Raw genomic sequence first — 115,343 nt, forward strand, 5'->3', positions numbered from 1 at the left:
AATAAGTGTTCCATCAAAGTCGAATATGATAAGTTCTTTATTTTTAAAATCCACAATGCTTAATTTGAAGCAAAGATGCGGAAGTTTTACTAAAAGAGTAAATATTTATAATGATGTTGGAAAATAATATATTCTACTAAATAGTTTTTAGAGTTTGGTTAAAGGTTAGCATAAGAACTAAAAAAAGCGAATTTTGGATTAAATATAGTTATTGTTTGCTTTTATAGTTATATCAACGTATCCTAATGTTTTCGGTTTATTCTTAACTATTTCTAACTTATTCATGAATTATCTACTAATTTTAGGAAAGTACACATTTTTAAATTTTGTCAACTTTAATGATATGTTGAGGTTCAGTTCGTTATATCAGGAGTTCTCGAAATTGTTAGAAATCAGCTTAATATTTAAATTAAATTTAATCTTTAAACTTGGTGTTTAACCCATCAATACTAATTTTATTTTTATCTTCCCAGTATTGTTCAATTCCGGTATCTCCTTTTTCTTCTGCCCAACTTAATAATTCATTTCGTTCTTCTTTGTATTCATAAAAAGGAATAGACATTCCGCATGAATTTTGTGTGCTTTCAACAGTTACATCAAATATTTGACGAGTTCCTGATAATTTTGGAAATTGAGTAATTAAATCATCCCATTCAGCATCATTTGGTAAAACTTCTTTTGCCGTGCCATATAAACGTAAAATATTAGGTGCTCCTTCGAAAGCACAAAACATAATAGTAATTCGATTGTCGTCTAATAAATGTGCTGAGGTTTCATTACCACTACCAGTAACACTTAACCAAGCTACGCGATTTTCGTTTAAAACACGAAAAGAATCCATTCCTTTAGGAGATAAATTTATACGTCCGTTTTTAGGAGAGGTCGCTACAAAAAACACTTTTTGTGCTGCTATAAATTGTTGAACTCTCGAAGTAATTTTATTGTTGAATTTTGCCATAATTTTAATCTTCCCAATCTTTAGTGCGTTCAACAGCTTTTTGCCATTTAGCGTATAATTTCTCTCTTTTTTCTGAAGGAAAAGCAGGAGTAAAGGTGTTGTTAATTTTTCGTCTATTTAAAATATCCTCTTGTTTCCATAGTCCCACACAAATTCCCGCCAAATAAGCAGCGCCCATAATGGTGGTTTCAATAATTTCAGGTCGTTCAACTTTTGTGTTTAAAATATCTGCCTGAAATTGCATTAAGTAGTCATTAGCACAAGCTCCACCATCAACCTTTAAGGAAGTTAATTTAACTTCACTGTCTTTTTGCATTACCTCTAAAATATCTTTAGTTTGGTAGGCAAGTGAATCTAAAGTAGCTTTTATTAAATGATTTTTACCTGTATCTCTAGTTAATCCGAAGATAGCACCACGTGCATACATGTCCCAATATGGGGCACCTAAACCAGCAAAAGCAGGAACAACATATACAGGATTTTCTCCTTTAACCTGTTTAGCTAAAGCTTCACTTTCATCAGCATTGCTAATAATTTGTAATCCGTCACGTAACCATTGTATTGCCGATCCTGCAACAAATACACTTCCTTCAAGTGCATAATATATCTTATTATCAATTCCCCAGGCAATAGTAGTTAGCAATCCGTTTTTAGAGTATTCAAGGTTTTCACCGGTATTCATTAACATAAAACAGCCGGTACCGTAGGTGTTTTTAGCTTCACCTTTAGTAAAACATGCTTGCCCGAAAAGTGCAGCTTGTTGATCACCAGCAATTCCTGCAATCGGAATTTTATATTCATCTAATTCATAATTTCCAAAATGATGTGAAGAGGGTTTTACTTCAGGTAACATTGCAATAGGAATATTGAGTTCTTTTAATAATTTTTCATCCCAACATAAGTTTTTAATATCATACAGCATGGTACGAGAAGCGTTACTATAATCCGTGGCATGAACTTTACCGTTGGTTAAATTCCAAAGTAACCAAGTATCAATAGTTCCGAATAATAAATTTCCTTTATCGGCTTCTAATTTAGCATCTTTAACGTTATTTAAAATCCAATTTATTTTAGTGGCAGAAAAATAACTATCTATTACTAAGCCAGTAGTTTTACGTACGTAGTTTTCTAATCCTCTTGCTTTTAATTTTTCACAAATACTAGCAGTTCGTTTGTCTTGCCAAACAATAGCATTGTATATGGGTTTACCTGTTTTTTTATTCCAAACAACGGTGGTTTCTCTTTGATTGGTAATACCAATTCCAACAATTTCAGCAGGTGAAATATTAGCTTTTTGAATTGCTTGTTTTAATGTAGAAAGTTGCGTATTTAAAATCTCTTCAGCATTATGCTCCACCCAGCCAGGATGCGGAAATATTTGTTCAAACTCCTGCTGATTCATTGCAATAATTTCTCCCAATTCGTTAATAATTACCGAACGAGAACTTGTAGTACCTTGATCTAACGCAACAATGTATTTTGCCATTTAAATTGTAATGAATAATTAAAAAAGCAATTTACAATTTAAAATTAGGCAAATAAAAAACCTCCTTGATAATTTTATCAAGAAGGTTTTATCCCTTAAGTTTACTAACACTAGTGTTTTAAAGCGTAACCAGCACCTTTACCTAACTCAGATAAAGTTGATAAGAACTCGTTAAAAACACGTGTAGTTTTCTTTAATAAAAAAATCCCCATTTTTTTAAAAATTTAATTAATACCCCCTAAATTTTGTTCAAAAGAACATTACAAATATATAACAGTATTTTAAATTTATAAAAGGGATTGCCGCAAAAAAAACTGTGTTTTTACTCAGTATTTATTTGAATATGAGTTTTTTAACTTTTTTTAAAAATAAAAAAACCCCCTAGGTATTTCTAGAAGGTTATTTCCCTTAAATATCATTTTTTCGTTTTTATCCCCATATATTCGAAAATTTGATGTTACAAATATATAGTGGTTTTTTTGTTTTAAAAATGTAATTACCGCAAAAAAAAATGTGTGTTTCCGTGGTGGTGTTTTTGTAAAAAAAAATAAACCTTTCAGTAGTGCCCGAAAGGTTTATTTTGATTTTTCTTTTCTCAATTTCCCCATATAGTATTAAACTATACAGCAAATCTATAATAAACACTGTGTTTTAAAAATGTAATTACCGCAAAAAAAAGTGTAGTTTACCGTGTGGGTTAATCAATAATACCTAATTCTTTGGCTTTTAATATTAGGTCTGTATTGTTATGCGCTTGTAAATCGGTGCGAAGTTTGGCTAGTTTACTCTCTATAGACCGTATTTTAATTAAAGAACCATCTGTTTTTTTAATAATACCTTCTAAATTGGCAATTTTAGCATGGTTTGGTAGCTCTTTTAAAATTTGAATGGCAATCTCATCCATTTGAATTTCAACTAATGCTCTTTTTAAAAGTTTTTGATGGATTTCATGGGTATAATACACCTCATCTTTTAACATTTTTTGAATTGCAAAAGTTAATTCATCTGTACTACAATTTCCTTTTAAAATATAAGCAGAAGGGTTTAAGTTATGAATAACATTAAAAACACGATTGGTTTCTGAATGACCAGTAATTACACCTGTTTTTATATCAATTTCTTCTTGTTGAATCGCTTTTATTAAAGCTTCACCTCCATCTAAAATAACATTTCCGTTATTGTTATCGAAACTTAAATCGGTAAAAACAATATGAAACGGATTGCTATGAAGTGCTGTTTTTATTTTAGAAAAAGCTTCATCGCAAGAATTTGCAGTTACTATTTCTAAATTATCAATATCTTTTAAATACGAAAGAATTCCTTCAATTATTAATTGATGATCATCAACTAAGAGTATTTTTATTTGTCCAGACATTTATGGGGATTTGTATGCTAATTTTGGTTCCGTTACCTTTTTCGCTTTCAATGTTTAGAGTTCCGCTTAACTCTTCAACACGCTCTTGTAGGTTTTGTAAACCAATTCCTTTTTTACTGATATTAGTATCAAAACCAATACCATTATCAGTAATAGTCAAATGTACATATTTTTTATGTACAATAAAATCGATACTTATTTTACTTGCCTGTGCGTACTTTTTACTGTTTTGTATACTTTCTCGAGCGCTTAAATATAGTAAGCGTTTAATAGCATCATTTATAGTGTGCCATTCGTTTTCTTGCAACCCAGCAACAGTTATTCTAAAATCTAGTTCGAAATAATCGCTTACTAAATTAATTATTTGATCTTTAAAAGAAACTTTACCAAAACTAATACTACTTAATTGGTGCGATAAATTACGTACGTTTTCTTTAACGGCATCCAGTTTTTTTGCTTCTTCTAATAAATTAGATTTTTCTAACTTTTGGTGTAATAAACGCAAATCTCCCGCGACCTCATCGTGCAATGATTTTGCAATTTGCTGACGCTCGTGTTCTCTTGCTTTTACTCTTTCTAACTGTGCCAAGTATAATAGTTTTCTTTTTCTAAAAAAGAAAAACAAGATACTCACACCAAATAATAGTAAACCAATTGCAGCTGCCAACCAACCAATAGTTTTTTGTTGTTTATGATATGTTATCTCTACTTGCTTTTTTTCGTTATCAGACTTTAAAACAGTGTTTTCTTTTTCTTTTTTATCAGTTTCGTACCTAATTTTAGCAAACTGATTTTTTAGTTGACGCTCTTTAGTAAACAAGCTATCATTAAGTTTAATGTATTGTTGTAGGTAGTTTGTTGATTGCTTACCTGTTGTTAAGTTTGAAAGATTCTTTAAAGCTTCTAGCCATTTTTTGTTATTATGTGTTTGCTTGGCATATTTCAATGCTTTATTTGAGTGTAAAAGTGCCTTTTCATTTTGATTAATATCTTTGTAATAATTAGAAATATTAATTAAAGCAACACTAGCTTCACTAGGATTATTATTGTTCTCTCTAATTTTTAAAACCTCATTATACTGTTTTAACGCATTTTTTTTATTACCCAGTAAAAAATTGCTAACAGTTAAATTTTCTAATAGAAAAGCGTATTGTATTGGGTATTTTTCTTTAATACTATCAAAGGCTAATCCTTTTTTAAAATAAGTTATAGCTTTTTGGTGGTTGTTTTGATTTTGATAAAGATGTCCTATGTTATTTATAATATATAAATACCCAATATTGTTATTGTTTATTTTATTATAATTTAATGCTTTATTATAATAAAATAAAGCTTCTTTTTTTGATTTAGTTCATCTGAGACTAAACCTAAAATAGTATAATTTCTTTCTAAATATTTATTCGATTTAATAGGTTCTAAATATTGTAAGGCTTCTATAGCACTTACTTCACCACCTAAATAATCTCTTGCTTGGCGTTGTAAATTAGCAAGGCTTAGTAAACGCCTTCCTACAGCTAAAGAGTCTTTTAAGTTTTTTGAGATGTTTTTAGATTGATGATAATAAAAAAAAGCACTATCAATGTTTAATAAAATTTTGTGCTCTAAAGCTTTAAAGTGTAGGTGTTTTGCTAGTAAAGTGGAGTCTTTGTTTTTTAAGAAAAGTTTATGAATGTTTTTATTAGCAAAAAGAAGGTTTTCTGTTGAGTTACTAAAATAAGAATTAGTACCTAATAGAAAATTAGTTTTTTTTATTAAAGAATCAATGCCAGATTCATTAGCATAAAAAACTGCTTTTTTAAGAAAAGGAATGTTTTTGGGATATAAATGTTATTTGCCTTTTTTAAATAGAAATTAACAGAATCTAACTCTCTATTGTATGAAAAAGAAAATTGAATGAAAAGAATAAGAGAAAATAAGAGAAAATTTTTAGTCATAAAATAAAAAACACCTTGTTTTAAACAAGGTGTTATAAATAAGTTTATTTACCATCGCCACCTTGGCTACTACCACTGCCACCACCAGTACCTCCTGTTCCGCCAGTACCAACACTTCCGTTTCCACCAGTATCTCCGTCAGGACTTAAAGTCATTGCCACTTCTTGTAAGTTTTTGTTTTCCATAGTAATAGTTTTTAATTAAAAATTTTAGTGGGGGACTAATTAAGGCAACTAAATTAGCTTGTTTAAAATAAAAACACAAAGAATTAATTGTTTTTTATGATGTTGCGTTTTTATATGTCATTGCGTTTTTAACCTTTCGTCATTGCAAGGCACGAAGCAATCTGTAACATAGATGGTTTCAAAACATGAGATTACTTCGTTTGTACTTCTTTCGTAATGTCGTATATTTATGAAGTCATCTTATTAAATAAATCCCAAAGTACAACACCGCAACTAACAGAGATGTTTAAGGAATGTTTAGTTCCTAATTGCGGAATTTCAATACAAAAATCGGCAGCAGAAACTACTTCTTGTTGTACGCCTTTTACTTCATTTCCCATTACAACGGCATATTTTTGATTAGCTTCGGGAGTAAATTTATTTAGTTTCGTACTATTCTCAGCTTGCTCAATGGCTAATACTTTAACGTTATCTTGTTTTAATTTTTCAACTAACTCAATTGTACTCTCAACATGTTCCCATGCAACGGACTCGGTAGCTCCTAAAGCTGTTTTATGAATCTCTTTGTTTGGCGGAGTAGCTGTGATTCCGCAGAGATATATTTTTTCAATCAAAAAAGCATCCGAAGTTCTAAAAACCGATCCCACATTATTTAAACTACGTATATTATCTAACACGACAATGATGGGTGTTTTTTCGGTTTGTTTAAACTCATCAACCGTAATTCTACCTAACTCACTATTTTTTAGTTTTCTCATAAATAATGTTAACTTTAAAATCGAATATTTATCTTCGCAAAACTAATTGAAAAAATCTAAAAAGTTGGCAAAAACAAAGGCAAAAAAGGTAACTCCGCTAATGCAACAATACAACGGAATTAAAGTTAAATATCCGGATGCAATGTTACTGTTTAGAGTGGGAGATTTCTACGAAACCTTTGGTGAAGATGCAGTAAAAGCATCTAAAATTTTAGGAATTATTTTAACAAAAAGAGGTGCCGGTAGCGAAAGCGAAACTGCTTTGGCTGGTTTTCCGCATCATTCGTTAAATACCTATTTGCCTAAATTAGTAAAATCGGGATTACGTGTTGCTATTTGTGATCAGTTAGAAGATCCTAAAATGACAAAAACGATTGTAAAACGTGGTGTTACCGAATTGGTTACTCCGGGTGTTGCTTTAAATGATGAGGTATTACAATCAAAATCGAATAATTTTTTAGCCGCAGTACATTTTGGAAAAAAATTAGTAGGTGTTTCTTTTTTAGATGTTTCTACAGGAGAGTTTTTAATTGCGCAAGGAAACGAAGAGTATATCGATAAATTGTTACAAAACTTTACGCCAAGTGAAGTGTTGGTTGAGAAAAAAAATAAACAACGATTTTTAGAATTGTTCGCCAATCGTTTTCATACTTTTTATTTAGAAGACTGGGTTTTTCAAAAGGAATACGGAAACGAATTATTAAGTAATCATTTTAAAGTTAAAAATTTAAAAGGATTTGGAGTTGAAGAATTAGAGCAAGGTATTGTTGCTGGTGGTGCAGCTATGTATTATTTGTCGGAAACACAACATAATAAAATAGAACATATTCAATCGATAAGCAGAATTGCTGAAGATAATTATGTGTGGATGGATCGTTTTACCGTTAAAAACTTAGAGTTATACGGCGGAAATGATGTAAATGCTGTTTCGTTATTAAACGTTATTGATAAAACAATTTCTCCTATGGGAGGAAGGTTGTTAAAGCGTTGGTTGGCATTACCGTTAAAAGATTTAGAGCAGATTAAAAAACGCCATGAATTGGTGAAGTTTTTAATAGATAATGATGCTTTTTTCGAAACTGTTGCGTATCAATTAAATCAGGTTTCAGATATAGAAAGGTTGATTTCGAAAGTAGCCACAGGTAAGGTTTCTCCTAGAGAGGTTATCTTATTAAAAAATTCGTTAAAAGCAATTCTTCCGATAAAAACATCCGCAGAAAAAACGAATAACAAAACAGTACAAGAAATAGGGAAGCAATTACACGATTGTAAACTATTAATTGATAAAATTACTGCTTCAGTTTTAGAAGAAGCTCCGGTGAATATTAATAAAGGAAATGCTATTGCAAGCGGAGTTTCTACAGAGTTAGATGAACTGAGAAGTATCTCTAATTCAGGTAAAGAGTATTTAGATAAAATGTTGGCTCGCGAAATAGAACACACGGGTATTACGAGTTTAAAAATAGCCTTTAATAACGTTTTTGGCTATTATATTGAGGTTCGAAATAGGTTTAAAGATCAGGTTCCTGAAGAGTGGATTCGTAAGCAAACTTTGGTAAATGCCGAGCGTTATATTACCGAAGAGTTAAAGGAATACGAAACAAAAATATTAGGAGCCGAAGAGAAAATTCAGCAATTAGAAGCAGATATTTTTGCGAAACTAGTTCAGTTTATTATTGGCTTTGTAAAGCCAGTACAGCAAAATGCTCAAAATATTGCAAAGATAGATGTGTTATTGTCGTTTGCTCAATTGGCAATAGATAACAACTATGTTCGTCCGATGATGGATGACAGCACAGATATAGAAATTAAAAATGGGCGTCACCCAGTAATAGAAAAACAATTGCCAATTGGCGAAGAGTATATTGCAAACGATGTGGTTTTAAATCGTAACCAGCAACAAATAATCATGATTACAGGCTCTAATATGTCGGGTAAATCAGCCATATTACGTCAAACAGCTTTAATTGTTTTGTTGGCTCAAATGGGAAGTTATATTCCGGCTCAGAATGCCCGAATTGGTATTGTTGATAAGATTTTTACCAGAGTAGGAGCGAGTGATAATATTTCGATGGGAGAATCTACTTTTATGGTTGAAATGAACGAAACCGCATCAATCTTAAATAATATATCAGAACGTAGTTTGGTATTGTTAGATGAAATTGGTAGAGGAACTTCTACTTACGACGGAATTTCAATTGCTTGGGCTATTGCCGAATATTTACACGAGCATCCATCAAAAGGAAAAACGCTATTCGCTACGCATTATCACGAATTAAATGAAATGACAACGACGTTTAAGCGAATTAAAAACTTTAATGTATCAGTAAAAGAATTAAAAGATAGTATTATTTTCTTGCGTAAATTGGTTGCTGGTGGTAGCAATCATAGTTTTGGTATTCATGTTGCTAAGCTTGCTGGAATGCCGAATTTGGTAATTAGTAGAGCGCAAAAAATTCTTAAAAAATTAGAGGAAAATAACGCTCATAAAGAAGTAAAAGAGGTTTTAAAAGATAGCCAACACGAAGATATGCAAATGAGCTTTTTTCAATTAGACGATCCTTTGTTAGAAGATATTCGTGACGAAATTTTAGCGACAAATATTGATACTCTTACGCCAATTGAAGCTTTAATGAAGTTGAATGAAATTAAGCGAATGTTGGTGAAAAAGTAAAACTGTTTAGAAAGATCAATTTTCGTCAACCTGAATTTATTTCAGGTTCTCATACAAATTGGTTGTCGGTATGATTTGATTCTGAAACAAGTTCAGAATAACGGCTTAAAACCTCTCTAAACAGTTTGTTAATATTATAATTTTCCTCTTAAAACAAGTAAAGGAATACTACAATGAAATTCTTTTTTTAGAATTGTATTACTTTCCCAAAGTTTTTGAAAAAACCCTCTCTTTCTTCTAAACACACACAATAAATCAGGATTGTGGGCTTGAAAATGTTCTAACACTCCTTGAAAAGTAGTAGCGTTTTCTGTAACCGTTAAATTGTTTTGAGTGCTTTTTAATGCGGCATCTAAAACTAAATCTTCTTCGGTATAGTTAGGTGTTTTTACCAACAATAAATTAGATGAAGCAACAAAAGTATCTAAAATTTTACGCAAAGGATCTAGCACGTTTTTTTTATTCATAACTCCCGATTTAAAAGCGGTTAACACAGATTTTATAGGAATAAATTTATAACCTTCAGGAACAACCAACATAGGAATATCGGTTTGTTTTAAAATACTACCAGAAGTACTTCCTAAAAACATTTCGTCTTTAATAGAATTACTTTTAGAGTCCATAATAATTAAATCGATATTTAATTCTCTGTTTATAGAGGTAATACTTTCTAACACATTTCCTTTAGCAGAAATCATTTTTATAGTTACATTTTTTCTGTCAACAGCATTAATCATCGCTCGTAAATATAAATTTGTTTCTCGCTGCATCGTATCATCAGCATTTACAAAAGCTCCTGCTTTTGATAATACTTTATAGGCGCGCATTACAAATACTTTCGCATTCACAGCTTCGGCAAAATCTATTGCATATTGTAAGGTATTTATTGAGTTGTCTGTTGAACCAATAGGAACTAATATATGTTTCATAAAATATTTTTGTGGCTTTATAATTTTGATACAGCAAGTAATATACAAAGATAATTAATACTAAAAATAGGTTATTTTAACAGATTTACTTCTTAGTGTACAAGAATAACTGTTCTTTTGTTGTGAATAAGAGAATATGAGTTACGATATCAGTTTTAAAAAAGTTAACAAACTCGCTTTTCCGGCTTTAATAGCGGGAGTTGCAGAGCCTTTATTGTCTACGACAGATTTAGCAATTGTAGGAAATATTGATTATAATGCAACAGAAAGTATTGCTGCAATCGGAATTGTAGGTGCTTTTTTATCGATGCTTATTTGGGTTTTCGGGCAAGCTCGTAGCGGAATTTCGTCTATCATTTCACAATATGTTGGCGCTAATAAATTAGACGAGGTTAAAAATTTACCAGCACAAGCAATTTTAATAATATTGATAACGAGTTTAATTATTTTAGGAATTAGTTATCCGTTTACGAAAGAAATATTTCAGTTTTACAATGCTTCAGGTACTATTTTAGAATATGCGATAGATTACTATAAAATACGTGTTTTTGGTTTTCCGTTTACGCTATTTGTAATTGCTGTTTTCGGTACTTTTAGAGGGCTACAAAACACTTATTATCCAATGCTAATCGCTATTATTGGTACTGCAGTAAATATAGTATTTGATGTTGTTTTAGTATACGGTGTAGAGGGTTATATACCTGCAATGAATATTGCGGGAGCTGCTTATGCAAGTGTAATAGCACAAATTGTAATGGCACTTATTTCGGGGTGTTTATTAGTAATAAAAACCGATATTTCATTAAAATTCAAGCTTCCTTTTAATAAAGAAATTCCGAGGTTTATAAATATGATTTTAAATCTATTTGTTCGTACAATCGCTTTAAATACGGCGTTGTATTTTGCAACTTCTTATGCAACCTCATACGGAAAAGAATATATTGCTGCTTATACAATCGGACTTAATTTATGGTTAATGGGCGCCTTTATGATTGATGGATATTCATCCGCAGGAAATATATTGTCTGGAAAATTATTAGGAGCAAAAGATTATACCAACTTAGTTAAATTAGGCAATAAACTAATTATTTATGGTTTTGCATTTGGTAGCATTTTAGCACTTGTCGGATTTGGGTTTTATAATTTTATTGGAAATATTTTTACACAAGAACAAGAAGTGTTAACTGAGTTTTATAATACTTTTTGGATTATTTTAGTAATGCAACCAATTTGTTCGATAGCATTTATTTATGACGGAATGTTTAAAGGAATGGGAGAAATGAAATATTTAAGAAATGTATTATTACTTTCAACAGGACTAGTTTTTATTCCGACTTTATTATTTTTTGATTCGATAGATTATAAATTGCATGCTATTTGGATTGCTTTTTTTGCTTGGATAATAGCTCGTGGAATTCCTTTAATTTTTAAATTTAGAAATACGTTTTTATCACGCTCACAAAAAGTGTAATTTTGAGGATAAAATAATCTCAAAATGACAACAACTCGACAAAGCGGAAGTTTATATACGCATATTGAAAATAAAATAGCAGTAGTAGAATTCGGGCATCCGGCAAGTAATTCGTTTCCGAGTGAATTGTTAGCGCGTTTAGCGAATGAATTTGATAAATTATCGAGTAACGATGAAGTATCAGTAATCGTTTTAAAATCTGAAGGAGATCGTGCTTTTTGTGCAGGTGCTTCTTTTGATGAACTCGTTGCAATTGATAATTTGGAAGATGGAAAACAATTCTTTTCGGGCTTTGCAAACGTGTTAAATGCAATGCGTCGTTGTTCTAAATTAATTGTAGGTCGGGTGCAAGGAAAAACTGTTGGTGGTGGAGTTGGTTTAGCAGCAGCTTGTGATTATGTATTGGCAACTGAGCACGCTTCTATTAAATTATCTGAATTTACAATAGGTATTGGCTCGTTTGTAATTGCGCCTGCTGTAGAGCGTAAAATTAGTGTGAGTGGCTTAGCAGAATTAACTCTAGATGCTTCTAATTGGAAAAATGCTTATTGGGCAAAAGAGAAAGGTTTATACGCGCGTGTTTTTGATTCTATTACCGATTTAGATAAAGAGTTAACTCTTTTTACTGAAAAATTGGCTTCTTATAATCCAGAAGCCTTATCAGAAATGAAAAGGGCATTGTGGAAAGGAACTGAGTATTGGCAAGAATTATTGATAGAAAGAGCCGAAACGTCAGGTAAGTTGGTATTATCTGATTTCACTAAAAAAGCATTGGCAAAGTTCAAAAAATAAAAATCATTTTTAAATAAACAGATGGAAGAAACAGAAAGTTATAAAATAGGATATGAATTAGGTGGATGGATTTATCATAACCCGATAGTATCAATAGCTATAGGAGTTGTTATTTCTATAGGTTTCGTTTGGATATTAACAAAAATTGTAAAACAAATTCGTACTTTTGGCGAATAAAAAACGTAAATTATGGGAGGAGATTATTTATTTGCCATTTTAGCAGCAGGGGTAGCAATTGTATATTTTTACAACAAATACAGAGGTAATAAAAAATACAAAAGATAGTGAATAATATTAGAATCACAAAGCAATTTAGTTTCGAAACAGGCCATGCTTTATATGGTTATGATGGTAAATGCAAAAATGTTCACGGTCATAGTTATAAGCTTTCTGTAACCGTAATGGGGCAACCTATTACTGATAACACGAATGTGAAATACGGAATGGTAATTGATTTTACAGATTTAAAGAAAATTGTAAAAGAAGAGATTGTTGATGTTTTTGATCATGCTACCGTGTTTAATAAAAACACACCTCATATTGAGTTGGCTAAAGAATTAAAAGATAGAGGTCATCATGTTATTTTGGTAGATTATCAACCAACAAGTGAAATGATGGTAATTGATTTTGCTTCAAAAATTAAAAACAGACTTCCAAAAAATATTAAACTTCACGCTATAAAACTACAAGAAACTGATACAAGTTTTGCAGAGTGGTTTGCAAGTGATAATTAAGAATTGAAAAGAATAAACATAAAAGGCTCAACGTTAATTAACGTTGAGCCTTTTATGTTTATAAGAAAAATTATTTACCGTTAAATTCATTCATCGTATTAGCCATTCCGGCTGTAATAAAAGAAGTAATAGCGTTAACAGAAGTTGGTATGCGTTCAATCATTTCGCTTTCTTCATTTTTGTTCCATTCGCCTAATACATAATCTACTTGGCGGCCTCTGCCATAATCGGCACCAACACCAAAACGAAAACGAGGATAAGCACCTGTATTAAATTTATCTTGAATATCTTTTAATCCGTTATGTCCGCCAGAACTACCTTTTGGTTTTATACGTAGTTTTCCAAAATCGATATTTAAATCATCAGTAATTACCAATAAGTTTTCAACTTGAATATTTTCTTGTTGCATCCAATACATTACCGCTTTTCCACTTAAATTCATATAAGTACTCGGTTTTAAAACGATTACTGTTTTTCCTTTGATTTTTAATTTGGCAATATCACCTAGTTTTTCAGTTTCAAAACTAGCATCGTGCTCTTTTACAAAGGCATCTACTATTTTAAAACCTATATTATGACGTGTATTGTCATATTTATCACCAATATTACCTAAACCTACAATTAAAAATTTCTTCATCGAATGTTGCGCTGTATCTGTTGAATGTGTTTTAGAAAAGTTAAGTAACTTTTTAAATAATGAGTTTAAAACCATGCGGTAAAAATAAAAAAAGCGTTACACAAAGGTAACGCTTTTATAAAATTGTAGTACAATTTCTTATGCTTCTGCAGTAGCATCATCAGTACTTTCTGCTGCTGCTTTCGCTGCGTTACGAGACATACGTACTTGAGCAACTACTGTGTTATCTGGGTGTAATAAAGAATAGTTATCATTCTTTAATTCAGTAACATATAATTTATTTCCAATCTCTAATCTAGTAACATCAGCTTCAATAAAGTCAGGTAAATTAGCTGGTAAAGCTTTTACTCTTAATTTACGTAAGTTGTGACGTAAAGCCCCTCCTAATGTGATACCTTTAGCAGTACCTGTTAAGCGTACCGGGATTTCCATAGTCAATTCTTTGTCTTCAAAGATTTGATAAAAGTCTACGTGTAAAATTCTGTCTGTAACTGGGTGAAATTGGATATCTTGTAAAACAGCACTGTATTTAGTCCCGTTTATTTCAATCGTAGCAGTAAATACATCTGGAGTAAATACTAAAGGCTTAAATGATTTTTCTTCTGCTGAGAAGTGTACCGCCTCTTTTCCTCCGTATAATACGCAAGGAACCTGTCCAGCATTACGTAAGGCTTTAGTTGCTTTTTTACCTACGCTTTCTCTTTGTGATCCGTTGATTGTAATTGATTTCATTACTTCTTTGTTTGTTAAATTTATTTACATTAAAAATTGTCCACTAATCGATGTATTGTCTTGAACTTTATGCATCACATCAGCGAATAAAGTGGCGCAAGTTACCACTTTTATTTTAGATACACTCTTTTTTAAAGGAATTGTATCAGAAACAATTAGCTCCGTTAATTTCGAATTCTGAATTCTGTCATAAGCATCGCCCGAAAGTATTGGGTGTGTACAAATTGCACGCACACTTAAAGCTCCTCTTTCTATCATTAAATCGGCAGCTTTAGTAAGTGTTCCTCCCGTATCGATCATGTCATCAACAAGAATTACATTTTTACCTTTTACATCACCAATTAATTCCATGTGAGAAATTATATTAGCTTTTTCACGTTGCTTGTAACAAATTACTACATCGCTTTCTAAATATTTAGAATATGCATATGCTCTTTTAGATCCTCCCATATCTGGAGAAGCAATAGTAAGATTATCTAATTTTAAACTCTTAACATATGGTAAAAATATGGTAGAAGCGAATAAATGATCTACTGGTTTTTCAAAAAAACCTTGAATTTGATCCGCATGTAAATCCATGGTCATAATTCTTGTAGCTCCTGCTGATTCTAGCAATTTTGCTACTAATTTTGCACCAATAGCTACACGAGGTTTGTCTTTTCTGTCTTGACGAGCCCATCCAAAATATGGCATTACAGCAGTAATATGTCTTGCAGAAGCACGTTTAGCAGCATCACACATTAATAACATTTCCATTAAATTATCGGCTGAAGGAAAAGTAGAACCAATTAGAAACACTCTTCGTCCTCTTATAGATTCTTCAAATGCAGGCTGAAATTCACCGTCACTAAAATGTGTTGTTTTTACATTACCAAGTGCTACTCCGTATTCTTTAGCAATTTGCGCTGCTAGTTCGGTACTTTGAGAACAAGCAAAAATCTTTGGGCTTATTTGATCTGTAGCCATTTACAAAATTGTATTTATAGTTAGTGTTGTTGTTACTGCAAAAGTAAAACTATTTTGAGAGTTTAAAAGTTATTTTTAAACGAATTAATTAAAATATTTTTATAGATTTGCAGACTACTTAATGCTCGAGTGGCGGAATTGGTAGACGCGCTGGATTCAAAATCCAGTTTTTTCGGAAGTGCGGGTTCGATTCCCGCCTCGAGTACAAATACAAACCTCAACTATTTATAGTTGAGGTTTTTTAATGGTTGATAATTTGAACAAAAAAAAGCGAGAAGAAATTCTCGCTTTTTTTTAACCTTCTACAGTTTTTGTGTTTCCAAAACCAATAGCATCCAAAACGTTATCATATTTTGGAGAAAAAAAGAAATCTTCAAGTATTGTTTTAATATCTCTTTTCTCTGAAGTATTTTTTTGCACTTCTAGGGGGGCTGGTGCATTTTGTAGAACATTGTTTTTATAAGCTTCTTGATAAGAATTTATAAAATCAACAAATGTGTTCTCAAAATTATAATTAGTTACCTCAATGGCATTATAGCTCATTGTTTAACTCTTGTTTATATTTGTTTAAAAGCGTTCTAGTAAGCGCTAAATTTGCTTTTTTAGAGTCAACAGCTAAGTAGACGAAATAATCACCACTTGGAGAAATATTAATGATATGTATTTGAGTCTCTAAGTTAAAGTGAATATCGGTTAAATTCTCCTCTAACCCTAAAGCTTTCATTGCTTTACGTTTAGCATTAATAATTTCTACATTGTAAGCACATGCTAAAGCAGGATCAAAACCGTCTAAAGCAGAGTCTGAAATAAGTGATTCTCCTGAGGCCATTTCAGCAACGCTAATTCCGATGTATCCTGAAATGTTTTCTTTTACGTTAGTTACTAATTTGTCTAAAATTTCTTGCATTTTTTTAGTGTTTTATAGTTAGTGGTTAAATTCTTTTTTTAAAATAAGTTCTAATAAACTTACATTTATACTATTGTCTGATAAAAAACATAGTATATATTCTTTATGTTTAATAATAAGTATGTTTTCGTTATTAGACTTTAAAATAATTTCTTTCAACTCCGTATTAAAATAATTACTGAAAAAATGATTGCTCATATTAAAAATAGTGGCTTTAAACACTGTTATTTTATCTTGCAAATCACCCAGTTCATTTTCTTTAGGGTAAAAATCAATAGTTTCTCCGTTGTCTTTTAAAAGGAAAATTGCTTTTGATTTTGTTTCTTTTAATAGTTTTTCTAGCTCCAATTTTATTTCTCTGTTTTTGAGAGTAACCAAAGTTAATGCATAGGTAATAGTTTAATATAGCATAATAGTATTAAATTATTGTACTATAATATTTTTCAATAGTGCTAGCTAAAATAAAAATTAATTTACCAAACTAGCTGTAATTAAGTAGTTTGCCATTGTTCTACTTTAAGAGAACCTAAAAAACTAATTTTAACTTAAAAATGATTAACATATGATTATATATTCTTTTTTTAATAGTTTTAATTAAGATGTAATAAAAATAAAAAAATCGCTACAAGATTTTTTACTCATTAATATTGTTGATTAGTGGAGGGAAAACAGAAAGATTTTTTAATGATTAAATTATTTATAGCTCTGGTAAAATTAATAATGGAATTTTACTGTGAAAAGCAGATTTTTTAACCACGTTTTCTTCTAAAAGGCGATTTAAAAAATTGTGCTTATGATTTATTAAAACTAATAATTCGCTTTCTGTTTTTTCTATATAGTTTTCTAAAGTATTAGTTTCAGAGTCGTCCCAATCTATTTTTTTATATTCTACGCCTAAGTCTTTAAAAATTTCTCTTAACTGCATTTTGTGCGCTTTCTGTTTACTATTTAAAGTGTATTCTTCAGAAAGATTTATAACTTCAATTGGGCAATCTTTTAAAATACTCAATTGAAGCAACGATTTCAATTCTTTATTATTAAAAGGCCTTTTATAATTTGTTGAAAATACTATTTGATGTAACAGTTTGTATTTATAGTTTGTTGGCACAATTAATATCGGACAATTATTAATAGTGTTAATAATTTTCATGGTATTTGTGCCAATAAAAGTTTCTTTTAAACTTCTAGCTCCTTTTGTGCCAGAAATTATTAAATCTATTTTTTTATCAGAAACAGCTTCTTTAATTGCTTTTATTAACGAGGTTGAGTTAATTATAAATTGATATTCGAAATTTTCCGTTTCTTTATTAAGAATGTCAATTAGGTACTTTGATTCTTCTTCAATCTCATTGTCCATTTCATTAAACCATTCTTCACTTTTTTCGGTGCTTAATAAATGTGGTTTTTCAGCGATATAAACATCTAACAAATAAATACAAATATCTAAACCTTTAAAAAGTTTTTTAGTATAGTTTAAAGCATTAATAGCTTCTTCAGAAAAATCATATGGAATTAATATATTCTTCATAATAAGTTGATTACAATTGATTTATCAAATATAATTTTTTCAAAATAAAATCAATTATAAAAAAAATAAAAACATAATTTTGCAATTAAAACAATAATGAGTAATTTTTTATTGAACAAATACATTCTACTATTAATATTATTAATTGTGCTTTCTGTTTTAGTTATTTTAACTAAAAAAATAACCAAAAGTTATGTAATTAAAAATGCTATAGAACCGCATAGAAGAAAAATAATCCTCAACCTTTTTTACTTAATTTATTATGTGTTTGCATTTTTTTTAGTTCTTATAATTTTAGGAATAGAATTTAAGCAAATAGGTGTTTTTGCATCTTCTATTTTAGCAGTATTAGGTGTTGGTTTTTTTGCACAATGGTCTATCTTGTCTAACTTAACAGCAAGTGTAATTTTGTTTTTTTACCATCCAATGCGTATAAGAGATACTATAAAAATTATAGATAAAGAATATGATTTAACAGGTGAGGTTAAAAATATTACGGGTTTTTATGTATTGTTATATATCCCAGAAGGAAATAGAAAAATAACAATACCAAATACAGTAATACTTTATAAAAGTATTGAGTTGATACAAAATCAAAAATAATTTGTATTTTTCAAAAGAAGTCTACTTCTTATTAAATAGCTAAAATAGTATATTTATTTAACAGAAAGATTATCAAAAAAAGCTTAAAAACATGGCATCTATTTTCCATTTATCGCTTCCTTGTATAAATATTAAGGAAACTAAAAAATTTTATACAGAAGATTTAGGTTTAAATTGTGGTAGGGAAACCAGCGATTGGTTAGACATAAATTTATTTAACAACCAATTGACCTATGTTTTAGTAGAGAAATTTAATTTCGATTATCCTAATTATACCTTTGAAAAAGATGTGCTACCTTCTTTTCATTTCGGAATTGTTTTAGATGCTGAAGAATGGGAAAAAATGCATGACAGAATTAATCATTGGTCATCAGAAACAATTATAACAAAAACATTTTTAAAAGATAAAAACGGCGAACACGTTTCTTTTTTCGTGAAAGACCCTAATGGTTACACAATAGAATTTAAGACTTTTATAGAAGAAGATGAAATGTTTATGATGTAAAAGAGCAAGTGTTATTTAATTTATCTAAAATGAAAAAATCTAAATTTAAGAAAAAAATAGGGCTTCCTCCTGGCACAATCACTTATACAGGAGATAAAGAAAGTACTCAGTTATTTATCAATGCCTTTGATTATACAAAAGATTCTTTAGAGGAAAAGAAAATAAATAAAATTGAAAGCTGCTTTGGCTATAAAGAAACTGAGACAACTACTTGGATAAATATAAACGGACTTAATAATGTAGATGCTATTCAAAAAATAGGAAACCACTATAAGTTGCATCCTTTAATATTAGAAGATACTGTAAACATTAATCAAAGACCAAAAATAGATGAATATGACGATTATATTTTTGTAGTTTTTAAGATGTTGTATTATGATGCAAACCAACATTTAAAAGTAGAACACATTAGCATTATACTTGGAGATAAATATGTACTCTCTTTTCAGGAGTCTGAAGAAGATGTTTTTGATGGTATTAGAGAGCGGATTAGAACATCAAAAGGTATTATAAGAAGTAATGGCTCTGATTATTTATTATATGCTTTAATGGATGCTGTGGTAGATAATTATTTTTTAATTATAGAAACCATGGGCGAGAAAGTTGAAAAATTAGAAGAACTTTTGTTTACAAATCCCAATAACGATACTGTTAAAGAAATACAGGCGTTAAAAAGAGAAGCTTTAAAAATAAGACGTTCGATTTTTCCCTTAAGAGAGATCGTTAGTAAACTTGAAAAAGCCGAAAGCAAACTAGTAAAATCTAAAACGCTAAATTATTTTAGAGACTTATATGACCACACAATTCAGGTTATTGAAACCATAGAAATATATAGAGATATGTTGTGGGGGTTGATGGATATGTATATGACAAGTGTTAGTAATAGAATGAACGAGGTAATGAAAGTATTAACTGTAATTTCTACCATATTTATACCCTTAACTTTTATTGCAGGTATTTACGGGATGAATTTTGATAATATTCCTGAATTACACTATGCAAATGGATATTATATTTTGTGGGGTTTTATGATTTTTCTTTTCTTCGGATTGTTGTATTTCTTTAAAAGAAAAAAATGGTTTTAATATTACTTCTATCATATTATAAACTTCTATAATTTATAATATGATAGGAAGTATTAATTGTAAGTTTTAAAAGTTGTCGTTAGAGATAACAGATTCTTCTATGCTCAAATGAAACAAAGCGTCTCCTTTATTTACGATAGGTGTTTTATTGATGCAAAAAATATGCCCGTTAAATGGCGCATAAACCACCTTTTTAAATTCACCAAAAGGATCTTGAATAATACCTAAAACTTCTTTCTTTTTCACAAAAGTTCCGTTTTTCGCGATTACTTTAAACATACCAGAATCTGAAGCGCGTAACCATTTTGCTTTATGTACAAAAACGGGAGTAGCCCTAACAGTAATTTCACCTTTAATCATACCCAAATGAATCAATATGTTTTTGGTTCCGTTTACACCTTCGTTAATAATAGTGGGGTTTAAATCTTTTGATTTTCCACCTTCAAAAAGCAAAACAGTTTTACCCATTTTGTGTAATGTATCTCTTAAAGATTTTTTTATGTTGTTAGAAAAAACAATCATTGGCGGATTAAAAACTTTCGCCAATTCTAAGGCCTTTTCATCACCCTTGCTACATCTTATTTGCGCAATGTTATCACGTTCGCCACCACCAGTATGAAAATCTATTACATAATCTACAAAAGGCGCAATTTCTTTCGAGAATTGATACGCAAACTGACTCGCTAAAGAACCGTTTACAGTTCCAGGAAACATTCTGTTTAGATCTCTTCCGTCAGGAAATTCTCTTGTTTGAATTAAATAGCCAAAAATATTAAAAACAGGAATGCAAATAACGGTTCCATTTTTAGGTTTGTTAATTCCTAAACTGATAACTTCTCTAATTATTCCGACACCGTTGGTCTCATCTCCATGAATACCTGCAAGTAATAAAACTACAGGATCAGGTTTGTGAGAACGTTCTATAATTATAGGAACGTTTACAGTGGTTCGTGTATGTAATTTGGCGATTTTTAAATCTAAAACAGTACGTTGCCCTTCAGGAATTTCTTTTCCTAAAAGAACAAAAGGTTTATTCAACATTTAATTCTAAATAACGTATAATTTCTTTGGCAATATCTCTTCCTGTTGCAATTTCAATCCCTTCTAAACCTGGAGATGAATTTACTTCTAAAACCAAAGGTCCTTTAGATGATTGTAGCATATCTACACCAGCAATACCTAAGCCCATGGCTTTTGTTGCTTTTAAAGCTGTTCTTTCTTCTTCGTCGGTTAACTCGATAATGTTAGCATTACCTCCTCTGTGTAAATTAGAGCGAAACTCTCCTTCTTTTCCTTGACGTTTCATGGCGCCTACTACTTTTCCATCTACTACAAATGCTCTAATATCTGCACCACCAGCTTCTTTAATAAACTCTTGCGCAATTACTCTTGCGCCTAAACCATTAAAAGCTTCTAGTACAGAAGTTGCTGCGTTTTGTGTTTCTGCTAAAACAACACCCAAACCTTGAGTACCTTCTAATAGTTTTAATACTAATGGAGCCCCACCTACAGAGTCGATAATATGTTCTACATCTTTAGTATAATTTGTAAAAACAGTTTTAGGTAATCCTACCCCGGCTCTTGCTAGTTTTTGTAAACTACTTAACTTATCTCTAGATCTTACCAAACCTGTTGAAGAAACGGCAGTAAAAACCTTCATCATTTCAAACTGACGAATAACTGCGGTACCATAAAAAGTAACAGAAGCACCAATTCTAGGTATTATCGCATCGATATCGTTTAAATACTCTCCTTTATAAAATATTTTTGGAGATTTTTTTTCAATTTCAATATTGCATTTTAAGTGATCTACCACCAAAACTTCATGCCCTCTTTTTTCAGCAGCTTTAACTAATCTACTTGTAGAGTATAGTTTTGGGTTTCTAGATAAAATTACAATTTTCATTATTCTTTGTGTTTTAATTTGTGAGATAAATTCTTTTTTGCTGTGTCTATGATAAATTTTTTACTTAGAAACTTTCTGCCTAGTAATATAGGGAATTTCATATCCTTTCTTTCTGTTAAAGTTAGGTGAATTGGAAATAATGTATCAAAAATAAATATTTCAGTTTTAATTAAAAAACGCATTTCTGAAATTCCATTCGAACTTTTTACAGCTTTTGAGCTATATTTTTTTGTTTTAAATTCTTTGTTATTGTACAAAGAATGTTCAGGATCTAATAACGTAAATTTAATCAAATTTTCACCACCTACATTTATTTCCTCAACATTTGCACAATGAATTGAAGAGGTGTATGCACCTGAATCAATCTTTAAATCGATTCCTGAGAGCGATAATTCTGGAAAATCAGCCTTATCTACTCGACCAATTGTTATTTTCATTTATATATAAAATAGGAGTTGTAAAATTACTAATAGTTATTGATAAAAAAATATAAATATTTCATCAAAATTAGTAAAACGAAATAATGTTACTTATTTTCTATTTAAAAGATATAGAATTACATTATTTATAAACAGAGTGCTTAAAAACAGCTTGTTAACTTATTTTTGTAATTGCTCACATCTTATTTTGTATAATAATCAATACTTAATTTATCGGCTACATATTTTGCTGTTTCTACAGCATCTTTTTCTAATTTATGAAATGAAATTTTAAAACGATCATTGTTTTCATCCCAAATAATTACTTCGTAAATATCGTTGTTATTTAAATAAATTGATGCGTAAGTAAGTCTGCTTATATTTTGCCATTTTCCATAACCTAAAGGCCAACAGAATAATATTTACGATATGTTTTGTCTTTAATATTAAAATGATGATTATTAACAACTGAAGCTAATAGAGCAAGTGTTATAAGATACACTTCGAATTTTAGAACATGTAAAAAAGAGATTGTGTAATTTTCGACAGTTGATATTGATGTATTGATGAAAAATTGCGCTAAAATATAAAGAGCAAAAGCATAAAGAATAGCCGCTATAATCCTAAAAATGAAATGTTTTTGCCCACCTTTTATTATTATGAGTTTATTCATGTTTATGAATCTCTTTTTTAGCGATTCTAAATTCTTCTGGCGTATTAATATTTCTAATCAAATGGTCATCAATTTCAATAATTTCAACATCAGAATTAATTAGCATTTTACGCGGACACGAGTATCCTTGTGCTAAATATTGTAGCAATTTAGTATACGCCTTTGGTTCGTAAATGGTAATTAAAGGCTCAGGAAATTCTTTGCTTTTTCCTTTAATAGCTGTTGCTATTTTACTCGGATTTCGTTTTTGTAATAACAACTGAATTAAGTCATCATTTACAAAAGGAAGGTCTGTAGCAACTACTAACCAAGCTGAATTAGGATCTTTTTGAAAGGCAGAACAAATTCCGCCAAAAGGACCTAGGTTTAAAAATGTATCGTGAATTTCGGTTGATTTGTTAGCGGGTAACTGTACGGAATAAAAGGTTTCTAAAGCATTGTTTTCTAAGAGTTCTTTTGCGTATTCTTTTTGAGGTTTTCCATAATAATCTAATTCAGATTTATCTGTTCCCATTCGGGTGCTTTTTCCGCCAGTTAATACCAGTCCTTTAACAGGTGCAATATTTTCTTTTATTAAATTTTCAATGTGATTTGTAATTTTATCAACATCTTGAATCATATAACAAGTTGTATTTTCTATCAGTGGAAATTTTTCTAATAAACAATCAAAAATCTTAGTATCCGAATTTAGTTTTACAATAAATTGGATGTTGGTAATTTGATCTAAACGTTTTTTTATAGATGCTTCTTTTTCATCATCTAAAATTAAAATTTGTTTGGCACCTTGATAATGATTTCCGTTTATAAACACAAAATCATGATTAATAAACTGTAAACGTTGCTCAAACTTATTAACGCTTGAGGTTGTGTTTACTTGTAAATTACCTTCATGGTGAAAGGTATATTCGGTTACGATGTTTTTATCAAGATCTTTTGCGTGAGAAGCATCAAAATACGCTAAGTTATAGTTTGATAATTTAGTTGAAACCTTGTTTACTAACTCTGCAATAACACCACATTTAGTTCCTAAAATAGCAACTTCATTGCTTGCAAAATTATCATTTAATTTTTTGGTGATATTTGCGTGTTTTTGATGTTTTTTATCCATTTTTAATATCCGATTTACCGCCAGTTTTTTCAACTAATTTAACCTCTTTAATCACCATTTCTTGATTGATAGCTTTACACATATCATAAATTGTTAAGCAAGTTGCTGATGCGCCTGTTAAAGCTTCCATTTCAACACCTGTTTTTCCTTCAATAGTTACTTTACAAAAAACATCTAATTGTTCATTGTCGATAATATTTATATCAATATCTACTCCGTTAATTAATAACGGATGACACATCGGAATAATATCGGATGTTTTTTTTACTGCCTGAATACCCGCTATAATTGCCGTTTGAAAAACGGGTCCTTTTTTAGTAATTAAATCATCCTTTTTAAAATGAGAAATAATTTCTGATCCTAAAAACATCGTAGCTTTTGCAATTGCAGTTCGTTTGGTAATTTTCTTATCAGAAACATTCACCATTTTAGGTTGATTCTGCTCGTTTATATGGGTGAATTTGTTCATTTTTAGTTTCTAAATATTAGAATAGGTTGTTAAAAGTAACAGTTGTTCTCGATACATTTTTATTTCCATTGTCATTTCAATAAAATTACTCGAACTGACAAGTTAGATGCTGTTTTTAAAGTAACTATTTTTAGTAAAATCAACACGATATTTATAAACAAATTGTCACTTCGAGTGAATTTGATGTCCGATAGGAAAAATCAAATTAGTATCGAGAAGCTATTTAAATTTCTTCTTTGCTAAATTAGGAAGTTTTTCAAATTCGCCATTTATTAACGCTTCTTTTTTATTTCTTGACCATTTTTTTAATTGTTTTTCTTTTTCAATAGCCATTTCTACATTTGTAAATTCACAATAAAAAACCAATTCTAAAGGTCTTCTTTTATAAGTATAACTTTCTTTGTGATTTCCTTCTTTGTGTTCAACTAATCGTTGCTTAAGGTTAGATGTAAAACCAGTATAATATGATTTATCAGCACATTTTAATATGTACACATAGTAGATTTTCATTTTAATCTCATAAGAGTTCTCGATACATTTTTATTTCCATTTTCATTTCAATAAAATTACTCGAACTGACAAGTTAGATGCTGTTTTTAAAGTAACTATTTTTAATAAAATCAACACGATATTTATAAACAAATTGTCACTTCGAGTGAATTTGATGTCCGATAGGAAAAATCAAATTAGTATCGAGAAGCTATTTAAATTTCTTCTTTGCTAAATTAGGAAGTTTTTCAAATTCGCCATTTATTAACGCTTCTTTTTTATTTCTTGACCATTTTTTTAATTGCTTTTCTTTTTCAATAGCCATTTCTACATTTGTAAATTCACAATAAAAAACCAATTCTAAAGGTCTTCTTTTATAAGTATAACTTTCTTTGTACTTTCCTTCTTTGTGTTCAACTAATCGTTGCTTAAGGTTAGATGTAAAACCAGTATAATATGATTTATCAGCACATTTTAATATGTACACATAGTAGATTTTCATTTTAATCTCATAAGAGTTCTCAATACATTTTTATTTCCATTGTCATTTCAATAAAATTACTCGAACTGACAGGTTAGATGCTGTTTTAAAGTAATTATTTTTAATAAAAACAACATGATATTTATAAACAAATTGTCACTTCGAGTGAATTTGATGTCCGATAGGAAAAATCAAATTGGTATCGAGAAGGCATTATTTATACCTAATTACAGGAAAAACGGTTCCTGATTTTAATTCAATTTGTTCTGTTTTTGATATTTCTATAAACCCGTCAGCTGCTACTAAACTAGCTAAATCTCCAGAACCATTTCCTTTTATAGGAGTTGCAATTAAATGTCCAAAACGATAACTTAATTTTACTTGTAAAAAGTACGTTAAATTAGGTTTAAATACAATATCGTTAGCTAAAATTGCCGTTTCTTCAGGTTGTTTTACGTTTACTGATTTATAATACCACGGATAAAAATAGACTAAACAATTTACAAAGGTAGAAACAGGATTTCCGGGAAAAGCAAATACTTTACAATTATCAGTTTGTCCCATCCAAAAAGGTTTTCCGGGTCTTTGTGCAACTTTATGAAACAACTTTTTTACACCTAAATCGATTAATACTTCGGGTAAAAAATCAAATTTACCTTTACTTACCGCTCCGCTAAATAAAAGCACATCATATTCTTGTAGGTAACAAGCAATCTTCTCTTTTAAAATAGTTTTATTATCAGTAATATGTGCTGTTTCAGAAGGAATGTTCAGTTCATTTAATAACGAAACCAACGTGTATACATTAGACCTTCTTATTTGATAATCTAAAGGAATTTCATACACATCAACCAATTCATCGCCAGTAGAAATAATCATTACTTTCGGTTGTTTGGCTACAGTAATAGTCGATTTACCCACAGTAGCAATCACACCGATTTCAGCAGGAGAAATAATAGTGTTTTTGTTAATTAAAACAATTCCTTGTACTTTGTCTTTTCCCTTTGGATGGATATTTTGATGTTCATTTATAACATCAACAGTAACTGTTGCAATTCCGTTTTCTATAACAACATCTTCATAACGAATTACGGTATCACAGTTATTAGGTAATACAGCGCCAGTCATTACTTCTATACAGTTTGCCGAATTTTGCATAGATAATTGCCTGCTCCCTGCAGGCTGAATGCCTTCAATTTTAAAGTTACGTTGCTTATTTTTAAAATAAGAATAATTGATTGCAATTCCGTCCATAGCAACACGGTTGAAAGGAGGAAAATCTCTATCAGCAATAATATCTTCTTTTAAAACTCTACCAACAGATTTTATAAACGGAATTTCCTCGATTCCAAAATCTACTGTATTTTGTAATATTATATTTTTTGCTTCTTGTACTGAAATCATATTCTTGATGTGATTCTGAAACAAGTTCAGAATGACGTATTATTACATTAAAATTAACCACCGATTGTGCTCATACTTTCGGAAACACTTCCTTTTTTACGATTTGCTTCTGCTATAAATCCATTTTCGGGCTTTTCTTTTATCAGAGATAAAAAAAGTTCTTTTAAATCGTCGTTACTTGCACCGTTACGAATAAAATCGCGCAAGTTAAAAACACCATCATCAAACAAACAATTTTTAAAAGTACCGGTTGAAGTAATTCTTATTCGATTACAATCGTTACAAATAGTACGTGTAAAAGCAGGAATGATCCCTACGGTTCCTTGATGGTTTTCTATTGAAAAATTACGTGAAGTAGATGATTTTTCTGAAATTATATTTTCTACGTTATATTTAGATTTTATTTCTGCTATAATTTTATTATAATTCCAGTTTTCTTTAATATCACGCTGTCCTTTTCCGTTAAACGGCATTTCTTCAATAAAACGAACTGCAATGTTTTTATCTTTTGTTAAGGCCACAAAATCGTTTATCTCATCTGTATTAAAACCAGATTGTACCACTACATTTAACTTTAAGTTTAATGAGCTGTTTTCTAATAACTCGAAAGTTTTATATACTTCTGGAAATACATCGCGACGTGTAATTTTCGCGAATTTATGAGTGTCTAAACTATCAATACTTAAATTGATGTTTTTTATTTTCTCTAACTTTTCTAAAGTCTCTATATGATTAGCAACTAATGCTCCGTTTGTAGTAATGTTAATTTCTTCTAATAAATCGTTGTAGGATAGCATCTCTAAAAACGACATAAAATCTTTACGTGCAAAGGGTTCGCCACCTGTTAAACGAACTTTGTTAACCCCTAATTCGGTAAGTACGCGAATAAGACGGTACATTTCTTTATAAGTTAATAGCTCTTTTCGTGGCACAATATCAATACCATGAGCGGGCATACAATATTGGCAACGTAGGTTACAACGATCGGTTACAGCCAGTCGAACATAGCTGACTTGTCTACCAAAATTATCAATAAGTTTGCTCATATAACAAAGATACGGTTTAATGATTCAATTATTTCCTGCCATTTATCATAGTTTTATTATGATAAAGTTTACTGAAAAAATAAAGAGCTAAACAATTTCCATTTTCTTTAATAAAAAGGAAGCGTTCATGTTTTTACACACGCCGTTTTTCATTTTATAATCAAAATGCAACTCGTTATTTATAATCTCAGCATCAAAATAATAGTTTTTAATGGTGTTATATTCTTTTGATAATTCACATAAACTAACATCGTGTGTGGCTATTATTCCGATAGAATGAGATTTGTTTAGTTTTTCAATGAATTTTTTAGAACCGATGGCTTTATCCATGCTATTTGTTCCTTTTAATATTTCATCTAAAATGATAAAATAATTTTCTGTTTTAATTTCGTTTACAATAAATTTTAAACGTTTTAGTTCGGCATAAAAGTAAGATTCATCATCGTTTAAAGAATCTGAAGTCCGCATACTTGTAATTAATTTAACCGGATTGTATTTTACATTTTCAGCACATATTGGTAAACCAGTATTAGACATTACAATTGCTAACGAAACAGCTCTTAAAAAAGTGCTTTTCCCAGCCATATTTGCGCCAGTAACAATAAAAAACTCTTCGTTTTCTATTACAAAATCATTGTCTATTCTTTTAGTGGCATTTAATAAAGGATGCCCTAAATTCACTGCGTTTAAAACTGATTTTTCGTTATTTATAGTAGGAAATATATACTCGGGTTTATTAAAAACAAAGTTTGCCAACGAGTTTTGCGCATCAAAAAAAGAAACAACATTAAACCATTCTTCAACAGTGCTTTTGTAGGTGGCAATCCATTTTTCTATTTTAATAGTGTTGCGAATATCCCAAAGAAAAAGTCCGTTACCAACAACAGCAATAATAATATTATTACGTTGATCGAAAGCATCTAGTTTTTTAGAAAACTCTTTAAATATTGTAGATGCCTTTTTATTTTCTTGTTGAATTTGTGCTTGTTTGTTTTTTAAAGTTGAATTGGTAAATTCCTCATTTTCTATCTGTGCTAATAACTGATGGTATTGATTAAATGTTTCTTTTGCTTTGGTAGTTTCAGTAGCTAATTCTTGAATGTTTTTAAAAAAGAAAGCAGTAGTTGTTAAACCAATTATAAACCAGATTAAAAGTATAGAAAACGGAACAGCAGCAAAACTTAATAAACCAATTAAAATAATTGAAATAGCAGAAAAAACATATGAAAAAAGTGTTAGGAAAGAAGGCAGTTTCTGCTCATAAGAATGCACCCATTTTACAATAACAGGTATTGCCGTTTTTGTATTTATTAAACTAGCAACAGCTGTAAAATGTTGACGCCATTTTACTTTTAACGCAAGTTCTTGTATTACTTTTTGTTTTTCTTCAATATTGTTAATATCGTTACTCGTTAAAATAGTAGCTAATAACTTTTTTCCTTCATTGGTTGCCGTTCTGTTTATATATTGAAAGAAAGAACCAACACCAAATAAATCGATATCATTGCTAAAATAATGTTCGGGATTTGTAAATTTTTTTCCACTCTCTAAATCAGAGAATCTACCATTTAAAACAGCTATTTCTGTTTTATTAATAGTCAGTTTTGCTTCTAGAAGGCTTTTTGTTTGTTTTAAACCTAAGTGTTTTGTTACTAAATAAACAAAAGCGATTAAAGCGATAACACTTACAATAAAAAATAAGTTGTTTTTTGTAAAAGCTATATATGCTGAAAAAAAAATGGTTAAGAATGCCAAAAGACGTAAAATACGAGTTGTAAGTAACCGTTTTTTTAACGCAATTAAAACGGCGTTTAAACTATTGATTTCTTCTTTATAAAAAGGAATTGGTTGTTGCATTGTGTAGTAAATAAATATTAGTGTAAATGTACATATAGCAACTTACATATCTTTATAAAATTGTATTTTCGTTGTATGCCAACTTCATTAGAACTTCAGCTAAAAACACTACCTTCTTCACCAGGAGTTTATCAATATTTTGATAAAGATGAGGTGATTATTTATGTAGGAAAGGCTAAAAACTTAAAAAAACGTGTTTCTTCTTATTTTACGAAGACTCATGAGAATGGTAAAACGCGAATTTTAGTTAAAAAAATTGTTCGGATAGAGCATGTTGTTGTTGATACTGAAACGGATGCATTATTGCTCGAAAACAACTTAATCAAAAAGTATAAACCACGTTACAATGTTTTATTAAAAGATGATAAATCATATCCGTGGCTTTGTATAAAAAAAGAACGTTTTCCAAGAGTTTTTTCTACCCGAAGAGTTGTTAAAGATGGTTCTGAATATTTTGGACCTTACACCAACATGAAAATGGTACAATCACTCTTAAGTTTAATTAAAGAGCTGTATCCGCTGCGAACTTGTACGTACGATTTAAGTCAAGAAAAAATAGCTTCTTACAAGTATAAAGTTTGTTTAGAATATCATTTGGGTAATTGTAAAGGCCTTGTGAAGGGCATCAACATGAAGATAATTATTTCGAAGAAATTAGGGCAATTAGAAATATTCTTAAAGGAAATTTTAAAGAAATTTTAGAGCGATTACAACAAATAATGCTCGATTTTGCTTCGGATATGAAGTTTGAAGAAGCTCAGAAAATTAAAGACAAATTAGATTCTTTAAAAAATTATCAAGCAAAATCTACTATTGTAAATCCGTCTATTAATAACGTAGATGTTTTTTCTATTATTTCTGATGAAACTTACGGTTATGCAAACTTTTTTAAAGTGATGAATGGCGCAATTGTGCAATCATACACTACAGAGATTAAAAAGAAACTAGAAGAAACTGACAAGCAATTGTTAGAGTTGTTTATTATAGAAACTCGCAGTCGATTTAATTCCTTATCAAGAGAAGTTTATGTGCCTTTTAAGGTGAATTTAGGAGAGCAAATAAAAGTGACCGTACCTAAATTAGGAGACAAAAAACGAATTGTAGATTTATCAGAAAGAAATGCGAAGTATTATCGCATGGAGCAGTTTAAGCAAATAAAAATTGTAGATCCAGATCGTCATGTAAAACGAATAATGGGGCAAATGCAAAAAGATTTACGTCTGCATGAAGAACCACGCCATATAGAGTGTTTTGATAATTCGAATATTCAAGGAACGCATCCTGTTGCTGCTTGTGTAGTTTTTAAAGACGGAAAACCGAGTAAAAAAGAATACCGTCATTATAATATTAAAACAGTGGAAGGACCTGATGATTTTGCATCGATGGAAGAAGTGGTTTTTCGTCGTTACAGACGCTTGTTAGAAGAAAAACAACCATTACCACAATTAATTGTTATTGATGGAGGAAAAGGTCAGTTATCATCAGCCTTAAAAAGTTTAGACGCTTTAGGTTTGCGAGGAAAAATAGCTATAATTGGAATTGCAAAAAGATTAGAAGAAATTTATTATCCAGGAGATTCTGTGCCTTTATATTTAGATAAGAAATCAGAAAGCTTAAAAATAATTCAGTTTTTAAGAAACGAAGCTCATCGATTCGGAATTACATTACACAGAAACAAACGAAGTAAAAGCGCTATTCAATCCGAATTAGAACAAATTCCTGATATTGGTAAACAAACCATTACTAATTTATTGCGTAAATTTAAATCAGCAAAAAGAGTAAAAGAAGCTACATTAGAAGAATTAAAAGAAATTGTTGGTTTTTCAAGAGCTCAAAAAATATATCAGTTTTATCAAAAAGAAAAAGAATGAAAAAGTTATTAATCATATTGTTTTTACCTGCAATTATGCTGGCGCAAAATCAACCAAAAGTAGGGTTAGTTTTAAGTGGAGGAGGTGCTAAAGGTTTTGCTCATATTGGGGTTTTAAAAGAGTTGGAAAAAACAGGAGTACAAATAGATTATATTGGCGGTACGAGTATGGGTGCTATTGTTGGTGGTTTATATGCCGCTGGTTATACAGCGGATCAAATAGAACAGGTAGTTTTAGATGTTGATTTTATGGATTTGATTCAAGATAAAATTGATAGAATAGATAAGCCTTTTTTTACAAAACAATATGGAGAGAAATATGCACTTTCTTTACCGATAAAAGAAGGTAAAGTAGGGCTTCCTTTAGGATTGTCTAAAGGACAAAATGTATTGAATTATTTAACAGAATTATTAGCTCCGGTTGATAATATTACCGATTTTTCAAAACTTCCAATTCCGTTTTATTGCATTGGTACCAATATCGAAACTGGGGAGGAAGTAATTTTAAATAAAGGATCATTGCCTTTAGCTTTAAGAGCAAGTGCAGCCTTTCCTTCGTTGTTAAATCCTGTTGAAATTGATGGAAAGTTATTAGTTGATGGTGGTGTAGTGAACAACTTTCCCGTAGACATCATGAAGAAAAAAGGTGTAGATTTTATTATTGGAGTAAATGTTCAGGGAGAATTACTAAAAAAACACGAACTCTCTTCTGTTGCTGCGGTATTAATGCAAATAGTAAATTTTCAGATGTACCAAAACTCTGATGAGCAGGTGCGTCTTTTAAATGTTTATTTGCGTCCAGAAATTTTAGAATATAGTGTAATTTCTTTTGATAAAAAGGATGAAATATTACGAGAAGGGATAAAAAAAGCTAAAAAATATACCGCTATTTTTGATAGTATAGCAAAGTTACAAACACGAAAAAGAGTACCGGTAATAAATAAAATCGAAGAAGATAAATTCTTAGTTGATCGAATTATTATTAAAGGAAATAAAAACTATACGAATAATTATATTTTAGGAAAACTACAGCTAAAGGAAGGAGATAGTACTTCGTATAAAGACATTTCAAAAAAAATTAATGCACTAACTGCTTCTAGAAATTTTAACCGAATTAATTACCGTTTTTATAAATCTTTTCAAGGAAAAAAATTAGAGTTACTTGTTAAAGAAGAAAAAATACAGTCTTATTTTAAAATTGGTTTGCATTATGATTTATTATATAAATCAGCAGTTTTATTAAACTACAACCATAAAAAATTAATTACACAAAATGACGAACTCTCTTTAGATGTTGGTATAGGAGACAATATTCGCTATGATTTTAATTATTTTATTGATAATGGATTGATTCCTAGTTATGGGTTTAAATCAAGATACAATTCTTTTAATAGTAGTTTTTTACATCAAAATAACCTTGTAAATGGTAAGTATGTAGATTTTACCAATGCAGTATATTTTCAAACTACAGTTGATAAGAAGTTTGCCTTTGGTATTGGTCTTGAAAATAAATACATTCGATTAAGTTCCGAAAATATTTTGGCAAACGGAGAAGAGGTTTTTTTTGATAAAAGTAATTATGTTAACACTTATTCTTTCTTGAAGTTAGATACTTATAATAAAAAAATGTTTCCAACTGGAGGGTTTTATGCGGGTTTAGGATTTAAATGGTTTATGTGGTCAGATAGGAAGGTTAAATTGCCCAAATTGGTTCAGGGAAGTGAACCTTTTCATCAATTTTCTCAAATTTCAGGAACGTTGGGTTTTGCAACAACTTTTTATAATAAATTAACTTTTCAGTACATATCAGGAGCCGGATATACTTTAGGAAAAAAATCATCACAAATATTTGACTACCGTTTAGGTGGTTACAATAAAAATTATATTAATAATTTCTCCTCTTTTTATGGTTATGAAACAGGTTCGTTAAATAACCAATCTTTTTTAAAATCTGAATTTAATTTAAGATATCAATTTTTAGAAAAACATTACGCAACGTTTGTTGCTAATTATGCACGTGTAGAAGAGAATGTCTTTCAAGTAGAAAAATTATTTGATAATACTAAGTCAGGATATGCCTTAGGCTATAATGTAGAAACCTTCATAGAGCCAGTAGAATTAAAGTATTCTTGGTCACCAGACCATAACGAAAACTATTGGTTATTTAATTTAGGATTTTGGTTTTAGCGCATAAAAAAACCCGTTTCGAAAGAAACGGGTTTTTATTTCATAATAAGATTGCCTTACTTACTTTTTTTCTTCTTTAAAAAGAATTTATATTGTAAGTATTGGTATGCATCTCTAGGTAATATTTTAATCCACTTTTTGTGTTGTACAAACCATTTAAAACGAATAGAATTAACGCCTTTTGTTAAATAAGCAGCTATAAAAGGATGTACATTTAATGTAATTTCCTTGTAGTCTTTACCGTTATTTAATATGCGCTCTAATTCAGCTTCAATTTTATCTAATAAAACAATAGGAGCTTCAACTTCTCCGTTTTTATTAGGGTTTGGTTCACGTGTTTTTATTTCTAATTCAGGTCGTACACGTTGTCTTGTAATTTGTACTAAACCAAACTTACTCGGAGGTAAAATTTTGTGTTTTGTACGATCTAAAGACATTGCATCTTTTAAATGCTGATATAATTTCTGTCTGTTTTCAGTACTCTTCATATCAATAAAGTCAACAACTATAATCCCACCCATATCACGCAATTGTAACTGACGTGCTATTTCGGTGGCAGAAATTAAGTTAACTTCTAAAGCAGTTTCTTCTTGGCTTAAAGCTTTATTTGAGCGATTACCACTATTTACATCAATAACATGTAAGGCTTCGGTGTGTTCAATAACTAAATACGCACCTTTGCTCATAGAAACTGTTTTACCAAATGATGTTTTTATCTGACGTTCAATACCAAATTTCTCAAAAATTGGTGTGTCAGATTTATGAAGTTTTACAATATTTTCCTTCTCAGGAGATATTTCTTGTAAATACTCTTTAATTTCGATCATTAAATCTTCATCGTTGGTTACAATACTTGTAAAAGAATCGTTCATTACATCTCTTAAAATAGAAGATGCTCTGTTTAACTCACTTAATATTTTTGTTGGTGTGTTTTTGTTAGCAATGCTATTACACATTTTCTCCCAACGTTCAAGTGAATTTTGTAAATCTTTATCTAGTTCTGCTACCTTTTTATTCTGGGCAACAGTACGTAAAATAAGCCCAAACCCTTTTGGTTTGATGCTTTTTGCTAATTTTTTTAAACGTTCTTTTTCTTTAGGATCTGCTATTTTTTGAGATACAGATACTCGGTTAGAAAAAGGAACTAAAACTAAAAACCTACCAGCTATTGATAGTTCCGAGCTAATACGCGGACCTTTGGTAGATATTGGTTCTTTTACAATTTGTACTAATAAATTTTGACCTGATTTTAGTACATCATTAATTTTCCCGTCCTTATTGATATCATTCTCAGAACGAAAGTTTTTTAAAGTGAATTCTTTATAATTACCTGTGCTTACCTTCTTAATGAATTTATTTAAAGATTGTACTTGCGATCCTAAATCATGATAGTGTAAAAAACCATCTTTAGGATAACCAACATTTACAAAAGCGGCGTTTAAACCAGTCATCACTTTTCCTATTTTTGCTAGAAAAACATCTCCGACTGAAAATTTATTATCGCTTGTTTCTTTGTTTAATTCAGTAAGTCTACCATCTCTTAGTAAGGCGAAATCAATATCAGAAGAATTTGAACGAATTATTAATTCTGTTTTCATTCTGAATATAGTTTTGTGCCAACGTAAAATTTTACGAAGACGGATTAATTTGTAAACAGGTATAATTTTTATACCATTTTAAGGTGTCTAAACCTTAGTGTCAATGAACTTAATAAGCTATTAAAAGCAACGAAAAAGTAAGCGTTAGCTTACTTTTTCTTGTGACGATTTGCTCTTGCTCTTTTCTTTCTTTTGTGTGTAGAGATCTTAGCTCTCTTTCTTTTTTTACCGCTTGGCATAATTAAAATGTTTTATAAAGTCTTTATCGGTAAAGACCTTTGGTTAATAATTTTATTATTTTACAGATACTTTAGTTTTAACACCCTCTGTAAACACTTTTGATGGTTTAAAAGCTGGAATGTTGTGTGCAGGAATCTTAATAGTCGTATTTTTTGAAATATTTCTACCAGTTTTTTCTGCTCTAGTTTTGATGATAAAACTACCAAAACCTCTTAAATATACATTATCTCCGCTCTCTAATGCATCCTTTACCTCGTCCATAAACGCTTCAACAGTTGCTAAAACATCCGCTTTTTCAATCCCGCTCTTATCTGAAATTTTAGATACGATATCTGCTTTTGTCATTCTATATATATTTTGAATTTATTTTTAAAAATGAGGGTGCAAATATATGATAATTAATCTATTCGGAAAATAATAAGAATAAAAATATCTAAATAAAATACAGTATTTTCGCTGGCTCAATTTACATAAATGAAATCAGCTAATCAACTTATTCACTGGTATTTAAAAAATAAAAGAGATTTGCCTTGGCGTAAAACGAAGAATCCTTACCTAGTTTGGTTAAGTGAAATCATGTTACAGCAAACACGAGTAGCTCAAGGATTGCCTTATTTTCTAACATTTACAAGCGAGTTTAAAACGGTATTCGACTTAGCAAAAGCCGATGAAAGTAAAGTACTTAAATTATGGCAAGGATTGGGTTATTATTCACGAGCACGTAACTTGCATTTTACAGCAAAATATATAGCTAATGAGTTAAATGGTGTTTTTCCTGATAATTATAAAGAGTTATTAAAGTTAAAAGGAATTGGAGATTATACAGCTTCTGCAATAGCTTCTGTTTGTTACAATGAGCCTGTTGCGGTTGTTGATGGAAATGTATATCGAGTTCTAGCACGTTACTTCGGAATTAATACGCCAATTAATTCTACTAAAGGAATCAAAGAATTTAAAGAATTAGCACAAACACTAATTGATGTTTTGCAACCAGGAATCTATAATCAAGCAATTATGGATTTTGGTGCAATGCAATGCAAGCCACAAAATCCGTTATGTAATTCGTGTCCTTTTTCAGATAGTTGTGTAGCTTTAGCTAAAAAACAAATTAAAGAACTTCCTGTAAAAGAGAAAAAAATAAAAGTTAAAAAACGTTATTTTAATTTCTTAGTAGTTGTTTCCGATGATGGAAAAACAGTCTTGGAAGAAAGAGTAGGTAAAGGAATCTGGCAAGGATTGTATCAGTTTCCATTACTGGAAACAGAAGAACCAATTTCTGAAACAACATTAGTTAATAACGAACAGTTTGCAACCCTTTTTCCTAAAGAAACAACATTGTCTTTATTTAATAAAAAAGATATTGTACATAAATTATCACATCAACACTTATTTACAAAATTTTGGATTGTAAAAACATCAACTATCAATAAAAAAACTATTTTATGGAAAGATATTAAGCAGTTTCCAGTACCAGTTTTGATTGATAATTTTTTAAATGAATTTTTAAATAACAACTAGTAAATTTGTATATTTGGTTTTACACAAATGGGTAAATTATGGCAGGAACAGTTAATAAAGTTATTTTAATAGGTCATTTAGGTGATGCGTTAAAAATGCATTATTTTGAAGGTGGGAATGCTATTGGTCGTTTTCCGTTAGCAACAAACGAAACATATACTAACCGCCAAACGGGAGAAAAAGTAACCAATGTGGAGTGGCATAATATTGTTGTGCGTAATAAGTTGGCTGAAATTTGTGAGAAATATTTAACAAAAGGAGATAAAGTGTATTGTGAAGGACGTATTAAAACGCGTCAATATGAAGCAGATGGGCAAAAACGCTATGCAACAGAAATTCAAGTACAGGAAATGACTTTTTTATCAACTAAAAAAGAACTTAGTAACGGGGTTTCTACTCCAAATGCAACTCCAGGAAATAGTGTTGCACCAAATGTAATGCCTCAAAAAAATGATGATTTACCATTTTAGTTTACTTAAATTTTAAAAATTGGATATAGAACCCAACTCCTTGTTTTTGGCAATAATTAATATCGATTTGCTAACAACATTAAATTGTTTATTAGTACTCTTTTTGTTAATCTGTTCTGCTTTGGTTTCAGGAACAGAAGTCGCTTTTTTTTCTATTTCACAAACCGAATTAGAGGAGCTTTCATCTTCATCAAAAGGAAAAAGTACGGTTGTTAAATTACTTGAAAATCCGAAGAAATTATTAGGAACTATTTTAATAACAAATAATTTCATTAATATTCTCATCGTACTAATATTTGCATCTTTAGGAGAATTTTTTTTTAGTGAATTTTCCGACGGAGTAAAATTTTTGATAGAAGTTGTTTTGGTAACTTTTCTTATTTTGTTATTTGGCGAAGTATTACCAAAAGTATACGCAACCAGAAAATCGATGCAGTTTGCAAGTTTTATGGCAAAACCAATTCAGTTTTTAAATGTTTTTTTAACACCGTTAAGTACGCCTCTTATAAAATTAACAAGTATTGTAGAGAACAAATTAGGAAACAAGAATAATAATTTTTCTGTAGAGCGTTTATCACAAGCATTAGAATTAACTTCTAGTGGAGCAACAACAAAAGAAGAGCAAAAAATTTTAGAAGGAATCGTAAGCTTTGGTAATACCGAAACGGTACAAATTATGAAGCCAAGAACCGATGTTTGTGCTATTGCAGATGACACAACATATGAGGAGGTTTTAAAAATAATCTTAAAAAACGGATACTCAAGAATTCCTGTTTATCAAGAAAATATAGACAATATTAGAGGTGTTTTATATGCAAAAGACCTACTGATGTATTTGAATGAAAAACGTTTTGAGTGGCAAAAATTACTACGAGAAGCCTTTTTTGTACCTGAAAACAAAAAATTAGACGATTTGTTAAGTGAATTTCAAGAAATGAAAAAACACTTAGCAATTGTTGTTGATGAATACGGCGGTACAAGTGGAATTGTAACGCTAGAAGATGTTATTGAAGAGATTGTAGGAGATATAAATGACGAGTTTGATGATGATGATTTAACGTATTCTAAAATCGATGAAAATAATTATATTTTTGAAGGAAAAACTACCATCAAAGATTTTTGTCGTGTTTTAGAAGATGACGATGAAGAAAAATTTGAAGATGCAAAAGGAGAAAGTGAAACCTTAGCAGGTTTTATTTTAGAAGTATCAGGTAAGTTCCCTAAAAAAGGAGAGAAAATAAATTTTAGTAAATATACGTTTACTATTGAAGCGCTTGATAAAAAGCGTATAAAACAGATAAAAGTAACACGAAATGCGTAAATTTTTATTGTTGATATCAGTAATGTTATTAATAAGTTGTGGCGAAGATGTTATGCCAAAACCAAAAGGATATTTAAGCTTAGAATATCCAGAATTGGGGTATAATACCTTAAATAAAACGAGACCATATCGTTTTGATGTGGCAAAAAACGCCGCAATTGAAAATCTGCCAAATAATTGGTTAAAAATCCAGTATCCTAAGCTAAAAGCATCGGTTCATATTACATACCGACCAGTGAATAACAACTTGCGAGAGCTCTTGTTAGAAGCCGAAAAATTGGTATTAGAACACACCGTAAAAGCCGATCATATTTCTTGGAGAGACTATGCCGATACAGATAAAAAAATATACGGTAAAATGTGTGAAATTTCCGGTAATGCGGCTTCACAAATACAGTTTCATGTTACCGATAGCACCAATCATTTTTTAAAAGGCTCACTGTTTTTTTACACCAAACCTAATTACGATTCTATTTTACCAGCAGTTGAATATATCAAAAAAGATATGATTCATATGTTAGAAACTTTAGAGTGGAAGCAGTAGTTTTTTCTGAAGCTATTTCCCGCTTTCCGCACTCGCTCTCTGCGAGGAGCTCAAACAAATGCTACAATCGGGGCTAAGCTTATTTATGAAGTTTAGCTGCTGTAAAACTACTTTTTTACATTGCTATTTTGTAGCAATAAGTAAAACTGTAATCCAAATAATACAGCACCCGAAAGTAAATGTGTTGCTTGTGTTCCGATAGGAAAATCAGCATAATACATTAAAATACCAGTCATAGTTTCTAAAAACAGTAAAAAAACAATCCAATTCACCAATTTGTAACCTAAATCTTTAATTTGATTTAAGTAAAATATCCCCAAGTTTACCAACACAATTGCAATGGTAAACGAACGATGAAAGTAAAACTTAAAACTAGGGTTTAGCAAGCTATAATGTTTATTATCAAAACCAAATAATTTTACTTGCTCATCAATAAATTGACGAACTTGAGTTCCGAGCGCAATTTGAATTAAAGAAAATACTACCGAAACGATTAATAATTTATTAAAAAGCGAATTGTATTTCTTTTTATTTGTTTCCTCGAGTGCAGTTGAGAGGTTTTTATCTTTTGATGCAATAAAATAGAGCCATAATAACAAGGCAACAATTACCAAACCACCAACCATATGAATGGTAATAATGGTGGGTTTTAAATTAGTATCAACAACGGTTTTTCCTAACCAAGCTTCAAAAAGCATTAAAAAGAAAGCACCGAATGATAAAAAGGTAATAAGCTTCTTTTCTCTCCAGAATTTAGTGGAAACAAAAATTAAAAACAAAAACGGAATACCTGCCAAAGCAGAAGTTAATCGGTTAATGTATTCTGTCCAAGTATGAAATTTATTAAATTTTGCGTAGCTATGCTTAGTGTATTTCACCCAGTTGGTACTAATGAATTCTTGTGCTGTTTTTAAATCATTTTCGGCAACGAATAAAACATTGTTTTTAACGATTATCATTCCTTTGTTATACTCGGTATTGGGTTGCCAAGTAATTTGCTCTTCAGAAGTGGGCGGAATGTAATATCCGAAACATTTTGGCCAGTCTGGGCAGCCCATTCCAGATCCTGTCATGCGAACTACCGATCCTGCTAAAAAAATAAGATATACAGCAATCAACGAAATTTTTACTAGGAGTGGAAAGTGTTTTTTCATCAAAAAAAGTTTTTACAAAGATAAGATAAACGCATAAAAAAAGCCTCTCAAAAGAGAAGCTTGATTTTTATTTTTAAGCTAAAATTATGCTTTTTTTGTTTCAGCACAACATTCTTTCTTGCAATCTGTAGCACATGCTTTTTTCTCAGCCTCGCTTTTTTTACACGCTCCTTTTTTTGCACATGCTTCTTTTTCAGCAGCTGTTTTTGCAGTACATTCTTTTTTAACGCAACATGCTTTTTTGCATCCCTCTTCACAAGTTTTTTTACTTGTTTCAGAAGCTTTATACATGTCTCCACTACCAATTCCTTCAACAAAAGCAATTAAATCGGCTTTGTTTGTAATGTTTGCATCATATTTTACATTGGCAATACTGTCGTTAAAAACCACGTTAGCTTCTAATACTCCTTCTTTTTTAGATAAATCAGAAGCTATTTTTTTAGCACATCCTATTTCGCAGGTCATTCCAGAAATACTTAAAGAAAGTTCTTTTGTATTTGCTGCAACCTCAGTTTTTTCTTCTTTAGTTGCATCATTTTTCTTTGCTTCGGTTTTACATCCAACGGCTAAAAAACTAACAAGAGTTAAAGCGAATATTATTTTTTGAATTTTCATCATTTTAATTTATTGGGTTATTTAGCAAAGTTATTAATAAAATAATGTTTATAAAGTGAAATAAACGATTTTTGTGTTTAAATGGATTGAAAATGAGTAATCAACAACGAAAATGGTTGTATTTAACGGTGCTTTCGATAGTTTGGGGGAGTTCTTTTATCTTAATGAAAAAGGCTTTGATTGGTTTAACGCCAATTCAGGTAGGTGCGCTTAGAATATTAATAACCGCAGTTTTTTTATTATTGATTGGATTTAAAAGTATTTCTAAAATAAAAAAAGAACATATTAAATATATTGTATGTACCGCTTTTTTAGGAACGTTTTTTCCTGTATTTTTATTTGTGTACGCAGTAAAAGGAATAGATAGCTCAATTTCTGCAATTTTAAATTCGTTAACACCTTTTAATACATTTATTTTTGGAGCTTTAGTATTTGGTTTTTCTTTTAAAAAGAAACAATTTATTGGAATTTTAGTTGGTTTGATAGGTACGCTTATTCTTATTTTAAAAGGATCTGAGTTAAATCCAAATCAAAACTATTGGTATGCTATTTTGGTAATAATTGCATCTGTAGGTTATGCGTTTAATGTAAATATTATAAAAAAATATTTATCTGATGTAGATGCATTAGCAATTACAGCAGGGAATTTTTTAGTATTAATTATCCCTGCATTCATAGTGTTACTTTTTACCGATTTTTTTAGCACTTTTCAAACAAATACTCATGTAATGAGTTCGTTAGGATATATTACTGTTTTATCAATTGTAGGAACAGGAATTGCTAAGATTATTTTTTATGATATGGTTCATATTTCATCGCCAATTTTTGCTTCGTCTGTAACGTATTTAATTCCGATTGTAGCCGTAATGTGGGGAATTATTGATGGAGAGAAATTAAGTTTGATACAGTTATTTGCTGGAGGAATTATTTTATTGGGAGTTTGGATTACAAATAGATCAAAATAAAAGAGAGCCAAAACTTTCGCTTTGGCTCTCTTAATTATTTTAAGGTTTTCTATTTACTGAAAATCAGCATCAGAAACACCTTCATTAATTTTTACTTCTTTAGTTTCAAAAGATAAATTCATTGGTCCATTTTTTGTCCCATTTTATGTGGGAATTTAATTCCATTAACTTCTTTATAATCAGAAAAAGTGGTTGGTAGTTTCATTTCACCTTGTGGTCCTTTTACAGTTCTAACTTCTTTAGCTTTTAAACCCGTTTTGACATTATAAAAAATCTCCATTTTGTTATGTTTAATAACATAGAAGTTTTCACCATCAATTGGTTCTATTCTGTCTAATTTCCCTGCTTTATAAGCTGCATCTGCAAAAGGTGCATTTGCTGATTTAGCTGCTGCTAAATCATTTCCATCTAAATCTCTTCTTTGACCTTGTTGCTCAGCATAACCTGAAGTTCCGTCAAAAATTTGCTTACTTAACGTTTGTCCCATTCCTGTCACAACAACAGCCGTTTTATTTGGTGCTGCATGCTTTTGAGTCATTGTTAAATCAATTCCTTGAACTTTTCCAGTAGAAACGATCATTACAGATTTTACTGCTGCTACTTTTTCTTTACCTCCAATTGCAGTAAAATATTTGTCAACTACTGAAGAAGTTGTAATTCCAGCAGGAATAGGTAACGTCATTGCTGGCTTAGTAGTAGGATTTCCTTCGGTGTCGAAATAGTTGATTTTATAATCAGAATTTTTTTCTAAATTCTTTAAAACATCAATTCCTTTACCTGTAACCATAATTCTGGCTCTATCCCCTCTAAAATATTTGATAGCAGCATTTTGAACATCATTAATTGTTACTGAGTTGATGTTTTTAATATAGTTTGCGTAAAAATCTTGAGGCAAATTATATAAAGCAATATTTAGTGCATAGTTAGCAGCAGTTGCTGGCTTTTGAACATCCATTACAAAACCACCAATGTATTCTTCTTTGGCATCTTGTAATTCTTTTTCAGATACTTTTTGATAACGGATTTTGTTTATTTCCTTCTGTATTTCTACAACAGCACTATCTGTAACTACATTTCTTACGCCTGCATATGCTCTAAAAACTCCCGTAGTTCTGCTTTGACTTACTCTAGAATATGAACCATAAGTATATGCTTTGTCTTCACGTAGGTTTTGGAACAAACGTGCAGAACCACCACCACCAAGAATTTTATTAGCTAATAACGCAGCGTAATAATCTTTATCTCCTAAAGTTAAATCTATTGTATTTACAACAGCAACTTCAGATTGGTTTGCGTTTGGCATATTTACAAAGTTAATCTCTGTAGTAGCAACATTTTCTGGTTTAGGGAAATTAGCAGCAGGAATCGTTCCTTTTTTCCAATCAGAAAATAAGCTTTTTACTAATTTTTTAATTTCTGAAGGATTAATATCTCCAACAATAATTAAATAAGCATTGTTAGGCTTATAGTATGTGTTAAAGTTGTTTTTAACCGCATCTAAAGTAATATTGTTAACTGTTTTTTTACTAGTAAATTCTCCGTTAGGATGATTTTTACCGTATAACAATACGCTTTCAACTCTATTAGCGATAGCAGGAATATTTTTTTCTGCTGACTTTAAATTCTCTAAAGTAACTTTCTTTTCGGTATCAAATTCTTCTTGAGAAAATTGTGAGTTTTTTACACCATCAGCCATTAAACCTAATACTTCAGGAAAGTATTTTTTTAATGATCTTGCAGAAGCACCAGTGCTAAAAAAACCAACACTTGCACCTAAAAAATCTACTTTTTCATTAAATTCATCTTTTGTAATATTAGCGGTTCCCCTACCTAATAAGCTTCCCATTATACTTGAAACACCGGCAATATTTCCTTCAGAATAAGGTTTGTTATCTATCCTTAATGTTGCAGCAACTCTTGGTAGTTTATGGTTTTCTACCATAATAACGGTCATTCCGTTATCTAAAGAGAATTTTTCTGCACTTCCTAATTTTACCACAGGATCTGGATCTGGGGTAGGCATTTTACTTCTGTCTATTTGCGCATTAACAGCAAAAGACATTGTTATAACTGCTATTATTGATAAAATTTTTGTATTCATCTTTTTATATTATTTTTTCTTAGGTAAGTACTCTAAGATTAATCTCTGATTTTTATTTAGATATTTTCTAGCAACCTCTCTAATTTCTTCACGAGTAACAGATCTATAGATATCTATTTCTGAGTTAATTAAATTGGTGTCTCCATACATTACATGGTATCTCGCTAAAGAGTTTGCGATACCTACAACGCTAGAATTAGAGTTTACATACCTGTTTTCAAATTGATTTTGAATTTTTTGAAATGCTTTTTCAGAAATTAAATCCTTTTGTATTTTTACAATTTCTTCATCAATTTCTTTCATCAATGCATCTAAAGTAACTTTACCTAAAGGAAGAGAGAAAAGCGCATACACTCCATAATCTTGTTGAGATATATTTACTGCCTGAACAGCTAATGCCATTTTCTTTTTATCAACCATTTTTTTATACAAAATAGAACTTTTCCCTCCACTTAAATAAGTAGAAATCATATCTAAAATTTTAGAGTCTCTAGTTTTAAAAGATGGAGTTCTATAAGCACCGATAATAGCAGGTATTTGAATGTTTTCATCATAAGCCTTTGCTCTAAATTCCTTAGTAATTGGTTCTTCTTTCGGAAAAGTTCTAACTACATCTGCTCCTCTTGGTATTGGTCCAAAATAATCTTTTATCATTTTTTTAGCTGAAGCAATATCAATATCACCAGCAACAACTAAAGTTGCGTTGTTTGGGACATAATATTTCTTGTTAAAAGCTAAAAATTCTTCTAAAGTTGCAGCATCTAAGTGTTCCATATACCCAACATTCGGATCTTTATATGGGTGTACTTTAAATATATTTTTAGAAATTTCAGGTAAAAGATTAGAGTAAGGTCTTGTACGTTGTCTTTTCTCTTCTTTTACAACTTCATTTTGAGTATCTACCCCTTCTTTTTTAATAATAGGGTGTAATAAACGCTCAGATTCCATCCATAAACCTAATTCTAATTTATTAGAAGGAAATATTTCATAATAGTAAGTTCTGTCTTGAGACGTGTTTGCGTTATTTCTTCCTCCGTTAGAAGATACAATTTTAAACCAATCTCCTTTTTTAATGTTTTTTGTTCCTTCAAATAAAAGATGTTCAAAAAAGTGAGCAAATCCGGTTCTTTTTCTATCACCGTCTTTACCACCTACACCATACATAACAGAAGTAATTATGACAGGAGCAGATTTATCTTGATGCAATATTACATGCATACCATTGTCTAATTTGTACTCTTCAAATTCAACTTTTTGTGCATTAGCAGCAAAGCCAATAAACAAAGCAGTAGTAAGAGTTATAATACTTTTTTTCATTGATAAAATTTTAGTTTTAACTGATTTTGATCTATGGGACGTGAAATTAAGTTATTCGTTACAGTAATAAAGTAGAATAATTTGTTTTTTTAAAATTGAGTATTAATTTTCTGAATTAGAGCTTATTTGTCATGAAAAAACGTATATTTGCATCCGCATTTTCATTAGGAAAATGTTAAACAAGTATAACGCAAAACAAAAAGTATGTACGCAATCGTAGAGATAGCAGGGCAGCAATTTAAAGTAGCAAAAGACCAAAAGGTATTCGTACACCGTTTACAAGACGCAGAAGGATCAGAAGTAATTTTTGATAATGTAATGCTAATTGAAGACAAAGGGAACGTAACTATTGGCGCCCCAGCTATAACAGGTGCAGGAGTAACTGCAAAGGTATTACGTCACTTAAAAGGTGATAAAGTAATCGTTTTCAAGAAGAAAAGAAGAAAAGGTTACAAGAAGAAAAACGGACACAGACAGTATTTAACTGAGATTCAAATCGAAGGTATTGCTGCATCTGGTGCTAAAAAAACAGTAACTAAAGCGGCAGCTCCTAAAGTAGAAGTGAAAGCGGAATCTAAGGACTTAAGTTCAATGACTGTTGCTGAATTAAAAGCTTTAGCTAAAGAAACAGGTATCACTGGATATACTTCTTTAAAGAAAGCTGAATTAATTGAAGCGTTAAGCAAATAATTAACTTTAAAAACTTAGAGAGATGGCTCATAAAAAAGGTGTCGGTAGTTCGAAGAATGGTAGAGAATCAGAATCGAAACGACTAGGAGTAAAGATTTTTGGAGGACAAGCTGCAATTGCAGGGAACATTATTGTTCGTCAAAGAGGAACAACTCATAACCCAGGTGAAAATGTTTACATGGGGAAAGATCATACTTTACATGCTAAAGTTGATGGTGTTGTAAAATTCCAAAAGAAAAGAAATAACAGATCATATGTTTCTATAACTCCTTTCGAGGCTTAAGAAATATTTTTGATTTAATAAATTAAAGCTCAAACAACTTCTTGTTTGAGCTTTTTTTATGTTTTATAGTTAAGCTAATTGCAAAAAAAACCACTACTTTTTTAAGTAGTGGTTTTTTTTCATTATTGATTAATCCCCCAATTGACCAATATGATTCCCCTTGTGTATTATAGTACAAATATGCAATGAAAATATATTTTACGAAACCAGATATGTGTGAATGGTATTAATTTGTGTGTAAAGTGACTGTAAAACTATTTTTTTTAAAAAGAATATCTATTTGTAACTTGTTGATAATTAAAGGAGTTGTTATGTGTAGTTAAATAGTAATCGTTATATTTGGATACAAATCAAAACTTTATATTTATGAAATTTAATTTTTTAATTACAGCAATTGCTGGATTAGTTCCGTTAGTAGTAGGATTTATTTGGTATGAATTACTTTTTAAAAACGCTTGGATGAAAGAAGTTGGCTTTACAGATGAGTTGATGAAAGGATCGAATATGGCATTGATTTTTGGATTATCATATGTGTTGAGTTTTTTAATGGCATTTGTTTTACAAACATTAGTAATTCATCAATGGGGAGTACAATCTACCTTAATGGGAGAGCCTGGCTTTGCAGAGCAAACAGGTGATGCATTTATTTACGTTCAGAAATTTATGGCTAATTATGGAGACCGATTTAGAACTTTTGGTCACGGTGCACTTCATGGTACTATGATAGGATTATTAATAGGATTACCAATTTTAGGAACCCAAGCATTATTTGAAAGAAAAAGCTTTAAATATGTGGCTATTAATGCAGGATATTGGGTAGTAACACTTGCGCTTATGGGAGGTGTTATTTGTCAATGGGCATAAATGGCGTAGAAATATGAATTAGTAAAAGCATCAATTTTAAAAATTGATGCTTTTTTATGTAACAAATACTTGATAAATGATACTAATTAAATAATCAATTAATAATTTAACCAAATGATTGCACACTTTTTAAAACTAGAATGGAAACAATATTTTCGTTCTTCATATTGGCAAAAAGGAATTGCTTTAAAAATAATAATGGGCTTTTTTGTTCTTTATATGGTAGCTGCCTTTTTAAGTATTGGAGTTGGAGGATATTTTATTTTAAAGAAATTATTTCCAGAACAAGATCCGTTACAAATTGTAAATTCAATGTTAGTTTTTGTTATTCTCGGAGATTTAGTTTTCCGCTACTTGATGCAAAAATTACCAGTAATGAATATTAAACCATTATTGATTCTTCCTATTAAAAAAGAGAAATTAGTACATTATGTTTTAGGGAAATCAGCCTTTTCAGGATTTAACTTCTTGTCATTGTTTTTTTACATTCCGTTTTCGGTTGTTTTAATAATGCAAGATTATAATACCATAGGAGTTTTAGGATGGTTAATCGCTATGTTTTTTGTAATTCAAGCAATTAATTTTTTAAATTTTTTAATCAACAAAAACAATAAAGTATTTGCATTTATTGTTACGTTATTAGTAGGCTTAGCAATATTACAACAATTTACAAGTTTTGATATATCTGTTTACAGTCAATTAATATTTGATGCAATTGTTGCGAATTCTATTTTAGTATTTGTTCCTATAATTATTGCAGCAGTGTTATATTATGTGAATTTTAAACTATTAAGATCTAGAGTATATTTAGATGATTTGGTTGCAATAAAAACCGAAGAAGCAAATACAGCAGATTTATCTTGGACAGAGAAATTAGGAGATATTTCGCCGTTTATAAAAAACGACATTCGATTAATTTGGAGAAACAAAAGAACAAAAACAGTCTTTTTAATGTCGTTCTTATTTCTTTTTTATGGATTGATTTTCTTTACGCAAAAAACATATCAAGACATGCCAGCCATGTTAATGTTTGCAGGCTTGTTTGTAACAGGTGGCTTTACATTAAATTACGGACAGTTCATTCCTGCTTGGGATAGTGCACATTATAAAATGTTAATGAGTCAGAGTTTTAGATACCGTAAATTCTTAGATTCTAAATGGTTTTTAATGGTTGCGATGACTACAATATTATACTTTTTAAGTTTTCCTTATTTATACTTCGGAACAAAAATATTTTTAATGATCACCGTGGGTGCTATTTTTAATATTGGTTTTAATTCATTGTTTTTGTTATACGCAGGATCTTTTAATAGAAAACGAATCGATTTAACTAAAGGAGGTTTTGGTAATACCCAAGGAACAAGTGCAACACAATTTCTTATTGTTATACCATTAATGTTATTGCCAATGGCTATATTTTGGATATTCAACAGTTTTGTTGGTTATAATTCTGGCTATATTTTAGTTGCTTTAATAGGAGTAGTCGGATTAGTATTTAAAAACTACTTTATGAATTTGATAGAAAAAAAATATATCAAAGACAAATACGCTATGATTAATGCTTTCGGAAAAGAAGCATAAATAAACCAAACCTTAAAGAAAACATTATGATTACAATAAATACAGTTTCAAAAAAATACGGACAAGCAGAAGTTTTAAATGTAGAACGAGTAGATATACCTCGCGGACAAAGCTTTGGTTTAGTAGGGAATAATGGTGCAGGAAAAACTACATTATTCAATATTTTGTTAGATTTAATTCGTCCAACAACTGGAGAAATTACAAACAACGATGTTGTTGTAAATAAAAGCGAAGATTGGAAAACTTTTACAGGGTCATTTATAGATGAATCTTTTTTAATAGGATACTTAACTCCAGAAGAGTACTTCGATTTTATTGGTGATTTACGAGGAATGAATAAAGCAGATGTTGCTTCTTTTTTAGCTCCTTTTGATGAATTTTTTAATGAAGAGATTTTAGGGAAGAAAAAATACTTACGAGATTTAAGTAAAGGAAATCAGAAAAAAGCAGGAATTGTAGCCGCTTTAATGGGAAATCCGCAGGTAATAATTTTAGATGAGCCTTTTGCTAATTTAGATCCAACAACTCAAATTAGATTAAAAAAAATCCTCAAAAACTTAACTGAAAACAAAGAAGTTACCGTATTGGTTTCTAGTCACGATTTAAGCCATGTAACAGATGTTTGTGAACGAATAGTTGTTTTAGATAAAGGAAATGTGGTGAAAGATATTAATACCTCACCAGAAACTTTAAAAGAGCTAGAAGATTATTTTTCTGTATAGAAAATATTTATAGATTAGGAGCTAAACGAAGTGTAAAATACATTGTTTAGCTCCTTTTTTCTTTTTTAAATTTACACAAGGTGTGTAAAAATTATCTTTTTATTGTTATTTTTACGTTTTTACATGCAATAAACTTACAATTATAGTTGTTGTACAGTAAAAGTATAACTATATGAATAAACTTTCCAAATTATTAGTTTTCAGTCTGCTTTTAGCAATAATGTATTCGTGTAGTGCAAAAAAAGACGCTTTTTTAAATCGAAATTTTCACGCACTTACTACAAAATACAATGTGCTGTTTAATGGAGAGCAAGCCTATTTAAAAGGGTTACAAGAAATTGAAAGTAAGTATGAAGATAATTTTTGGAAACGCTTACAAATAGAACCAATTAGTTTTGATGAAAACAAAATAATAGTTCCTGTTTTACAACCTGGCACTGGCTTTAATGAAAATGAAGAAGAAGAGGTTGAAAACTTAACCTCATTTGATAAGGCAGAAGAAAAAGCAGTTAAAGCAATTCAGAAGCATTCAATGAATATAAACGGTTATGAAAAAAACCGTCAAATAGATGATGCTTATTTATTATTAGGTAAATCTAGATATTATACCCAACGTTTTATACCTGCAATTGAAGCTTTTAACTACATTATTGTAAATTATCCGAATGCTAGTTTAATTAGCGAAACAAAAATTTGGAGAGCAAAAACAAATATCCGTTTAGACAATGAAAAACTAGCGATAGAATCTTTAAAATTCTTACTAGAACTTGAAGAAAATGAAGCCGAACTTCCTGATGAAATAAGAGAACAGGCACATACTGCAATGGCAATGGCATATCAAAAAACAGATACCATTCAAAAAGTAATTGAACATTTAACAGCAGCCTCAAAAATATTTAAAAATAAAGAGCAAGCAGCTCGTAACATGTTTGTATTAGGGCAAATTTATAGTGAGTTAAATTATAGAGATTCAGCAAGAGTGGTATTTAATAAATTAGCAGCAACAAAAAAAGCTCCGTATAAATATCGTATTCGAGCAAATATTGAAATGGCTAAGAATACTGAAAACGATTCAGCTTCAATAATTGTTTTAGCAAGGTTAAAAAAACTCATCAGAGATTCGGATAACCGTAAGTTTTTAAACGCACTTTATTATCAGGCTGGTGTTTTAGAAGTTGGTAGAAATAAAATAGCAAATGCAGTTAATTATTTTGAAAAATCAATAGCTGCAAAAACTAATAATAATTATCAGAAAACATATGCTTACGAAGGTTTAGGGAATATTGCATTTGATAAAGAAAACTACTTATTAGCAGGTTCGTACTACGATAGTGTTTTACAAGTTACATCAAAAGAGTTTGATCAAGAAAAAGGATTAGAAGGATCCGAAGAAAAAATAAAGGATTAACAACGTTAAGAATACACGAAGCACTTGTTAAAAATAACGATAGTATTTTAAAGCTTGCTGCAATGACAAAAGATGAGCAAACTGCATTTTTTGAAAGCTATATTGAAAGAATTAAGGCTGAAGACGAGGCGAATAAGCAGCAATTATTAAATGCACAAAATTTCGGAAGTTCTTTTGGCGGCGGAGCATCTATAAATAATACGAATAATAAAGGCAAGTGGTATTTTTACAACACACAAGCTTTAGGTTTTGGAAAAGCAGATTTTCAAAGAGTTTGGGGTACACGTCCGCTAGAAGACAATTGGCGATTATCAGATAAATCAGCAAGTTTAATTAATGATGTTGTTGATAATACTACCGAACCTGTTGTGAATATACGATATGAGTTAGCTACTTATTTAGATGAAATTCCTACGGATAAAAAAGTAATAGCAAATTTAAAAGAAGCACGTAATAATGCTTTATATCAATTAGGTTTAATTTATAAAGAGCAATTTAAGAATACGACTCTTGCTGTTAAAAATTTAGAGCGCTTACAAAAAGAGAAAGTAAATAATGAATTAGAATTACCAATAAGCTATCATTTATATCAAATTTATACAAGTATAGGTAATCAAGAAAAGGCAAATTTATACAAAGATGTTATCTTAAATAAATACCCGAAAACTACGTTTGCTAAAATAATATTGCATCCGAATAAAAAGTTAATAGAAGATAAAGAGGAAGATATTGTATTAAATAAATACAAAGAAATTTACTATTTATATAAGCAAAATAAGTTTGAAAACGTTGTAGGTCAGGTAGATAGTTTGTCTATTGTAAATGCTAATTCGAAATTAATTCCTAAATTTGCACTCCTAAAAGCCTTGTCTTTAGGTAAATATAAAGATAAAGAAACGTATAAAAAAGCCTTAGAATTTGTAGCGGTTAGTTATGCTACAAAAGAGGAAGGTGTAAAGGCAAAAGAAATATTAGATCAATTAAAAAAATAAAATAACATCCTAACTCCCCTAAATATGTTTAGTAAAGAAAGTAAAAAAACAAGCGATAACAAAGTGTCAGAAAGAAATATTGTAGGAAAAAATACACAGATAACTGGAGAAATTATCTCTGAAGGAGACTTTAGAATTGATGGAACTTTAGATGGAACAATTAAAACCAATGGTAGAGTTATTATTGGCGAATCTGGTTTTGTAAAAGGAAAAGTAGAGTGTACAAATGCCGATGTAGAAGGGAAATTTTCTGGAGAATTAATCGTTTCAAATACGTTAACAGTAAAAACATCAGCAAATATAAATGGAGATGTTGTTATTGGTAAACTTTCAGTAGAGCCAGGTGCGTCATTTAACGCAACTTGTGCTATGAAGGGTGCTGTAAAAGAATTAAATAAAGATGAGCAAAAACGTAAAGAAAAAACCGCTTAATAAATACATTCGGTTTACGAGTATTGCTTTTCAAATGGGTTTAACGATTTACTTAGGTAACTTACTAGGTAAATGGTTAGATACGCAATATATTAATGACGGAGAATTATACTCAAAAATATGTACGCTTGCAGCAGTTTTTTTAGCAATGTTCTCGGTGATACTTCAAGTTACAAAAATTTCAAAAAATAATGATTAAAAGAATTTTGTTTTTCCTTGCTGCTATTTTTATAGTATTTGCAGTAAGTTATTTTCCACACGATTATATTTTACAGTCTAAAGAAATTTATCTTTCTTATTCATTATTTTCAATCTACCTATTTCATGTAATAGCTGCAGTGATTGTTTATGCAATTGTAGAGTTAGTAGCCTGTAAATTAATAAACCAAGCTGGGTATGCGTATTTGGCCTCAGTGTTTTTAAAAATCGGATTTTTTGTCCTGATTTTTAAAGTTTCGGTTTTTGCAAATGAAGAACTTACAAAGCCAGAGAGGTTTTCGTTAGTGATTCCGTTGTTTATTTTTTTGATTTCAGAAGCGATTGCCGTTTCAAAACTGCTGAATAGCAAATAGTTTCGTGATTTTTTAAGGAAAACAATAAGACGAAAACACAATAGAAAAACTAAATAAAAAAACGGTTTGTAGTTTTAATTAAATGTGTACCTTTGCACGGAAATTTAGAGACCATAACCCATATTTATAAAGGTATGATGATAGCCAAAAATTCTATCAAATTTTTTACAGTTTTAGCATTAGTATTTACTTCATTTGGAGTGTTTGCTAGTGGTGACGATAAGCAATCTTCGGATAGCGATGGTGGAAAAGTAAACACCAAAGAAGAAATTAAAGACTATATTAAACATCACTTAGCGGATTCTCACGATTTCTCTTTGTTTTCGTATACAAACGATGCAGGAGAGAAAAATCATGTAGGTTTTCCGTTACCTGTAATTGTTTGGACAAGTAAAGGTTTAAAAACATTTATGTCTTCAAGTTTTCATCATAATGATGACGGTCATGTTATTGTTGATGCAGGTGGAGTTCAGTTAACAAAAATTCACAGTAAAATATACGAGTTAAATGAAGGAGCTACTAATGTTGCTTTTGATGAAGCTCATCATGCAACAAATGCACACACTGTTTTAGATTTTTCTATTACTAAGAGTGTATTTGGTATCTTATTAGCAGGTTTATTAATGGTTCTTGGTTTTCGTTCTTTAGCGAAAGGCTACAAGAAAGGAGCAATTCCTACAGGAGTTGGTCGTGTTTTAGAACCTTTAGTTATTTATGTAAGAGACGAGATTGCAAGACCAAATATTGGGGAGAAGAAATACAAGAGGTTTATGCCTTATTTATTAACGGTATTTTTCTTTATTTGGATATCAAATTTATTAGGGTTAACGCCATTAGGTTTTAATGTAACAGGACAAATAGCTGTAACAGTATGTTTAGCGTTATTTACCTTAGTAGTTTATATCTCTAGCGGAACAAAAGATTTTTGGGCACATACATTATGGATGCCAGGTGTACCAAAATTATTAAGACCGGTATTAGCGGTTTTAGAATTAGCAGGTTTCTTGTTAATTAAACCATTCTCGTTATTAGTTCGTTTATTTGCTAACATTACAGCAGGTCACTCGGTAGTAATGGGTATTGCAGCACTTATGGTGTTGTTAAAAGCTGAATTCGGTACAGTAGGAGCAACGGGAATTTCATTCTTGTTAACATTATTCTTAACTGTTATTGAGTTATTAGTAGCTTTTTTACAAGCATTTATTTTTACAATGCTTTCTGCTTTATTTATTGGTATGGCAGTAGAAGAACATGACCACGCAGACGCGAGTCATTAAGAATTTTAATTTTTGTTTAATTTAATATAAATAGTATGTACAATTTAATTGGAGCAGGATTAATCGTAATCGGTGGAGGAATCGGATTAGGTCAAATTGGTGGAAAAGCAATGGAAGGAATTGCTCGTCAACCTGAGGCTGCTGGTAAAATTCAAACAGCGATGATCATTATCGGAGCATTATTAGAAGGATTAGCATTTGGTGCTTTACTTTTAGGGAAATAATTCCGACACTCAAAAAAACAAAAACACTTTCTGCAACGATTGGTTGCAGAAGTGTTTTTACAATTAAACAACAAAAGACACTTTAAGTATTATGGATATTTTTAACGATTTTCCAATTGGATTATTTGCGATGCAAGCAGTAATCTTACTTGTTTTATTATTTTTACTAGCAAAATTTGCTTGGAAACCAATCTTAAGCTCTTTAGATGAAAGAGAAGAAGGTATTCAAAGTGCATTAGATCAAGCAGAAAACGCTCGTAAAGAAATGCAAAACTTACAAGCAGATAATGAAAAAATGATCAAAGAAGCACGTGCAGAAAGAGATGCAATGATGAAAGATGCTCGTGAGATTAAAGAAAACATTATCGCTGAAGCTAAAGAAGAAGCACAAGAGCAAACTTCTATTATGATAGAAAATGCAAAGGCTACTATAAAGCAAGAGCAACAAGCTGCAATCGCTGAATTAAAGAAGAATGTAGCAAACTTATCTATCGATATCGCTCAAGAATTAGTAAGAAAAGAATTAGCATCTTCAGACGAGCAATTAAAACTTGTTGATGGAATGTTAAAAGAGGTTACTTTAAACTAAGCAATCAATGAAAGGAGCAAGACCAGCATTACGTTACGCAAAAGCAATATTAAATCTTGCTAAAGAAACAAACAATGATTCTTTAGTAAACGATAACATGAAGTTTATCGCAGAAACTATTGCAGATAGTAGTGATTTAAAAAGAATGCTTAAAAGCCCTGTAGTTAAAGCTGCAGATAAACGTAAAGTTTTAGTAGCACTTTTTGGTGATAAAGTAGATAATATCGTAAAAGGTTTATTTAACTTATTAGAAGAAAATAAACGTATGATTATGTTAGAGCCAATTGCAAAGCAATATGCTCTTATTTACGATTATGATAAAAGAATACAGGTTGCTAAAGTTACTACAGCAGTAGCGTTAACAAAAGAGTTAGAAGATAAAATACAAGCGAAGATTGTAGAAATTACAGGAAATAGCGCAGGTATAGAAAATATAGTAAATCCGAATATTATAGGAGGATTTATTTTACGTGTTGGAGATGTGCAGTATGATGCAAGTATTTCTAATCAATTCAATGAGTTAAGAAGAGAATTTGACAATAGTCATTATATTCCACAAATTTAATTTTACATCAAATTATAAAAGATGGCGGCAATTAAACCAGCTGAAGTTTCAGCAATTTTAAAGGAACAATTAACAAATTTCGAAGCGAAAGCAACGTTAAACGAAGTAGGTACTGTATTACAAGTAGGTGATGGTATTGCTCGTGTTTACGGTTTATCTAATGTAGAATACGGTGAATTAGTAGAATTCGAAAACGGATTAGAAGGTATCGTATTAAACTTAGAAGATGATAATGCAGGTGTTGTATTATTAGGTGCTTCAACAAGTGTAACTGAAGGTTCTACCGTAAAACGTACAGAACGTATTGCTTCTTTAAGAGCAGGTGAAGGTATTGTTGGTCGTGTTGTAAACACATTAGGTCAGCCTATTGATGGTAAAGGACCAATTGAAGGTACTACTTACGAAATGCCTTTAGAGCGTAGAGCTCCTGGTGTTATTTATCGTGAGCCAGTAACTGAACCAATGCAAACTGGTATTAAATCTATTGATGCTATGATTCCTGTAGGTCGTGGTCAGCGTGAGTTGATTATTGGTGACCGTCAAACTGGTAAATCTACCGTTGCAATTGATACCATTTTAAATCAAAAAGAATTTTATGATGCTGGGCAACCAGTATATTGTATATACGTAGCTATCGGTCAGAAAGCTTCAACAGTAGCAGCAATTGCTAACATGTTAGAAGATAAAGGCGCAATGGCTTATACTACAATCGTAGCAGCAAATGCATCAGATCCTGCAGCAATGCAAGTATATGCACCATTTGCTGGAGCTGCAATTGGAGAATTTTTTAGAGATACAGGTAGACCTGCATTAATTGTATTTGATGATTTATCAAAGCAAGCAGTAGCATACCGTGAGATTTCTTTATTATTAAGAAGACCACCGGGACGTGAGGCATATCCTGGAGATGTATTTTACTTACACTCAAGATTATTAGAACGTGCTGCAAAATTAATCAATGATGATAAGATTGCTAGTGAAATGAACGATTTACCAGATTCTTTAAAAGGAATTGTAAAAGGTGGAGGTTCTTTAACTGCATTACCAATTATTGAAACACAAGCAGGAGACGTTTCAGCATATATTCCAACAAACGTAATTTCGATTACTGATGGACAAATTTTCTTAGATGGAGATTTATTTAACTCTGGTGTTCGTCCAGCAATTAACGTAGGTATTTCTGTATCTCGTGTTGGTGGTAACGCTCAGATTAAAGCAATGAAAAAAGTATCTGGTACGTTAAAATTAGATCAAGCTCAATATCGTGAATTAGAAGCATTCGCTAAGTTTGGTTCAGATTTAGATGCAGCTACAATGAATGTGATTTCTAAAGGTCAACGTAATGTTGAAATTTTAAAGCAAGCACAAAACGATCCTTATACTGTAGAAGACCAAATTTCAATCATTTATGCAGGTTCTAAGAACTTGTTAAAAGATGTACCGGTTAACAAAGTAAAAGAATTTGAAAGAGATTATATCGAGTATTTAAATGCTAAGCATAGAGATACTTTAGATACTTTAAAAGCAGGTAAATTAACTGATGAAGTAATTGATACTTTAACAGCTGCTGCAAAAGAAGTTTCAGCAAAATTTTCAGCTTAATAAAAGACTTTAATAATAAGTATTGAGGAATAACTTCTCAATACTTATTATTTAATACTCAACACTATTCGTATGGCGAACTTAAAAGAAATACGTAACAGAATTACTTCTATTAAATCAACAATGCAGATCACCTCTGCCATGAAAATGGTATCGGCTGCAAAGTTAAAGAAAGCTCAAGATGCAATTACAGCAATGCGCCCGTATTCATCTAAGCTTACTGAATTATTACAAAGCTTAAGCGCTACTTTAGATAGTGATGCTAGTGGAGAATATTCAACCCAAAGAGAAGTAAAGAATGTATTACTAGTTGCAGTTACTTCAAACAGAGGTTTGTGTGGTGGTTTTAATTCTTCTATTGTTAAAGAAACAATTAAAACTATCGCTAATAAATACAGTGGCGTAACTGTTGATTTATTAGCGATTGGTAAAAAAGGAAACGATATCTTATCGAAAGAACACAATGTTATTGAAAACAGAAGTGATATCTACGATGATTTAACATTTGATAACGTTGCTGAAATTGCTGAGAAATTAATGAGTTTATATGTAGCGGGTTCTTATGATAAAATAGAGCTTGTTTACAATCAATTTAAAAATGCAGCAACACAAATTCCTCAGGTGGAACAATTCTTACCAATTGAACCAGTAGAAAGTGATGAAGATGTAAATTTAGATTACGTTTTTGAACCTTCTAAAGAAGAAATTGTTTTAGAGTTGATTCCTAAATCATTAAAAACACAATTGTATAAAGCAATTCGTGATTCTTTCGCTTCAGAGCACGGTGCTCGTATGACAGCAATGCATAAAGCAACTGATAATGCAACTGAATTACGTGATGAGTTATTATTAACATATAACAAAGCACGTCAGGCAGCAATTACTAATGAAATCCTTGAGATTGTTGGTGGAGCAGAAGCTTTAAATAATTAAGAATTATTATTTTATATATAAAAAAAGCGAATCGTAATTGATTCGCTTTTTTATTTTAATAAATTATCTATTTCGCTTTTTATTGATAAACTATCGATACCAATTTTTTCTTGTAATTCTGCTACCGTTGCCTGGTGAATAAACTCATCAGGAATACCTAAAACCTTAATGGTTCCTTTATAATTTTTTTCTGAAGCGTATTCTAAAACAGCTGTTCCAAATCCGCCCTTTACGGTTCCGTCTTCAATAGTTATAATCGCATCAAATTTATTAAAAACAGTATCTAGTAAATTAATGTCTAAAGGCTTTACAAATCGCATATCGTAATGCGCAACTGTAGTATGGTTTTTAAGCTGATAAATAGCCTCAGAAACGTTATTAGCAATAGTTCCTATGGAAAGTATAGCAAGCTTGTTTCCTTCTTTTAAACAACTTCCTTTTCCTATTTTTATTTTGCTAAATGGCAATTGCCAGTCTTCTAGTTTTCCATAGCCTCTCGGATACCGAATCGCAATCGGATTTTCTAAGCCCAATTGTGCTGTGTATAAAATATTTCGCAATTCAATTTCGTTGCGAGGTGCGAATATTATTAGGTTCGGAATACAATTTAAGTAAGCTAAATCGAAAACTCCGTGATGTGTTGCGCCATCTTCTCCTACCAAACCAGCTCTGTCTAAACAAAAAATTATCGGTAAATTTTGTAAGGCAACATCATGAATTATTTGATCGTAAGCACGCTGTAAAAAAGTAGAGTAAATATTACAAAACGGAACGATTCCTTGGGTTGCCATACCAGCCGCCAAAGTAACAGCATGTTGTTCGGCAATACCAACATCAAAAGTACGGTCTGGAAATTTTTCTAACATTAATTTTAAAGAACTTCCTGTTAACATTGCAGGTGTGATTCCTACAATTTTATCATTTTGTTGCGCTAATTCAACAATTGTTTTTCCGAATACATCTTGATATTTTGTAAACTTACTAGCTTCTTTTGGCAATACATCGCCAGAAATTTTATCAAATTTACCAGGAGCATGGTATTTTACTTGATCTAATTCTGCTTGTTTTAAACCTTTTCCTTTGGTGGTAATTATGTGTAAAAATTTGGGTCCTTTAACCTGTTTTAATCGTTCTAACTCTGATAAAAGTGCTTCGAAATCATGACCATCTATGGGATCAGAATAATCAAAATTTAAGGCTTCAAAAATATTGTGTTGCTCAATATCAGATCTGGTTGCTTTAATTCTAGTTAAATAATCTTTTAAAGCTCCAACTGATGGATCGATTCCAATAGCATTGTCATTTAAAATAACCAATAAATTGGCATTCGTATCGCCAGCATGATTTAAAGCTTCAAAAGCCATTCCGCTTGCGATAGAAGCATCACCAATAACCGCAATATGATGTATGTTATTACCTTGTAATTTAGAAGCAATGGCCATACCTAAAGCCGCAGAAATTGAGGTTGATGAGTGCCCAACACCAAAAGTATCGTATTCACTTTCGCTTCGTTTTGGGAACCCTGAAATTCCGCTTAACTGCCTGTTGGTATGAAAAATATCTTTACGACCTGTTAAAATTTTATGTCCATAGGCTTGATGTCCAACATCCCAAACTAATTGATCATTTGGTGTATCAAACAAATAATGCAAGGCAATTGTAAGTTCTACCACGCCCAAACTTGCACCTAAATGACCTTCTTTTGTAGCAACTACATCAATAATAAATTCGCGCAATTCTTTAGCTAATTGCGAAAGTTGATTGGTGGTTAGTAGCCTAACATCCGAAGGAAAATTAATATTTTTTAACAGCTTTTTTGGCATAGCACAAATGTAATACCTTTTTAAATTCAAAACAGAACTAATACATTGTTAAAAGATTCAATTTTGTCACTTCGAGTAAATATTATGATTGAAATGAATAAAATTTGTATCGAGAAGTAAATTATGGAGAATTTTAACTAGTTCTCGATACAATTTTTCGTGCCTCAAAATCACTCGAACTAACAAAGCAATAGTTTTTTACATGACATCTGTAAAATTTAAAAAGATACTAAAACTTTGTTGTAGCTTTGTACTATGAGCAAATTGTATTTGGTACCAACACCTATTGGAAATTTAGAAGATATTACCTTAAGGGCACTTAGAATTTTGAAAGAAGTGGATTTTATTTTAGCGGAAGATACGCGTACAAGCGGTAAATTGTTAAAGCATTTTGAGATTGGTACGCAAATGTACAGTCATCACATGCATAACGAACATAAATCGGTTGAAGGTGTTTTAAATAGGTTGAAAAATGGTGAAACTTGTGCTTTAATTTCTGATGCTGGAACGCCTGCAATTTCTGATCCTGGATTTTTACTAACCCGTGCTTGTGTACAACATAACATTGATGTTGAATGTTTGCCTGGAGCTACTGCTTTTGTACCTGCATTGGTAAATTCTGGTTTGCCGAACGATAAATTTGTTTTCGAAGGATTTTTACCGGTTAAAAAAGGTCGCCAAACACGATTAACTCTTTTATCCGAAGAAAAACGTACCATGATTTTTTATGAAAGTCCGCATAAATTATTAAAAACATTAGCGCATTTCGGTGAGTATTTTGGAGAAGACAGACAAATATCAGTTTCTAGAGAATTGACAAAAATGTTTGAAGAAACCAAGCGAGGAACAGTAGTAGAAGTTTTATCATATTATACAGAAAAACCTGCAAAAGGCGAAATTGTTATTGTTGTTGATGGTAAAAAGTAGTTTTTGTAATATTGATACGTCATTCTGAATTTATTTCAGAATCACACCAAAAATTACGTTGTTGTAATGTGAATCTGAAACAAGTTTAGGTTGATGAATACAGAATTAAGTCAATTTATATTCTGGATAATGATTAGCTAGTAATTCCTCTGATTTGTTGGGAACCACAATTAGGGTGATATAACCAATCAAAATTGTTAAAACGATTAAAGCTGCGGATAACCAACGACTAAATTGATTCATTGCAATAAAACCATCGTCGTGTGGTAAAAACAAATCATACGCATAAAAAATAATTAACGCTAAGTTTCCTAAACCTTGCCTTAAATAAATATCTTCTAACAACCATTTTTTACCTGTTATAGCTACTTTTTGATTGATTTTTCTTTTTGATTGAAACATTTTAACTGTTTCTAAAAGAATAACGCTAAAAAATACTCCACTATAAATATAATAGGCAATCGTTAAATTTTGCAATTGATAAAACAATACAATAAAACAAAGTGTAAGTATAATTTTAGGCAACCGAAACCATTGTTTTACAAAACTTAAAATAAGCCTAAAGTATTTTTTATTTAATTGAACGATTTTTTGATCAACAACATCCATAAACCCAAAAATTCCGAATTTTTTAAAAGAAATATCGCGTGCTTGCTCGAAAGATAATGTAGGTTGTTCTGCTAATATTTTTTCAATGTCATTAGCTAAATGATCTACCAATTCGGTTTGCACATCGTAATGTTCCACATAATGTTGACGCGTGAATTTGTATAGATTATCTATGTTTTGTTCGGTTAATTTCATTTATCGAGCGATTTTATATTCAGGATAATGTTCTTCTAATAGCTGTTCTGCTTTTTGCGGAATAACAATCAGCGTTACGTAGGAGTATATTATAGCTACTGTTAAAAACAGCGCAATAAAAAATGCAGCTACACTAGAAGGTGTATCATCTATTGTTTGGTTTATAAATTGTGGAATATTAGACCCAACTATTATTCCGCCAAAACTGGCTACATTAAAAAGAGTGTCTTCTAACATCCATTTTTTATTGTTTTTTGTAAAACGTTTTTTTACTTCTTTTTGTAATTTATGAACAATATATAAATCAATAATTGCTAGGAAAATTACAAAAGTAATACATAAATAAAGGCCGACTTTAAATTGTAAACAGAAAAAATAGAAAATAAAAATACTGATGGTTATAACTATTTTAGGAAATTGAAACCATTTTTTTACGTAACGCCATAAAATGGTTCTGTACTTTTTTCTGAGTTGTTTTTGTTTCTCCTCAATAACATCCATAAACCCGAAGATTCCGAATTTTTTAAAAGAAACATCGCGCGCTTGTTCGAATTTTAAATGTGGCTGTGCTACCCAAATTTGTTCAATATCGTTTGCTAAATGATCTACTAATTCGGTTTGCACATCGTAATGTTCTACATAATGTTGACGCGTGAATTTGTAAAGGTGTTCTATATGTTGTTCAGTGAGTTTCATCATTTAAATAAATACGTTTGGGTATTGTTTTTTAATCTGTTTTCTGTTTTGTTGGTATACATATTCCATGCTCCAATACAGTAATAGTATTAGTACAAAAACACCCAAATGAATATTGTTATAGCCATTATTTAAAAAGCTTTTATCAGTTCTAAAAGAAAGAATACAGTTAAATAAAATAAACATGTTACTCGCTATTTGATAAAATAAAGTCATTCTGTTTAAAGCTAAAAACCTCTCTTTTTTTGTTTGTAGTTGATAAATATTCGAATTCCTAATTGAAGAATTAGTATAAAACCAAAAACTGTTAAAACCATAAAAAAAGTTTTTATATCATTAAAATAAGGCACCATTTTATACAATAATAAGTAGCAACAAATTATAATAATGATTTTCGGGAGTTTAAAAAACGATTTAAAATTTATGATAGTTTGTTTTACAAAACGATTATGCGTTGTTTTTGTCTTTGTTGCTAACAATTTTTTAAATCCACGATCACTAAATTTTTTATGCTCTTCTATAATAGCCTCTTTAAAATCTAAATCAGGATTTTCATCCAAACGAAGTTCTAATATTGAAGCAAAATGGTCTACGATTTCTGTTTTTACATCGTAGTACTTTATCCCGCAAACAGTAATGTAATTATCAATTTCTTGTATTTGCTTTTTTGTCAATTCCATAATTTAAATAAATGCGTTTGAGCAATATTTTTATAATAGTTTATTCTCGTCAACCTGAACTTGTTTCAGGTTCTCATTATAACATACTGTTTATTATGAACATGTGATTCTGAACTAAATTCAGAATGACGCTCTAATATCATTTATTCTGTTAAATATCGGTATTTAGTATCAATTTTTTCTTTGTCATTAAGGAGTACTTTACATAGTAAAAAAACTAAATAAATAAATATTGTATGTGTATATAATTTCCATAATTCAAAATGCTTTTCAGAATAAATAGTAAAAGGGTTATTTATAATATATAAAGGGATATATGATATAAAACCTAGTAGAAGTGTATAAGACTGGACTAATTTAATTTGACCATATTTTTTAAAAATTCGATGTAATGTATAACCATTATAGCAATAAAGAGCAACGGATAATATAAATAAGACAATTAGGGCGTTTTTTGTGTTAAATAGACTTAGCGAATATGTTAGGCTAGTTAAAAGAGCTAAAAATAAAAGGTTTTTAATTTTAAGAGTTTCTATACTCATGTTTTTACATATTATTTTAGTATCAGCCCAAAATCTCCTTTTTACTATTTTCTGATATTTTTTTTGCAGCGCATCTTTTTTACTCAACATGTATTTAACAAAAACGGTTTGAAAGCGTTGATTTTCGAAAAACGTATCAGTATCGGTTACTTTCTCTTCAATTTCAGTCGCAATATGATCTACCATTTCGTAACGGATATCAATATAATCAACACCAATACCTTCTAAAAAGTCGTTAATTCTTTTGGTTTGTTCTTGGGTTAGTTGCATTGTTTTTGTTTTGCTTGATTATCGGTGATTTATAATAACTTACGCTACGTCAACCTGAACTTGTTTCAGGTTCTCATCATAACATGGTGTTTATTATGAAGATGTGATTCTGAACTAAATTCAGAATGACGCTCTGATTTTGAATTATGAATCAAAAACAGATATTCGTATTATTTTACTAATAATTTATATCTTTCTTTTTCTTGCTGATGTTTTATATAAAATAACCGAACAGCATAAGTAGTAACTATCATATAACCTAAAATACCAACATTTATGAAATCAATAATAGAGTTGCCGATTATAATTAAAGGCATTACAAGGAAATTTAAAAGTTGTGTTTTTATAATAAAATTATACACTGTTTTCTCTTTCGATTTCCAGATTTTAAAGGTGTAGAAAGATGAAACTATTAATAATACTATTGTTAATGCAACAGTGAGGTAACCCAATACTTCATTTAGCATCATTTTACTTTTTAAAACAATTAAAAAGGCGATAAATAGTGGTAAAAAAGAAAGTATAAAATAAGTTGTAAAAACTTTTTTAGCTTTCTTAATAACAATTTTTGGTGCAGGATATGCAAATCCGAAAAGCCAACTAGTTGTGTTATTTAATTGTTTATTCCAATCGTCGGTTACTTGATAAAAAACTGTTTCAAAATCAGTATTTTCTGACTCTAATTTTTTTTCTATTTGAGAAATAATATGATCCATTATTTCAATTCTAAAATCAATGAATTTTACACCTTTTACATCTAAGTATTTATCGATTCTCTGTACTTGTTCGTTAGTTAATTCCATAGCTTATTGTAATAAATGTTTATATTTTTTTAGGATTTCTTTTCTTTTTTCTAACACAACTATAATTGCAGAAAAACATAAGATAACTCCTATAAAAGTGTATGTTAAAAACAAAAATCGGTTTTCTTTTAAAAAATCAGAAATTAAGTTAAAGCATTGTAAAAACAGCATAGGTAATAGCATAATATTTGCTAAGTATTTAAAAGAAACTAGTTTTTTTATTTTTTTATTTTTGTGATATGTAATTACATAACCTGTTATCATAGGTAACGCAATTAAACTTGCAAAAACTCCCGCTAAAACTTTATTAGAAAAACTAAACTGAATAAAAAATAAATATAAAAAAGTAAATAGTAAAGCTGTAAATGGCAAGTACTTTAAGCGATGAAAAAAACTAAAAAACTGTTTGTATAGCTCTCTTTGATACTCCCAATGAATTGCTTCTTCTTTATTTTTTCGGCTGCCAGTGTATTTAAAAATAAAATGAGATTTGGTTGACAAATACTGCGATAAATTTCCATCTTCAGTTGTTGCTTCAAAATCATTAATTAAATGATCCATCAATTCATAAACATCTTCAGGTTCAGTAAATTTCTTTTTTCTTTTGATGTAACCTTCCAAAAAAGCCAACTGTTTTTCGGTGATTTCGTAATTGTTTTCCATCTTACTCCAAACTAAATTTAGGATTCACCAATTGCTGCATTGTTTTTAAAAACTCTTGCATTTCTTCCAATTTATTGGCAGTTTCTTTGGTGCCGCTTTCGGTAAGTTTGTAGTATTTACGTAAGCGATTCCCTACTTTGGCAACTTCTACGTCTAACAAACCTTCGGCTTCTAATTTATGTAAGGCAGGGTACAAAGCGCCTTCGGTAATTTTTAATTCCCCTTTGGTAAGCTCTTTTACCTTTTGTGTAATTTCATAACCATACATTTTATCATTTTGTGCCAATAGCTTTAAAATGATGGTTTGTAACGAACCTTTATATAATTTCTGATTTCCCATTTTGTAATTATTAAACGGTAATTTTTTGTTTTTTTGCCTTTGCGACTCGCAACAAATATACATAATTTTCTTATGTATAATAATCTTAGGTATTGTTTTTTATGTTATTACTAACAAAAGGTTCGTTTAGTATTGCTTATTTTTGTGTTTCTAAATACAATACATGTCTACATTTCATAAACTAACAATAGAAAAAATAATTAAAGAAACTGCCGATGCTGTTTCTATCTTATTTACAATTCCTGCTGAACTAAAAGAAGCATATTCTTTTGTTGCAGGTCAATATATTACTGTAAAAACTAAAATAAACGATAAAGAAATACGAAGAGCGTATTCTATCTGTGCCTCACCAAATAGCAATCAGGTTAAAGTAGCGGTTAAAGCGGTAGAAAAAGGAATATTTTCTACCTATGCAACTACAAAACTGAAAGAAAACACTTCAATAGAAATTTCTGAACCAGAAGGTAAGTTTACATTAGCGCCTGCGGCGGATAAAAATTACATTGCTTTTGCAGCAGGTAGCGGAATAACGCCAGTTTTATCGATGATAAAAGCAGTGTTAGAAAACGAACCTACAGCAACATTTACCTTAGTTTTTGGTAATAAAAAAGCAGAAACAACTATCTTTTTCGATGAGTTAAATGCGTTGGCAACACAATATCCTACACAATTTAATTTGCATTATATTTTTAGTCAAGAGGTTCGTAATAACAGTAAATTCGGAAGAATAGATAAAAATCATGTGAATTATTTCATGAAAAATATTCATAAAGATATTTCTTTTGATGCTGTTTATTTATGTGGCTAGAAGTTATGATTGATGTTGTTTCTGAAACATTACAAGAAAACGATTTTAAGAAAGAGAACATTCATTTCGAATTATTTACTGCAAGTACAACAGATGAAGAAATACCTGTAACCTATCCTGATGGGAAATCAGAAATCACTGTTTTATTAGATGATGAAGAAACAACTTTTTCGATGGAGAAAACAGATACTCTTTTATCAGCGTCTTTACGTAATAAATTAGATGCTCCGTATTCTTGTCAAGGAGGAGTTTGTAGCAGTTGTATCGCTAAAGTAACCGAAGGAAAGGCTGTAATGTCTAAGAACTCTATTTTATCTGATAGTGAATTAGAAGAAGGTTTTATTTTAACCTGTATGGCACACCCTACCACCCCAAAAGTAGTAATTGATTTTGATGATGTTTAGTAGTTAAAACTGTATCTTTAAAAAATGGACTTTTACGATTTAAAAAACGCCTTTTTAGTAGGTGTTTTCATGGCTTTTATGATTGGCTCTGTGTTTTTTATGCTTTTAAAAACAAGTGTTTTAAAAGGAGCAAGAGCTGCTATTGCTTTTGATATTGGTGTAATTTTAGGAGATATTTCTTTTATGTTAATTGCCTACTTCGGAAGTAGAAGTTTGCTAGAACAAATTAAAGACGACCCACGTTTATTTTTGATTGGTGGATTGGTACTTATCATTTACGGATTGATAACGTACTTAGATAAAAATAATAAAAAGGAATCGCAGGCGCCCGATGTGGTAATTCCTGAAAATAATAATTATATTAAATTATTATTTAAAGGCTTTTTTTTAAACTTTATAAATATTGGTGTACTTGCTTTTTGGTTAGGTTTAATAGTAGTTGTTGGACCAACATATGATATGAATCCGAAGTATTTATTTTGGTATTTTGGTACGGTAATTTTAGGATATGCACTTACCGATTTAGCAAAAATACTACTAGCAAAACAATTAAAAAACAAACTAACACCTTTAGTTATTTATAGAATAAAAAGAGGAATGGGTGTGTTATTAATTGTTTTCGGAGCCGTTTTAATGCTTAAAGGTTTTATACCCAAAGATAAGATTGATAATTTATTAGATAAAGTTACAACAACGCAAACTATTAAAAACCAATAATCATTTTGGCAATCCAAAAGTAAATAAGGATTCCGAAAATGTCGTTACTTGTTGTAATAAATGGCTACCTGTTGCAATTGCAGGATCGATACCACGTTTATCTAAAAACAACGGAATAAAAGTTCCTATTAGTCCTGCTACAATTATAACAACTACTAAAGAAATTGAAATAGCAAAAGCTCTACGTACGTCACCATTATACATCCATATAAAGGCAAATAAAAAGACTGCCAACACAAGGCCATTAAGCGCTGCTAAAAGCATTTCTTTAACTAAACGACTATTAACACTTCCCTTTACATCGTCATTTGCTAAACCTTGTACAATAATTGCTGAAGATTGTACTCCAACATTTCCTGCCATGGCAGCAATTAGGGGCGTGAAAAAGAATAAAACAGCATTGTCTTTAAACATTTCTTGAAAATTCTCCATAATCATAAAGGCTCCAACACCACCAATTAATCCTAAGAAAAGCCATGGTAATCGTGCTCGTGTAAGCTCCCATATAGTATCATCAGCCTCTACATCTTGTGTAATACCTGCTGCTAATTGATAATCTTTATCTGCTTCTTCTTTAATAACATCAACAATGTCATCAATAGTAATTCTACCAACTAAAACGCCTAATTCATCAACAACTGGTATTGCCTCTAAATCGTACTTACGCATAATATTAGCAACATCTTCGGCTTCATCAGTTACATTTACAAAATCTACTTTTGGTATATAAACATCGGCTATGGTTGCTTTGGCAGATGCCATTAATAAATCTTTTAATGATAAACGACCCTTTAATTTTCCGCTATCATCAATAACGTAAATAGAGTGTACGCGTGTAACTTCTTCTGCCTGAATACGCATTTCTTTTACACAGCGCGGAATCGTCCAGTTTTCATTTACTTTTACTAATTCTTTTGCCATTAAACCACCAGCAGAATCTTCGTCGTAGCGTAATAATTCTACAATTTCTTTGGCATGTTCATCATCTTCAATTTCTTGCATTACTGCTTTTTTCCTTTTCTCAGGAAGCTCAGCAATTACATCGGCAGCATCATCAGTGTCAAGTTCATCTATTTCTTCTGCAATTTCTTTTGCAGTTAATTGTTCTAATATTTTTTCACGAACGTCATCATCAACATCCATCAATACTTCTGAAGTAGTTTCACTATCTAATAAACGGATAATGTAAACTGCTTCATCAAACGATAGTTCGTCTAATATTTCAGCAATATCTGCATGGTGAATTTCGCTAAATAACCCATTAAGTGCATCGTCATTTTTACTTGCGATGTATTGGGTTACATTTTCTAGAAGTTCTTGGGTGATTTCAAATGCCATATTTTGCAATTTTACTCGATAATCAGAATTTAAATATTTTGAATACTCTTTAAATATTGTCTTTTGCAATTTTATCTGTTAATTCGATAAACCGATCTACGGATAATTGCTCGGGACGCATTGTAAAGATAGGGTCTTCTTTTAAAGAATCAGAAATGTTGAAAGATTTTAAGCTAGAGCGTAACATTTTTCTTCGTTGATTAAAGGATGTTTTTACAACCCTAAAAAATAATTTTTCATCAACAGGTAAGGTATAATTTTCTTTTCTGATAAGTCTTATAACTCCAGAATCTACTTTTGGTGGCGGATTAAAAACGGTTGGCGGAACCGTAAATAAATACTCAACATCATAAAAAGCTTGTGTTAAGACAGACATGATTCCGTACACTTTACTTCCTTCTTTTTCTGCAATTCTTTTGGCTACTTCTTTCTGAAACATTCCTGCAAATTCAGGAACAAATTCTCTGTTTTCGATAGCTTTAAATACAATTTGAGTAGAAATATTATAAGGGAAGTTACCAATAATAGCGACTTGCTTTTCTTTAAAAATATCAACAATATTCTTTTTTAGAAAATCACCTTCAAGAATTTCGAACTTTTTTGCAGTGGTATCTAACTTAATATGTTCTAACGGAAAAGTATCTTTTAAATAGGCAACTGAATCATAATCGAGTTCCATTACCGTAATTTTTGGCTTTTTTTCTAATAAGTATTTCGTTAAAACTCCCATTCCAGGACCAATTTCTAATACATTATCATATCCATTTTCGGTTAATGCATCCGCTATTTTTTTAGCGATATCTTCATCGGTTAAAAAATGTTGTCCTAAATGTTTTTTTGCTCTTACTGTCATAGTTGTTTATGATAAAAGATTATTAGAAACAAGAGTAAATAAAAATCCTTGTATTGCTATTTTTGGTTATTTATTTGCTGGATCTTTAAATCCGAATGTTATGAATGATGTTGCTACGCCAAAACCACTTAAAAACCCACCAATGGTTTCCCAAGGTTCGGTTCCGTATTTGCAATACCCTACAATAACACCCAAAACAGTTAGAAAGATACCTGTAAATAATATCTTTTTTCTGTTTTTATAAATTTTATGTTTCATGTTTAATTACTTGCTTCAGCAGGAAAAAATTCATTGATTACTCGTAGCTCAGTACGAAAAGCTAACATTTTATCAGCAAATTTTTTATAACTATCAGAACGCAGTTTATCGGCGTCGTATTTGTAATAATTATCTAAATCTTCGCGTGTCTTTGCAGTATATTGTACAGAGTATGTTACTCCGCCCATTTCTTCTTCAACTAAAACCTGTGTTAATTTTGCGCTTAAAAAACGACCAGTAGCCAAAACTTTAGGGATATGATTTTTTATCCAAATAATCCATTCGTCATGAACACTTTCGTCAATACTTATAGTTACGTTGTATATATACATTTTGTTATTTAATGTAAAGATGTATCAATTATATACTGTAACAATTGCTACGGTAATTCATTGGTACATTGATTAATTAATTTGGTCGCCTCTTAGTTTTCTAAACTTTTTACGAGCATCAACTAAATAGATGCTAGAAGCGTGGTCAAAAATAATCTTTTGATAGTATTCTTTAGCCTTTTCGGGGTTATTTAATTTTAAATTGTACAATTCTGCTAATTGGTAATACACATCATCAATATAAATTCCTTTTTTATCTAAAGCAATTATTTTATTGAAGCTTAAAATTGCTTCATCGTATTTTTGCTGTTTTACAAAAAGTTTAGCCTGTTTAAATAATGCTTCATCTTCAATAGGTTGCCCTTTATATTTTATAATAATCTCGTTTAAAATAGTAATTGCTTCGGTATCTTTATTCTGAAAAGCTAATAAATCGGCTTTAGCATACTCTTTCAATCCAGAAGCAATACTGTCTTTTGGTTCGTTATCATAAATTGTTAAAAATAAATTTGCTGCGTCGTTGGCAATTAATTGCGTTGCAGATCCTTTTAAAACCTTTAGTTGCGCTTTTGCCCATTTAAAATCGTTTTTAAAATAAGAGGTTTGTGCTACTTTAAAGCGTGCTTCTTGTCCTAAAAAATGATTTTTAAACTTTGTTTGAACCTGAGAAAAATAAATTAATGCTTTGTTAAACTTATTCGTAAACACTAAAACTTCACCTAGTTTAAGTTTTACCATTGCTTTTGTAAATCTAGAGCTGGCAAAAGTCATTGCTTTTTCTAAAATTTTAACTGCTTCTTCAGGGTTGTTTTTGGTAAATGTTACGTAATTAGCGTAGGCTATTTGTGTGCGAAAGGTGAGTTTGTTAATTCCGTATTCATCAAATACTTCTTTAAAACGAGTATCAACATCCGTTTGTTTTGTTTCAATAGCTATTTTTAAATTATTATTGATGGCATTAAACTTATCACTCGGATAATTGGTTTTTTCAATCATTAAATCGAAACATTCTTTTGCTGTTTCGTAATCTTCATTGTCTAGCGCTATTTTACCTAGCTCAGCAATTTTCCCTAAATTATCAGCATCTCTGGCTAGTAATGCTTTGTGCTGAATAAGTGCTTTACTGTATTGTTTTTGCTTAACAAATAACCAAGATAATAAATCGTTCCAAATATTTTTTGGATTGCTAATTGATTTTCTCAGCAATGCTTTTTTAAATAAAATATTGTTTTCATTTTCGGCATCATCATTAATATATCGGCTGGTAAAACGCTTTACGTTGTTAAGGTATTTTTCATTTTTATCAACCAAATTAACATACGATTCAAACATTTTAGAGAAGTTTCCTTTTTCACCATAAATTTGTGCTAATTGAAATCCGTAATTCGCATCTGGATTATTTGCCATCACTTTTGTGTAGGCTTCAATAGCATAATCTAATTTGTTATAATTTTTAAAAAGGCTTGCAATAACATTACCATAAGTGTCCCTTTCATCTAACGACTTAAGAGCTGTTTTGTATTGTTTATCAGCTTCAACATCGTTTTGTTGTCGTTCGAAATTATAACCTCTAATAACATTTAGGTAGCTTAAACTTGGTTTTTCTTTTAATTCTTTTGATAATAGGTTTTCAGCAATTAAAAACTGATCTGTTTCTTGATAACAGCTTACGAGTCTTTTTAAAAAGGTGTAATTGTACGGACTTTTATCGTGTAGTTTCTTGTAGAGCTGAATTGCTTTTTCATATTCATTGTTTCTAAAATAATTTTCAGCAACAATAAATTCGTTTTGTTGTGCGTAACAAAACAAACTAAAAATCAGTAAATTAAATAGAATAACAGCTTTTTTCATCAATCAAAAATACAGAACAATATTGTTAAATTTGTATTAAAAGGTGTCCTTTTTTTGAAAGTCTTGTAACATTTTGGCACGAACTTTGTCTTACTGATAACAAGACCAAACAATTTATACTATGAAAAACTTTAATACACAATATCAGATAGCAAAGAATAATGCAAATGAGTTTATGAATAACGGACAAATAACAAAGTATTTTGAAGCGTTATTAGAAATGAATAAATACAAAAGATTAATGGTGGCAGTGGTTGCCAACTAAAAATATATAGTGAGATTCTGAATTTATTTCAGAATCTCATCTAAAGGAAAATTAGTAACTGAATTATGTGAACCTGAAACAAGTTCAGGTTGACGAATTTAGTTTATGATTGTCAACTAAATATATAAAGTTAATTCATTTTTGAAGGGTGAATTACTAAAAATGCCAAGTTTCTTGATTGAAACTTGGCATTTTTTATTTTTAATGTCATTCTGAATTTATTTCAGAATCTTATAAATGATTTCTGTAAGTCTAAAACATGTTTAGATTTACCTACTTAATCAATCATATCAAAACCACAATAAGGTATTAATACCTCTGGTATTTTAATTCCGTCTGCTGTTTGATAATTTTCTAAAATTCCCGCTAAAACTCTAGGTAACGCTAAAGAACTTCCGTTTAATGTATGAACAAACTGACTTTTACCATCTTTGTTCTTAAAACGTAATTTTAAACGATTAGCTTGGTAAGTTTCAAAGTTTGAAGCCGAACTAATTTCTAACCAACGCTCTTGCGCAGTTGAATATAATTCGAAATCGAAAGTTAAAGCCGATGTAAAACCAGTATCACCACCACACAAACGTAAAATACGGTATGGTAATTTTAAATCACGTAAAATATCTTTAATATGTTCTACCATTCCGCTTAAAGCGTGGTACGAATTATCTGGGTGCTCTACACGAACAATTTCTACTTTATCAAACTGGTGTAAACGATTTAAACCACGAACATGCGCACCATAACTACCTGCTTCACGACGAAAACAAGGAGTATAACCTGTGTATTTAATTGGTAAATCAGCTTCTTTAACTAAATCATTCCTGTGAATATTGGTAATTGGCACTTCACCGGTAGGAATTAAATATAAATCATCAACAGTTGAATGATACATTTGTCCTTCCTTATCTGGTAACTGACCCGTTGCAATTCCTGAGGCTTCGTTTACTAAATGAGGAACTTGTACTTCTTTATAACCTGCAGCTGTATTTTTATCTAAAAAATAGTTGATCAACGCACGTTGTAAACGAGCACCTTTTCCTTTATAAACAGGAAAACCAGCACCAGTAATTTTTGTACCTAACTCAAAATCGATAATATCGTATTTCTTGGCTAATTCCCAGTGAGGTAATGCATTTTCTCCTAATTCAGGAATGGTTCCTTCACTAAAAATTTTCTCATTATCTTCTTCATTTTTTCCAGCTTTTACAGATGCATGAGGAATATTCGGAATTGTATATAATAATTCTTGTAAAGCGTTTGCTGTAGTATTTAACGTTTCGGTTAATTGCTTAGACTGTTCTTTTAATTGCCCTGTTTTTTCTTTTAACAAGTTCGCTTTCTGAACTTCACCAGCTTTAAAAAGACCGCCAATTTCTTTGGATATTTTGTTAGATTCAGCTAATATATTGTCTAAAGAAACTTGTGTAGCTCTACGAGTTTCATCAGAAGTTAATACTTCATTAATAATTGCTTCGGCATTGGCAAAATTACGCTTTGCTAATCCGTCTAAAACAGCTTGTTTGTTTTCTCTAATAAACTGAACCTGTAACATCTTTTTAAATTTTTAAGAATCGCAAAGATATAAGAAGCGGCAGACTTTGGCAATGCTAACGACTAATTGTTTTTAAGGTAGGTTTGTGAGGTTTCTTTGTCTTTTTTTAGTTGGATGACTAAATCGTTTACCGAATCGAATTTTTGTTCATCTCTTAAAAAGTAAAGTAAATTTACTGTAAGGTTTTCATTATATAAATCGGCATTAAAATCGAAAAAATGAACTTCAATTGTTTGGTGTTCTCCGTTAACTGTAGGTCGGTTGCCTATGTTCATCATTCCGAAAACGGTAATATTTTTAATAACAGCTTTTACCACATAAACACCAGTTTTAGGTATCAATTTGTACTCTTCTAAAACATCAATGTTAGCGGTAGGAAAACCTATTGTGCCGCCTAGTTTTTTTCCGTTAACTACTTTTCCTGTTAGAGAGAAGTTATAACCTAAATAATTATTTGCTGTTTTTAAATGCCCGTTCGTAAGTGCTTTTCTGATTTTAGTAGAGCTTACCGATACCTCGTCAATATCTTGTGCAGGAATTTCCTGTACCGTAAAATCATATAAATGAGAATATTCTGTTAGTTGCTCTATATTTCCTTCTCTGTTTTTACCGAAATGATGATCGTAGCCAATAATCAATTTAGAAGTATTTAATTGATTTACTAAAATATCACGAACAAAATCTAGTGCAGTAAGTCTCGAAAATTCTTTACTAAAAGGATGAATAATTAAAGAATCTAAACCTAATTTTTTAAGATGTGCAGCACGCTCATCAATCGTATTTATTAATTTTATAGATACATCTTTTTGTAAAACCATCCGCGGATGCGGGAAAAAAGTTAATAAAACTGATTTTTTATTGGTTGATTTAGCTTCTTCAATTAATTCCTTAATAATTTTTTGATGCCCGATGTGAACGCCATCAAAAGTACCAATGGTTACTATTGTTTTTTGAGTGGTAACGAAGTCAAAAATAGAAGGTATTATTTCCAAGTTAAGTACATATATTTATGCAAAAATACAATTTGTAGAATAGTTGAAATAAAGATTATTAAATAAAAATAAAAAATTAAGGATGTTTAAAAATGAAGCTTACATTTTTAGATTATCATAAAATGAAGGTTAATTATTTCACAAATAAAAAAAAATTGTATTTTGCACATCAGTTAACAAATTATTATACATTATGATGAAAAAACTATTACTTGTTGCTTTTGCACTATTTGGTGCGGCAACAATGGTTGCTCAGACGACCATAACAGGTACCGTCAATGACGCATCTCTTGGGGGAGTATTACCAGGGGCAAACATTAAGGTTTTAAGAAAATCCGTAGGAACATCTACAGACTTTGATGGAAAATTTACAATGAAAGTGACGGATACACCACCTTTTACTATAGAGATTTCTTCTTTAGGGTATCAGTCAAAAAACGTTGAAATAACTAAAAACAATCAAGTTGTTGAAGTTAGTTTAACTGAAAATGCAACATCTTTAGATGAGGTTGTAATTTCTGCTTCTAGAACTCCAGAACGTATTATGGAATCTCCAGTTACGGTTGAAAGAATGGATGCTAGAGCAATTAGAAATACTTCTTCTCCTTCTTTTTATGACGGATTAGAGAATTTAAAAGGGGTAGATATTAATTCTAACAGTTTAACTTTTAAATCTGTAAACACTCGTGGTTTTGCAACTTTTGCAAATGAACGTTTTATGCAATTAGTAGACGGAATGGATAATTCTTCTCCTGCATTAAACTTTGCTTTAGGTAACCTTTTAGGGATGTCTGAATTAGATGTAAAAACAGTAGAGTTATTACCAGGAGCATCTTCTGCATTATATGGTGCAAATGCTTTTAACGGTATTATGTTTATGACAAGTAAAAGTCCTTTTGATGACCAAGGGATTAGCTATGTTTTAAAAACAGGAATGACAAGTCAAGAAGCTGCTGGAGACAATACTTTTTACGATACAAGTATTCGTATGGCACATGTTTTTAGTGATAAATTTGCTGCAAAAACAACATTGTCTTATTTAAAAGGTGAGGAATGGCATGCTACTGATTATAGAGATGAAAATGGAGGGTCTGCAACAGATCATACAGGTAATACTGCTTATAACGGTTTAAATGTGTATGGTGATGATTTTACGCAAACGTTAGATTTTGATGCGCTTGCAAGTGCACCTGCAGGAACTTTTGGTACAGCCAAAATTTCTAGAACAGGATATAAAGATGTTGATTTAATGACTAATGAAGCTAAAAGTGTAAAGTTTGGTGGTTCATTACATTATAGACCTTGGGGGAATGACCGTTTAGAAATTATTTGGAATTCTAAGTTTGGTACAGGTAATACTATTTATCAAGGACAGAGTAGATATAATATCCAAAATTTCTACATGGAGCAACACAAATTAGAGTTTAAAGGAAAAAGTTTCTTTGTTCGTGGTTATATGACTAAAGAGGATGCAGGAGATTCTTACGATACTCGTTTTGCTGCAATTAATATTAACAGAGCTTGGAAAGGTGATGTAGATTGGTTTACACAGTATGCACAAGGATATCTTGGAACAATAACTAGTGGCACAGGGATAACACCAGCAATGGCTCACGCATCAGCAAGAGCATATGCTGATACTGGAAGATTTGTGCCAGGTACAAGTGAATTTAATGCTGCTTTCGAAACTGTAAAGCAAGATCCAGATATTAAGACTGGGGCTAAGTTTCAGGATGAAACAAAATTATACCATGTAGATGCTAATTTAAATTTACAAGATTATATTGACTGGGCAGAAGTACAAGTAGGTGGTTCTTACAGACAATATGTATTAAACTCTGGAGGTACAATTTTTACTGATGCTGATGGACCAATTGATTATGATGAGTTTGGTGTATATACACAAATTCAAAAGAAATTAATGGAAGACCGTTTAAAAGTTACTGCTTCTGCTCGTTATGACAAAGCTCAAAACTTTGACGGAAACGTATCACCTCGTTTATCATTAGCATATGCAGCAGGTGAAGATAAAAATCATAACTTTAGAGCATCTGTACAAACAGGTTTTAGAAACCCAACAACACAAGATCAATACATTGGTTTAGATGCAGGTAATGGTATTTTATTAGGTACAGCACCTGATAACATCGATAGATATGTATCAAGTCCTTATGACTTAAGTGCAGGAGGTGCAGTAATAAATGGTAGTCCTACTGCTGTCTTAACAGGTAGAATGGCATATGAAAACTCATACACTTTAGCTTCTGTTAATAAGTTCTCAGGTACAGGTAATCCTGCTGATTTAGTTAAATCTGATGTAGAGTTTGTAAAACCAGAACATGTAACTGCTTTTGAAGTTGGGTATAGAGGGGTTGCAAAAGGAATTGCAATTGATTTGAATGTATATTACAATAAGTATAAAGACTTCGTTGCGTCTAAAAACGTAATAGCACCATTGTATGGTACTGTAGGTACTTTAGCAGCTGTAAGTGCAATACCAGCTGGAGACTTTAAAGTTGTTTCTTTAGACAGTAATTCAGATGCTGATATTAGTTCTTATGGTGCTACAATTGGTTTAAATACGAAAGTGTTAGACGGATTTAATGTAGGATTAAACTATACGTATTCTAAGTTTGATTTTGATCAAGCAGCAAATCCAGGTTTCGAAGCAGGATTTAATACACCAGAGCACAAGGTTAAGTTTCAGTTTGGTAAAGCAAACGTGATTAAAAACTTAGGGTTTAATGTAAACGTAAGATGGCAAGATGAATTTTTATGGGAGTCTTCTTTTTATGACGGTATCGTAGATGCTAGAACTGTTGTGGATGCACAAGTAAACTATAAAGTGCCTTCTATTAAGTCGATGTTTAAAGTAGGAGCTGCTAATATTGGTGGTAAAGAATACTTTAGTGCACCAGGTGTTGGAGCAACAGGTTCTCAATACTTTGTTTCTTGGACAATCAATAACTAAGAATAATTTTATGTAACGTACATAATAACGTTACAGATAAATAAACTAAAAAGGCTTCATTTTTAAATGAAGCCTTTTTTTATTCGTTACTGTTATCAATCCATTCTTTTATTTTTTGATCATTGATGATATATTTCTTGTATTTATTATCTTTATATCGATAATAAATAAATACAGGCATTAATACAAAAGCCATATAAAAAACACCTAATCCCATTACAATTTGTGCCTTCGGATGTTCAGTATTTAAAAGATAAGCTCCTGTAAGCATCCATAATAAAAAGATGATGAATAATATTTTTAGTGCTGTTTTCATTATTTTTAATTTTAATAGTACAAAAGTAAAAAATCCTATCATGTTAATAATGATAGGATTTTTATTTTATTGATAAGAATATTGCTTACATTTTTTGTAACCAATTTCTTACATCTACTTCTTGTTTAATAATATTTTTTAATTCTGATATTTGAACACGTTTTTGTTCCATCGTATCTCTATGGCGAATGGTAACACTATCGTCATTTAACGTATCATGATCAACAGTAATACAAAAAGGTGTACCATTAGCATCTTGACGACGATAACGACGCCCTACAGCATCTTTTTCATCATAAGATACACTAAAGTCCCATTTTAAATCTTCCATTATCTTACGTGCAACCTCAGGCAATCCATCTTTTTTAACTAGCGGTAAAATGGCTGCTTTTACAGGTGCTAAAATAGCAGGTAGTTTTAATACAGTTCTTGTGGTACCGTTTTCTAAAGCTTCTTCTTGTAAAGAGTTTGAAAATACGGCTAAAAACATTCTATCTAATCCGATTGAAGTTTCAACTACGTAAGGCGTGTAACTTTTGTTCTCTTCATGATCGAAATATTGTAATTTCTTACCAGAGTGTTCTTCATGTGCTTTTAAATCGAAATCAGTACGAGAGTGAATACCTTCTAATTCTTTAAATCCGAAAGGAAATTTAAACTCAATATCAGCCGCGTTATCAGCATAATGCGCTAATTTTTCATGGTCATGAAAGCGATAGTTTTCAGCGCCCATACCTAACGATAAGTGCCAGTTTAAACGGTTTTCTTTCCATTTGTTATACCATTCTTCTTGAGTTCCTGGTTTTACAAAAAATTGCATTTCCATTTGCTCAAATTCACGCATTCTAAATATAAACTGACGTGCAACAATTTCGTTACGAAAAGCTTTACCGGTTTGTGCAATTCCGAAAGGAATTTTCATTCTACCAGTTTTTTGTACGTTTAAAAAGTTTACAAAAATCCCTTGAGCAGTTTCAGGACGTAAGTATAAATCCATCGCGCTTTCTGCAGAGGCTCCTAGTTTGGTTCCAAACATTAAGTTAAACTGTTTAACCTCTGTCCAGTTTTTAGAACCTGTTAATGGATCTGCAATTTCTAATTCTTCAATTAGTAACTTTACGTCAGCTAAATCTTCTTTTTCTAAAGATTTACCTAAACGAGATAAAATAGTATTTATTTTTTCTTGATATCCTAAAACACGGCCATTAGTAGCAACAAACTCTTCTTTGTTAAAGGCATCACCAAAACGTTTGGCAGCTTTTTTGACTTCTTTTTCAATTTTACCTTCAATTTTAAGGCAATAGTCCTCTACTAAAACATCGGCTCTGTACCTTTTTTTAGAATCCTTATTATCAATTAAAGGATCGTTAAAAGCATCTACGTGGCCTGAAGCTTTCCAAGTAGTTGGGTGCATTAAGATAGAGGCATCAATACCAACAATGTTTTCGTGCATTTGCACCATTGCTTTCCACCAATAATCTCTAATGTTTTTCTTTAACTCAACTCCGTTTTGAGCATAGTCATATACCGCACTTAACCCATCATAAATTTCAGATGATTGAAATACATAACCGTATTCTTTTGCGTGCGATAATACTTTTTTAAATTGATCTTCTTGTTTTGCCATAGTGCAAAAATAAAATAAGGTTTTTAACTAATACTATTCTAAATGAAAAAAGTGAAGAATTAAACGAATTCTTCACTTTTTTAGTTGTTTTAAGTCTTTTTTATCTAAGATTAAGAGTTGCTGCTCCGGAATATACTCCGTCAACAAAAGCACTTACGGTATATTTACCTTTATTAATGTCGTCTCTATTTACTAAAACAAGTGAAACAAGACTTAATTGGTCATTGTTATAGTTGATTTCAATGGAGTCGGTATATTGAACCTTACCACCATCTTTTAAGTTCGTAACTCCTTTAGGAGCTACTACTTTTTTGTTTTCATCAATAATTTGAATGTATACAGATTTTTCACCAGCATTGGCAATTACATTTTTTAATAAATCGAAATTAATTTTAAAAGCATCTGTTCTGTTAGATCTTGATGTAGAGGTTAATTTTCCACTGCTGCGTTCTTTCATTGCAACTACTTTAACGGGGCTTGTTTTTATAATTCCACCAATAGCAATTTTGGTTTCAAGTGTCTTTTGTTTTTTTTCTAATTCCTTGTTTTTTTCAGTTAAAGAAGTATTAATTGTTTCTTTTTGCTGTAAAATTTCATTCGTAATTACATTCTCTTGAGATAATACATGATTGGCTGTGTTAAGAGAATCTACTCTTATAAAAAGGTTTCTATTTTCACGTTCTAAACTTGCAATTTTTTTTCTATACCTTCTTATTAAGTTATAGTTATCCATTCGCATGTTTTTAATAGAGTCACGTAGATTATTCATCTTAACAAGCTCTATTTTTAGCCTTTTAGATAGTCGCTTTTTACGAACAACAACATCTGTATAATCTTTAATCATTTCATCTAATTCTTTTTCTAAATCAGCTTTGTCTTGCTGAAAAACTTCCTGAAGGTCGTTATACTGACTCGATTTTTGAAACGAATAAAGTGTTAGGAAAAGGGTTAAAACAAGTAGTAGAACAACAAATGAGTTTTTTCTTTTTTGAGGGGTCATAATTAAGGGGGATTAATGTTGGTTATATGGTTTTATATCATTTTTTTATTTAAGATCTATAATTGTATCGTTGGTAAAAGCACCATCAACAAAAACATTTATTTTATAAGAACCTTCATTTATATCATCTCGATTTACATCAATGAAAGAAATTACAGATAGTTGTTTATTATGGTATTTGGCCGTTAAAATATCATTACAAAGTATTTTTTCTGTATTTTTTAATACAACTTCCTTTGCAGGGAAAATAACACTGCTGTTATTTACAATTTGAATATAAATAGCTTTATATCCAGGATTTGTAACATTATTTTCTAGTAGATTAAATTCTATTTTAAAAGCATCTGTTTTGCTAGATCTAGTGGTAGAAGTGTGTTTACCACTTCTTCTTTTTTCATTGCTGCTACTTTTATTACAGAAGTTTTAATAATTTCTGCAATGGCTACTTTTTCTTTTAAAGCTCTTTCTTGTTGATCAAGATAGTTTTTCTTGTAATTCAATTTAATATATTGACTTTCCTTTAGCGCTAAAACTTCTGATACACTATCATTTTTTGATAATAACTGATTGTTTACAGAGTTTAAGGAGTCAATATGTTTAAAAAGAATTTCATTCTGTTTAGCTAAACTAGAAATTCGTTTTCTATAGAAGCGAAATAAACGATAATCAGTACTTTTTAAGCTGTTAATCGTGTCTTTAAGTTTTATTATATCGTGAAGTTTGTTACTAAGGTTTAAATAAGCATTATCCTTATTATAAACAGCCCCTTCATAGTTTTTTATAACACGATTCAATTCTAATTCTAGCTCTTCTTTTTCTAATTTAAAAACATCTTTTAAATCAGCATATTCACTAGCATTTTGATAAGACAATAATCCAATTGTAATTATCAATAGCAGCAAAAAGGCAATAAAACCGTTACTGTTTAATTTTTTGGTACTCATTTGGGGGTTATGATGAATAGTTTGGTGTATTCGGCACTAAGGTACTATTTTTTATGCAGTTATAAATAAAGGCAGGAGGAAAATTAAGTGGTTCGAAACTTAGTTTGATATCCTTTCCGAAAAACTCTTGCAATTTTTTGAAGTAGGTTAAGCTATACTGGTATTGAATAAATAGTCCTTTATCCTTTAAAATATGATAACTTTCGAGTAAAATATTGTGAGATATTTCTTTGGGAAGAATCGTTAAAGGTAGGCTAGAAATTATATGATTTGCTTGTGTATATCCTAGTTTTTTAATCTCTGCCATCATGTTTTCGGCAGACGCTTTTAAAACAATTAACTGCGGATGTTTAATTTTTTTTAACTCCTCGTAAAAAGCATCGTTAATTTCAAAGCAAATTAAAACAGCTTTTGGTTGAATTTTATTTAAAATAGCATGAGTTATCGCTCCGTTTCCAGAGCCTAATTCGATAATAACTTCAGCTTTTTTGAAGTTAATTTCCTTTAGCATTTTTGTAGCTAAATATCTAGAACTAGGAACAAGAGTACCAGCTGTTTTATAGTTTTTTATAGCTTCTTTAAAAAAATTAAATTTTTTACTCAAAATAGTGTATTGTTATGTTTTTCGTATATTTCTTCTAAAAATTCTTGTAAATATGCAATATTTAAAAGATATATTCTATTTATTTTATCCAAATTTATGTGTTAATTGTAAGATAACATTATTGCAGAACGAACAATTTTTGTGTGCTATTTGTTGTAATGAATTACCTATTATAGATGATAATGAATACGTAAACCTAACATTATTATCTCCTTTTTATGGTAAAGTTATTGTAAAAAACGTGCGTTCTTTTATGTATTACCAAAAACAAGGTATTACTCAAAAAATTATTCATGAATTAAAATACAAAAATCAACCAGAAATAGGAGTGTTTATTGCAAATTGGTTTGGAAGTCAACTTAAAGAATCTGACGTGTTTAATAATGTTGATTACATTATTCCGGTGCCATTGCATAAAAAAAAGTTAAAAAAACGAGGATATAATCAACTTACAAAATTCGGAGAGTCGTTAAGTGATATTTTAAATATTGAATATAAAGCAGGAGTTTTAATTAAGTCATCCATCGCAAAAACACAAACATTTAAACATCGTTTTGAGCGCTTTTCAGATTCAAAAACAAATTTTAAGTTAACAAATTTTAAGGTTTTTGAAAATAAGCATATTCTTTTAATCGATGACGTAATTACCACAGGCGCAACTTTAGTTGCTTGTTGTAATGAATTACTAAAAGTTAAAAACATTACGATTAGCATTGCTACCATGGCTTATACTAAAAAAGAATGATTTTTGTTGCTGTTATTTTAGTACTTTTGATGTTGGAATTAAACACTCAATTTGTGAAAAATAAGTTATTATTTTTAGTCGTTTTAGTATCTGTAATCATATTAAGTTGTGCACGAAAAGGAAGACCCGAAGGTGATCCTAAAGATGAAGATGCGCCAATTATGATGACAGCGAATCCGCCTTATGAAACAATTAATTTTGATAAAAAAAATATCAAAATAGAATTTGACGAATACATTGTTTTAAAAGATTTAACGAAGCAACTAGTAGTTTCTCCACCTTTAAAATATCCACCAGTAATAACACCACAAGGAACACCAAGTAAATATATTAATATTGAAATTTTAGATACTCTAAAAACAAATACAACGTACACTTTTAATTTCGGAAGTGCAGTTCAGGATAATAATGAAAACAATAAGTTAGAGAGCTTTAAATATGTGTTTTCTACGGGGAATTATATCGATTCTTTAAAGATTACAGGAGCTGTTGCGAATGCATTTAAAAAAGAAAAATTAAAAAGCATATCAGTTTTATTATATCGATTAGATAGTACTTATAACGATTCGATTATTTACAAGGAAAAGCCGAATTATGTTACCAGTACCTTAGACTCTAGTAACTTTGAGTTTACCAATTTGCGTGATGGAAAGTATTTATTGTTAGCATTAAAAGAAGCATCAAAAAATTACCTTTTTAATAGTAAAACAGATGAAATAGGTTTTTATACTGATACTATTTCTTTACCAAAAGATACTTTGATAACGAAACCGATTCGTCTTTTTAAAGAGTTACAACCGTATAAGTTTAAAAGAGGAAAAGAAGTTGTAAAAGGAAAAATTGAGTTTGGTTACGAAGGAGAGCGTGAAAAGATGAAAATTGAATTATTATCAAAGGTTCCAGAAACATTTAAGTCGTTTTCTCAATACGAAAAAGAAACAGACACACTTAATTATTGGCATACTCCTATAAAACAAGATTCGTTAAATTTTATAGTATCCAATACAAATTTTAGAGATACAATAAGAGTTCGTTTGCGTAAAAATAAAATTGATTCTTTAAGTGTTTCATCAGCTGTAGGTATAAATTTACATTTAAATGATACCATATTTTTAAACACTAATAATCCTATTATTCATGTAGATAAATCTAAGTTTTCATTGGTAGATAAAGATACGATGAATGTTGATTTTGAAGTAAAAAAGCAAACGATAAATAAGTTGGCTGTTTTGTTTAAAAAGACACCTAAAATGAATTATAAATTTGATGTTTTACCGAAAGGAATTATCGATTTATATGAAACAACAAACGATTCGTTAAACTATCAATTTAAAACATTAACAACCGAAGATTATGGAAGCATAATTTTAGAGGTGAAAAAAGAAACAAAGCATCCTATTATAATTCAACTTTTAAACAATAAAAAGGTTGTGAAAACAAGATATATTTCATCTTCTCAAAAAGTCGAATTCAAATTATTAATACCAAAAGAATATACAGTTAGAGCAATTATTGATGAAAATAATAACCATGTTTGGGACACTGGTAATTTCTTGTCAAGAAAACAACCTGAACAAGTAATTTACTTTGAAACAGTTTTTAAACTTAGAGCGAATTGGATTCAGAATGAAGAGTTTATTGTTAAGTAAACTCTTCATTAATTTATTCGCTATTCGTCATAACTAGTAGCGCTAGGGCAGAATAATAACTCGGTTGGGTTATCAATATCATATAAATATTGATAACTCCTTGAATCTTTATTGCAATAAGGCTCTATCAGTTCTAGCATAGTATTAAATCCGTTTAAAGTTAGTACGCAAAAAAAAGTTTCGTTGTCTTTGGTTAATATTCCTTCATCAGATTTAAACAAACCGAAAATTAAATTACAATTACGTGGCGCTATAAAATCAACCTCTGCTAAATTTAATTTTTGTCTTTTTTCAATAACAGTTTCCTTAATTAAATCTCTAAACTTAACAGCTTCGGTTTTGTCGAAATTGTATAAACGAACAACATGTTCATCAAAACCATTTACATTTTCTATATAATCTAACTCCATCTTCTCTCTTAATTAATGTGCTTGTAGCCAATTTTCTCCTTCACCAATTTCAACATCTAAAGGAACAGCCATTTTAAAGGCATTTTCCATTTCCTCTTTAATAATTGGTTTAATAATTTCTAACTCATCTTTATGGGCATCAAAAACCAATTCATCATGCACTTGTAATAGCATTTTCGATTTAAAACCTTCTTTTTCAAATCGATTGTAAATGTTAATCATGGCTAATTTAATAATATCAGCAGCACTTCCCTGTATAGGTGCATTTACTGCGTTACGTTCTGCAGCACCACGCACAATTGCATTTTGAGAATTGATATTTTTTAAATACCTGCGACGGTTTAAAACGGTTTCTACATAACCGTTTTCACGAGCAAAATCTACTTGTTCTGCCATATAATTTCGCAACTTCGGATAGGTTTCATAATACGCATCAATCAACGCCTTTGCTTCTTTACGAGATAAATCGGTTTGATTGCTTAATCCGAAGGCAGAAACACCATATACGATTCCAAAATTTACTGTTTTTGCATTGCTTCGTTGTTCGCGAGTAACTTCACTTAACGGAACATTAAAAACTTTTGATGCTGTTGAAGTATGAATATCTTCGCCATTTTTAAAGGCTTCAATCATGGTTTCTTCTTCGCTTAAAGCAGCAATAATTCGCAATTCAATCTGAGAATAATCCGCAGCAACTAATACATAGTTTTCATCCCGCGGAATAAAAGCTTTACGAACCTCTTGACCACGTTTTGTACGAATAGGAATGTTCTGTAAATTTGGGTTGTTAGAACTCAATCTTCCTGTTGCGGCAACTGCTTGCGCATACGAAGTATGAATACGACCGGTTTTGGTATTTATCTCATTTGGTAAAGCATCTACATAAGTGCTTTGTAATTTTTTATACTGACGATATTCTTGAATATCTCTAATAATTTGATGCTCTTTTGCTAAGAAAGACAACACATCTTCGGCAGTTGAGTATTGCCCTGTTTTTGTCTTTTTTGGTTTCTCTACCAATTGCATGTTTTCAAATAAAACAATTCCTAATTGTTTAGGTGATGCAATATTAAATTCTTCTCCAGCTTGCTCATAAATACTTTTTTCTAAGCGTTCAATATCATTCGCTAAATCAACAGAAAGCTCTTTTAAGAAAGGAACATTTAAATTGATTCCTTCTATTTCCATGGCTGTTAAAACCGAAACTAGTGGAGTCTCAATCGTATTAAATAATTTAGTAACATTCCCACTTTCTAATTCATTGGTAAAATGTTCTTTTAACTGTAAAGTAATATCGGCATCTTCAACGGCATATTCGGTTTGTTTGTCAATTTCAACTTGTTGCATAGAAAGTTGATTTTTCCCTTTTTTACCAATCAATTCTGTAATAGCAACTGGCTGATAATTTAAGTAGGTTTCTGCTAAAATATCCATTCCGTGTCGCATATCAGGGTTTATCAGATAATGCGCAATCATGGTATCAAATAATTTTCCTTTTACAGGAATGTTGTAATTTGATAAAACTTTGATGTCGTATTTTAAATTATGACCAATTTTTTCAATTGTTGAGGTTTCAAAAAACGCACAAAACTCTTGTAAAATTGCTTTTGTTTCTTCTTGATCTTCTGGAAAAGAAACATAATATCCTTTGCCAATTTCCCAAGAAAAAGAAATCCCGATTAATTCAACTTCTAAGGCTTTTAAACCCGTAGTTTCTGTATCAAAACAAACAGACTCTTGTTGCATTAACTTGTTTAATAATAATTTTCTTGATAAAGGAGAATTTACATGCTGATAAAGATGCTTGGTATTATTGATGTTTCTGTAACCAGAAGCAATTTCAACTTCGGTAATAGTTCCTGCACCCGGAGCAGCAAATAAATCGAATTGCCCAGCGGTACTTTTATCAGCTACTTTTTTTGGTTTGGCAGCTGTTTTTTCTTCTTTTTTTACTTCGGATGTATTTTCGCTAACTCCAAAAGCTTTTAAGAAATTATCAGTTAAACGACGGAACTCTAAATTGGTGAAAATTTCTTTAGTCGCTTCGATATTTGGTTGGCACATTTCAAAATTTTCCTGATGAAACTCAACAGGAACATCCAGCATAATCGTAGCTAATTCTTTTGATAAAATTCCAAGTTCGGCATTCGCCTCTACTTTTTCTTTCATTTTACCTTTTAAATCTGCTGTGTTAGCCAACAGATTTTCCATAGAGCCATATTGTGCTAAAAACTTCTTAGCTGTTTTTTCGCCAACACCAGGTAATCCGGGAATGTTATCAACAGAATCACCCATCATTCCTAAGAAATCAATCACTTGTTCGGGTCTTTCTACGCCAAATTTTTCTTGTACTTCTGGTATTCCCCAAGTTTCATATCCACCACCAAAACGTGGTCGGTACATAAAAATATTTTCAGAAACTAATTGTGCAAAATCCTTATCGGGTGTTACCATATAGGTTTTATAACCTTCTTTTTCGGCTTTTTTAGCTAAAGTTCCAATAATATCATCGGCTTCATATCCTGTTTTTATAATAGCAGGAATATTCATTGCTTTTAAAATTTCTTCGATATACGGCACTGCAATTTTTATCGCCTCAGGAGTTTCTTGTCTGTTTGCTTTATATTCAGGGAAAGCCTCTACTCTGGCAACAGATCCTCCACGGTCAAAACAAACCGCTAAATGATCAGGGCGTTCACGCTTTATAACATCTAATAACGAATTTGTAAAGCCCAAAATAGCAGAAACATCCATCCCTTTCGAGTTAATTCGTGGGTTTTTTATAAAAGCATAGTATCCTCTAAATATTAATGCGAAAGCGTCGAGTAAAAAAAGTCGTTTTTGATCTGCCATTTTTATATGTTAAACCTATTAGTATAAGTTGATTATCAGTATTTAGTTGTCGGAATTAACCTGTAAAAGTATCGAAGTTCCCTTCGATGGTAAAACTACAAAACTTTAACAAGATGTTAAAAATAGATTTTTAATAATCAACTTATCTTTGTGCGATTTTAAAATAGATATATATGTCACGTTTGTTGGTAACAATTGTCATTATTTCAATACTTATTATTGTTTTTGAAGGCTATGCTTTTCAGGCAATTAAAACAATAACTAAGAATAAATTTATCCGCTACGGATGGTTGTTTATCGGTTTGCTTGTATATGCTAACTTTTTTTACACCATTATTTCTTCGGATAGAAACTCAGGGCAAACGCCGCAATTTCAATGGGCAGTAGGTATGCTTTTAATGGCATTAATACCTAAATTATTTATTTTGGTAATTATGTTTGGCGAAGATGTGATAAGAATTATCGGAAAAGGAATTTCTTTTTTATCATCAAATGAAACAAAACCCTTGGCAGGTAGAAGATCTTTTGTAGCAAAGTTGGCTTTAGGTATTGCAGCGATTCCGTTTGCAAGTATTTTATATGGTATTTTTAAAGGAAAGTATAATTATAAAGTAATAAAATATCAATTATCTTTTAAAGATTTACCTGATGCTTTTGACGGATTTACAATTACGCAAGTTACCGATATACATTCGGGTAGTTTTACCAACAAAGAAGAAATAAGTTATGGTGTTGATTTAATTAATGAGCAAAAATCGGATTTACTTTTATTTACGGGCGATATTGTAAATAATTTTGCCCATGAAATGGATGATTGGATTGATGTTTTTAAAAAATTAGAAGCTCCTGTTGGAAAATATTCTATACTTGGGAATCATGATTACGGAGATTATTCTAAATGGAAAAATGAGGAAGATAAAGTTGCTAATTTCAAAGCAATAAAAGGAATCCATCCTAAAATAGGGTTCGAGTTATTGTGTAATGAAAATAGATATATTGAAAAAGATGGACAAAAAATAGCCTTGGTTGGAGTAGAAAACTGGGGGAAAGGTTTCAATCAAGCCGGTGATCTTAAAAAAGCATCCGAAGGAATAAATAAAGAAGATTTTAAAATATTAATGAGTCATGACCCGAGTCATTGGGAATATAAGGTGAAGAAAGACGATTTTAATTATCAGTTAACGTTAAGCGGGCATACACACGGTTTGCAATTCGGAATTGAAATACCAGGATGGTTTAAATGGAGTCCGTCTCAATACGTTTACAAACAATGGGCAGGTTTATATAAAGAATTTGGGCGATATATTAATGTAAATAGAGGCTTTGGTTACCACGCTTTTCCTGGTAGAGTAGGTATTTGGCCAGAAATAACGGTAATAGAATTGAAAAAAGGTTGATTTTCAGGGTTTTTAACAGATGTTAATATTTAATTGAAAAAAAAATAGTAGTTTTGATAGATTTTACATATATAAATTATATAGCATGACAAAGTTTGGTGAGATTATAAGTGTTAACAAGCCAGTTTTAATTGATTTTTATACTGATTGGAGTGAGTATGAACCTAGTTTAGATACGCTGCGTGATGTTGCTGCTGCTTTAGGAGATAAAGCAAAGGTAATTAAGATTGATATTAGACAGAACGAAGTTTTAGCAGAAGCTTTACGTGTTAAAGGAAATCCGACTTTTATGATTTATAAAGAAGGAGAGATGAAATGGCGCCAAACTGGTGAGCAAGATGCAAATACTTTAATTGGCTTAGTACAGCAGTACGTTTAAGGTTTATTTTGGTATTATAATAATATAATTATCGTGAAACACCGATAGTGTTTTTACATACATTTTTTTGAAGTTTAAGTAATAAAACTAAACTTACTACGTGAAAAAGCGCAGCTACTATATTTAGTAACTGCGCTTTTTTTATGTAACAATATTTTTAAATATTAAGGCTTGATAGTATCTAATTCCTGAGGAAATTGTTCTTGCTCTTCTTCGTCAGACATTAGGTGTTTAAACAAACGTGCATGATTTAGATAACTTTCAAAAGCTTTTTTTCCATAATCCATGTCATTGTCATATTTAGAAATTTGCTGAATAACGTTTTGGTACATGTATAAATTTGTTTCTAAATTATCAAGAATTAAATCAACATCTTCATCTTTATAAGTGCTGTAGTATTTTAATTTTTGTTGAAAAACGTTTATTAATGTTTCAGCAGTTTCACGAGCTTTATCAATATCTCCTATGTTATAATACAACTCTGGGTATCCTAAAGAAATACTATAATGTCCAAAATCGTTAATTGGCATTTTGTATAATGATAAATCTAATACATCTTTAGCACTAACAGAATCTCCTTCTTTCAGAAATTCTTCAGACAAACGCATTAAGTTATTTCGGATTGATATTGCGTTACGTTTGCTTTGCTCGTCTAAATAAATTTTACCGTTGTTTATGGTTTTCCAGTCCCATTTTTTAACGTTGTCATACATTTTTTTAGGATCGATGCGTCCCATATCAAATATTGATCTTCCTTTGTTAGGCGTTTTAATCGGCACTAATTTGTACGACATTCCATCTAGCTGTAAATAATCTTTTAACCAAATATATTCTTCATCTGCATTGGCGCCGCCGGTAAAATAAATTGGGCGTTTCCAATCGAAATTATTTAAAATATCGAGCATTAAGATTCTATTTTTGGTTAAACCTTGGTCATCAACAGTAATATCGATATAATCAACAATTTTATTAGCATCTTTTTGTGCTACCAATCCTGTTTTTAAAGCATTTTCTTTGTTTACAGGAATTCTAATTCTGTTTGTTGGATAAAATTTTTCTTTAGAATCTTCAGCAACTTCTAAATATGTAGCATCATTATCGCTTGCAATCCATCGCATAAAATCTTTAATAGGAAGAATTGAATCTTTTAATTGAGGTAGTGGGTAATAATAAGCAACGTCTAAAGTTCCGTATTTATATTGATCGTGTGTTAATTGCGACGGAATAGGATCTGCCTCATAGGTTTTCTTTTTCATTTGGTCGATATACCAAGCAGTTTGAAAAAGACTGGTATTTACAATCTTAATATCTTGTCGTACACCTTCAACTTGTTGCATGTACCAAAGCGGAAAAGTATCATTATCTCCAATGGTAAAAATAATAGCATTTGGGTCGCAACTTTCTAAATAGGTTTGTGCGTTTAGTTGAGAAACATAACGATCGTCTCTATCATGATCATCCCAGTTCTGAACTCCCATTAAAACAGGAACAGCTAATAGTGAAACGGCAGAAACGGCAATGGCAACGGTTCTTTTGTTTGCGTAATTTTTTAGATACTCATACAATGCAAATACTCCGAAACCTATCCAAATGGCAAATACATAAAACGATCCTACTACGGCGTAATCACGTTCTCGAGGCTCAAAAGGTTTTGGGTTGGTGTAAAATATAATAGCAAAACCAGTAAAAGCAAAGAATAGGGCAAGGGTATATAAATTGTTTTTATCTTTTTTAGATTGATAAAACAACCCGATTAATCCTAAAATTAAAGGTAAGAAGAAGTATTTGTTACGTCCTTTGTTGTTTTTAATGTCGTCTGGTAGGTTTTGTTGCGATCCTAAGCGCATTTCATCAATAAAATCGATTCCGCTTAACCAATTACCATTTTCAATATCTAAATGCCCTTGTGTATCGTTTTGTCGTCCTACGAAGTTCCACATAAAATAACGCCCATACATGTATCCGAATTGATAATCAATCATGAATTTCATGTTTTCTACAAACGTAGGTCGTCTTTTACTTCGGGCAGGAATTCCGGCAATACTTTTGTAATGCTGCTCTGAAGCAGGATTTACCATACGAGGTATAAAACCTTTGTGTTTGCTAGAATAGTTTGGTAATACGTTTTTGTATTTGTTTACAATAACATATTTTCCGTTTTTCTTTTCGTATTTAGGCTTGTCATCTTTATAGGGTTGATCTGCATCTTGTGTTCTGTCATGCGCAACAGAGTAATATTTATCATAAAAAACATTAGCATCACCATATTGTTCACGATTATAATACGCTAATAGTTCACGGGCACTTGACGGATTATTTTCATTAATAACAGTATCGGCATTTGCACGAATTGGTAGCATTAACCATGATGAAAAACCAATCATAATAAATAGTACAGACAGCACTAAAGTGTTTGCCATTACTAAGTTTTTTGTACGCGTATATTTCAATCCGAAGAAAAATAAGGCGATTAAAACAATACCAGCAACAATGGTTCCTGTATTAAATGGTAATCCTATTTGATTGATGAAAAACAATTCTGAAACACTAAAGAATTTAAGTGTAAACGGAAACAAGAATTTAAAAACAAAAGCTAAAACAAGTATTGAAATAAGTGTTGCGATTGCAGTTGTTTTTATATTGATGTTTTTATAAGTTTTAAAGAAATATAATAAAACAATAGATGGAATCACTAAAAGTGATAAAATATGTACCCCGAATGAAAGTCCTACCACAAAACTAATTACTACTAACCATTTGTTTCCTCTTGGCGTATTAATTTCACTTTCCCATCTTAATCCTAGCCAAAATAATAAGGCCATTAAAAAAGATGACATTGCATACACCTCACCTTCAACGGCGCTAAACCAAAAACTATCAGAAAATGTATAAGCTAAAGCACCAACTAAACCACTACCTAAAACAGCAATTGCTTCGTTTTTGCTGAACTTACCATTTTTAATAGCCATTTTTTTAGCTAAGTTGGTAATGGTCCAAAACATAAATAAAATTGTAAATGCACTGGCTAAACCAGACATAAAGTTTACCATTTTTGCCCACTGACTAGGGTCGTTGCTAAACATTGCAAAGAATGCACCTAGCATTTGAAACAACGGGGCTCCTGGTGGATGCCCAACTTCTAATTTTACTGCGGTAGAAATGTATTCTCCACAATCCCAAGAACTAACTGTAGGCTCTAAGGTTAGTGTATATGTGATTAGTGCCACGGCAAATGAAAACCATCCTAAAAGGACATTCCATTTTTTGTAGTTAAATTCGTTCATAGTTTTCTGTATAATAAAGTACGAAAGTATTAATAACTGTTGGTTTTTTACTGAAAACAAAAATATAATTTTGAGATAGTTAACTAGCCAAAAGTCGATATAAAATTGTGTTAAATGAAAAAAAGCATAAAAAATTTGTCGAAATAAAACTTTGTATTATATTTGCACCCGCAATAAGTTATTGGCCTATGGTGTAATTGGTAACACACCGGTTTTTGGTACCGACATTCAAGGTTCGAGTCCTTGTAGGCCAACTTAATCCTTACGAAGTTCGTAAGGATTTTTTATAAAAACAGAATAATGGTTTTAGAATTTAAAACTTTGTTTTTATATTTGCAATAACTTATTGGCCTATGGTGTAATTGGTAACACACCGGTTTTTGGTACCGACATTCAAGGTTCGAGTCCTTGTAGGCCAACAAAAAGCTTCAAAATCTTTACGATTATGAAGCTTTTTACTTTTAGTTAAGTTTTATTTATAAGGTATTTTAAAAACAACTTTTGTGCCTAAAGGAGTATTTTTATCAACTAAATCTATAATTTGAAAGGTTATTTTATTTTGTCTTAATTCGTTTCGTAAACCTATGGTTGTTTTCATAAGTCCCATAGCATGAGGTTCATTGTTTTTTTGTTTAGTTGTATTCTTTTTTATACGTCCTATACCATTGTCTTCAATACAAACTTCAACAATATCACTTACAGCGATAGTTATTTTTAATAATTTATTTGAATCTTCTTTAGGTTCTAAACCGTGTAAAATAGCGTTTTCAACAATGGGCTGCAGTAACATACAAGGAATGTTAATGTTGTTAAGGTCTATGTTTTTTGAGGTAGTCGTGATTTCAAAATGATAAGAAAAACCATTATTAAGTCGATATTTTTGTAGCTTTATGTAAGCTTCTAAATAATCAATTTCATTTTTTACACTAATAAAATTAGAAGTAGTCATATTCATAGTAGTTCGTAGTAAACTAGAAAAAGCATGAATATAATCATTAATATTTACGGTGTTTTTAAGAATTAAATCACTTTGTATGTTGTTTATTATGTTAAAGATAAAATGAGGATTCATTTGCATGGTTAATGCTTTTATTTTTAAATCTCTTACATCCGATCGTAGTCTTTTTTCTATTGTATTTCTGCGTTTTACCCTTAAAAATATTACAAATACAATTATTGATAAAAAGCTGATAGATACAAGGATAAATCATATTGTCTTATAGAATATTTGAGACACATGAATAGGAAGCGAAATTTCGTTAATAGCCTGCATTCCCTCTTCATTTATGCCTTTTACTTTTAATACATAGTTTCCTGACGGTATCCCATATTGGCGTATGGTTGTTGTGTTATTTAAAGGAATCCAAGTCTTGGTAAGCCCTTCAATTTTATATAAAAAATTATTTTTTGTGTGATTAAAAGACTTGTTCAATGCAAACTTAAACTCAAAATAATTAGCATCGTGATCTAATTTAATTCTTGTTAGGTTTTTTATATTAAATTCTTCAATAATAGTATCTTTTTCTTTTTGAAATGTTGTTAAACTTACAGGAACTAGTTTTTGCGAGGTGCTGCGTTTAGGGACTTTATTAGTGAGTATTTTGTAAACACCATTCATGCTTCCAAAAAACAAGGTAGAATCATTTAATTTGTAACTAGAACTGTGGTTAAATTCATGGCCTTTTAAATAATTTGAAAATTGCTTTTTGTTTCCGGTTAAATTTACGCGGCTAATACCATCATAAGTACCCACCCATAGGTGGTTTTTAGTTTCTAACATGCTGCAAACAATATTGTTTGCTAAACCATCTTTTTTTAAATACTGATTGGTAACACCATTACTGTCAATAGCAACCAAACCTTTATCGCCAGCCAACCAAACAATATTGTGTTTGTCTTTATGAATATCTAATACTTTTGTGTGTGGTATTTTATGAGTTTTACTATTACTAGAGTAATGTATGACCGTTTTTGTTTTAGAGTTATATAAATAAGCGCCATTGTTGGTTGCTAACCATACTTTATTGTTGGGTAATTGTAAGATGTCGTTTATATAGGTGTCACTTAAATTGTGCGCTTTATTTAATTTGCTGTAATTGGCAAAGCTTTCTGTTTTTTCATCAAAAAGATGCAAACCATTTAAGGAACCTATCCATATTTGGTTCTCATTTTTATAAGCTAAACTTTGAATTCCTGAATCAATGGTAGGCCAATTTTTCTGATTGAAATATTGAATATCGTTTTTTGAAAAATTATGTTTTGTTAGTAAATAAACATCATTAGAGCATGTAAGACTATCATTTTTTTGTAAAAAGGCATAATTACTTTCATTAGAAATATTATGGGTAATATCTAAAGAATCTATTTTAAATAAACCAGAATAAGAAGCTACAAATATGTTTTTTTTTGCATCACTAATAATAGATCGGGTACTAATAGGGTTTACGGAGTCGACTAAGTAGGTTGTGTAAAAATTATTATCAATTCTAATTTTACGAATTTGATTAGGGTTACTACTTACAATATAATTGTTTAACGAATCCTGAAGGATAGATTGAATGTTTGCATGAATATTTGTTTTAGATACGTCGTTTAAATGCCATTGTTTATTTTTAAACTGAAATTGTTGCGACCAAATAAGATCTTTATGCGTAGTAGAAAGTATATTGTTTTTTATAACCCAGGTTAAATCAACTCTTCGGTCGTTTAATAGTTTATTAGTATTCCATTCCTTATTATATACTTTATACATGCCTATTTCAGTAAAATAAGTATATGGAATTTCCTTGTTCCCGTAGTGTATAACACCTGTTTTGTTTACGGAGTTTTTATTAGGAGTTGATAAGGGAATTAAAATTTCTTCGGGTGTTTTGGTTGTTATAAATTGTAATTGATTATTTTTTATACTATAAACTAAATATTCACTAACCATAACAACTTCATCTTTTTTATTTAAGTAAAGTAAAAAGAAGTTTTCTTGCGCTGTGTCTATTTTATAATTATTTATAAGCGTGTGTCCTTTAAATTCTAAAAATCGGTTTTGATTTGTACTTACCCATATATGCCCATTTTTTTTTGTTGAATAATAGAAATATACATCTCAAAGGAAGTACTTCCTTTTATAATATTTGTAACACGATAATCGTTATAATTTATGGTGTAAACTCCAAAAGGGGTTACCACCCAAATATTTCCATCATTGTCTTGTAAAAAAGCGTGAACAGTTATTGGTTTTCCTTTTAAGCCTTTTAATGGGATATATACTTTAGAAGTTCCAAAATCTTTTACCACCCAATCTTTAGTGGCATACCAAGTAAATCCGTTATGATCTATAAGTAACTCGGAAGTTAAGAAGGTATTGTCATCTTTTTTTATAGAATACTTAAAACTTTCATACGACTGGCTATAGGTAGTATAAGAAAACAGTTGTAGTACAATTAAAAAAAGATATATATGGTTTAAAGGGCATCAGTTTTTTAAATGTTTTATTAATGGCTAAATTAACTTTTTTAAAAAAAAGGAATCCTTTATACTGTCAAAAAAATATTTATGTTGCAGTTTTACTTAAATTTTTTATCTATTCTTAGAGGTGAAGAAAGTTTTTTAATTTAAAATATACCCTTTTTATGTCATTACAATATGCTATTGGAATAATTAACGGCGATGAAAAAAGCACAAAGCTATTGTCGTATTATTTAAAAGAATATTTCCTGAAATAAACATAATAGCAACTGCGAATACCTGGAGTAACGGGTTGTAGGTTATTAATAAAAATACCTTAGACCTTGTGTCTTAATTTTTATGAAAAGTAGTTATTATGAATTATAGACTTTTATACTACAATATATAAACGTTTGATTTTTTATTAATTCTTAAGCGTAAAAAGCACATCAAAACTACTACAAATGATTTATGTGCGCTTTATAGGAATATATTTGTACCGAAGTTATTAATTACCTCCATATTTAATAGCATCAATTAATTACCCCCTTTTTTATTGATTAATCCCCCGTTAATTAATAATGTATAATTTAAAAACTACCAAGAACATATCCCCTTATGTACTGGTAGTTTTTTATTTTCTGATGAAAAGTAAAACTCTAAAAGAAAAGAGATTATCCGTTTCAATAATTAATTTATTGTTTCCTTTAAAGCTTCGATTACTTTTTTACTATTACCAATAAAAATGTTGTCATCAACTATAAAAACCGGACGTTTTAAAAAAGTGTATTCTTCTAAAATAAACTGTTTGTAGTCGTTTTCGGTAATTGTTTTGTTTTTTAAATCTCGTTCCTTGTATAATCTCGCTCTTTTATTAAATAAGCTTTTATAACTATCTGTTAGTTTTCTCATTTCCTCTAGCTGATTAACAGTTACAGGGTTTGCTTTTATTTCTTGCTTTTCAAATCCTTCAATATTTACTTCTTTTAATATACGTCGGCAAGTATCACAAGTTTGTAAAAAATATACTTTCTTCATGGTTTAATAATTATCTTTGATGTACGCTAAAATAAGTAGAATAATGAACAACCAATTTGAAATTTTAAAAAAATCGAGAGCATTAGTTTTTAATAAAGTTGATAATTTATCAATAGAGCAATTACATAAAATTCCAGAAGGGTTTAAAAATAACATTGCGTGGAATGTTGCTCATTTGGTAGTAACACAGCAATTATTGAATTATAAATTATCAGGATTAAATTGCCTAGCTTCTGATGAATTAATAGAAACTTATAAAAAAGGAACTTTACCTACAGAAACATTTACAGAAGAAGAGTTTGAAGAAGTAAAAGAACTATTAGTAGGGTTGCCAGATACTTTACAAGAAGATTACGAAGCAGGTATTTTTACCGAATTTAATGAGTATGAAACAAGTCTTGGCTTTACGTTAGATTCTATTGAAACAGCAATTTCTTTTAATAACTTACATGAAGGAATTCATTTAGGAATTATTATGGCTTTAACAAAGTTGGTTTAAGTTTTTGTTAAACTAAAAAAAATCCGAAGTTTTTAAAGCTTCGGATTTTTTTATTTATTAACAGTAAGTTGTAAAATAATAACTACGTTACTATTTAGCTTCTGAATATCTTTTTTCAACTTCGTTCCAGTTGATTACTTTAAAGAAAGCATCAATATAATCAGGACGACGGTTTTGGTAGTTTAAGTAATAAGCATGCTCCCAAACATCTAATCCTAAAATTGGAGTTCCGCCACAGGTTACACCTGGCATTAATGGGTTATCTTGATTTGGAGTAGAACAAACCTCTACTTTACCACCAGGAAGTACACATAACCAAGCCCATCCTGAACCAAATTGTGTTGCAGCAGCTTTAGAAAAAGCATCAATAAAAGCTTCTTTAGATCCGAAGGCAGCTTCAATAGCATCTTTTAATTCTCCTGATAAATAACCTCTATCGTTAGGGTTCATTACTGTCCAGAATAAAGAGTGATTGTAAAATCCACCTCCATTATTACGAACACCACCGTTACTCATATCTAAATTAGCAAGAATATCTTCAATAGATTTCCCTTCTAAATCAGTTCCAGCAATTGCTGCATTTAATTTAGATGTATATCCGTTATGGTGTTTGCTATGGTGAATTTCCATAGTTCTAGCATCTATATTTGGTTCTAATGCATCGTATGCATATCCTAATTCTGGTAATTCAAAAGCCATAATTGTATGTTTTTTAATGGTTTAATTTTTCTTTTATATAAATGTAAATTTAATTCAAAAAAATAAGGCAAACAACTGTTTGCCTTATCGATAATTTATTTAACTATAAATAAATGTTATTATTTAATATGATGGTTTTTCATTTGAAGAGAACTTAGTCATAAATTCTTCCGCTTTTTCGACCATTTGTTTGCTTCCGCAGAAAAACGGAACACGTTGGTGTAATTCAGTTGGGTTTATGTCCATAATTCTTGTAAATCCGTCAGAAGCTTTACCGCCAGCTTGTTCACAAATAAAAGCCATTGGATTGCATTCGTATAGTAAACGTAATTTTCCGTTAGGCGTAATTGTAGTTGAAGGATAAATATAAATTCCCCCTTTAATCATGTTTCTATGAAAATCGGTTACTAATGATCCAACATAACGAGCTGTATACGGTCGGTTATCAGCTTCATTTAAATCTTTACAGTGCACTAAAAAACGCTTCATTCCCTCTTGAAAATACGTAAAATAACCTTCGCTTACCGAGTATATTTTACCAATTTCCGGAAATTGCATATTTGGGTGTGATAAGTAAAAAGTACCAATTGCAGGGTTTAATGTAAATCCGTTTACACCATTACCAGTAGTAAAAACTAACATGGTTGAGGTACCATAAGCTACATAACCAGCAGCTACTTGTTCGTTTCCTTTTTGTAAGAAATCTTCTTTAGTTACAGGAGTACCATCTGGAGAAACTCTTCTGTAAATAGAAAAAATAGTTCCTACCGATACATTTACATCAATATTTGATGAACCATCTAAAGGATTCATCAATAACACATATTTGTTTTCGTTTGTTTTATGCTGACCTTCAACAATTACAAAATCATCTTCTTCTTCACTTGCAATACCACAAACAATTTCACGATTAATAAGTGTTTGTTTAAAAAGATCATTTGCCAGCACATCTAGTTTTTGTTGTGCTTCTCCCTGAACATTAATGTCACCAGCAGCTCCAGTAATATCTACTAATCCTGCTTTTCTAATTTCATGGTTTACCACTTTGGCAGCCAAACGAATAGAGTTTATTAAGCGAGATAATTCACCAGAAGAATATTTAAAATCTTTTTGATTGCCAATAATAAACTCTCCAAGAGTCATGTGCTTGTTGTTCATAGTAACTTTTGTGTTGTTGGTACAAAGATGCCAACTTTTTTACGTTTCTACAACGATTTCGTATTTTAAAATTTTGAACAAAAACAAACGATGTGTTTTAATTTTCTATTTGTTTTAAAGGAATTTATTAAAATTTATCTTTACACAAAATTATCTACAAATGAGTTTTATAATTAGATCAGGAGAAAAAAAGGATGCACAATCAATATTAAACTTAATAATTGAATTGGCTATTTTTGAAAAAGAACCAACAGCAGTTAAAATTACTGTTGATGATTTACTTTATGATGGATTTTCTGAGAATCCTAAATTTAAAACATTTGTAGCAGAAGAGTCAGACGGAACCATTATAGGAATGACGCTTTTTTACGAACGTTATTCTACTTGGAAGGGAAAAGCGCTTCATTTAGAGGATTTAATGGTTACTGAAACTAAAAGAGGTATCGGTGCTGGAAAAAAATTATATGGTTCAGTAATGAAATATGCACAAGAAAACGGATTTAAAAGAGTTGCTTGGGAAGTATTAGATTGGAATGTAAATGCAATTGAGTTTTATAAAAAAACAGGAGCAACGGTTTATGATGAATGGAGAGTTTGCCATATGAATGAAAAAAACTTAACACAATTTTGTAATGAGAGTATTTAAGTTTGGAGGGGCATCGGTAAAAGATGCTGCGGGTGTTAAAAATGTAGTAAAAGTTTTACAACATGAAGGCACAACGAATACATTGGTTGTTATTTCTGCAATGGGAAAAATGACAAATGCTTTTGAAAATGTTGTAGATGCTTACTTTTATAAGAAGAACAATTTAAAGGAGGTTTTAAGTATTGTAGAAGATTTTCACTATCAGATATTACATGGTTTATTTGAGAAAGAGCATAATATTTATCAAAAGGTAGCTCATTTATTAGGTGAATTGAGTGGTTTTATGCTTCGAAATAAATCAGAAGATTATAACTATGTTTATGATCAAATGGTTGGTTTTGGTGAATTATTATCAACCACTATTGTTAGTGAATATTTAAAAGAAGTTGGTGTAGATAATCAATGGTTAGATGTAAGAGAATATATAAAAACAGATGTTAATTATAGGGATGCAAAGATTAATTGGGAGTTAACGAAACAACTGATTAAAGAAAACGTAGTTTCTGCTCAATTAAATATTACACAAGGATTTTTAGGTGGAGTTGGTGTAGAAACAACAACTTTAGGTAGAGAAGGATCGGATTATACCGCAGGCGTCTTTGCATATTGTTTAGATGCCGAAAGTGTTACAATTTGGAAAGATGTAACAGGTGTTTTAAATGCAGACCCTCGTGTGTTCACCGAAACAGAATTATTACATGAAATATCGTATACCGAAGCCATAGAAATGGCTTTTTACGGAGCATCAGTAATTCACCCAAAAACAATTCAGCCGTTAGAGCAAAAAAACATTCCGTTATTTGTTCGTTCTTTTGATGATTTGTCTAATAAAGGAACTTGCGTAGGTAGAGGTAAGAAAATTACTCCCGAAGTTCCTTGTTTTATTGTAAAAAAAGATCAGATTTTGGTTTCAATATCAGCAAAAGATTTCTCTTTTATGGTAGAAAGTAACATTAGTGATGTTTTTGAAAAGCTAGATGAATATAAGTTAAAAGTTAATTTAATTCAGAATTCAGCAATTAGCTTTTCAGTTTGTGTTGATGATAAATACAATAATTTTGATACTTTTTATGATGATTTAAAAAACAGGTTTACAATAAAATCATATAAAGCAGTAACACTTTACACTATTCGTCATTTTAATGAAGACGCTATAAATGAAATCCGCAAGAAAGGAAAATCAATAATTAGTCAGATTAATACTGAAACTGCGCAGTTGGTTATACAATAAAAACTGAAAATCTCGCAAAATTCTATTATATTTGCGTTTATGCCAAATTTGAATTAATGGGATTAGTTACATCAAAAGAAATTGCTAAAGTTATTGGAGTTGATAAGTTCGGTGCTGCCGGAACTTTTTTGGGTTGGACGTTGATGAAAATTTTACGTATTTCTGCGGTTAATAGATTGTATGATAATAACAAAGATAAGTCTGATCTTGATTTTTTAAACGGTATTTTAGACGATTGTAAAATTGAGTTCGAAATACCTGAAGAGGATTTTAAAAGAATTCCCAAAACGGGGCCTTTTATTACAATATCTAACCATCCTTTAGGAGGGATTGATGGTGTTTTATTAATGAAGTTATTGGTTGAGAAAAGAGCAGATTATAAAATTATCGCAAATTTTTTATTACATAGAGCGGAACCTCTAAAGCCTTATATAATGCCAGTAAACCCTTTTGAAAGTAGAAAGGATGCAAAATCGAGTTTGGCAGGTATTAAAGGAGCATTATTGCATTTACGTGAAGGTAAGCCATTAGGTATTTTTCCAGCAGGTGAAGTTTCAACACATCGTGATGGTAAATTAGTGATTGATAAACCATGGGAAGAAGGAGCGGTACGTTTAATTAAAAAAGCAAAAGTTCCTGTAATTCCTATTTATTTCCATGCTAAAAATAGCCCGTTATTTTATATTTTATCTAAAATTAGTGGCACGTTAAGAACAGCAAAACTTCCATCTGAAGTAGTTTCGAGAAACAAGAGAATAATAAAAGTACGAATAGGAAAGCCAATTTCTGTAAAAGATCAAGAACAATATAAAGATGTGCCTTCTTTTTATGAGTTTATAAGAAAGAAAACATATATGTTGGCAAATCCTTTTGAGAAAGCTTCTCAGAAAATTTTATCAACACAAAATTTAAAAATACCTAAAAAAGTAAGCAAAATAACTTCTCAGAGAACACCTGATTTATTTATTAAAGAGGTAGATGATTTAAGAGAAAAAGGAAGTAGGTTATTACAAAGTAAAAATTACGAGGTGTTTTTTGCGAGCGCAAAAGAAATTCCGAATATTTTACATGAAATAGGCCGATTACGAGAAATTACTTTTAGAGAAGTTGGAGAGGGAACAAATAAGGCAATTGATTTAGATAAATTCGACAGGTATTACCACCATCTTTTTTTGTGGGATAATGTACAAAATGAATTGGTAGGTTCTTATAGAATGGGCTTAGGTAAAGATATTTATAAAAAACATGGAATTAACGGTTTTTATATTCATACTTTATTTAGAATAGAGCCTGAGTTGTATCCGATGATGCAAAACACGATCGAATTAGGTAGGGCTTTTATTGCTAAAAGTTATCAGCAAAAACCTATGCCTTTGTTTTTATTATGGAAAGGAATTGTACATACAACATTACGTTATCCAGAGTATAAATATTTAATGGGTGGAGTAAGTATTAGTAATCAGTTTTCTGATTTTTCTAAATCGTTAATGATTGAGTTTATGAAATCTCATTATTACGATCCGTATGTTGCACAATACATTCACCCTAAAAAAGAATATAAAGTAAAGTTAAAGGATGCAGATAAAGATTTTGTATTTGACTCTACAGAAGCAGATATGCAAAAGTTTGATAAAATTATTGATGAAATTGAACCAGGAGCATTACGTATGCCTGTTTTAATTAAGAAATATGTGAAACAAAATGCACGTTTGGTCGCTTTTAATGTAGATCCTAAGTTTAACAACGCAATAGATGGTTTAATGTATATTAAGGTAGCAGAAATTCCAGAAAGCACCGTAAAACCAGTAATGGAAGAGTTTCAAGCAGAGTTAGAAAAGCGTGCTACAGAAAACATGAATAAATAGTAGATTAACTACTTAGAAAAACAAAAAAGCATTCTATTGGTAGGATGCTTTTTGTTGCTTAAAACGTAATAAAAAGACTTTTATAAATGTTGTTTTTCATCTTGAATACTTGTTTTTTAAGCGATAAAACAAAAGTGTTTAATTTTTAATAACCATATTAGTTTTTTTATAAAAAAACAGTTTCATAGTAAGTAATTCTACCATTGATATATAAACAAAAAGCATCGTAAAAATTACGATGCTTTTTGTTTATGTAGTCTTTGTACTATTACTTAAATAGCCTAAAAATATCATTTCCATTAGCAAATAGTAATAGAATAATCAGTAAAACAAAACCTGTTAACTGTGCATACTCTAAAAACTTATCACCAGGTTTTTTACCAGTAATCATTTCCCATAAGGTAAATACTACGTGTCCACCATCTAAAGCAGGTATTGGTAATAAATTCATGAAACCTAACATAATTGATAAGAAAGCGGTGATGTTCCAAAAAGATTGCCAGCTAAATTCAGCAGGAAAAATACTCCCAATAGAAATAAACCCTCCTAAACCTTTATAAGCGCCTGTACTCGGATTAAAAATCTTTTTCATTTGTTTAATATAGTTCGTTAAGGTAGTCCATGCTTTTGTAGTTCCGGCAGGGATAGCTTCACCAAAAGAATATGATTTTTCTGCCAGTTCGTAATACCCTAATTTTTCTAAATCGATTAAAGATACAGCTCCCCAAACAACACCTAAGTTTCCGTGTTCAGAAACTTTAACTGGAACGTTTAAAACCTCTTTATTTCTTTTTAAAGTAACAGTAACATCTTGCCCTTTTAAGTTTTGTAAAATAGGTTTTGCTTGATCGTAATATGTTATCGATTGTCCGTTAATTGCAGTAATAATGTCTTTTGCAAGAATATTAGCGCTTGCGTTTAATGAATCTTTTTGTAAGCCTGCAATTATGAAAGGATATCTTGGCGAGATAAAGCTACCAGCATTTTTACCGCGATCAATTAATTTAGAAATAAAATCAATAGGAATTACTTTATCTACTTTTACACCGTTTCTTTCAACTGTATAATTGTTTCCATTAATAAACTCTAAAGGAAGTTCTCTAAATTTCTGAATTTGTTCACCATCAACAGAAAGTATTTTGTCTCCTGTTTGTAAACCCAAATCTTTACCTAACTGATCTTGTACCCAAATACCATCTTTTAAACTTTCGTTTGGTAAAAACTTTTCACCATAAGCATACATTAAACAAATGTAAATAACGATACCTAAAATAAAGTTTACAATTACACCACCTAACATAATTATTAAACGTTGCCAAGCTGGTTTAGAACGAAATTCCCAAGGTTGTGGCGGTAATGCCATTTGTTCGGTGTCCATACTTTCATCAATCATTCCTGATATTTTTACATATCCTCCTAACGGAATCCAACCAATACCATAAACAGTGTCACCTATTTTTTTCTTGAATAATGAAAACTTATAATCGAAAAATAAATAGAACTTTTCTACTTTGGTTTTAAATATTTTAGCAGGAATAAAATGCCCTAATTCGTGTAAAACGATTAAAAGCGATAAGCTTAAAATAAATTGTGATGCTTTTATTAAAATTTCCATAAAGGTGTATATCTAAATTTAAAATCGGACAAATGTACGTTTTTCATAAGAGCTGTAAAAGTTTGTAGCATAGATGAGGTTTGGTTTTAACAAATCTTTTATGATATAAGATAAATAAGCCTTGTTTTTAGTCGTATTTTTGCAAAAAAAAAACACTAAAATGGATTTAAAATTCTTTAAAAAATCAAAAAGCACCTTACTTTTTTTAATTGTTTTTTGCGCGGTGGGTATTCCTGTTTTTTATCATTTAGTAAAAGTTGAAGAGAAATTACCTATTTATAATCCAGCAGATATCAATCCAAAACTGGTAGATATTTCTGTAAGAAAAAAATCTAGAAATCATAAAATAGGCGATTTTAAACTGATAAATCAGAACGGAGAAACAATTACAAATGCCGATTATAAAGATAAGATTTATGTAGCTGATTTCTTTTTTACGCGTTGCCAAACAATTTGTATTGTAATGGCTTATAACATGAGTGAATTACAAACACATTATAAAAATGATGATGATATTATGTTTTTATCACATTCGGTAACTCCGGTTATGGATAGCGTACCTCAATTAAGAAAATATGCGGATGCGAAAGGAGTAATTGACGGAAAATGGAATGTTACTACAGGTGATAAAAAACACATTTACAATTTAGCTCGTAAACATTATTTTGCTGTTTTAGATGAAGGAGATGGTGATGAAAATGATTTTGTACATACTGAAAATTTTGTTTTAATTGATAAAAAAGGACAAATTAGAGGTTCGTATGATGGAACCAAAAAAGAGAATATGCAAAAAATTATTGACGATATTACCTTATTAAAGCAAGAGTACATTAAGTAAACTTATCAAAAATAAAAGAAAAAAATAAACGTTAACTCGGAAACAAGTTCAAGTTAACGTTTATTTTTTTACTCTTAAAATTATGTATTTACCGTCATTTTGAATTTATTTCAGAATCACATAGTATGAAGCCAGTTAATAGCCATTAAAATTACTTTATTTTATTCCCTTCTTCATCGAAATTCTTATTAATCTCTTGTTCTGTTTTAATAACAGATACCGCTAAAGACAATAACATAATTGCCATAGGTTGCCAGGTTAACTCTTTAGCTATATAAGCCAATATTAATGACGCAATAAGTGAAATTGCAGAATAAATTAAGAATTGTTTATTAAAATAAGTATTAGCAAATTGCCAAACAACTTCATTCTTCATGGCTCTATTAGTTCGGTAACCATAAATAGCATTTATTTTTTTAGGCGGAAACAAGTAAAAAAGAATACTAAATACTAAAAGGATTCCGTTTACAGAAAGTACGTAATAATATGGGTTCATTGTTTAATTTTTAATTGAAGTAATAATTCCTTTTAATAGTGTATTCATATCTGCATTTTTGGTAAGCCCTGTACGAACGATTACTAAATTTTCGTTTGGCAAGATAAATACATTTTGTCCTTTATAACCATTAAAAGAATACATGTTTTTTGGTACATTAGGATATCTGTTACCTGCATTTAACCAAATTTGTGCACCATACCATCCGTCAGAACCAGGAGTTGGAGTTGTCGCATAATCTACCCAATCTTTATCAAAAAGATGCTCGCCATTCCATTCTCCATTATGTAAATATAAAAGTCCAAGTTTAGCCCAGTCTCTTGCTGTTGCCCAACCATAAGAAGAACCTACGTAATTACCACTCATATCGGTTTCTATTAGCATAGAATTCATGCCAATTTTATCGATTAACGCGCTGTACCAAAAATCTAAATATTCTTGATGCGTGTTAAATTGTTTACGAATTAGCCCTGAAATTAAATTGGTGGTTCCCGAAGAATAGTTCCAAGTTTCGTTTGGTTTTCCTGCAAGAGGTTTCTTTACTTGACTTTTAGTCATGTCTTCTTCAAGAAAAAGCATTTTACTAACATCAGAAATTGTATTGTAGTCTTCCAACCATTCTAAACCAGAATTCATTTGTAGTAAATTATGAAGCGTAATGTTTTTTCGTTCATCATTTTTCCACTCCTCAAATAAATTATCAGAATTCACATATAATTTTCGTTCGCATTGCAAAATTCCAACAATAGTACTGGTAATACTTTTGGTCATTGACCAACCTAATTGTTTAGAATTTTTATCAAATCCGTCGCTATATTTTTCAGCAATAATTTGATCTTTATAGATAACTAAAACCGAACGAGTTTGATTTACATCATTAAAAATAGTATCAATAGTTTCGTTAAGTTTTTTGTAATCAATATTTGAAAAAAGCGTATCTTTTTGATCAGCATTTCCATACGGAAACGGCGTAGAGTTATCAGGTTTACTACGTTTAGGAACCAATGTTTTTTTAGAAACATCATATGTGTCATTTATTAAAACAGCACCTAAACCTTCTCTATAAATTGCCTTTCTTTTTAAAAGACCAAAAGCAGTACCTGTAGCCGATTTCTCCTCTTTGTTTATTTCATCAGAAGTTAAGTTAATAGGAGAAAAATCATTGTCGTTTTTATCAGTAAATGCTAAACTACGTTCCGCTAAAAAAACTGAGGAAGCGGTGTTTTTTGCAGAATAACCCGCAAGAATATTTAACTTCGGATAATTAAAATAAACAGCCACAGCTAATATTACAACAACCAGTAAGAGTATTCTTTTTAAATTCTTCATATAAAACAATTTTAGCAAATGTAAGAATTTAATTGTTTGATGTTTGTATTTGAAAAAGCAAGCAGTACCTTTGTTTAAAATAATGATTTTTATATGTTTAATGTAAACGAAATTAGAGCTGATTTTCCTATTCTTAATAGAGAAGTACACGGAAAAAAATTAGTGTATTTTGATAATGGAGCAACTTCACAAACGCCACAAGTGGTTATTGATGCTATTGTTGATTATTACTCTAATTACAATGCGAATATTCATAGAGGCGTACATACTTTAAGTCAGGAAGCAACAGATAAATATGAAGAGGCACGCCTTAAAGTTCAAAAGCACTTTAACGCAAAACAATCATACGAGATTATTTTAACCGCTGGTACAACGCATAGTATTAATATTGTAGCTTCAGGATTTGCAGCTTTGTTAAAAGAGGGAGATGAAGTTATCGTTTCTGCTTTAGAACATCACTCGAATATTGTTCCTTGGCAAATGCTTTGTGAAAAAACAGGTGCCATTTTAAAGGTCATTCCTATGAATGAAGATGGCTCTTTACGAATGGATGTTTACTATGAGTTATTAAACTCAAAAACAAAATTGGTTTTTTGTAACCATGTATCAAATGCCTTAGGAACCATAAATCCGATAAAAGAAATTATTCATGCAGCTCATAAATTCGGAGCTTATGTTTTAATTGATGGTGCACAAGCAGTACCGCATATAAAACCAGATGTTCAGGAGTTAGATGCTGATTTTTATGTAGCTTCTGCTCATAAAATGTGTGGCTTCAACAGGTGTTGGTTTATTATATGGTAAAGAAGAGTTGTTAAACTTATTGCCGCCATATCAAGGAGGAGGAGAGATGATTGAAACCGTAACTTTCGAAAAAACTACCTACGCAGGTTTGCCTCATAAATTTGAAGCAGGAACACCTAATATTTGTGGAGGAATTGCTTTTGGAGCTGCCATAGATTATATGAATGCTATTGGCTTTGATAACATTGCAAAACAAGAAAGCGAACTGTTAGCGTACGGAACAGAAGAATTAGAGAAAATTGAAAATTTAAAAATATACGGAACCACTAATAAAGCATCTGTAATATCATTTAATATTGAAGGAATTCATCCTTATGATATTGGTAGTATTTTAGATAAATTGGGTGTTGCCGTTCGTACAGGGCATCATTGCGCACAGCCTATTATGAATTTTTATTGTATTCCGGGTACAGTAAGAGCATCGTTTGCTTTTTATAATACTAAAGAAGAAATAGATGTTTTGGTAACCGCTTTAAAAAGAGCACAAATGATGTTGAGTTAAAAATTTCTTTTAGCGAATAGCATTTTATATCTAAAAAAAAGACCTCACAGATTTTAAAAATCTGTGAGGTCTTTTTTTTTAGAGTCTGTTTAAATTTTATCTAAAAAAGATATAATAAATCGAATCCGTCTACCTGAATTTATTTCAGGTTCACATCCTAATTTGCCATAATTCTACTTTTGATGCGATGGAGAACTAAATTCAGTATTATCTACATATTAAATTGTGTAGAAATGCCTAGCCCCGATTGAAGCATTTGTTTGAGCTCTTTTTTATTTTTCTTAAAAAAAGCGAGTGCTGAAAGCGGGAAATAGCTTCAAATTAATTTTAGAGTGCTTTAAATTTATTGTCTTTTAATCTCTCGACATAAAAATTTGTAAAACATACCAAAACAACAACATTAAAGAAGCAAATAAGCCTAATGCAGCCGGTATATAATCGTCGGTAGAAAATTTGTTAACCAAGTTAGAGGTTTGGTATAAGATAGTACCTGCAGCTAACACACACATTCCTACAGAAAACCATAAACCTAAATTAAAACCGAATAAAGTACCCGCAATAATAAGTCCGATTGCAATAAAGAAACCAACACTTAAGCCTGCTTTTATAAAAGAAAAATCTTTTTTAGTGATAAATACAATTGATGATATTCCTACAAACAATCCTAAAGTTACAATTCCGGCTTGTTTAATAATTTCAAAATTATTAGTGTAAGAAATTGCCATATAAATAAGCGGAATAAAAATAAATGCTTCTGCAAATACATAGCCCGAGTATGCTAAATACTGTAAATTTTTGTCAGATGTTTTTAAGGCAGTACTTTCTGCATAATTGGTAATCAACATAAAACCACCTAATAATAATAGCCATTTATAACCCTGGGTCATCGATAAAGCAAACTCTACTATTGTAGCGTTTTGCAATAATAAATATTCAAATACGATAAATAATAATACCCCTAAACCAACATGTGCATAGGTTTTTTTGTAAAAAGCAACTCTATCTGTTTCTGATACTTGAGCTACTAGAATTTTATTGTTAAATGAGTTTTCCATAATTGTTTTTTTAAGTTAACAAATATAGTTTTTTGTAAATAATTTAAAGTGTTGATTTGTCTTTGTGAAAAAATTAAACTTTTGGTGTTTAATTTGCATTATTCTTAGTTTTAAATGTTTAAAATTGCCGTTTATCCTGTTTTTTTCATAAAAATTAAACATATTATTTTTTTTAGAAATTGGCGTTCCCAAGTCTATTTTAAAGGGAGTGCGAGTTTTTTTTAACTTTTTTTTAAGATTTGAAAAAAAGAGTATATTGGACATCGATAAAAAATCCTTCAAAAACTTATCAAAATGATAAGAAAAAAGATGATTATTTGCAAAAATAATAATTCGGTGTTTTTTAAAAATTAATAATGCCAATAGGCAAAACTTAACTAACTTTTTAATTTTTATAACATGAAAAGAATTTTTTTAACATTAGCAGTTGCTGCTACCGTTTTAGTAGGATGTCAAGACAATAGTAATGATTCGGTTTTACCGGCTCAAGAAGCAATTGATATGAGCGACTTTTATGTAGAGACTGATGAGGCTCAACATAGGGGAGGAAATGACAAGTGTTACTCAATGAGAGTTTTAAACCAACAATTAAAAGAAAATCCAGGATTGTACAAGAAAATGTACGATATCGAGTATGCTACACGTAAACTTATCGCTGCTAAAGGAAAACCAACAAACGGTGGTGGAAACACTGGCGGAGGCGGAGGTACTACTCCAGAGCCAGACAATTTAGGAGTTGTTAATATACCTGTATATGTACACGTTGTATACAGTAATTCTCAAGAAAACATAAGTAACGCACAAGTTGCTTCACAAATTACAGTTTTAAATAACGACTTTAGAAAGCAAAATTCTGATGCAGGTAATACACCTTCTGAATTTGCAGGTAGTGCAGCAGATTCTGAAATTACTTTTACTTTAGCGGGAACTTTTAGACATTCTAACTCTACTTCATCTTGGGGAACTAATAATGCAGTAAAATCTGCTTATCCTCCAGTAACACCAGCTACTCACTTAAATATTTGGGTTGCTAACATTGGTGGTGGTATCTTAGGATATGCTCAATTTCCAGGAGGTAGTTCTGCTACAGATGGTGTTGTGTGTTCTCCACAGTATTTTGGAACAACAGGTTATGTATCTGCTCCGTTTGATGGTGGTCGTACAATGACTCACGAAGTTGGTCACTACTTAAATTTACGTCATATTTGGGGAGATGGTAGATGTCGTCAAGATGATTACGTAGCTGATACTCCATCCTCTGATGCTCCAAATTACGGATGTCCTTCTTATCCAACAGTTAATTGTAAATCTACTGATATGACAATGAACTATATGGATTATACTGATGATGCTTGTATGACAATGTTCTCTGAAGGTCAAAAATCTAGAATGAGAGCTATTTTTGCTCCAGGAGGTTCAAGAGCTTCTATGTTAAACTAAACAATATATTTTTAGAATAAATTAAAAGTCAAGAGAATTTTCTCTTGACTTTTTTTATTTTTATAGATTGAATACTCTAAAGTTAGTCATTACAAAAGTATTATTTTTAGGAAATGTTTTTGTTAATAGAGTTGAAAATAAGAAGCAGAATAATAATATGAATTCAAGTAAAATAGTAATTGCACATCGTGGAGCATCAGGATATTTACCAGAGCATACAATGGAAGCAAAAGCAATGGCCTACGCTATGAATCCTGATTATATTGAGCAAGATTTGGTGTTAAGTAAAGACAATGTGCCAATTGTTATTCATGATATTTATTTAGAGGATGTTACCAATGTTGCTGAGGTTTTTCCTGATAAAAAAAGAAAAGACAATCGATATTATGTAATTGATTTTACTTTTGATGAGTTGCAGCAATTACAAGTAACCGAACGTTTTGACCCAAAAACTGGAGAGCAATTTTACGAGAGTCGTTTTCCTAAAAATAAAGGAAGTTTTAAACTGCATTCTTTTGAACAAGAAATAGAATTGATTCAGGGTTTAAATTACAGTACAGGGAAAAATATCGGAATTTATCCAGAGATTAAAAACCCGGAATTCCATCACGAAAACGGAAAAGATATCGCTAAAATCACTTTAGCTGTTTTGTCAGATTATGGTTATAAAACAAAAAGTGACAATTGTATTTTTCAATGTTTTGATGCCAAAGAATTAGAAAGAGTTCGGGTAGAATTAGAATCTGATTTGTTCTTAGTACAATTAATTGAGTTTACAGAAGAAACAAAAAAATTAGACCATTTTGTAACGTATGCTGACGGAATTGGACCGTGGTACAAGCAAATTTTGAATAAAAAAGAAAACGGAAAATGGTTGTTTACTTCTTTGGTTGCTGATGCGCACAAACTTGGATTAAAAGTGCATCCGTATACTTTTAGAGCCGATCAACTAGATGAGTTTTCTTCTTTCGATGAAATGCTACAAGTATTATTCTTTGAAGCAAATATAGATGGTGGTTTTACTGATTTTCCTGATAAAATGGTACAGTTTTTAGCTAAGAAATAACTCTAATTCATGTAAATAGATATTATTGAATTTAACTTCAAAAATAAATAGCTTCGGTTTAGTTATTACTGTTCTTTAGTATCTATATCTTTTATCAAACCAAAGGCAAAATAAACAACTAAAAATCCGCCAAAAACAATACAAAGCCACATAAAAATTTTAGTTTTCCAAAAAGGGGTGTTTTTTTGTTTTACGGCTTCTTGTTCAATTCTTGAAAAATTTAAAACGCTTGCTTCTTTTAGGGCAATTGTTTTGTTAGAAATAAAATTACCTAGATCGTACGAAGGTTTATTAAGTGTAGTATCAATAACTATTGTGTATTTTTTCTGTTGCTTTAAATTAGCGATTAGGTATACTGGTTTTTGTAATAATTGTACGTTTTCTATCGCCAAAGGCGGATTGTCTTTATTTTCGATTTCTATGCTAAATCCTTTTTCATTTAAGTTGTTAAGAACAAACGTATTTTTGTTTTTAGAATTCAATTGAAATCTGGCAATTACTTGATCATAAGTTTCAATACGTTTTTTAATTTTACGAGTTCTCTTTACGATAACCTTTGCGTTACGCAGAAAAAAATCAGTAGTAATATTAAACGAAATAGTATTTATTTTATGAGCATTTTCTGCCGAAAATTTAAGTTGAGTTACTTTTTTATCTTTTAAAATAACAGTTTTTTGTTTGTAATTAGAAACCTCTAAAGGTGCTTGCGTAAAAAACTTACTTTCATAAACTCCAGCTTCTAAAATATTGATAGGTAATGAGTTTTTATCGTTAAAATTAATACGTAAAAATGCATAAGTATTTAGTGGGAAATCAATCGTTTTTTCTAAAAACACGTTTCCTGATGCCGTTTTACTAGGAATATTTATATAAGATAGTTTTTTATCAGAAACCAAACCAAACCAATCTTTTCCGTTGTCACTACCATATACATTATAGCTTTTTCTGATTTTAGTATTTGCTATTTTAAGTGTAATATAATCTTGCTTTTTACCACTTTCATTTTTGATAACAATAGAAGTAACAGAATCTTTAATTATTTTTTTAGACGCTATTTTAACCGTTTTAAAAGTAGAAAAATTCCTGTCGTTATTATAAATTAAAACATAGGGAACCTCGTTTTTTTGAGCATCTTTTATTCGTAAAGTATTAAAATTATCACTACTTGAAGAACGTATCTTTTGAGATAGCATTATCTTATGTAAACCATCTTCTTTAATTGTATCTAAAGATCCTTTATGGCTTTGGCTAAATCCAGTAATTGCAATAAAAAAGGCTGCTAATAAACTATATTTCTTCATTGTTGTCTTCTTTTTCTGAGGTTTCATCAACTACTAATTTTTTAATTTTTTGATACACAAAAGAAATCACTAATATTAAAATACCTAATAAAATAAAAGCAATTATTTTTCCGGTTTCTGATACGTTTTTAATATCGTACATAAACAATTTAACAATCGTTAAACCTAGCAACGAAAGTGCAATTACGCGCAATGTTTTCCACTGTCTTCTTATTCCTATAATTAAAAATATAAAAGAAAAAACACCCCAGAGTATTGGATATCCTATTTTTATAATTTGTGTTTTAGTTTCTTGCACTTGTGTGTTTACAAAATTGCTTTTTAAGTATCGATTATCTTCAGTGTCGGGAAATTTTTCGGCTAATTCAACTACATCAACCGTATTAGAAATATACAAACCATGGGTCATTATTTCATTACTTAATACATATACAATCGCAAAAGTAAATAACCAAGGCAACCACTTGCTTTTCGTTGC

The 115,343-nt window shown here is 30.5% G+C and carries 110 protein-coding genes, 3 tRNA genes and 5 pseudogenes (2 of these 118 cut by a window edge); 51 read left to right on the forward strand and 67 right to left on the reverse strand.

From position 1 onward, the window contains the following. The 8 genes and pseudogenes from PG912_RS00230 to PG912_RS00260 form a co-directional block, all read right to left on the reverse strand. Window positions 1-54, reverse strand: the 5' end (the start) of a protein-coding gene (locus PG912_RS00230) for a phosphoglycolate phosphatase (protein WP_275688013.1). The gene continues 618 nt to the left of window position 1, outside the view; the window shows 54 of its 672 coding nt (coding positions 1-54); its start codon is at window positions 52-54; the stop codon falls past the left edge of the window. Window positions 55-415: 361 nt separating this feature from the next. Next, entirely contained in the window at window positions 416-958 is a 543-nt protein-coding gene (locus PG912_RS00235) for a pyridoxamine 5'-phosphate oxidase family protein (protein WP_275688014.1), read from the reverse strand. A gap of 4 nt (window positions 959-962) precedes the next feature. Next, complete coding sequence (gene glpK, locus PG912_RS00240) at window positions 963-2,444, reverse strand: glycerol kinase GlpK (RefSeq protein WP_275688015.1); 1,482 nt, start codon at window positions 2,442-2,444, stop codon at window positions 963-965. Between the two features lie 697 nt (window positions 2,445-3,141). Then, window positions 3,142-3,819: a response regulator gene (locus PG912_RS00245; protein ID WP_275688016.1), complete on the reverse strand. Its 678-nt coding sequence runs from the start codon at window positions 3,817-3,819 to the stop codon at window positions 3,142-3,144. Beyond that, a complete protein-coding gene (locus PG912_RS00250) occupies window positions 3,788-4,765 on the reverse strand; it encodes a sensor histidine kinase (RefSeq protein WP_275688017.1) in 978 nt (325 codons plus the stop codon). The genes PG912_RS00245 and PG912_RS00250 overlap by 32 nt, the downstream gene beginning before the upstream one ends. Before the next feature lie 249 nt (window positions 4,766-5,014). Continuing rightward, window positions 5,015-5,113: pseudogene (locus tag PG912_RS13765) on the reverse strand (hypothetical protein); the annotation flags it as partial. A gap of 684 nt (window positions 5,114-5,797) precedes the next feature. Then, on the reverse strand, window positions 5,798-5,938 hold the full coding sequence (locus PG912_RS00255) for a hypothetical protein (protein ID WP_275688018.1): 141 nt from the start codon (window positions 5,936-5,938) through the stop codon (window positions 5,798-5,800). A 227-nt stretch (window positions 5,939-6,165) separates the two neighbouring features. Continuing rightward, entirely contained in the window at window positions 6,166-6,696 is a 531-nt protein-coding gene (locus PG912_RS00260) for an RNA methyltransferase (RefSeq protein WP_275688019.1), read from the reverse strand. Between the two features lie 64 nt (window positions 6,697-6,760). Here PG912_RS00260 and mutS point away from each other — a divergent pair, with 64 nt between their 5' ends. Continuing rightward, window positions 6,761-9,370 carry a DNA mismatch repair protein MutS gene (gene mutS, locus PG912_RS00265; RefSeq protein ID WP_275688020.1) on the forward strand — a complete coding sequence of 870 codons (2,610 nt, stop codon included), beginning with the start codon at window positions 6,761-6,763 and terminating at the stop codon, window positions 9,368-9,370. 134 nt (window positions 9,371-9,504) lie between these two features. Here mutS and PG912_RS00270 read toward each other — a convergent pair whose 3' ends face one another. After that, window positions 9,505-10,299 carry a universal stress protein gene (locus tag PG912_RS00270; RefSeq protein WP_275688021.1) on the reverse strand — a complete coding sequence of 265 codons (795 nt, stop codon included), beginning with the start codon at window positions 10,297-10,299 and terminating at the stop codon, window positions 9,505-9,507. A 136-nt stretch (window positions 10,300-10,435) separates the two neighbouring features. Between PG912_RS00270 and PG912_RS00275 the strand changes: the two genes are divergently transcribed. The 4 genes from PG912_RS00275 to PG912_RS00290 all read left to right on the forward strand — a co-directional run bounded on the left by PG912_RS00275 (window position 10,436) and on the right by PG912_RS00290 (window position 13,296). After that, window positions 10,436-11,770: an MATE family efflux transporter gene (locus tag PG912_RS00275; RefSeq protein ID WP_275688022.1), complete on the forward strand. Its 1,335-nt coding sequence runs from the start codon at window positions 10,436-10,438 to the stop codon at window positions 11,768-11,770. Between the two features lie 24 nt (window positions 11,771-11,794). After that, the gene (locus tag PG912_RS00280; RefSeq protein ID WP_275688023.1) at window positions 11,795-12,562 is read left to right on the forward strand and encodes an enoyl-CoA hydratase/isomerase family protein; all 768 of its coding nucleotides are present in this window, start codon (window positions 11,795-11,797) and stop codon (window positions 12,560-12,562) included. Window positions 12,563-12,583: 21 nt separating this feature from the next. Then, window positions 12,584-12,739: a hypothetical protein gene (locus tag PG912_RS00285; RefSeq protein ID WP_260585553.1), complete on the forward strand. Its 156-nt coding sequence runs from the start codon at window positions 12,584-12,586 to the stop codon at window positions 12,737-12,739. A 107-nt stretch (window positions 12,740-12,846) separates the two neighbouring features. After that, window positions 12,847-13,296: a 6-pyruvoyl trahydropterin synthase family protein gene (locus PG912_RS00290; RefSeq protein WP_275688024.1), complete on the forward strand. Its 450-nt coding sequence runs from the start codon at window positions 12,847-12,849 to the stop codon at window positions 13,294-13,296. 70 nt (window positions 13,297-13,366) lie between these two features. Here PG912_RS00290 and pth read toward each other — a convergent pair whose 3' ends face one another. From pth to PG912_RS00305, 3 genes are all read right to left on the reverse strand, one after another. After that, window positions 13,367-14,008, reverse strand: a complete 642-nt coding sequence (gene pth, locus PG912_RS00295) for an aminoacyl-tRNA hydrolase (protein ID WP_408648400.1) — start codon at window positions 14,006-14,008, stop codon at window positions 13,367-13,369. 63 nt (window positions 14,009-14,071) lie between these two features. Continuing rightward, on the reverse strand, window positions 14,072-14,665 hold the full coding sequence (locus PG912_RS00300) for a 50S ribosomal protein L25/general stress protein Ctc (RefSeq protein WP_275688025.1): 594 nt from the start codon (window positions 14,663-14,665) through the stop codon (window positions 14,072-14,074). Between the two features lie 24 nt (window positions 14,666-14,689). After that, window positions 14,690-15,631, reverse strand: a complete 942-nt coding sequence (locus tag PG912_RS00305) for a ribose-phosphate pyrophosphokinase (RefSeq protein WP_275688026.1) — start codon at window positions 15,629-15,631, stop codon at window positions 14,690-14,692. A 123-nt stretch (window positions 15,632-15,754) separates the two neighbouring features. Between PG912_RS00305 and PG912_RS00310 the strand changes: the two genes are divergently transcribed. Then, window positions 15,755-15,836, forward strand: a tRNA-Leu gene (locus PG912_RS00310). Between the two features lie 89 nt (window positions 15,837-15,925). Here PG912_RS00310 and PG912_RS00315 read toward each other — a convergent pair. The 4 genes from PG912_RS00315 to PG912_RS00330 form a co-directional block, all read right to left on the reverse strand. Next, a complete protein-coding gene (locus tag PG912_RS00315) occupies window positions 15,926-16,174 on the reverse strand; it encodes a hypothetical protein (RefSeq protein WP_260585548.1) in 249 nt (82 codons plus the stop codon). Further along, the gene (locus PG912_RS00320; RefSeq protein ID WP_275688027.1) at window positions 16,164-16,538 is read right to left on the reverse strand and encodes a hypothetical protein; all 375 of its coding nucleotides are present in this window, start codon (window positions 16,536-16,538) and stop codon (window positions 16,164-16,166) included. The genes PG912_RS00315 and PG912_RS00320 overlap by 11 nt, the downstream gene beginning before the upstream one ends. Before the next feature lie 18 nt (window positions 16,539-16,556). Then, the gene (locus PG912_RS00325; RefSeq protein WP_275688028.1) at window positions 16,557-16,886 is read right to left on the reverse strand and encodes a hypothetical protein; all 330 of its coding nucleotides are present in this window, start codon (window positions 16,884-16,886) and stop codon (window positions 16,557-16,559) included. 349 nt (window positions 16,887-17,235) lie between these two features. After that, window positions 17,236-18,066 (reverse strand): universal stress protein, encoded by an 831-nt coding sequence (locus PG912_RS00330; protein ID WP_275688029.1) that lies wholly within the window; start codon window positions 18,064-18,066, stop codon window positions 17,236-17,238. Window positions 18,067-18,162: 96 nt separating this feature from the next. Between PG912_RS00330 and PG912_RS00335 the strand changes: the two genes are divergently transcribed. From PG912_RS00335 to corA, 3 genes are all read left to right on the forward strand, one after another. Then, on the forward strand, window positions 18,163-18,669 hold the full coding sequence (locus PG912_RS00335; RefSeq protein WP_275688030.1) for a mechanosensitive ion channel domain-containing protein: 507 nt from the start codon (window positions 18,163-18,165) through the stop codon (window positions 18,667-18,669). 91 nt (window positions 18,670-18,760) lie between these two features. Continuing rightward, entirely contained in the window at window positions 18,761-19,174 is a 414-nt protein-coding gene (locus PG912_RS00340; RefSeq protein WP_275688031.1) for a VOC family protein, read from the forward strand. A 29-nt stretch (window positions 19,175-19,203) separates the two neighbouring features. Next, on the forward strand, window positions 19,204-20,259 hold the full coding sequence (gene corA, locus PG912_RS00345; protein ID WP_275688032.1) for a magnesium/cobalt transporter CorA: 1,056 nt from the start codon (window positions 19,204-19,206) through the stop codon (window positions 20,257-20,259). A gap of 66 nt (window positions 20,260-20,325) precedes the next feature. Here corA and PG912_RS00350 read toward each other — a convergent pair whose 3' ends face one another. From PG912_RS00350 to PG912_RS00395, 10 genes are all read right to left on the reverse strand, one after another. Beyond that, window positions 20,326-21,300: a succinylglutamate desuccinylase/aspartoacylase family protein gene (locus PG912_RS00350; RefSeq protein WP_275688033.1), complete on the reverse strand. Its 975-nt coding sequence runs from the start codon at window positions 21,298-21,300 to the stop codon at window positions 20,326-20,328. After that, window positions 21,290-22,165, reverse strand: a complete 876-nt coding sequence (gene rimK, locus PG912_RS00355; RefSeq protein ID WP_275688034.1) for a 30S ribosomal protein S6--L-glutamate ligase — start codon at window positions 22,163-22,165, stop codon at window positions 21,290-21,292. The genes PG912_RS00350 and rimK overlap by 11 nt, the downstream gene beginning before the upstream one ends. Continuing rightward, window positions 22,165-22,602, reverse strand: a complete 438-nt coding sequence (locus PG912_RS00360; protein ID WP_275688035.1) for an ATP-dependent zinc protease family protein — start codon at window positions 22,600-22,602, stop codon at window positions 22,165-22,167. Before PG912_RS00360 ends, rimK begins: the two co-directional genes overlap by 1 nt. Before the next feature lie 647 nt (window positions 22,603-23,249). Beyond that, complete coding sequence (locus PG912_RS00365; RefSeq protein ID WP_275688036.1) at window positions 23,250-24,365, reverse strand: NTP transferase domain-containing protein; 1,116 nt, start codon at window positions 24,363-24,365, stop codon at window positions 23,250-23,252. Next, window positions 24,358-24,834 carry a cyclic pyranopterin monophosphate synthase MoaC gene (gene moaC / locus PG912_RS00370; protein WP_275688037.1) on the reverse strand — a complete coding sequence of 159 codons (477 nt, stop codon included), beginning with the start codon at window positions 24,832-24,834 and terminating at the stop codon, window positions 24,358-24,360. The genes PG912_RS00365 and moaC overlap by 8 nt, the downstream gene beginning before the upstream one ends. 219 nt (window positions 24,835-25,053) lie before the next feature. Next, a complete protein-coding gene (locus PG912_RS00375; RefSeq protein ID WP_275688038.1) occupies window positions 25,054-25,344 on the reverse strand; it encodes a GIY-YIG nuclease family protein in 291 nt (96 codons plus the stop codon). A 190-nt stretch (window positions 25,345-25,534) separates the two neighbouring features. Next, complete coding sequence (locus PG912_RS00380) at window positions 25,535-25,825, reverse strand: GIY-YIG nuclease family protein (protein ID WP_275688039.1); 291 nt, start codon at window positions 25,823-25,825, stop codon at window positions 25,535-25,537. A gap of 192 nt (window positions 25,826-26,017) precedes the next feature. Further along, on the reverse strand, window positions 26,018-27,208 hold the full coding sequence (locus tag PG912_RS00385) for a molybdopterin molybdotransferase MoeA (RefSeq protein WP_275688040.1): 1,191 nt from the start codon (window positions 27,206-27,208) through the stop codon (window positions 26,018-26,020). Between the two features lie 53 nt (window positions 27,209-27,261). Next, window positions 27,262-28,254 (reverse strand): GTP 3',8-cyclase MoaA, encoded by a 993-nt coding sequence (gene moaA, locus PG912_RS00390; RefSeq protein WP_275688041.1) that lies wholly within the window; start codon window positions 28,252-28,254, stop codon window positions 27,262-27,264. A gap of 87 nt (window positions 28,255-28,341) precedes the next feature. Continuing rightward, window positions 28,342-30,111: a MutS-related protein gene (locus PG912_RS00395; protein WP_275688042.1), complete on the reverse strand. Its 1,770-nt coding sequence runs from the start codon at window positions 30,109-30,111 to the stop codon at window positions 28,342-28,344. Window positions 30,112-30,186: 75 nt separating this feature from the next. On the opposite strand from PG912_RS00395, the pseudogene uvrC reads away from it, so the two are divergent. Then, a pseudogene (uvrC, locus tag PG912_RS00400) lies at window positions 30,187-31,982 on the forward strand (excinuclease ABC subunit UvrC). Then, the gene (locus PG912_RS00405) at window positions 31,979-34,168 is read left to right on the forward strand and encodes a patatin-like phospholipase family protein (protein ID WP_275688043.1); all 2,190 of its coding nucleotides are present in this window, start codon (window positions 31,979-31,981) and stop codon (window positions 34,166-34,168) included. Before uvrC ends, PG912_RS00405 begins: the two are co-directional and overlap by 4 nt. Window positions 34,169-34,224: 56 nt before the next feature. On the opposite strand, the gene PG912_RS00410 is transcribed toward PG912_RS00405, so the two are convergent. Both PG912_RS00410 and PG912_RS00415 read right to left on the reverse strand, forming a co-directional pair. Further along, window positions 34,225-35,766, reverse strand: coding sequence for a ribonuclease E/G (locus PG912_RS00410; RefSeq protein ID WP_275688044.1), 1,542 nt, complete (start codon window positions 35,764-35,766; stop codon window positions 34,225-34,227). 294 nt (window positions 35,767-36,060) lie between these two features. Beyond that, window positions 36,061-36,351 (reverse strand): HU family DNA-binding protein, encoded by a 291-nt coding sequence (locus PG912_RS00415; protein ID WP_068702156.1) that lies wholly within the window; start codon window positions 36,349-36,351, stop codon window positions 36,061-36,063. A gap of 129 nt (window positions 36,352-36,480) precedes the next feature. Between PG912_RS00415 and mutY the strand changes: the two genes are divergently transcribed. Genes mutY through gldD form a run of 4 tightly spaced genes read left to right on the forward strand, consistent with a single transcriptional unit; the run spans window position 36,481 to window position 39,859 of the window. Beyond that, entirely contained in the window at window positions 36,481-37,524 is a 1,044-nt protein-coding gene (gene mutY / locus PG912_RS00420; protein WP_275688045.1) for an A/G-specific adenine glycosylase, read from the forward strand. A gap of 38 nt (window positions 37,525-37,562) precedes the next feature. Next, window positions 37,563-37,994: a single-stranded DNA-binding protein gene (locus PG912_RS00425; RefSeq protein ID WP_275688046.1), complete on the forward strand. Its 432-nt coding sequence runs from the start codon at window positions 37,563-37,565 to the stop codon at window positions 37,992-37,994. Between the two features lie 19 nt (window positions 37,995-38,013). Continuing rightward, window positions 38,014-39,315 carry a gliding motility-associated protein GldE gene (gene gldE, locus PG912_RS00430; protein ID WP_275688047.1) on the forward strand — a complete coding sequence of 434 codons (1,302 nt, stop codon included), beginning with the start codon at window positions 38,014-38,016 and terminating at the stop codon, window positions 39,313-39,315. Then, window positions 39,308-39,859, forward strand: coding sequence for a gliding motility lipoprotein GldD (gene gldD, locus PG912_RS00435; RefSeq protein WP_275688048.1), 552 nt, complete (start codon window positions 39,308-39,310; stop codon window positions 39,857-39,859). Before gldE ends, gldD begins: the two co-directional genes overlap by 8 nt. A 107-nt stretch (window positions 39,860-39,966) precedes the next feature. On the opposite strand, the gene PG912_RS00440 is transcribed toward gldD, so the two are convergent. Together PG912_RS00440 and PG912_RS00445 are read right to left on the reverse strand one after the other, a co-directional pair. Then, window positions 39,967-41,013: a COX15/CtaA family protein gene (locus tag PG912_RS00440; protein ID WP_275688049.1), complete on the reverse strand. Its 1,047-nt coding sequence runs from the start codon at window positions 41,011-41,013 to the stop codon at window positions 39,967-39,969. 84 nt (window positions 41,014-41,097) lie between these two features. Continuing rightward, a complete protein-coding gene (locus PG912_RS00445; RefSeq protein WP_275688050.1) occupies window positions 41,098-41,628 on the reverse strand; it encodes a cation transporter in 531 nt (176 codons plus the stop codon). Between the two features lie 92 nt (window positions 41,629-41,720). On the opposite strand from PG912_RS00445, the gene PG912_RS00450 reads away from it, so the two are divergent. Continuing rightward, the gene (locus PG912_RS00450; RefSeq protein ID WP_275688051.1) at window positions 41,721-42,593 is read left to right on the forward strand and encodes a DMT family transporter; all 873 of its coding nucleotides are present in this window, start codon (window positions 41,721-41,723) and stop codon (window positions 42,591-42,593) included. Between the two features lie 118 nt (window positions 42,594-42,711). Here the strand turns inward: PG912_RS00450 and PG912_RS00455 are convergent, their stop codons facing one another. Then, window positions 42,712-44,694: a M16 family metallopeptidase gene (locus PG912_RS00455; protein ID WP_275688052.1), complete on the reverse strand. Its 1,983-nt coding sequence runs from the start codon at window positions 44,692-44,694 to the stop codon at window positions 42,712-42,714. A 9-nt stretch (window positions 44,695-44,703) separates the two neighbouring features. Then, a complete protein-coding gene (locus PG912_RS00460; RefSeq protein ID WP_275688053.1) occupies window positions 44,704-46,011 on the reverse strand; it encodes a M16 family metallopeptidase in 1,308 nt (435 codons plus the stop codon). A 204-nt stretch (window positions 46,012-46,215) separates the two neighbouring features. Here PG912_RS00460 and rplU point away from each other — a divergent pair, with 204 nt between their 5' ends. The 16 genes from rplU to atpG all read left to right on the forward strand — a co-directional run bounded on the left by rplU (window position 46,216) and on the right by atpG (window position 58,745). Beyond that, on the forward strand, window positions 46,216-46,701 hold the full coding sequence (gene rplU / locus PG912_RS00465; RefSeq protein ID WP_275688054.1) for a 50S ribosomal protein L21: 486 nt from the start codon (window positions 46,216-46,218) through the stop codon (window positions 46,699-46,701). Window positions 46,702-46,723: 22 nt separating this feature from the next. Continuing rightward, a complete protein-coding gene (gene rpmA / locus PG912_RS00470; RefSeq protein ID WP_068702190.1) occupies window positions 46,724-46,984 on the forward strand; it encodes a 50S ribosomal protein L27 in 261 nt (86 codons plus the stop codon). A gap of 366 nt (window positions 46,985-47,350) precedes the next feature. Next, window positions 47,351-47,848 carry a DUF1761 domain-containing protein gene (locus PG912_RS00475; protein ID WP_275688055.1) on the forward strand — a complete coding sequence of 166 codons (498 nt, stop codon included), beginning with the start codon at window positions 47,351-47,353 and terminating at the stop codon, window positions 47,846-47,848. A gap of 114 nt (window positions 47,849-47,962) precedes the next feature. Beyond that, window positions 47,963-49,429, forward strand: coding sequence for a DUF5687 family protein (locus PG912_RS00480; RefSeq protein ID WP_275688056.1), 1,467 nt, complete (start codon window positions 47,963-47,965; stop codon window positions 49,427-49,429). A 26-nt stretch (window positions 49,430-49,455) separates the two neighbouring features. Continuing rightward, complete coding sequence (locus tag PG912_RS00485) at window positions 49,456-50,151, forward strand: ABC transporter ATP-binding protein (RefSeq protein WP_260585514.1); 696 nt, start codon at window positions 49,456-49,458, stop codon at window positions 50,149-50,151. Between the two features lie 172 nt (window positions 50,152-50,323). After that, window positions 50,324-51,559 (forward strand): type IX secretion system periplasmic lipoprotein PorW/SprE, encoded by a 1,236-nt coding sequence (porW, locus tag PG912_RS13875; protein WP_275688057.1) that lies wholly within the window; start codon window positions 50,324-50,326, stop codon window positions 51,557-51,559. An 11-nt stretch (window positions 51,560-51,570) separates the two neighbouring features. Next, window positions 51,571-52,551 (forward strand): type IX secretion system periplasmic lipoprotein PorW/SprE, encoded by a 981-nt coding sequence (porW, locus tag PG912_RS00495; RefSeq protein WP_456300432.1) that lies wholly within the window; start codon window positions 51,571-51,573, stop codon window positions 52,549-52,551. 24 nt (window positions 52,552-52,575) lie between these two features. Continuing rightward, window positions 52,576-52,983 (forward strand): bactofilin family protein, encoded by a 408-nt coding sequence (locus tag PG912_RS00500; RefSeq protein WP_260585512.1) that lies wholly within the window; start codon window positions 52,576-52,578, stop codon window positions 52,981-52,983. Beyond that, complete coding sequence (locus PG912_RS00505) at window positions 52,952-53,182, forward strand: AtpZ/AtpI family protein (protein ID WP_260585511.1); 231 nt, start codon at window positions 52,952-52,954, stop codon at window positions 53,180-53,182. Before PG912_RS00500 ends, PG912_RS00505 begins: the two co-directional genes overlap by 32 nt. Further along, window positions 53,175-53,555 (forward strand): DUF6168 family protein, encoded by a 381-nt coding sequence (locus tag PG912_RS00510; RefSeq protein WP_260585510.1) that lies wholly within the window; start codon window positions 53,175-53,177, stop codon window positions 53,553-53,555. The genes PG912_RS00505 and PG912_RS00510 overlap by 8 nt, the downstream gene beginning before the upstream one ends. A gap of 134 nt (window positions 53,556-53,689) precedes the next feature. Next, window positions 53,690-54,832, forward strand: coding sequence for a F0F1 ATP synthase subunit A (gene atpB, locus PG912_RS00515; protein WP_275688059.1), 1,143 nt, complete (start codon window positions 53,690-53,692; stop codon window positions 54,830-54,832). A gap of 35 nt (window positions 54,833-54,867) precedes the next feature. Beyond that, window positions 54,868-55,056: an ATP synthase F0 subunit C gene (atpE, locus tag PG912_RS00520; protein ID WP_053973883.1), complete on the forward strand. Its 189-nt coding sequence runs from the start codon at window positions 54,868-54,870 to the stop codon at window positions 55,054-55,056. A gap of 91 nt (window positions 55,057-55,147) precedes the next feature. Further along, window positions 55,148-55,645 carry a F0F1 ATP synthase subunit B gene (locus PG912_RS00525; RefSeq protein WP_260585509.1) on the forward strand — a complete coding sequence of 166 codons (498 nt, stop codon included), beginning with the start codon at window positions 55,148-55,150 and terminating at the stop codon, window positions 55,643-55,645. Window positions 55,646-55,652: 7 nt separating this feature from the next. Beyond that, on the forward strand, window positions 55,653-56,210 hold the full coding sequence (gene atpH, locus PG912_RS00530) for an ATP synthase F1 subunit delta (RefSeq protein WP_260585508.1): 558 nt from the start codon (window positions 55,653-55,655) through the stop codon (window positions 56,208-56,210). 21 nt (window positions 56,211-56,231) lie between these two features. Further along, window positions 56,232-57,812 carry a F0F1 ATP synthase subunit alpha gene (atpA, locus tag PG912_RS00535; protein WP_260585507.1) on the forward strand — a complete coding sequence of 527 codons (1,581 nt, stop codon included), beginning with the start codon at window positions 56,232-56,234 and terminating at the stop codon, window positions 57,810-57,812. Between the two features lie 72 nt (window positions 57,813-57,884). Further along, entirely contained in the window at window positions 57,885-58,745 is an 861-nt protein-coding gene (gene atpG, locus PG912_RS00540; protein WP_275688060.1) for an ATP synthase F1 subunit gamma, read from the forward strand. A gap of 50 nt (window positions 58,746-58,795) precedes the next feature. Here the strand turns inward: atpG and dxs are convergent, their stop codons facing one another. Next, window positions 58,796-60,568: a 1-deoxy-D-xylulose-5-phosphate synthase gene (gene dxs, locus PG912_RS00545; RefSeq protein WP_275688061.1), complete on the reverse strand. Its 1,773-nt coding sequence runs from the start codon at window positions 60,566-60,568 to the stop codon at window positions 58,796-58,798. Between the two features lie 255 nt (window positions 60,569-60,823). On the opposite strand from dxs, the gene rsmI reads away from it, so the two are divergent. Further along, a complete protein-coding gene (gene rsmI, locus PG912_RS00550) occupies window positions 60,824-61,495 on the forward strand; it encodes a 16S rRNA (cytidine(1402)-2'-O)-methyltransferase (RefSeq protein ID WP_275688062.1) in 672 nt (223 codons plus the stop codon). Window positions 61,496-61,600: 105 nt separating this feature from the next. Here the strand turns inward: rsmI and PG912_RS00555 are convergent, their stop codons facing one another. From PG912_RS00555 to PG912_RS00585, 7 genes are all read right to left on the reverse strand, one after another. Further along, entirely contained in the window at window positions 61,601-62,299 is a 699-nt protein-coding gene (locus PG912_RS00555) for a hypothetical protein (protein WP_275688063.1), read from the reverse strand. Then, entirely contained in the window at window positions 62,300-62,998 is a 699-nt protein-coding gene (locus tag PG912_RS00560; protein WP_275688064.1) for a hypothetical protein, read from the reverse strand. It lies immediately after the preceding gene. Between the two features lie 224 nt (window positions 62,999-63,222). Next, window positions 63,223-63,669, reverse strand: a complete 447-nt coding sequence (locus tag PG912_RS00565; protein WP_275688065.1) for a hypothetical protein — start codon at window positions 63,667-63,669, stop codon at window positions 63,223-63,225. A 149-nt stretch (window positions 63,670-63,818) separates the two neighbouring features. After that, window positions 63,819-64,487 carry a hypothetical protein gene (locus PG912_RS00570; RefSeq protein WP_275688066.1) on the reverse strand — a complete coding sequence of 223 codons (669 nt, stop codon included), beginning with the start codon at window positions 64,485-64,487 and terminating at the stop codon, window positions 63,819-63,821. Window positions 64,488-64,657: 170 nt separating this feature from the next. Continuing rightward, complete coding sequence (locus PG912_RS00575; protein ID WP_275688067.1) at window positions 64,658-65,290, reverse strand: hypothetical protein; 633 nt, start codon at window positions 65,288-65,290, stop codon at window positions 64,658-64,660. Window positions 65,291-65,293: 3 nt separating this feature from the next. Further along, window positions 65,294-65,953 carry a hypothetical protein gene (locus tag PG912_RS00580; protein ID WP_275688068.1) on the reverse strand — a complete coding sequence of 220 codons (660 nt, stop codon included), beginning with the start codon at window positions 65,951-65,953 and terminating at the stop codon, window positions 65,294-65,296. 1 nt (window position 65,954) lies between these two features. Next, on the reverse strand, window positions 65,955-66,293 hold the full coding sequence (locus tag PG912_RS00585; protein ID WP_260585497.1) for a PadR family transcriptional regulator: 339 nt from the start codon (window positions 66,291-66,293) through the stop codon (window positions 65,955-65,957). 163 nt (window positions 66,294-66,456) lie between these two features. Here PG912_RS00585 and PG912_RS00590 point away from each other — a divergent pair. Together PG912_RS00590 and PG912_RS00595 are read left to right on the forward strand one after the other, a co-directional pair. Further along, window positions 66,457-67,505 (forward strand): annotated as a pseudogene (locus tag PG912_RS00590) (2Fe-2S iron-sulfur cluster-binding protein). 24 nt (window positions 67,506-67,529) lie between these two features. Further along, window positions 67,530-68,222, forward strand: a complete 693-nt coding sequence (locus PG912_RS00595; RefSeq protein ID WP_275688069.1) for a LysE family translocator — start codon at window positions 67,530-67,532, stop codon at window positions 68,220-68,222. On the opposite strand, the pseudogene mgtE reads toward PG912_RS00595, so the two are convergent. From mgtE to PG912_RS00620, 5 genes and pseudogenes are all read right to left on the reverse strand, one after another. Then, window positions 68,209-69,560, reverse strand: a pseudogene (gene mgtE / locus PG912_RS00600) (magnesium transporter). The gene PG912_RS00595 and the pseudogene mgtE overlap by 14 nt on opposite strands. A 49-nt stretch (window positions 69,561-69,609) precedes the next feature. Then, window positions 69,610-70,413, reverse strand: coding sequence for a 16S rRNA (adenine(1518)-N(6)/adenine(1519)-N(6))-dimethyltransferase RsmA (gene rsmA / locus PG912_RS00605; protein ID WP_275688070.1), 804 nt, complete (start codon window positions 70,411-70,413; stop codon window positions 69,610-69,612). 66 nt (window positions 70,414-70,479) lie between these two features. Beyond that, entirely contained in the window at window positions 70,480-70,671 is a 192-nt protein-coding gene (locus PG912_RS00610) for a hypothetical protein (protein WP_275688071.1), read from the reverse strand. 2 nt (window positions 70,672-70,673) lie between these two features. Next, window positions 70,674-71,003 (reverse strand): DUF4286 family protein, encoded by a 330-nt coding sequence (locus PG912_RS00615; RefSeq protein WP_275688072.1) that lies wholly within the window; start codon window positions 71,001-71,003, stop codon window positions 70,674-70,676. A gap of 72 nt (window positions 71,004-71,075) precedes the next feature. Then, window positions 71,076-72,854 (reverse strand): tetratricopeptide repeat protein, encoded by a 1,779-nt coding sequence (locus PG912_RS00620; RefSeq protein WP_275688073.1) that lies wholly within the window; start codon window positions 72,852-72,854, stop codon window positions 71,076-71,078. Window positions 72,855-72,975: 121 nt separating this feature from the next. Here PG912_RS00620 and PG912_RS00625 point away from each other — a divergent pair, with 121 nt between their 5' ends. Then, window positions 72,976-73,119, forward strand: coding sequence for a hypothetical protein (locus PG912_RS00625; RefSeq protein ID WP_260585489.1), 144 nt, complete (start codon window positions 72,976-72,978; stop codon window positions 73,117-73,119). A 277-nt stretch (window positions 73,120-73,396) separates the two neighbouring features. Here the strand turns inward: PG912_RS00625 and serS are convergent, their stop codons facing one another. Together serS and PG912_RS00635 are read right to left on the reverse strand one after the other, a co-directional pair. Further along, window positions 73,397-74,671, reverse strand: coding sequence for a serine--tRNA ligase (serS, locus tag PG912_RS00630; protein WP_275688074.1), 1,275 nt, complete (start codon window positions 74,669-74,671; stop codon window positions 73,397-73,399). Between the two features lie 62 nt (window positions 74,672-74,733). Then, window positions 74,734-75,663 (reverse strand): bifunctional riboflavin kinase/FAD synthetase, encoded by a 930-nt coding sequence (locus PG912_RS00635; protein WP_275688075.1) that lies wholly within the window; start codon window positions 75,661-75,663, stop codon window positions 74,734-74,736. Window positions 75,664-75,856: 193 nt separating this feature from the next. Here PG912_RS00635 and PG912_RS00640 point away from each other — a divergent pair, with 193 nt between their 5' ends. Then, window positions 75,857-78,634 carry a TonB-dependent receptor gene (locus PG912_RS00640; RefSeq protein ID WP_275688076.1) on the forward strand — a complete coding sequence of 926 codons (2,778 nt, stop codon included), beginning with the start codon at window positions 75,857-75,859 and terminating at the stop codon, window positions 78,632-78,634. 79 nt (window positions 78,635-78,713) lie between these two features. Here PG912_RS00640 and PG912_RS00645 read toward each other — a convergent pair whose 3' ends face one another. From PG912_RS00645 to PG912_RS00665, 5 genes are all read right to left on the reverse strand, one after another. Continuing rightward, window positions 78,714-78,950, reverse strand: coding sequence for a hypothetical protein (locus PG912_RS00645; RefSeq protein WP_260585484.1), 237 nt, complete (start codon window positions 78,948-78,950; stop codon window positions 78,714-78,716). 85 nt (window positions 78,951-79,035) lie between these two features. Continuing rightward, a complete protein-coding gene (locus PG912_RS00650) occupies window positions 79,036-80,577 on the reverse strand; it encodes a glycine--tRNA ligase (protein ID WP_275688077.1) in 1,542 nt (513 codons plus the stop codon). 100 nt (window positions 80,578-80,677) lie between these two features. Then, window positions 80,678-81,577: a hypothetical protein gene (locus PG912_RS00655; RefSeq protein ID WP_275688078.1), complete on the reverse strand. Its 900-nt coding sequence runs from the start codon at window positions 81,575-81,577 to the stop codon at window positions 80,678-80,680. 329 nt (window positions 81,578-81,906) lie between these two features. Further along, complete coding sequence (locus PG912_RS00660) at window positions 81,907-82,521, reverse strand: hypothetical protein (RefSeq protein ID WP_275688079.1); 615 nt, start codon at window positions 82,519-82,521, stop codon at window positions 81,907-81,909. 7 nt (window positions 82,522-82,528) lie between these two features. After that, entirely contained in the window at window positions 82,529-83,125 is a 597-nt protein-coding gene (locus PG912_RS00665; protein WP_275688080.1) for a class I SAM-dependent methyltransferase, read from the reverse strand. Window positions 83,126-83,246: 121 nt separating this feature from the next. Between PG912_RS00665 and PG912_RS00670 the strand changes: the two genes are divergently transcribed. Both PG912_RS00670 and PG912_RS00675 read left to right on the forward strand, forming a co-directional pair. Beyond that, a complete protein-coding gene (locus PG912_RS00670; RefSeq protein ID WP_275688081.1) occupies window positions 83,247-83,870 on the forward strand; it encodes a ComF family protein in 624 nt (207 codons plus the stop codon). A 53-nt stretch (window positions 83,871-83,923) separates the two neighbouring features. Next, window positions 83,924-85,519: an Ig-like domain-containing protein gene (locus tag PG912_RS00675; RefSeq protein WP_275688082.1), complete on the forward strand. Its 1,596-nt coding sequence runs from the start codon at window positions 83,924-83,926 to the stop codon at window positions 85,517-85,519. A gap of 20 nt (window positions 85,520-85,539) precedes the next feature. On the opposite strand, the gene PG912_RS00680 is transcribed toward PG912_RS00675, so the two are convergent. Both PG912_RS00680 and polA read right to left on the reverse strand, forming a co-directional pair. After that, on the reverse strand, window positions 85,540-85,929 hold the full coding sequence (locus PG912_RS00680) for a hypothetical protein (protein ID WP_260585476.1): 390 nt from the start codon (window positions 85,927-85,929) through the stop codon (window positions 85,540-85,542). Window positions 85,930-85,941: 12 nt separating this feature from the next. Then, complete coding sequence (polA, locus tag PG912_RS00685; RefSeq protein ID WP_275688083.1) at window positions 85,942-88,782, reverse strand: DNA polymerase I; 2,841 nt, start codon at window positions 88,780-88,782, stop codon at window positions 85,942-85,944. Window positions 88,783-88,955: 173 nt separating this feature from the next. Between polA and PG912_RS00690 the strand changes: the two genes are divergently transcribed. Together PG912_RS00690 and PG912_RS00695 are read left to right on the forward strand one after the other, a co-directional pair. Then, window positions 88,956-90,179 carry a metallophosphoesterase gene (locus tag PG912_RS00690; protein WP_275688084.1) on the forward strand — a complete coding sequence of 408 codons (1,224 nt, stop codon included), beginning with the start codon at window positions 88,956-88,958 and terminating at the stop codon, window positions 90,177-90,179. An 85-nt stretch (window positions 90,180-90,264) separates the two neighbouring features. Then, a complete protein-coding gene (locus PG912_RS00695) occupies window positions 90,265-90,558 on the forward strand; it encodes a thioredoxin family protein (RefSeq protein WP_260585473.1) in 294 nt (97 codons plus the stop codon). A gap of 164 nt (window positions 90,559-90,722) precedes the next feature. Here the strand turns inward: PG912_RS00695 and PG912_RS00700 are convergent, their stop codons facing one another. Next, the gene (locus tag PG912_RS00700) at window positions 90,723-93,842 is read right to left on the reverse strand and encodes a glycosyltransferase family 117 protein (RefSeq protein WP_275688085.1); all 3,120 of its coding nucleotides are present in this window, start codon (window positions 93,840-93,842) and stop codon (window positions 90,723-90,725) included. A 182-nt stretch (window positions 93,843-94,024) separates the two neighbouring features. Between PG912_RS00700 and PG912_RS00705 the strand changes: the two genes are divergently transcribed. Both PG912_RS00705 and PG912_RS00710 read left to right on the forward strand, forming a co-directional pair. Continuing rightward, window positions 94,025-94,096, forward strand: a tRNA-Gln gene (locus tag PG912_RS00705). 93 nt (window positions 94,097-94,189) lie between these two features. Further along, window positions 94,190-94,261 (forward strand) — tRNA-Gln (locus PG912_RS00710). A 53-nt stretch (window positions 94,262-94,314) separates the two neighbouring features. Here the strand turns inward: PG912_RS00710 and PG912_RS00715 are convergent. The 4 genes from PG912_RS00715 to PG912_RS00730 all read right to left on the reverse strand — a co-directional run bounded on the left by PG912_RS00715 (window position 94,315) and on the right by PG912_RS00730 (window position 98,321). Further along, complete coding sequence (locus PG912_RS00715) at window positions 94,315-95,046, reverse strand: sensor histidine kinase (protein WP_333780710.1); 732 nt, start codon at window positions 95,044-95,046, stop codon at window positions 94,315-94,317. 3 nt (window positions 95,047-95,049) lie between these two features. After that, window positions 95,050-96,774, reverse strand: a complete 1,725-nt coding sequence (locus PG912_RS00720; RefSeq protein WP_275688086.1) for a ligand-binding sensor domain-containing protein — start codon at window positions 96,772-96,774, stop codon at window positions 95,050-95,052. Between the two features lie 119 nt (window positions 96,775-96,893). Next, window positions 96,894-97,133 (reverse strand): two-component regulator propeller domain-containing protein, encoded by a 240-nt coding sequence (locus PG912_RS00725; protein WP_275688087.1) that lies wholly within the window; start codon window positions 97,131-97,133, stop codon window positions 96,894-96,896. Between the two features lie 840 nt (window positions 97,134-97,973). Next, on the reverse strand, window positions 97,974-98,321 hold the full coding sequence (locus PG912_RS00730) for an arsenate reductase family protein (RefSeq protein ID WP_275688088.1): 348 nt from the start codon (window positions 98,319-98,321) through the stop codon (window positions 97,974-97,976). Window positions 98,322-98,364: 43 nt separating this feature from the next. Here PG912_RS00730 and PG912_RS00735 point away from each other — a divergent pair, with 43 nt between their 5' ends. After that, window positions 98,365-98,820 (forward strand): DinB family protein, encoded by a 456-nt coding sequence (locus PG912_RS00735; RefSeq protein ID WP_275688089.1) that lies wholly within the window; start codon window positions 98,365-98,367, stop codon window positions 98,818-98,820. A 90-nt stretch (window positions 98,821-98,910) separates the two neighbouring features. Here the strand turns inward: PG912_RS00735 and PG912_RS00740 are convergent, their stop codons facing one another. After that, window positions 98,911-99,519, reverse strand: a complete 609-nt coding sequence (locus PG912_RS00740) for a superoxide dismutase (protein ID WP_275688090.1) — start codon at window positions 99,517-99,519, stop codon at window positions 98,911-98,913. Window positions 99,520-99,642: 123 nt separating this feature from the next. Further along, complete coding sequence (gene fbp / locus PG912_RS00745) at window positions 99,643-100,677, reverse strand: class 1 fructose-bisphosphatase (protein WP_275688091.1); 1,035 nt, start codon at window positions 100,675-100,677, stop codon at window positions 99,643-99,645. Window positions 100,678-100,837: 160 nt separating this feature from the next. On the opposite strand from fbp, the gene PG912_RS00750 reads away from it, so the two are divergent. The 3 genes from PG912_RS00750 to PG912_RS00760 are packed head-to-tail and all read left to right on the forward strand — an operon-like array spanning window position 100,838 to window position 104,419. Then, window positions 100,838-101,323 carry a GNAT family N-acetyltransferase gene (locus PG912_RS00750; RefSeq protein WP_260584765.1) on the forward strand — a complete coding sequence of 162 codons (486 nt, stop codon included), beginning with the start codon at window positions 100,838-100,840 and terminating at the stop codon, window positions 101,321-101,323. Beyond that, window positions 101,310-102,554: an aspartate kinase gene (locus tag PG912_RS00755; protein WP_275688092.1), complete on the forward strand. Its 1,245-nt coding sequence runs from the start codon at window positions 101,310-101,312 to the stop codon at window positions 102,552-102,554. The genes PG912_RS00750 and PG912_RS00755 overlap by 14 nt, the downstream gene beginning before the upstream one ends. A gap of 56 nt (window positions 102,555-102,610) precedes the next feature. Next, window positions 102,611-104,419: a lysophospholipid acyltransferase family protein gene (locus PG912_RS00760; RefSeq protein ID WP_275688093.1), complete on the forward strand. Its 1,809-nt coding sequence runs from the start codon at window positions 102,611-102,613 to the stop codon at window positions 104,417-104,419. A gap of 268 nt (window positions 104,420-104,687) precedes the next feature. Here PG912_RS00760 and rseP read toward each other — a convergent pair whose 3' ends face one another. Beyond that, window positions 104,688-106,034: an RIP metalloprotease RseP gene (gene rseP, locus PG912_RS00765; protein ID WP_275688094.1), complete on the reverse strand. Its 1,347-nt coding sequence runs from the start codon at window positions 106,032-106,034 to the stop codon at window positions 104,688-104,690. 160 nt (window positions 106,035-106,194) lie between these two features. Between rseP and PG912_RS00770 the strand changes: the two genes are divergently transcribed. Further along, on the forward strand, window positions 106,195-106,872 hold the full coding sequence (locus PG912_RS00770) for an SCO family protein (protein WP_275688095.1): 678 nt from the start codon (window positions 106,195-106,197) through the stop codon (window positions 106,870-106,872). Between the two features lie 151 nt (window positions 106,873-107,023). On the opposite strand, the gene PG912_RS00775 is transcribed toward PG912_RS00770, so the two are convergent. After that, window positions 107,024-107,368, reverse strand: coding sequence for an SdpI family protein (locus PG912_RS00775; protein WP_275688096.1), 345 nt, complete (start codon window positions 107,366-107,368; stop codon window positions 107,024-107,026). Between the two features lie 3 nt (window positions 107,369-107,371). Next, window positions 107,372-108,697, reverse strand: a complete 1,326-nt coding sequence (locus tag PG912_RS00780) for a serine hydrolase domain-containing protein (RefSeq protein WP_275688097.1) — start codon at window positions 108,695-108,697, stop codon at window positions 107,372-107,374. Between the two features lie 93 nt (window positions 108,698-108,790). Here PG912_RS00780 and PG912_RS00785 point away from each other — a divergent pair. Continuing rightward, window positions 108,791-110,003, forward strand: a pseudogene (locus tag PG912_RS00785) (aminotransferase class V-fold PLP-dependent enzyme). Window positions 110,004-110,356: 353 nt separating this feature from the next. Here PG912_RS00785 and PG912_RS00790 read toward each other — a convergent pair. Next, the gene (locus PG912_RS00790; protein WP_275688098.1) at window positions 110,357-111,058 is read right to left on the reverse strand and encodes a Bax inhibitor-1/YccA family protein; all 702 of its coding nucleotides are present in this window, start codon (window positions 111,056-111,058) and stop codon (window positions 110,357-110,359) included. A gap of 399 nt (window positions 111,059-111,457) precedes the next feature. On the opposite strand from PG912_RS00790, the gene PG912_RS00795 reads away from it, so the two are divergent. Together PG912_RS00795 and glpQ are read left to right on the forward strand one after the other, a co-directional pair. After that, entirely contained in the window at window positions 111,458-112,498 is a 1,041-nt protein-coding gene (locus PG912_RS00795; protein ID WP_275688099.1) for a zinc metalloprotease, read from the forward strand. A 67-nt stretch (window positions 112,499-112,565) separates the two neighbouring features. Then, window positions 112,566-113,564: a glycerophosphodiester phosphodiesterase gene (glpQ, locus tag PG912_RS00800; RefSeq protein ID WP_275688100.1), complete on the forward strand. Its 999-nt coding sequence runs from the start codon at window positions 112,566-112,568 to the stop codon at window positions 113,562-113,564. A gap of 65 nt (window positions 113,565-113,629) precedes the next feature. Here glpQ and PG912_RS00805 read toward each other — a convergent pair whose 3' ends face one another. Then, window positions 113,630-114,892, reverse strand: a complete 1,263-nt coding sequence (locus PG912_RS00805) for a hypothetical protein (RefSeq protein WP_275688101.1) — start codon at window positions 114,890-114,892, stop codon at window positions 113,630-113,632. After that, window positions 114,852-115,343, reverse strand: the 3' portion of a protein-coding gene (locus PG912_RS00810; RefSeq protein ID WP_275688102.1) for a DUF2339 domain-containing protein. Its footprint extends 2,016 nt past the window's final position; 492 of the gene's 2,508 nt are visible here — the last part of the coding sequence; its start codon lies off the right edge, out of view; it ends in the stop codon at window positions 114,852-114,854. Before PG912_RS00810 ends, PG912_RS00805 begins: the two co-directional genes overlap by 41 nt.

The sequence above is a fragment of the Tenacibaculum retecalamus genome, from assembly GCF_027941755.1.
Taxonomy (GTDB): Bacteria; Bacteroidota; Bacteroidia; order Flavobacteriales; family Flavobacteriaceae; genus Polaribacter; species Polaribacter haliotis_B.

Coding starts and splice junctions, on each gene's coding strand:
- PG912_RS00235 (WP_275688014.1), bottom strand. CDS start 958: ATGGCAAAATTCAACAATAAAATTACTTCGAGAGTTCAACAATTTATA.
- glpK (WP_275688015.1), bottom strand. CDS start 2,444: ATGGCAAAATACATTGTTGCGTTAGATCAAGGTACTACAAGTTCTCGT.
- PG912_RS00245 (WP_275688016.1), bottom strand. CDS start 3,819: ATGTCTGGACAAATAAAAATACTCTTAGTTGATGATCATCAATTAATA.
- PG912_RS00255 (WP_275688018.1), bottom strand. CDS start 5,938: ATGGAAAACAAAAACTTACAAGAAGTGGCAATGACTTTAAGTCCTGAC.
- PG912_RS00260 (WP_275688019.1), bottom strand. CDS start 6,696: ATGAGAAAACTAAAAAATAGTGAGTTAGGTAGAATTACGGTTGATGAG.
- PG912_RS00270 (WP_275688021.1), bottom strand. CDS start 10,299: ATGAAACATATATTAGTTCCTATTGGTTCAACAGACAACTCAATAAAT.
- PG912_RS00275 (WP_275688022.1), top strand. CDS start 10,436: ATGAGTTACGATATCAGTTTTAAAAAAGTTAACAAACTCGCTTTTCCG.
- PG912_RS00280 (WP_275688023.1), top strand. CDS start 11,795: ATGACAACAACTCGACAAAGCGGAAGTTTATATACGCATATTGAAAAT.
- PG912_RS00285 (WP_260585553.1), top strand. CDS start 12,584: ATGGAAGAAACAGAAAGTTATAAAATAGGATATGAATTAGGTGGATGG.
- pth (WP_408648400.1), bottom strand. CDS start 14,008: ATGGTTTTAAACTCATTATTTAAAAAGTTACTTAACTTTTCTAAAACA.
- PG912_RS00300 (WP_275688025.1), bottom strand. CDS start 14,665: ATGAAATCAATTACAATCAACGGATCACAAAGAGAAAGCGTAGGTAAA.
- PG912_RS00305 (WP_275688026.1), bottom strand. CDS start 15,631: ATGGCTACAGATCAAATAAGCCCAAAGATTTTTGCTTGTTCTCAAAGT.
- PG912_RS00315 (WP_260585548.1), bottom strand. CDS start 16,174: ATGAGCTATAATGCCATTGAGGTAACTAATTATAATTTTGAGAACACA.
- PG912_RS00320 (WP_275688027.1), bottom strand. CDS start 16,538: ATGCAAGAAATTTTAGACAAATTAGTAACTAACGTAAAAGAAAACATT.
- PG912_RS00330 (WP_275688029.1), bottom strand. CDS start 18,066: ATGAAGAATATATTAATTCCATATGATTTTTCTGAAGAAGCTATTAAT.
- PG912_RS00335 (WP_275688030.1), top strand. CDS start 18,163: ATGAGTAATTTTTTATTGAACAAATACATTCTACTATTAATATTATTA.
- PG912_RS00340 (WP_275688031.1), top strand. CDS start 18,761: ATGGCATCTATTTTCCATTTATCGCTTCCTTGTATAAATATTAAGGAA.
- corA (WP_275688032.1), top strand. CDS start 19,204: ATGAAAAAATCTAAATTTAAGAAAAAAATAGGGCTTCCTCCTGGCACA.
- PG912_RS00350 (WP_275688033.1), bottom strand. CDS start 21,300: ATGTTGAATAAACCTTTTGTTCTTTTAGGAAAAGAAATTCCTGAAGGG.
- rimK (WP_275688034.1), bottom strand. CDS start 22,165: ATGAAAATTGTAATTTTATCTAGAAACCCAAAACTATACTCTACAAGT.
- PG912_RS00360 (WP_275688035.1), bottom strand. CDS start 22,602: ATGAAAATAACAATTGGTCGAGTAGATAAGGCTGATTTTCCAGAATTA.
- PG912_RS00365 (WP_275688036.1), bottom strand. CDS start 24,365: ATGGATAAAAAACATCAAAAACACGCAAATATCACCAAAAAATTAAAT.
- moaC (WP_275688037.1), bottom strand. CDS start 24,834: ATGAACAAATTCACCCATATAAACGAGCAGAATCAACCTAAAATGGTG.
- PG912_RS00375 (WP_275688038.1), bottom strand. CDS start 25,344: ATGAAAATCTACTATGTGTACATATTAAAATGTGCTGATAAATCATAT.
- PG912_RS00380 (WP_275688039.1), bottom strand. CDS start 25,825: ATGAAAATCTACTATGTGTACATATTAAAATGTGCTGATAAATCATAT.
- PG912_RS00385 (WP_275688040.1), bottom strand. CDS start 27,208: ATGATTTCAGTACAAGAAGCAAAAAATATAATATTACAAAATACAGTA.
- moaA (WP_275688041.1), bottom strand. CDS start 28,254: ATGAGCAAACTTATTGATAATTTTGGTAGACAAGTCAGCTATGTTCGA.
- PG912_RS00395 (WP_275688042.1), bottom strand. CDS start 30,111: ATGCAACAACCAATTCCTTTTTATAAAGAAGAAATCAATAGTTTAAAC.
- PG912_RS00405 (WP_275688043.1), top strand. CDS start 31,979: ATGAAAAAGTTATTAATCATATTGTTTTTACCTGCAATTATGCTGGCG.
- PG912_RS00410 (WP_275688044.1), bottom strand. CDS start 35,766: ATGAAAACAGAATTAATAATTCGTTCAAATTCTTCTGATATTGATTTC.
- PG912_RS00415 (WP_068702156.1), bottom strand. CDS start 36,351: ATGACAAAAGCAGATATCGTATCTAAAATTTCAGATAAGAGCGGGATT.
- mutY (WP_275688045.1), top strand. CDS start 36,481: ATGAAATCAGCTAATCAACTTATTCACTGGTATTTAAAAAATAAAAGA.
- PG912_RS00425 (WP_275688046.1), top strand. CDS start 37,563: ATGGCAGGAACAGTTAATAAAGTTATTTTAATAGGTCATTTAGGTGAT.
- gldD (WP_275688048.1), top strand. CDS start 39,308: ATGCGTAAATTTTTATTGTTGATATCAGTAATGTTATTAATAAGTTGT.
- PG912_RS00440 (WP_275688049.1), bottom strand. CDS start 41,013: ATGAAAAAACACTTTCCACTCCTAGTAAAAATTTCGTTGATTGCTGTA.
- PG912_RS00445 (WP_275688050.1), bottom strand. CDS start 41,628: ATGAAAATTCAAAAAATAATATTCGCTTTAACTCTTGTTAGTTTTTTA.
- PG912_RS00450 (WP_275688051.1), top strand. CDS start 41,721: ATGAGTAATCAACAACGAAAATGGTTGTATTTAACGGTGCTTTCGATA.
- PG912_RS00455 (WP_275688052.1), bottom strand. CDS start 44,694: ATGAATACAAAAATTTTATCAATAATAGCAGTTATAACAATGTCTTTT.
- PG912_RS00460 (WP_275688053.1), bottom strand. CDS start 46,011: ATGAAAAAAAGTATTATAACTCTTACTACTGCTTTGTTTATTGGCTTT.
- rplU (WP_275688054.1), top strand. CDS start 46,216: ATGTACGCAATCGTAGAGATAGCAGGGCAGCAATTTAAAGTAGCAAAA.
- rpmA (WP_068702190.1), top strand. CDS start 46,724: ATGGCTCATAAAAAAGGTGTCGGTAGTTCGAAGAATGGTAGAGAATCA.
- PG912_RS00475 (WP_275688055.1), top strand. CDS start 47,351: ATGAAATTTAATTTTTTAATTACAGCAATTGCTGGATTAGTTCCGTTA.
- PG912_RS00480 (WP_275688056.1), top strand. CDS start 47,963: ATGATTGCACACTTTTTAAAACTAGAATGGAAACAATATTTTCGTTCT.
- PG912_RS00485 (WP_260585514.1), top strand. CDS start 49,456: ATGATTACAATAAATACAGTTTCAAAAAAATACGGACAAGCAGAAGTT.
- porW (WP_275688057.1), top strand. CDS start 50,324: ATGAATAAACTTTCCAAATTATTAGTTTTCAGTCTGCTTTTAGCAATA.
- PG912_RS00500 (WP_260585512.1), top strand. CDS start 52,576: ATGTTTAGTAAAGAAAGTAAAAAAACAAGCGATAACAAAGTGTCAGAA.
- PG912_RS00505 (WP_260585511.1), top strand. CDS start 52,952: ATGAGCAAAAACGTAAAGAAAAAACCGCTTAATAAATACATTCGGTTT.
- PG912_RS00510 (WP_260585510.1), top strand. CDS start 53,175: ATGATTAAAAGAATTTTGTTTTTCCTTGCTGCTATTTTTATAGTATTT.
- atpB (WP_275688059.1), top strand. CDS start 53,690: ATGATGATAGCCAAAAATTCTATCAAATTTTTTACAGTTTTAGCATTA.
- atpE (WP_053973883.1), top strand. CDS start 54,868: ATGTACAATTTAATTGGAGCAGGATTAATCGTAATCGGTGGAGGAATC.
- PG912_RS00525 (WP_260585509.1), top strand. CDS start 55,148: ATGGATATTTTTAACGATTTTCCAATTGGATTATTTGCGATGCAAGCA.
- atpH (WP_260585508.1), top strand. CDS start 55,653: ATGAAAGGAGCAAGACCAGCATTACGTTACGCAAAAGCAATATTAAAT.
- atpA (WP_260585507.1), top strand. CDS start 56,232: ATGGCGGCAATTAAACCAGCTGAAGTTTCAGCAATTTTAAAGGAACAA.
- atpG (WP_275688060.1), top strand. CDS start 57,885: ATGGCGAACTTAAAAGAAATACGTAACAGAATTACTTCTATTAAATCA.
- dxs (WP_275688061.1), bottom strand. CDS start 60,568: ATGCCAAAAAAGCTGTTAAAAAATATTAATTTTCCTTCGGATGTTAGG.
- rsmI (WP_275688062.1), top strand. CDS start 60,824: ATGAGCAAATTGTATTTGGTACCAACACCTATTGGAAATTTAGAAGAT.
- PG912_RS00555 (WP_275688063.1), bottom strand. CDS start 62,299: ATGAAATTAACCGAACAAAACATAGATAATCTATACAAATTCACGCGT.
- PG912_RS00560 (WP_275688064.1), bottom strand. CDS start 62,998: ATGATGAAACTCACTGAACAACATATAGAACACCTTTACAAATTCACG.
- PG912_RS00570 (WP_275688066.1), bottom strand. CDS start 64,487: ATGCAACTAACCCAAGAACAAACCAAAAGAATTAACGACTTTTTAGAA.
- PG912_RS00575 (WP_275688067.1), bottom strand. CDS start 65,290: ATGGAATTAACTAACGAACAAGTACAGAGAATCGATAAATACTTAGAT.
- PG912_RS00580 (WP_275688068.1), bottom strand. CDS start 65,953: ATGGAAAACAATTACGAAATCACCGAAAAACAGTTGGCTTTTTTGGAA.
- PG912_RS00585 (WP_260585497.1), bottom strand. CDS start 66,293: ATGGGAAATCAGAAATTATATAAAGGTTCGTTACAAACCATCATTTTA.
- PG912_RS00595 (WP_275688069.1), top strand. CDS start 67,530: ATGGACTTTTACGATTTAAAAAACGCCTTTTTAGTAGGTGTTTTCATG.
- rsmA (WP_275688070.1), bottom strand. CDS start 70,413: ATGACAGTAAGAGCAAAAAAACATTTAGGACAACATTTTTTAACCGAT.
- PG912_RS00610 (WP_275688071.1), bottom strand. CDS start 70,671: ATGAAACATAAAATTTATAAAAACAGAAAAAAGATATTATTTACAGGT.
- PG912_RS00615 (WP_275688072.1), bottom strand. CDS start 71,003: ATGTATATATACAACGTAACTATAAGTATTGACGAAAGTGTTCATGAC.
- PG912_RS00620 (WP_275688073.1), bottom strand. CDS start 72,854: ATGAAAAAAGCTGTTATTCTATTTAATTTACTGATTTTTAGTTTGTTT.
- PG912_RS00625 (WP_260585489.1), top strand. CDS start 72,976: ATGAAAAACTTTAATACACAATATCAGATAGCAAAGAATAATGCAAAT.
- serS (WP_275688074.1), bottom strand. CDS start 74,671: ATGTTACAGGTTCAGTTTATTAGAGAAAACAAACAAGCTGTTTTAGAC.
- PG912_RS00640 (WP_275688076.1), top strand. CDS start 75,857: ATGATGAAAAAACTATTACTTGTTGCTTTTGCACTATTTGGTGCGGCA.
- PG912_RS00645 (WP_260585484.1), bottom strand. CDS start 78,950: ATGAAAACAGCACTAAAAATATTATTCATCATCTTTTTATTATGGATG.
- PG912_RS00650 (WP_275688077.1), bottom strand. CDS start 80,577: ATGGCAAAACAAGAAGATCAATTTAAAAAAGTATTATCGCACGCAAAA.
- PG912_RS00655 (WP_275688078.1), bottom strand. CDS start 81,577: ATGACCCCTCAAAAAAGAAAAAACTCATTTGTTGTTCTACTACTTGTT.
- PG912_RS00660 (WP_275688079.1), bottom strand. CDS start 82,521: ATGAGTACCAAAAAATTAAACAGTAACGGTTTTATTGCCTTTTTGCTG.
- PG912_RS00680 (WP_260585476.1), bottom strand. CDS start 85,929: ATGGAGTTAGATTATATAGAAAATGTAAATGGTTTTGATGAACATGTT.
- polA (WP_275688083.1), bottom strand. CDS start 88,782: ATGGCAGATCAAAAACGACTTTTTTTACTCGACGCTTTCGCATTAATA.
- PG912_RS00690 (WP_275688084.1), top strand. CDS start 88,956: ATGTCACGTTTGTTGGTAACAATTGTCATTATTTCAATACTTATTATT.
- PG912_RS00695 (WP_260585473.1), top strand. CDS start 90,265: ATGACAAAGTTTGGTGAGATTATAAGTGTTAACAAGCCAGTTTTAATT.
- PG912_RS00700 (WP_275688085.1), bottom strand. CDS start 93,842: ATGAACGAATTTAACTACAAAAAATGGAATGTCCTTTTAGGATGGTTT.
- PG912_RS00720 (WP_275688086.1), bottom strand. CDS start 96,774: ATGGTTAGTGAATATTTAGTTTATAGTATAAAAAATAATCAATTACAA.
- PG912_RS00730 (WP_275688088.1), bottom strand. CDS start 98,321: ATGAAGAAAGTATATTTTTTACAAACTTGTGATACTTGCCGACGTATA.
- PG912_RS00735 (WP_275688089.1), top strand. CDS start 98,365: ATGAACAACCAATTTGAAATTTTAAAAAAATCGAGAGCATTAGTTTTT.
- PG912_RS00740 (WP_275688090.1), bottom strand. CDS start 99,519: ATGGCTTTTGAATTACCAGAATTAGGATATGCATACGATGCATTAGAA.
- fbp (WP_275688091.1), bottom strand. CDS start 100,677: ATGAACAACAAGCACATGACTCTTGGAGAGTTTATTATTGGCAATCAA.
- PG912_RS00750 (WP_260584765.1), top strand. CDS start 100,838: ATGAGTTTTATAATTAGATCAGGAGAAAAAAAGGATGCACAATCAATA.
- PG912_RS00755 (WP_275688092.1), top strand. CDS start 101,310: ATGAGAGTATTTAAGTTTGGAGGGGCATCGGTAAAAGATGCTGCGGGT.
- PG912_RS00760 (WP_275688093.1), top strand. CDS start 102,611: ATGGGATTAGTTACATCAAAAGAAATTGCTAAAGTTATTGGAGTTGAT.
- rseP (WP_275688094.1), bottom strand. CDS start 106,034: ATGGAAATTTTAATAAAAGCATCACAATTTATTTTAAGCTTATCGCTT.
- PG912_RS00770 (WP_275688095.1), top strand. CDS start 106,195: ATGGATTTAAAATTCTTTAAAAAATCAAAAAGCACCTTACTTTTTTTA.
- PG912_RS00775 (WP_275688096.1), bottom strand. CDS start 107,368: ATGAACCCATATTATTACGTACTTTCTGTAAACGGAATCCTTTTAGTA.
- PG912_RS00780 (WP_275688097.1), bottom strand. CDS start 108,697: ATGAAGAATTTAAAAAGAATACTCTTACTGGTTGTTGTAATATTAGCT.
- PG912_RS00790 (WP_275688098.1), bottom strand. CDS start 111,058: ATGGAAAACTCATTTAACAATAAAATTCTAGTAGCTCAAGTATCAGAA.
- PG912_RS00795 (WP_275688099.1), top strand. CDS start 111,458: ATGAAAAGAATTTTTTTAACATTAGCAGTTGCTGCTACCGTTTTAGTA.
- PG912_RS00805 (WP_275688101.1), bottom strand. CDS start 114,892: ATGAAACCTCAGAAAAAGAAGACAACAATGAAGAAATATAGTTTATTA.